We start from the raw sequence: 115,343 nt of genomic DNA on the forward strand, positions 1-115,343 counted from the left end.
CTTCTGCGCAACCGCGTGGGGACTAGCGGTCTCCGCATGGGCGAAGAAGACAGCGCAGGCCTCCTTCGTGGTGCCACTCCTGGTCATTCCTCAGATCCTGTTCTCCGGCTTCGTGTTTCCCTTGGAGGACTGGCAGACCAAGGACAGCGATGTCGCGCGCGAGAAGATCGGGAAAGTGGTCGTGCGCGGCGCGGCCAGACTGGTGCCCGGCTATTCCGGTCAGCGACTGATGGAGACCAGCCTCGCCTGGGATCAGGATACCGATGGCAAGAAGCACGCCGCGCGGGAGCGGGCCTTTGACAATCTGAAGGTGCAAGTCAGCGAGACGGCGTGGACGGACTTCGTGAATGGCAAGGAGCAGGGGGTGACTTGGCGGGCGATGGGACCGCCGGGGATCGCGGTGCTGACGCTGGGATTGTGGACGGTGTTTAGCATGGGGGGCGCGGCGTTCTTTTTGCGGAGGGAGAGGGAGTGAGAGTGTTTACAGAATCGCAGGCTATCGCCCGGATGTGTTGAGATTGCTGCACGCAGAAACCCGCAGGGTGCAGTGCAACAAGTGCAATTTTTCAGCTGAGCGAGAGCTTGAGATTCCGCGCGTTTTTGCAGACCATCGCGAAGTCAGCGCAGCAAGCCATGCCACCATCCTTACACGTTTTCTCCGGCAAGTTTGGCTCCCAAGAAGAAGCTCGCCGATACACGGAGGCGCAGTGGCAAGATGGGAGCGAAGAGCCTACTTGGAGGATTCGTCAGGACTTGCCCGTCACCTATCTTAGCCCGGATTTTATCGAGACGATTTTCGGAGATGAAAAAACCGACTATTTGGAGAGTCAGTTGGCGAAGGATTCAGACAAGGGCTCGCTGCGGGCTGATATTTCTGACGATGCGGACACATTGGTTCTGATTATGAGCCCGGCGTTTGACGGCAAGAAAGTGCGACTTTCATCGACCCCGAGACTACGATATCATGGGGAGTATACTTGGAAGCTTTGAGCTAGACCATGAGAGCTAACCACGCGCTACCGCAAACCCGGCCCACGCGCTGTGGTTGCAATCGTGGCGTCCCATGGACTGGGTCGCTGAGTTTGGATCGTTAGTCCTATGAGCGCCACCGCCACAACAACGCCCAGAGGCGGGACTTTTGCTCCCCTCGTCATCTGTGCATCGCTCGGTCTAGCCACCGAGATCTATTTCGTCACCTTGTTCGGGGTCGCGGTTCTTACCCGGCCTTACTTTTGGCCGGGACTACTTCTATCTGCCTTCTGGGTCTATTGCCTCATCGTTCGCAGGTTCCGGCCTTGGCACCGCTACGTTTGGCGGTTCGCTAGTATCTGGAGCGGCATCTGGACTGTCTTCGGTGTTCTCTTCACCTTCGTTCCCTTCGCGGCACTTGCTATTCCATTTCCCGCGTGGCCCTGGCTTGAAGAGACCGGCGTGAATCCATACTTGGCTCTCGCGCTCCACGGCTTCATCTGGGCTTGCTGCACCGACGTCCTGCGAGCCGTCCCCAATCCGCGGAAGGCCTGAATGACTCCTTGCACATTCTGCCGGATCATCTCAGGGGAACTGAGTTCAGCCCGTGTTGGTGAGAACGAGTTGGCTATCGCGTTTCTCGACATCCGCCCCGTCCATCGCGGACACACGCTTGTGGTTCCCCGTCGCCATGTTCCTTCGTTTGGCGATCTCACCGATTCGGAATCCAGCGCCGTGTTTCGGCTCATTCGGGAGGTTTCGTCCGCTCTCAAATCGGAACTTTCCGAATGCGCGGGGATTACCCTGTCTGCCGCAGATGGCGAGGCGGCGGGGCAGGAAGTGTTTCATGCGCACTTCCATGTGATCCCGCGGTCTTCGGGAGATGATTTCGGGTGGCGGCGGCTTGGCACCGCCGCGAACCCGGAAGAACTGAATGCCACCGCATCTCTCATTCGTCGTTCCAGAGCCCCTGGAGAGGCTCACTAAAAGCAAGCAGCACCGAGCCACCGAGCACGAGTTTAAATAAGCGACAACAAGTCGTCGTGCCAGAAACCCTGAGCCGCCAAGAGTCGGATCGAACCTCCATGCCACACATTCTTTTCGATCTCCAAAGTGCCGCGACAGCCGATCGCTTCGAACGCGTCAACAAGCAGTTGCAGACCTGTCGGCCTGACTACATCGCGCGGTTCGGAATGGTTGGCTCCAAAGAATGGTGGGAGAACTATCAGTCTGGATTCATTTCCAAAGATATCCAAGTGGGATTCGTCGCGCACCTTGGCCAACACCCGGAATGGGGTGAAGAACCTGTAGTCGTGATTCGCACGGACCGCCGTGACCACGCATACGATCTCGATGACTTCTGGCGGGATCCGTCCGTGCAAGTGAATGCCTGGATTTCCATTCAGAGATTCAAGATTCACATCCCCCGCCCCAGCGGCCCTGTGACAGAATTGGTCGACGCTTACATTGAAGCCCTCGATTCCAAACCACAACAATCCGAACCATACGGTGAAGACAACTCCACCGCGCTCCCGGCTTCACCTTGAACGTTCGCTAAAAATGCGTTGGATCGACTACAGGATTGCAGAAAGGCGTCCGGGATGTGAAGGCCACGATGTCCGCCTCCAAGATTGGATGCAAGAGGGGCTTGAGAGTGGCGATTGTCGATTTCCCACGGAGGCCGGAAAGATTGCATACGCGGGCTTCTACCTTGAAGGGGTGGTCGATGACCTCTGGCGAGATAACGAGCCTGATGATCCCCTATGGGACACTTTCTCGTTTGGTCACTACCGGCACGCAAGGGATCGCTTTCTGAATCTCTGGCTCAATGCGCGGAGATCAATCGCCTATGACCCGTTCATCGGTATTCACCTCCAAATTCGTGATCTGCATTCGTTCTATTACGGCGAAGCCGCGCGTTCTGAATTCCGCCTCTATTTGCAATCCAGAATGGAGAAAAGAAGCGAGCAAGCCGACGCATCCGAGGGCGACAAGCCGTGAATCGGAATTCGGGCTCCCAGCGCGACGCCCGATGGCCCAAAGCGCCCGCCTAAGGAAGAGTGAGGCCAGCAGAGGAAAGATCACCGCTAGTGGCTGGACGCCAGCAAGGGCCTAACACTTCCACGGGGTCGCTTCCCCCAGCGTTTCCTGCATCGTTTTGCTTCGCCAGCCGGGAAAGTCCGGGTTAAGAGATAGGTTGTGTTCAAGCAAGGCGAGGTCGTGCTCGGGGGCCGCTACCGGATCGAAGGTCCGGCGGGAGAGAAGAAGTCGTGCGTGGTGTTCAAAGGCACTCGGGTTTCCGATGACTTGCCGGTGGCGGTGCGGATGCTGGCGCCCTTTGTGAAGAAGCAGCCGCACGTCGTGGCGCGCCTGCGCTCGCGGGCGGAATTCGTGCGGGGCCTGGAGCACCCGAACCTGGTCCCGGTGCTGGATGTCCGCGAGGACCTGGATGCCTTCCTGGTGGTGGAGACCTGGTATGAGGCCCTGCCCCTGCTGCGGGTGGTACGAGGCAAAGGGGCATGCAGTCCCTATGAGACGGCGTGGATCGCGGGGCAACTCGCCCGCGGGGTCGATCACCTGATCTCCAGCGAGGCCCCGGGTTTCGACTTCACGCTTTCCGATGTCTATGCGGACATTGGCGACCTGCGGCGCGAGAATGAGTTCTTCTCGATGAGCCTCGACCGCTGGCCGGGCCTGGCGGTGCGACTCAGCCCGTTGGCCTTGGATGGCGACGGCTTCTCCGAGCGGGCTCTGGCCACGCCCACCGACTCCGCCCAGCCGCTGGTGCGGAGCATGGCGCGGATCGTCTTCAATCTGGTGACAGGCGGCATGGGCGATCCGCTGACGGAACCGGTACTCTCGGAGAAATTCACCGCCTCCCTGCGCGATTGCCTGACGGGTGCGCGGCAGAGCGGGACTTGCCGTGAATTGCTGTGGACCTTGTTCGGTGACTTCGGGCCGGAGATCACGGCGCTGCTGCCCGCCGAGCAGGCGGAGATCGGCGATGCCGAGGTCGGCTCGCTACTGGAGAACCTCGACAAGCAGGGAGAGGAACTGGAAGGGCTGCTGCGCTACAAGACCTTCGGCAAGCAGATCAAGAAGCAGCTCGCGGTGCTGGAGGAGCAACGTGCCGGGGTGCTGGAGCAGCAGCGCAAGATCCGCGAAGACGCCGAGCGGATGCGGGCGCTGGAGGACCGCCTGCAAGGCGAGCAGCGGCAGGTGGAAGCCCAGCGCGCGGACCTGACGCGCCGCGGCGACGAACTTTCCGAACTGGAGCGCAAGGCGGACGAGGCCGCTAAGGCGCGCGCCGAGGAACTGCGCCAGCGCGAAGGCGAACTCGCCGCCCTGCATGCCGAGCAGGAGCGCGAAGCCGAGCGGGTCCGCTCCGAGCTGGAGCGCCTGAACGTCAGCCAAGCCGGCCTCGCCAGCGAGAAGGAGGCCTTGGCCGAGCGCGTGACCCGCTACGAGCAGGAGCAGCAGGAACTGTCTAACAGCCGCAACGCGATCGACACCGAGCGCCGCAAGCTCGCCGGCGAACGCGAGCAGTTCGAGAGCCGCTCCGGCGAGCTCCGGGGACTCAAGTCCGACTTGGAGCGCAGCCGCAGCGAGCTGGAAGAACAGCAGCAATCGTTGGCCCGCCGCCAGGCGGAGCTTGAAGCAAGAGGCGCGGGCATCAGCGAAAGCGAGCGCCTGATCCTTGAACAAAAGGAACTCGAAGCACGTCTGGAGACCCTGCAGAGCAAGGGCCGCTCACTCGACGAACGCGAAGCCGCGCTACGCACCAAGGAGCTCTCCATGGAGAGTGCCAACCGCGCCTTGGCGCGCGAAGAAGAGACGCTCGCCGGACGGATGGGCGAGGTGGACACCAAGCTCTCGCTGGAACGCAGCCGCCTGGCCGACAAGGAGCGCGAGGTCCAGTCACGCGAAGAAACACTCGCCGCCAAGGAACGCGACTGGCAGGCCAAGCAAGAACTCCAGCGCTCCGCCCACGACGAGAAGGAGAGCCTGGTGGCCGAGCTACGCAAGAAGCTCGATGGCGTGACCGCCGAGCTTGGCAACGTCACCGCCGAGAAGCAGCGTCTGGAGAGCGATCAGCAACGCCTGCAGGTTTCGCAGCAATCACTGGGGCAGCGCAGCGACTCGCTCGACCGTGAGCGCACCGACCTCAAGGCTCTCGAGGACAAGCTCCGCAAGGAGATCCAGGACGAAGGCGAGAACCGGGCCCGCGAACACCGTGCCTTGGAACGGCGCATCGTCCTGTATCGCAGGTTCACCCGCTTCGGTGTACCGGCGGCGGCAGCGGTGATTATCGGCCTCGGTGCCTTGGTTGTCGCCAAACCGAAGTTTCCGGAAAACGCCAGCGCCGTGCACAGCATGCCAGAGTGGAAGCAGGAATGGCTGCGCCGGGATCTGGCGGAGGACATCGGCAAAAAAGTGGCCGCAAGTGAATGGCGCGAGGCGCTGGCGCAGCTCCACTACTATTCGCAGGGCTTCAGCCGCCGGCCGGACGACATCATGAATGCCGCGAAGCAAACTTCCGCGGAACTCGCCAAGGAGTACGACGCCGCACCGGACAAGTTCCCCACCACTTATCAAGACCGTGATGGTCACACCGTGCCGCTGCTCCACGCGCTCCAAGCCTTGGCAAGCTGGGGCATCCCGGATGCGGAGCGGCTCTACCATCACCTGCACGCCCGCGAGTCCCTGCGCTTGGCCCTGACCGAGCGCGCCTTGGGTGCCCGGGCCGATGCGCTGCGCTCGATCGTGGAGCTGCGCCGCCTCTATCCCGATGTCCAGAGCTGGCATGCTGCGGTGGCATCCACCTTGATGCCGCTGATCGCGAGTTCGATCGGCGAAGCGATGAAGCTGTTAGAGCCCGGCAGCTCGGGCCAAGAACTCACCAAGGAATTCCGCGAGGTCTTCTCCAGCGATCAAGTCATCAAGGACCTGAAGGTGCTGGAAGAGACGGGCATCAAGGAAGCGATGGCGCTGCGGGTAGCCGCGGAGGCCATGGGCGAGATGATGAAGTCGGGCACCCCGGACAACGCCGCGCTGGCGAACTTCATCGCCGCTCGCCTGGCGGAAGACTGGCCGGTGGAGATCCGCACCAAGCTGATCGCGGTGATGATGGACCACATCAAGCACTTCCGCGGGCAACTGCGGAAGGACGGCATGAGCTTCGTGGATGCGCTGGAATCGATCCAGGAAAAGCCGCAGGAGGAGATTGCCGTGGCGCAGGCCCTGTGGAAGCACCAGAAGGACGACTACATCCCGGACTGGTTCAGCAAGGAGCAACGGCGCGAACTCTACGGCTTCATCGGCGATGTGCTTACCAAGCACGCCAACCGCAACCCTGACGTCCACGATGCCTATCAGTTCGCCGCAAATGAAGGCGACGAAGAAGGCATGTACTGGTCGGGCCGTGGCAAGATCGGGGTCGCCCTGGCCCCTAACAATGGAAATGCAAATGGCCCCGTGATGGTGGTCCAACGGCAAAAGGACTTCGACGACGGACGCTATCTGCTGGAGGAAGCGGCCAAGAGCGAAGATCCCCACGTCCGCCAGGAAGCTTACTGGGTGCTGGCCGAGACCGACCTGCTACTCGGCAAGAATGCCCTGGCCGTGGATGAGGCCCGCAAGGCCCACGAGGCGGGCAAGAACATGAAGTCCATGAACTTGCTGATGCGGGCACTCCGGGCGGCACAGGATCCAGCGGGTGCCGCGGAGCAGATGGCCCTGGCCCTGCAAGCCAGCAAGAGCGCGCGGGAAGCGCCGAAGGATCCGCAGTCGCTGCCGCTTCTAAACGAGGCACTGGGCGGCTTGGCCGAACTCTTCAAGGCCGGGGCGAAGCCGGACGCGGCGCTCGTGGATGAACTGACCCAGCAATTCAAGATCACGCCGGCAGAGGACAAGATGACCGCGATGCGCTTCGCCTTCCGCGCGAACTGGAAATACTCGGGCTTTCCGCCCTTCACGGGACTGAGTGAAGATGAGCGCACCAAGGGATTCTTTGAGGATCTCTGGGAGGCCTCCCGGGCGAATGACGAGGCAGCGCGCAAGAGCGCCGAGGCGAATGGCCTGAACTGGCAGAAGGACAAGGAGACGGCGATCAGGGAGGTGCTAGGGCGGTAGGGAGAACTATCGATCACCTATGATGCCCGTCCTTTGCGGCATCGCTCGCGATCAAAACAAAAACGGCCGGGATCACTCCCGGCCGTCTTGAAAAACCTCAGCGACATTAATGTCGCCTCTCCTTATCCGATAACTTCCGGCCACTCGGTGTGGAAGAACTCGCCGCGTGGCTTGTCGGTGCGCTCGTAGGTGTGCGCACCGAAGAAGTCGCGCTGGGCCTGCAGCAGGTTCGCGGGCAGCACGGCGCTACGATAGCTGTCGTAGTAACCGAGCGAGGCCGAGAAGGCCGGCACCGGGATACCGGCCAGCGTGGCCAGCGAGACGACCTCACGCCAGTTTTCCTGGAATTCGTTGAGCAGGTCGGTGAAGTACGGCGCGAGCATCAGGTTGCTGAGCTCGGGGTCCTTGCGGTAGGCGTCCGTGATGTCGTTCAGGAAGCGGGCGCGGATGATGCAACCACCGCGCCAGATGGCGGCGATCTTGCCGAGGTCGAGACCCCAGTTCTTCTCCTTGCCCATGGTGGCGATCAGGTCCAGGCCTTGTGCGTAGGAGATGATCTTGGAGGCGAAGAGCGCGTCGTGCACCTTCTTCACCAGCTTCTTCTTCTTTTCGTCGATCTCCGGCTTCGGACCTTCGAGCACCTTGCTGGCGGCCACGCGCTTGTCCTTCATCGAGGACAGGATGCGCGCTTCCACGGCGGCATTGATGGTGGAAATCACCACGGTGTTCTCCACCGCGTTCATGATCGTCCACTTGCCGGTACCCTTCTGGCCGGCGGTGTCCAGGATCTTGTCCACCAGCGCACCCTTGGACTCAGTGTCCTTCTGGGCGAAGATCTTCGAGGTGATCTGGATCAGGTAGCTCTCGAGGTCGCCTTCATTCCACTCGGTGAAGACTTCGGCCAGTTCTTCGGCGTCGAAGCCAGCGGCCTTGAAGATGTTGTAGGCTTCGCAGATCAGCTGCATGTCGCCGTACTCGATGCCGTTGTGGATCATCTTCACATAGTGGCCGGCGCCGCCGGGACCGATGTGGGTCACGCAGGGCTCACCGTCCACCTTCGCGGCGATGCTTTCGAAGATCGGCTTCATCACGTCCCAGGTCGAGGCAGGGCCGCCGGGCATGATCGAGGGACCCTTCCGGGCACCTTCTTCACCGCCGGAGACGCCGGCGCCGATGAAGCGGAAGCCGAGGTCGCCGAGCCACTTGTCGCGGCGCTCGGTGTCGGTGTAGAGCGAGTTGCCGCCGTCGATGATGATGTCACCCTTGTCCAGCAGCGGGATCAGGGACTCGATCACGGCGTCCACCGGGCCACCGGCCTTGACCATGATCATAACCTTACGCGGCGATGCCAGCGACTGGACGAACTCTTCAAGCGTCTTCGCGCCGACCAATTTCTTGTCCGGGTGAGCGCCCACGAACTCCTCTGTGACGGAAGTGGTACGATTGTAGACGGACACTTGGAATCCGCGGGACTCCACGTTGAGGACGAGGTTCTGGCCCATTACGGCCAGGCCGACGAGGCCGAAATCGCTGTTGCTCATGGTCGTTGGAACGGTTGGGAAATCGGCGGCGGTGTAAGGAAGCCGCGGCATCGGTGCAACCCCTTGTTGCCATGATGCCATGCATTCCCCACATTCGCCCTGTGAACCTGCCCAATGCAATCACCGTCTCGCGCCTGTTTCTCACGGCGGTGTTCGTGGCTGCTGTGGGCTTCCGGACGACCACCGGCTTCACCATCGCGCTGATTACCTTCTCCGTGGCCGCCGCCACCGACTGGCTGGACGGCTACCTCGCCCGGAAGCTGGGAATGGTCACGCCGCTGGGCAAGCTGCTGGACCCCTTGGCCGACAAGATCCTGGTCTGCGCGGCCTTTGTGTATTTTTCCGCCCAACCTGTAGGCGGCTACCACTGCCCCGTCTGGGTGAGCTCCCTGATCATCGCCCGGGAGTTCCTCGTCACCGGCCTGCGCCAGATCGCGGTCGAAGCCGGCCAAGTGCTGGCGGCAGACCGGCTGGGCAAATGGAAGACCACCTTCCAGCTCACCTTCTGCATCACCGGGCTGGTGTGGCTGACTTTCAGCTCCATGTCGGACCCCGGCTCAATCGGCGGGATGCTGCGGGATTGGGCGCATCCGAAGGCTTGGCTGATGCCGGTCTCCCTCTGGACCGCCGTAGCGCTCACTATGATTTCCGGCACCAACTACGTTTGGGGTAGCCGCAAGCTGCTGGTGCAGTCGAAGTAGCCCTACTCTTCCTTTGTCAGCCGCTCCTTGATCTGGGCCAGCACGGAATCAAAGGCCAAGCCCTCCGCATCCGGCCGCTGGCTGGATGACACAAAGCGCGGGATCAGCCCCGGCGGCACGCCCAAGCGCTTGTCCAGCACCGCCGGATCAAACTCCGGGTGCAGGTCCGCGCGGTGATACTGCAGCGCTAGGGCTACCCCATCGAGGTCATAGCCGTTGCGTTTGGTATTCTCAGAAAGCCGCACCAGGCTCGCCCAGGTCGCCTTGAAGCGCTCTGGAGCGACATCGACCACGAAAACGACGCCTGCCACGCCACGCAGCAGCAGCTCCTCGGACGCATTATACTCCATGGGTCCGCTCAAGGAGTGGGCGGCCACGTGCAGGAAGCGCCCGTCCGGCAGGGTGTTCGGCTCGGTCCACTCCACCCGGTGGACGCGGATCGAGCCGATGAGGTGCTCGCGCACGGTGGCGGTGCCGTAGCGAGCGGCGATCGCTCGTAGAATAGCCAGCTTGCCGGTATCGGCCGCCCCCGCGAGGGCGACCTTCACCGAAACTTGCCGGCCATCTTGCTCCACCGTCATGGCGACGACGACTGCGGGCTGGCCCCCAATGGGCCGCGCCGCTTCAGAGTCTGCCGAGTTCGCGGGCAACGATCATGAGGGTCTCGCGAACGCCCGGACCGAAGGCTCCGTCGTTCTGGACCGCCAGCATCACGTTGCCCTCGCGGATGAACTCAATCGGCACGCTGCCGCAGTAGAGCTTCACCATGCCGGAAGCGAAACCGAGGCTGCCGACGAGGCGCTTGAAGCCGTCCACGGTGCCGATCTCGGCCGCAGGGACGCGGGCGAGGTGGCGGATGCCCGGCAAGGAGCGGGCGCGCTGGAGGATTTCATCCGCGCTCAGCTCGCGGTCCACACCGAAGATTGCGCGCAGCTCGAGCTGGCGGATGGCGCGGGAGTCAGACTCGTAGGATTCAGATTCCACGGAAGTAGTAGCGGAGGCAGGCGCCGCGGCCGGGGCCGGGGCGAGAGAGGAAGCAGGAGCAGAGGCCGGGGCAGGTGCGTAGGAGTGAGAATGAGTCGGCACCGAAACGGTGGCCGCCACGTGCTGGACCGGAGCCGCCGCCGGGACCGGCGGAGGAGTCGCCGCCACCTCTTGGGTAAAGCTGAAGGGCGAGGCCGCTGCGGCGGCAGCAGATGCCGGAGCAGGAGTTGCGAAGGGCGCATCCGCGGAAACCGGGGCCTCGAAGGGCGAGGGTGTCATCGCCTCCGGGGCGAAGGGCGAGCGGGCCTCGATCGGCGGCGGATCCCCGGCTGCGGGGCGGCGCTCCGGCAGCTTCACCGGGCGATTCGGATCGGGGGCCAGACGCGGCGGGTTCTCCTCGCGCAGGGCAGCGAAGGGCGATTCCGGCTCAGCCACCACGGCGAACGGGCTCGCCGCCGGACCGTCATCCGCCACGGCGAAAGGGCTCTTGGCGGGAGGAGCAGGCGCGAAGCCTTCCTGAGGTTCGAAAATTCCGCGGCTGCTGTTCATGATTAAGCTGTGGTGGAGGGTAGAAATGCGATCTGCCCAGGGTGAATAACTTCACAATTGCGTAAAGTCGAGCCCCCAAATGGCCGGAAACCTCATTCATAAAGCACTGCCGCCCCGCCGTCAGCGCAAGATTCCGACCTGTCCGGAGATATCCTCAACCCGGTGCCGCCACTTGCCCTGGGTGGCAAGGCATCCCCTACTTCCCCGAGCTGTTGTACTCGTAGTGGATGAAGAAGTTCGAGTTGTAGAGGCCGCCCTCCATGGTCTGGGTTCCGTAGTAGTTCCGGACATCCGCAGCCGCGACAGAGGCGGCCACCTTGTATTCCCCCGGGCGCAAGTTGGCATGGCGGGTTTCACGCGCCGGGATCACCAGCTTCTGCGAGAGCGGCCCGCTGTAGCGGACGGTGAGCTCATACTGGGTATCGTTCCTCACCTCGATCTTGCTCTCATTCCCACCCACCATCCGGGTCTCCGCTTGCGGCAGGTCTCCATACTTGCCCTCCGCGATCTGCTTGACCTCCAGGTCGATGATCCGGCGCTCGATCCACTCCCGCTCGGCATGATCCGGGAAGCGATCGAGGAAGCGCTTGTAAGACTCCAAGGAATCCTGCTCGCGCACCCATGACCAGTCATTGAAGAGTTCCTCCACGCGCGCTTCCGCCGCAGCCTTCTGCGTGGTCTCCGGGTGGTCCTTCAGGAAGTCGCGGATCTCGGACTCGGAGCGTGATGGAGCGATCCGCTTCCATGTTTCGTCCGCGAGCTCCACGATAAGGGCCCGCGCTGCAGCAGCGGTCTGCGGCGGGGCGTCCGGATATTTTGTTAGATATTCCTGGATCGCAGGCTTCAAGCGAGTGGCGGCGGCTTTCTGCCATGCCTCTTCGATCAGCTCTTTGAGCAGTATCCCCTGCTTTGCCACCGTCGGCCTTGAGGCCTCAGGGTAGAGCTTCAGGAACTCCCTTACTTCGCCTTCGGATCGAGCGGAAGCAGTCTTCTGCCATTCCTCATCGACCAGCGTCTTGAGGAGGTCCTGGGATTCATCCAGATGCTTGCCGTCAGGATAGACCTGCATGTAAGCGCGGACCATCTTGACCTTCCGCGCCTCCGCCGCCTTTGCCCAGACCTCATCCTCCCGGAACAGGCGGATCTTCTCCTTGGCCTTCGCGGCTTTGCTCGAATCGGGGAAGCTCTCCACGAAAGCCTCGTAGGACGCCAGCTTGTTCACCAGGCAAGCCCACTGGTAGCGCGGCCCCGGGAGACACCAGAGGAACGCTAGAAGCAAGAGAGCCACGCTGGAAATCCTCAGGTAACGCCGGACCTGCTTAGCTCGCGACACCGGCACCATCTCGCCACGGGCCAAAGGCACAGTCACATCGTTCCGACACTCCGGGCAAGCCGCGCGACGCCCCGCCATCGAGTCATCGCACTCGATGCGGACGCCGCAGTGGCAGCAAAAGAATTTCATCGCGAGGAGGCGCGGAGGCTCGTCTTCTTGGTCGGCACGTCTCTGCTAACTCTCCCATCTATCAGATCGCCGGCCACATGCAAGCTCTCCCAATCTTCATGATTCGCCAGCGCTTCCAAACTGCCTCGCGACCTCCATCTGGTATCCCCATGCCTCATCCACCGGAACATCCCGGATCTCATCAGGCGGCAAAACACACTCCGCGCTCCACAGCGGCGTATAGATGAACAGGCAGCGATCCGGAGCGAGTGCGGCGATTACCTCTTCGCAACCCGGCCAAGCCAGCTCGTCGTAGAAGCCCCGGAAGTCGGAACAAGCCCACCTCAGGAAATCCGTATAGGAAAGATCCAGCGGCTCCCAACAAAGGCTGTCAGGAGCGAAATAGAAGACCTTCCCATCCCCCGCTCCCAGCGCGCCACCGTCCAAGGCGAAGAAGCCGCCGAAGGCATCATCCGCCACCAGATAGAAACCCTCAGAACGCCCCTCGTTCCAATCGGGCAAGCTGCGGGGAATCGCAGGACTGCCCGAACCAAGAATGCGAACCCAGCCGCCAAGCACCGAGATCCCGCCGGAATGATACGCGACCGCGCCCATCGGTGAGCGTGTCGTGACCTGGGTCCGATACAACACATCCCCCGCCTCCGCCGAAGCCGGATGAATGACACAGCGCCCGGGCTGTGCCTCCGCCGCCTCGATCACGAATGGCAGAGCGGAGTCCTCGGCATTGATAAGCTGGTCGAGTGGACGCATGGCATATCACTCCAGCACTTCGGCTGGCAGTTCAAGCCCGGCAACTCCCCGCCTCAATGCTCCTTCTCCGGTGCCGTCGGCACGGGCAGCTCCGCAACGCTCAGCGTCAGCGGCTTCCCGGCATTGCGGGCAATCACGATCGGCGCGCCCGGAATGCAGAGGACCGCACCGGAAAGCACAATCGAGCGATACTCGTAGTTCGTTGCCTCGTTCTGGCCCTTTGAGACCGAAGTTGCGATCCGCAACTGCGTGCCGATGCTATACGAGACCCGGTAGCCTTTCTCGGTCTTCGATAGCTTGTACTGGCAGCTCAGGATCGAGCCCTCCTCACCGATCGTCTGGTCCGCCGTGAAGCTTGGACCGCTGCCGGTGAGCTGGAGATCGACCGTCGGCCCCGAGCTCAGCGTGCCCTCCAGGCTGATCGTAAAGTTTGCCTCCGGAAGCTGACTATCCGCCTCGGCGTCCGCGTCGGGTGAATTCACTTGGCCGGCCCACGGCTGCCCCGGTGCTTGTGGCGGCGGCACGACACGCCCACGGGGCCTGGTCGGATTGCCCTGTTGAGCCTGTGCGGAAAGCGGCGCGAGAAGCGCCATGGCGAGGAGGAACGAAATGGCTTTCATATCATGAAATGAACTCCGCCGCGGCGGATTTTATTCACCGCAAAGCGAGGATTTTCGCCTCGCCTTCCCCTAAAGCCCGCGCGCTCGCAGTCAAACAAGCCGGATCCTCTGGAAAACCCCTAATAAAACGCGGCCCCACGGTGTCTTCCCGGTTAAGAACACAGAAGCCATGCGCCGAAGCCTTCACCATCGCCTCCAAGCCTCCACCCTCGCCCTGCTGCTCGGCATCGGCACCGCCATCACAACTCATGCCCAAGAGGCGACCAAGAATCCCGCTCCCACCTTGAGCGACCTCTTGGTCAGCGAGCTCCCCGCCGAGCTCGCCAAGGGCGAGGCGGAGCTGGCAACCGGGCGTAGCGAGATTATCGCGGGCCTGCTCAAGACCATCGACTCCGGCGAGCCCAAGGCCAGCGCTCAAGCGGCCTTGGAGCTCTCGCTGGTCATCAGTCCCTGGGCCCGCGGTCGGGAAAGCAGTGAGCGCTTCCACAGCACTAAAATCGAAATCGTCGGCCGGCCGGTCACGCGCCCCACCGGCATTCCCGAGGCCCCGGCGATCCGCCGCAGCCTGCAAGCTTCGATCCCCAAGCTGCTGGATATCGCCGCCAAGGGCGACTCCAACAGCTTCTTCGCCACCAAAGCACTCAAGGCGCAATGCGAGACGCTCACCGAACTCGCCGACGATGCGACCATCGACTGGACACTCAAGCAACTCGGCAAGGGCTACCCGTCCTACAACGTCGCCCCGCTGGCCCGACTGCTGTCCATCAGCCTGGCGCTCCCGCCCTTCTTCACGCCCGGAGGTATCTGCGGCAATAACTCGCCGGAGTTCATGGCCGAGTTTACACGACAAGAACAAGAGCGGCTCCAGAAGTCCCGTCTCGAACTCATCGGAATCTGGAAGGAACTCCAGCCGATGGGCCCGCAGGAGCGGATCGACCACTCCATCCAGGCATGGCGCGCGCATTTCCTGCCGGTTCAACAAAACTACTCTGGCAGCTATCCGCTCGATGAACGGCTGTGGATCCACGAAGACATGGAGCCCTTGGTTCGCCTGGGCCCCGCGGCAGTGGAGCAGTTGCGCGTGCAGCAGACCAAGGAAACCGACCTCCTGACCAAGTGCGTCTGGGAAGCGGTGATCTCAGCCATCACCGGCCATGAGGACCATCAGCTGGTGCGCGGGCTCTTCGACACGCCCGGCACAGGTGTCAGCACTACCTTGAGAATGGCCTGCCAGATTGTGGTCGCCGCCGGCAGCAAGGATTGGCTGGCCGAGCTCGATGCCCTGCAGACCCGGCCCTACATGGATTTCCACCTAGCCAGCCGGGCAATCGCCAGTTGCCATCGCGAGGCCGGCTTGCCCGCCCTAAAGCGTGGCTTCGAAGCGATCGGCAGCAACTACGACGCGGAGTATTCCATCCAAGAACTGGAGACGCGTGCCGCGAAAGGCCCGCCGCGCCGCATGAGCCAGCGCTTCTAAATGGGGAAGGAAAGCCCTCCGGTCAGCCGGGCTTGAATCGTCTGGTGCGGAGTTTCACCTCCCATCCCGCTTCCCCAGGTGGAAAGCCTTTACCGCAAAAGAACCGTCTTCCCCTACGGTCGCATCCAAATAGGAATCCAGATTCGCCGGGAAATCCTCGATCTCCTTCGGATTCGCCGTGAGGTCCACGTGAACGCTTAGAGGCAGCTTCACCCCCTTCCCCTCCTCCACATCGGCGCTCACATCAACCGTGAAGCCATCGGGGAATGCCGAGCCGCTCCCGGCATTGGCCTTCTTCGCCGCTGCATACTTCTCCGGTGCCGCCTTACGCGTGCGTTCCAGCAGCGCCTGCTGGGCAGTCTTGAGCAGATCAAGCTGCCACTTCGCGCCCTTGTCTTCGAGCTTCAGCACCACCAGCGCATCCGGCGTCCACTTGCCGTCCACCTTCCACAGCAGCAGCGAACCATCCTTCGACCACGTCGCCTCGCCGGTCCCGTGATGATTCAAGGACCGGTTATAAGCGGGATCCGCCTGGATCACCGCCACGGTCTTCCCGCTCTTCCGATCCACCACCTCGTCCTTGCGGGCATCCGAGTCCTTCTGATCCTCGTGGAAAACCGGCACCTTCACCGCATAGCGGCCATCCGGAGAGTGAGTCTCAGGCGGAGTGACGTACTCGGCCGCGCCGTCCTTTGCCCCAAGCAAGGAGCAAGCACCCAAAGATGCAGCGAAGAAGCAGACGCGGAAAGAAGCAGATCGGTTCATCACGATGGCCCTTCTGTCGGGCAGGCTGACCCTTCCAGAAAACGCAGGGGAAATCAATCCCCCTCGGAAGCCTCGCCTAAACCGGCTTGCCTGTATCGGCAGCTCCAGCGGTCCGACTACGGTAAACGGACACGGCGGCCAAGCCGATGCCGACCACCAGCAGTCCGATGTTCCCTATCAGGCTCGATGTCTCGATCGGCTCTGGCAGGGGAACGCCCATGTAAAAGGTCATCCGCGTGTAGGTCACGACCGTACTCCACACCACGCCGGCCAAGAGAAAGGCTCCTGCCAACACCACCAGTTGGCACCACAGCCGCCAAGGGGCCCGGACGGAGAAGGCCGCGAATACACCGAACGCAGCGGGACTCAACCAACCCCACCAATCGGCGGGCGCGATCGGCCAAAGCCAACGAATCAGAATCGGCAGATCGACATCCGCAACCTTTGCCCCCTCACGATACCATTCTCCGAGCGAGTTCCACTTGTAGTCGTATCGCACCGCCCACAGGGCGAACAGGATGGCCCAGCCCACAATCGAAACCGCAAGCGCCACCGTTACCCGAGTCGATTTCATACTTTTGCCGCATGAGCCAAGCTCAGCGCTAGAGGGTGGCATAAGCAAAAAGCCCGCATCGCGCGAGCTTTCTGACATGACCGCGGTTCTGTAATCCCTCCCCACTCGGCCAAGGCTCAAGGCGCAAGCCGCTGCTGCCACTCTGCGGCAGCGGCGGGGTCCGTTTGCTGAAGCTTGTCGATCATGCCCTTGATGCCCGCCGCGCGGAAGTCAGAGGGCGGCATCCGGCTCAAAATCACTCCCGCCTGCCCGGGATCTTGCTCCGTCCAGCGCTCGAACTGCGCGGTCACCACACTGGCCGGCCATTTCGTCGACAAGGCCTCGACGAAGCCCCCGAGCTCACCTTGGTTTGCCCGCGCGACCGATCCGCAGAATTGACCGAACTCTTGCACGCCCATCCACGGCTGCGCCCCCACATGGCTCCAGGCCGTGGCGGCCTGTTCGGGCGTCAGGTTCTGGAAGCGATACTGATTGCCATTCCACCCCTGGCGCGCCGCGGCGCTCAGATCCTCCTTGTCGTCCGGCAGGCTCGCCAGCCACTCGCTCATGCCTTCCAGACCATCCGAATAGAGCTTGTCGAGCGCGGCACCCACCATGCAGTCGCCGATCTCTTGCCGCGAGAGGTTGGCGCTGGCGAGCCAACCCGTCGCCGCAGCTGGATCCTTCTGCAGCCATCCCGCCACCACCGGCTTGTAGGCATTCATGGACCCAAGTAGATCCTTATGCTCCGCGATCCACGCCATCGCCTCCTCAGGGTGCGAGGAACCCCAACCGGCCATCACTTCATGCAGGTCGCCGGGCTTCATGTCGGAGGGCTCGTGCGAGCTGAAAAAGGCCATCGCACCCGCCCCATCGACTTGGCCCCAGCGGGTCGCAAAGGCCGCATATTCTTCCGCGAAAGGGCGGCCTGCGCGTTCGAGCTTCACGAACTGCTCGTGAAGCGCCGCGGCATCATCCTTCGTCATCTTGTCCAAGAGGATGCTGAAGTCGCGCTTCCGCCGGTGGAAGCTGGAGTCATCCAAGGTCAAGGTCACCGCCTTCAGGAATTTGGCATTCGGCTCGCCCGGTGTCGCGGCTTTGCCCATCTCCGCCATCAGACTCAGCAAGCGCACGCTGCGCGGATCCTCCAGCACCCGCGGATCCTTGTTGCCCTGGCCTCCGCCGCGCTTCGAGGGATTGGCCGCCTTGCCCGGATCGGCCGCCGCGGCTTGGCTGGCTTCCGCAGACTGCGGGCTCTTGCTCCAAGCGCTGATCCAGCCGGCGCCCGCCAAGGCGAAGCCCACGCAATTCAGGATCACCAGCGACCGGCGGGAGAGAGGGAACATGCGGGGTGATATGTGGAGAGTGACGCGCACCTGGGCAATCCCTGAATCAGGCACCGCCGTGCCCTCATTCCGCCGTCAGGTCCCATCACTTCGCGGCACCAAACGAGGAGGGCTCGCGAGAGCCTCCCGTGCTTCATCTCACCCTTGGCTCAGGCGACGGTGACTTCTGCCGCACGGAGGGCGGGGAAGCGCAGGCCGGTGGCGGCCTCAATTTCCGAGATGGGTCTGGATTTGTAGGTCCCGAAATCGATCTCCTCGGTGATCGGGCCGTGGGCTTCGATCTCGTCCCGCTGGTCGAGAATGAATCCGGTGGCTTTCAGGGTGGAGTCCTCAATCCATGCCACGATCTTCCAGAAGGACTGCGGCACACGCATGCCCTTGCGGCGCTCGGCGGCGGGCACTCCGCTGCGCAGCTCATTGAAGAAAGGGTCGTCACTGCGGAAGATCGGCCCGGCGAAGTAGCTCACCTTGTGGCCCGCCATGGCCTCCTTGGAGACGATATCCTCGAGATCGCCCCACTCCACGTTGTTGAAGTTCCCGATCATCGGCGTGGCGTTGGTGATCGTGAAAGAATGCTGGTCGGCCAAGGCCATCTCTTCCCGGTCCGCGCCCCATGAGGCGTCCTCGCGCTTGAAGAGGTGGCCGCGCTGCATCGCATTGCTGAAGATCCCGTCGTCGGGCTGGAACTTGTCTTCCATCCGCGGGTCAAAGCTCCAGCTCGGCCGCGGCGGCAAGGCACCGAGGTCCGGGTTCTGTTTCCAATGCAGCGCGCCATCGATGTTCGCCGCCACGTAGAAAGCAGTGCGACGCTCGCGGTTCATGACGAGGCTGTAGTGTTGATACTTCAGCTCCGTCTCGGTGGAGTCCCTCAGGGTGGCTACCTCGCGCTTCACCTCGCTGCTCATCCCCGGCAGCGGGATCTTGTGGGTCCTGCCCAGGAAGCCCGGCTTGTAGCCACTGGCGTCCTTGAATTTGTCAGCCGACCTGCGCAATAGCTCCTCCGGACCGCCACCCTCATTCACGCCTGGCAGCGTGGGCAGCATGAGCGGTGCCGTGAGCAGGTCGAAGGGCCCGGTGCGCGGATCCCGCGAAACCTCGCCGAGTTTCTCCAAGGCCATCGCTGCATGCTTCTGTCTCTGCGCTCCGGCGTCGGCCGCAATCTCGCGGAGCGACTGATAAATGCGGCTGACGCGCGTGCCCTCGTTCTTGATGTAGCGCAGATCGTTCAGGCTATCCTTCTCGCTGGCTGGCTGACCATCCCAGCGGATCGCGACCCTCTTGCCATCGATCATCTGCGTCTCCGGGACACCGCCGCGATGCAGGGCGACGACATACCATTGGTCGCTGCAGACCGGCGAACCGGAAGAACCCTTGAGCGTGTCAGTGCCGTAGAATAGCGAGGAAAGCTGCTTCCCGGGGTCGGCGGCATCGGGCACCACCGGTTCGATGTAATTGTCGCGAAGCGCGATCTTCTTCGGACCACCACCCGGGTGCTGCACGATATTCGCGGCTTCGCGCTGCTTGGGATCAAGCTTGCCGGTCTGCTCGAAGAGCCGCAGATAGCCGAACTGGGCCAAGGGCACACCGCCGGATGTCTGCGGCGTGACCGCGACGAGAGCATAGTCGAGCTTCTCGTCATTCACGAAAAGAAGATCCGGCCGGAGTCGGAAGGCCCTAGGATCCTTCGGATCGCCATTGAGATCGTCCTCATCATTGAAGATGACGGAGGAGGCGGCGGCATGGTCCTCCGTCGGCAGCACGTGCCAGTTCGTGATCAGGATGCCGGGTGCCACCATGAAGCCGGTGGCATCACCGCCATTGAATTGCGGGCCGTCGGCGACGCGGATCTTCCCCACCGAACGGGCCGCAAGGACGCCCATCTGGAGAAAGCGGATCGGCCGCAGGTCGTTGTCGCGGCTGATAATTTCCGGAGCCAAGGCCGGGACTTCCACCAAGGGCGGGACAATCCCGCGCGAGCCCCGCACATCGCGGATGATCACGGAACGGGTCGCCCGCCGCGCTAAGCGCTCCGAAGCGGGGACGAAGAGATTGTCATGGCGCTCGGAGGCTGCCGCTTGCTCGATGTCGGCCCCCGGCGGAGCGGCACGGCTCGCCGAGGTGGCGGCGGCCGTGTGGTCTTCGTAGCGGTCGGCGGCTTCGAGGAGTTTCTCAAGATCAAGGCTCATGGGGAGGGGAGTTATTCCAAGTTATGGAAAAGATGCGCGTGAGATCAAGACGGCAGATCTCACAAATCTGTCATCAGACACACGAATCCCCTCCCGGGCTCCAGCTACCCGGGAATGTAGCGGCGACCTCAAGCGCCGGGAATGCTGACTCTACTCGAGTTCCTCGCTGAGCGCGACGATGATACCCTCCGGCCCGCGGAGATAGGCCAGGCGATAGGAGTCTTCATACTGCACCACGTCGCCGACCAGTTCAGCGCCATGGGCGAGCAGGCGCGCGACCACCTCGTCGATGCCCTCGACGGCGAACATAATGCGCCGGATTCCGAACGCGTTCACCGGAGTCTTCTCAGGCCCAATCTTAATCGCATCCGGGGTGTGGAATTTATCCAACTCGATCCGCCCATGGCCGTCCGGAGTCCGCAGCATCACCAGGGTGGCCCGCACGCCCTGAAGTCCGATGAGGTGATCGACCGTCGCCCCCTCAACCGTCGCCTCGCCTTCGAGCACCATGCCGAGCTCAATGAAGAAGGCCTTCACCGATTCCAGATCGTCGACGACGATGAGGACGTTATCCATTCGCTTGAGGGTCGTGTTCATCGGGTGATCTGGTTCTTTGATTCGCCTTCGGGCGACTTTCTTTAAAGCGCCTAACATCGGGAGCCTCCGCCAATTCCCAACAAGATCAATCACTCTGTCCGATGCTCGATCCCGAAAGGATCGCAGCGCGACTCCACTGTTAGGGATCGCGCGTAGAATCGATCTTGGGGACAAAGGGCTTTGCCATCACTCTCATCTCAAGGGCCGAAAAATAGAATCCGGCCGCAGCTCCCACGGCGATGGCAGTTCCGGAGGGAACGTGAATCTGAAGAACAACGAATCCCACGATCATCGACAAGTAGGCCAACAAGCCATTCGCGAGATTCAGGTTCGGCACCGCGCAAAGCCACCCCAAGGCAACGAATGGAATCGCCAGGAAGCACCAAGCCGATCCCGCGAATCCGATCCAGATGGATGCGATGAAGAGCAGAGCCGGACCGACTCGCGCCCTTCGAACCACGATGAACTTCTCGGCCAGCATGCAATACTCAGCCGAAGAGTCTAGCCGAGCCACCACCACAAGTGAAGCCGGAATCCAATAAGGGGAGTTGCCGCCACCGGGCTCCTCACCATCGTGAGATCGTGATCGTCAGCGGAAACTCGGGAGCGCCTCCGGAGTTCGCGCCCATGTAGCGCTTGCCTTGGGCATCCTGCCAACTCGCGATAATCGAATGCCAACCGCCGCTACAAATCCTCTTCGCTGGAATGGTCACCCTACCCTTGGCGTCGGTCACTCCTTGCAGCACGGCAGGGCCCGAGACGTAGCTGATCCGCACCTCGGCACCTTGGACCGGAGATCCTTCCGGACCGATCACCGTCACGCGACCGCCGCGAAGCTGTCCCCAAGCGATCAGCCCGAAGGCGATAGCCAGAATGCCTGCGATGATTGCCTTCTTCATCTTTGAAATGGGACACGGCTTTGGTTACGCTTCTTCGCCTTGCCCGGCTCGAAGTCGGAGATCTCCTCGACCGGGTGCGAGTTGAGGAACTGCCATTCTGCAAGATTCAAGGACTACTCCCTTGGTTGCTAATGCCCCCAAAGCGGACTTTGAAAGCCACTGTCTCGATGTGAAAATGCGAGAACTGACCCGGATGGCAGGAGGTGGAGCGTTTCATCACAGTAGCCCCTCGGTCGCGCAAACTGACCCTCTTAGAAAACGCCGCGGAAATCAATCGTCCCCGGGAATAGATTCGCGGCCTCCCGCACTTGGCTGTCACGCGGTTGGGCGGCCTGCCGCGATCGGCACTACAACCGTCTTTGCCTTCGGGCTCCAGCGATAGCCGCTCAGCGCACCGGTGCCGGGATCGGCAATCAGTGCCATCACTCCACGGCCCAGCCCAGTGCGTCGGCCACCGGGCTCGATGGACTCGGCGCGTGAATCCTCGGCTCGCGAATCATCCTGATGCGGTGCTCCCGTGGAGTCATAAACCTCGACCAGCCACACTCCATCCGCGCCCTCTTCCGGCTTGGGCACGCCGGCAATCACAACCGCATGCCCCACCGCAGTCTCCGTCTTGTGATCCCAGGACACGATGTCGCCAGGCTGCAACTCCGAAACCTTCACAACCGCTTGCCATCCCGCCTGAGGCTTCGCGGCCAAGCTGGCGAAGAATGTTTGATACCGCGGCGGACTCGGGAAGTAGCCTTTCCGGATGCTGCACGCCGCCACCACCGAGGCCCACGCCTGCGGCGCGGACTGCCGCAGGGCATAGGACACGAAACCGACACAATCGTATCGATAGCTCCCCGCCGCACGATCCACCTCGGTTTTATGCTGATACCGCGTGGCCGTCATGGTTTTGAATTCATGGCTCACCTCCCCGAAGAAGGAGCCATCCGGCGACTGCAATTCTGCGGCCCTGGATTCTCCCACGGACCAGCCGCCAACCAAGCTAACAAGGATGCAACACACGAAGCGGGACCAAGGACGCATAGTCGTGAGCATAGGCGGAATAATCTGTCCGGGAAGCGATTCGGGAAATGTCGCAATTCCGACAGGGTTCACCCTCACGCGCCCGGCTTCGGAGATCAGTTCTCAAATTTCAACGTCTGCATTTCTTCACACTCGAGTCAGGCGCTGGTCTCCACAGCCTGATGCCTCGATGGCTGTGAAAATGCGAAATTCGACCTCTTTCGCAACACTTAGAGGGCCACCTTCGGCTCCGACCAAAAGCACCACCCGATCACTTCGCCAAGGCTGATGTCCGGCTGGGGAAGCTTGCCACTCGCCTCTGCAAAGGCGCGGAACAGCTCCTCGCTGCCCATCCTTGCCTTCATCCACTCCTCCCCTTTCAGATTCCCCCACTCCGCGCGGGTGGCGTACCGATCGTCATGACGATTCCCGCGTCATACATCTCTTCGCGCAGTCGCTGGATCGCCTCAACCTTCCGCATTTCGGACTCGGGTAGCCTCACCAGGAAGAACTCCTTCTGGTAGGGATCTCCTCCTCGATCGTATCGAACCAATACCTTTGACCCTTCCACTCGGCGACGCCTTGGAGGGGCAGGTCCCATAGCAACCGGACCTCGGCATTGGGAATCCGCGGCAAGGCCAAGTAGGTATTCTTGTTCCGCGCGCTCAGCATGGCCGGGGCCCAATCAATGGGTTCTGCTTCCGCATTTCAAGGTCTGCATTGCTCTCCTTGGCGCGCAGATGCTGGACAAAACACCCGGCGAAACCCCTCGGATTCGACGCGCGCACGGAATTCATCGACGCCAGAAAGGAACGAAGGAGGATAGACGAACCCGGTGGCTCGCTCGATCTCCCGAAGGCTGTCCAGAGGCATCATGACGTCGAAGGCCTCGTAGGCAGCCCTCACCCCTCCTCCGCCAACCGCTTCAACTTCCGCCGCAAGCTGATCTTCGCTGCCGGGGAAACCCGATCGGTGAACAGCACGCCATTCAGGTGATCCGTCTCGTGCTGCAGCGCGCGGGCTAACAGGCCATCGGTCTCGATCACCAGGGTGCTGCCATCCAACTGCGGCAGGGTGGCCTTCACCGCGGCGGGACGGTTCACTTCCGCACGGATGTCGTGGATGCTCAGGCAGCCCTCGGTATCCCGCTCCTTCGGTGCGATGAACTCGAGCTCGGGATTGATGAACTTGAGCGGCATGATCGACGCCAGCGGTGCGTCCTTGCCGTCCACCCGGAGAAAAGTGATGCACTCCGGATCGTGCGAGACATCGACCACCGCGAGGCGAAGGGCGACGCCGACCTGCGGGGCGGCGAGGCCGACGCCATTGGCGTCGTACATCGTTTCCAGCATGTCATCGGCGAGGATGCGGATGGCGTCATCGACCTGCTCGACACGCTTGCAGCGCTCGCGGAGGACCGGGTTTCCGTATTGGACGATTTCGAGGATCATTTGTCGGGTGCAGCGCCGGCTTCCTGCGGCAAGCGGATGCGGGCGGGCACGTCCTTAATCGGGATGCCCGCGCGGGTCAACGCGTCCCACACCTCCAGCAGCTTCTCCAGCGGGATATCCTTGTCAGCCTCCAACTCCAGCTTGCGGCCCGGATTGTTTTTCACAAAGGACTTCAGGTAATTCTCCAGCAGAGCGATGTCCGGCACCCGGATGTCATCCAGCGAGAGCGTGCCCAAGCGATCCACGGACAGGATCGACGAAGCCTCGGTCACGGTGGCCGAGGGCACTTCCTTCACTGTCGGCAGCTCGATCCGCAGCACCGGCCGCGGGCGGCGGAACTGGGTGGTCACGATGAAGAAGATCAACACCACGAAGAGGATGTCGATCATCGGCATGATCATGATGCCGCGCGAGCGGCGGGCGGGGCGCTCGAATTTCATGGCCGTTCGGGGACACGGGGAAGCGTGGGCGGAGCGGACTTGCCGGAGCCCTTGGCGGCGGCAGCGGCGCTTTCAGCGGTGCCAGCCCCCTCGCAGAGCCGCGCCACGCGGGCGAGTAGCACTTCCAGCTTCGAGACCAGCACCTCGATCCGGCGGCTGAACCAGCCGTGGGCAACCACTGCGGGCACCGCGATGGCGAGGCCGACGATGGTGTTATCCAGCGCCCGGCCAATGCCGCGCGCGACCATGTTGTGGTCGGTGGTATCACCGAGGCCATTGAAGATGACCACCAGGCCGCTGGCCGTGCCCAGCAGGCCGAAGAGCGGGGCCACGGTGATGATCGTATCGAGAATGATCATCCCCGAGTTCATCTGCACCACCTCGTCCCGCGCGGAGGTCTGGACTGCGTCGGTGATGTCCGCCCGGGACTTGCCGCGGTTGCGGATCGCGATGTTGCAGAGCCGCGCCAGGCTGCTGCGGCCGGAGTTGCTGGCGCTGGCCAGTTCACCGACGTCGCCTTGCTCCTCGGCGCGGTTGATTGCCTGCTCGAGTTCCAGCGGGACCACCGCCTGACGGCTCAGCGACATGATCTTGAAGACGATCGCGGCGAGCGCGACGAAGGAAGTCGCCGCCAAGGCATACATGAAGATGCCGCCTTGGTTGAAGAAGTTGCCGATGGCCTTGAAATCAAGGGCCGAGAGAAGCGTGGGAAGCATGGATTTCAGAACGTGAAACTGTAGGTGACCTCAAGCGGCTCGCCATTGAGCTGCTTTTTCAGCTCGGCGGGAAAGGCGGGAATGGCGGCGGTGCGGATACTCTCCGAGGTGAAGCCCTTCTGGATATTCCCCACCCCGAACTCCTCCACGAAGGTCAGCGAGCGGACCTTGCCCGTCGATTCCAGCACGAAGCGCACGACGATCTGGCCGGGGATGATATAGTCGCGGTTGCGCACGCAGTTCAGCTGCCACTCCTTCTCCACCGCGCGGCTGAGCGCGGAGTGGTAGCGGCCGAGCAGGGAATCCTCCACATCCAGCGCGGAGCCACCTTGGCGGGTGATCGATCCGCTCAGACGGGTCTTCTGCTGATTGCCGCGGAAGCCGGGACTATCAGAGGGAGAGGCAGGCGGGCGCTGGGGCTTGGGCGGCTTGGGCTGCGGCGGAGTCTCCGCCACGGGCGGAGCGGGTGGCGTCGCGGGACGCTCGGGCACCGGCGGCTTGGGCAGCTCCTTCGGCGTCTCCTCCTTGACCTGGCGGTCCACCGGCATGGTGCCTTGGGCGAGCTTCTCCTTCGGCTCCGCAGGGGGAGGCGTGGGCGGCGCAGGCGGGACCGGACTTGGGGCTTCGGGAGTGGCCGGCTTGGTCTCGGTCGGCAGGCTCGGCTCACTGGGGTCCGTAGCCGCGGTCTCCGGTGTGGGAGCCTTGGTCTCCGCATCCGGCGTCTTCATCGGCTCCGGTGCCGGAGCCGACGGAACCGAGGGCTCGGTCGCGGGCTTCGCGATGTGATCGGAGGCCAGGTCGCCGTCCTGATAGTTGCTGTTCGTCGTCTCGACCTCCCCTTCGAAGTGCGGCTCGCGCCCCTTCTGGCTGGGCATCAGCGGCGCTTCCGCCCCCGCCGGCGCATCGCTGCGGGCTTGGGTATTGCGGTCGCCGATGAAGGCCGGCTTCTCCGGGCGCTCCGCTTCCTGATCTTTCGAGGTGCGGGCGAAAGGCTTCTCGGTAGGCGGCGGCGGGGCAGGCACCACCGCGGGTGCAACCTCGGGCACGATCGTCGCCACCGTCTCCACCTGAGGCGGCGGAGGAGGCGGATCATTGTGCGCAAATATCGAGGACGGCTGGAAGCCGAGCGCGCTCAGCACCGCGTACTGGAGCACCTCCAGAATCACGCGGAAACTGATCCAGACTGCGATCAGCAGGACCACCAGCAGATTGACCAGCGCAGATACGCCAAAGGCCGCCGACCAAAGCCGGGCCTGCTGGCGTGACTGGACATCTGGCGGTGTCATCGGAATCCGGGCGCGAGCTTCACCCGGATTCCCGACGCCTGCAATCCGGGAAAACCCCGGATTTCCTTACCAATCTTGGTAGCTGACCGGTTGGTGGTCGCCCGTACCAGCGAGCGAACAATTGAAATAGAGTGAACCGAGCGCGGGCACCACATCGCCACCGGAGGCGTAAACGCCTGCGCTTGGGCAGAGTGGGACTCGCTCGACGAAGCGGCCGGAGCCAATGACTTGGCCTTCCAGACCGGCGACCGAGGCCCCGGGCTCATAGCCATAGAGATTGGCGTAGCTACGGACGCCCTTCTGGACGGCCTGCAGGTTCATGATGCAGACCGAACGGTCGGTGCCTTTTTTCCAGGTCCGAGCGCCAATCGCCAGGATGCCGATCAAGGTCAGCAGCATGAGGATGACGATCGTGAGTTCCAGCAAGGTCATTGCTGGTGCTAGCGTGTTATGGATACGGCGGGCGCCACGCAGGGTGGACACGCGCCGCAGTCGACTCGCAAGTTTCATAGGGCTGGGACAGTTTGATGATGGGCCGGGGAGTGGCTTTCTTGCGGGGAGTGCAAACAGCACCCTAAGAATTTTAGGAACAAAGACAAGCAATTTCCAAAAACCTCCCGGCTCTACTGATCACAAACCTCGCGAGAGCTTCCAGCATTCTAAAAAACCGCTCGCAAAATCGGACGGACGGGCATCGATCCAAGCACCCAGCTCGTCCGGGCGCATCCACAACGCCGCCTCCACCTCCGCGGAGGGAAAGCGCGGACTGCCGTCCCAGCGGACCAGAAAAAGGCGGACGTGCTCCCAACCAGTGGCCTCGCAGGGGGCAATTTTCCCAATTTCCTGTGCCGGGACATCGGTGATGCCCATTTCTTCCTCCAGCTCGCGGATGGCCGCGCTGGCATAGTCCTCCCCGGCATCGAGGTGCCCTGCGACACTAGAATCCCAGACGCTCGGGTGGGCGTCCTTGAAGCGTGAGCGTTTCTGCAAGAGGAGCTGGCCGTGGCGATCGACCACGAAGACGTGGACCGCGCGGTGGAGCAGCCCCTTCTCGTGCACCTCGCGGCGGGTCGCTTGGCCGGTTACTTGGTCGTTCTCGTCCACCACATCGAAGATCTCCCCGTCCTTCTGCGGGATGTCCTTGAGTGGATGGGGATCGTAGATCCGGGCGAGTTCAATCCATTGGCCGAGAGATAGTTCCTCCGCCCTCGTGGTGGGAGAGGCGCCGATGCTGGCGGCGGCTTCCTCCCACGGTGGATCTTCCGGCATGTGTCGGCCCATCTGCTTGCGGCGCTGGGCGAAGCCGCGGCGGATCAATTCATCGAAACGGCGGGCATCGAAGGCGGGCAACTCCTTGCCGCGGGGCAGCAGGAGCGCCACCGAGGAGTCAATCTGGGGCCGGGGATGGAAGGCTTCCGGCGGCACGGTCTTCAGGGACTTCACCGACCACTCGCTCTGCACCCGCAAGGTCAGGAGACCGTAGTCCTTGGTCCGGGGGGCGGCCGAGAGGCGATCGATGACCTCCTTCTGGAGCATGATCACGGCGCGGCAGAAGGGATTCGGCCGCGACAGGAAATTCCGCAGGATCGCGCCTCCCGAGGAGTACGGCAGGTTGCCCAGGAACTTGACCGGGCGATGCTTGAAGAAGGTGCGGATGTCGAACTTCGCGGCATCGGCATGGTGGACCTCCACCGTCGGATCCGCAGCGTAGCGTTCCTTGAGCCAAGCGGCCAAGCGGGAATCGAACTCGACCAGCACCAGGCGCCGGACCTTTCCCACCAGGTGGGAACTCAGCGCACCGGTGCCGGGCCCGACTTCCACCACCGCATCCCCCGGCTCGATATCGAGCTGGTCGGTGATCCAGCGGGCCATGTTCGGGTCGCAGAGGAAGTTCTGGCCGAGCTGGCGGCTGGGCATCACCCCGGCCGCGGCCAGCGCCTCACGGATTTCCTGTCCAGTCACGGAGCGAGCGATGGCCCCCGGCCGCGGCCGGGGCAAGAGCGCTTTCCGCCGGGCTGACGAAAAAATCGCAGAAACATTTGAACGCGTTCCAAACAGGCCTGTCTGAAACACTGAAAACCGCGCGCAAGTGCAGTTTTCATGTAAGGGTGAACAGCAGTTGTCAGCTCCTGTCGGACTTGTCCGGCGAGGGTTGACGAACTTGGCCGTCGGGGAGTGGGTGCTCCCCGGCGGCTCTTTTTTTTGCCCGGATTGAGACGGCGGGGGCGCTTCCCGCCGCTTCTCCCCTCGCAGGGGGTCCCCCAAAGGGGCCAAAACAGCCCCCTCATGACCGCAAATAGGGGTTGATGCACCCCCGGTGGCTCCATTAACTACCGCGCCCCGCGGGCACACCCCAAGAAGAAGCAAGCGTCCATGATTGAACACCTCCGCAAGTACACCGGCTTGATCATTTTCGTGATCGCCCTGCTTTTCGTCGGCTTGGCCTTCTTCGGCGACCGCGCATCCATGGGTCACTCCAGCCCGACCAATCCCGTGGTGCTCACGGTGGATGGCACGAGCTACAACGCAACCCACTACCGCAAGCTCGCGGAGGTGCCGATCGCGCTGGTGATGAACCAGGACACCATGGGGATGACTTTCCAACTGGGCCTGTATCAATACGTCGGCGAGCTGGATGGCTTGGGTGATGAGCAAGGAGCCCGCCGCTTCTTCATCAACCGGCTGAATCTGCGCGACGCGGCCCAAGACTTCGGGATCGATCCATCGCCGGATGAGATCAAGGCCCGCGTCCAGAAGGCATTTGTCAAACAAGCAGTCCTCGACAAAGACGGAGCCATCAAAAGCCCCGAAGCCTTCGACCAAGAGGCTTACAATGAATTCGTCAAGCAACTGCCGCGCTTCGGGATGCAGGAGAAGGATCTGCTGGATCTCGTGAACGACATCCTGGCGACCGAGAAGCTGAAGGAAATTCTGGGTGGCAGCCTCGCTGGCAGCCGCAGCTTCGCGGCGGAAAGCGGCGCGAGCAGCGAGCAGCAGGTGACGATCCAGACGGCACGCACCGCGCTGGCGACCTTCCAGGAGAAGATCACGCCGACCGACGAGGAGCTGAAGGCAGCTTGGGAAACGACCAAGGAAAAGTACATGGTCGAGCGCAAGATCAAGGTGAGCTACCTGCTGGCCAAGCCGCAGTATCCCGAGCGCAAGGTCGAGCCGCCGAAGCTTCCGACCGCCGTCACCGAAGAGGCGAAGAAGGAAGAAGAGAAGGCGGAGGCCGATAAGAAGGCCAAGGAAGACGCCGAGTATGCCGCGACCAAGCGCGCGATCGACGATGAGGTCCTGAGCAAGATCGAAACCATCCTGACCGGCATCCAGAACAGCGAAGGCAAGGATTTCGAGAAGCTGGCGACCGAGAACGGCTGGCAACTGGTGGCGACCGACTTCATCCAGCGCTCCGCCCTGCCGCCGGAGCTGGCGATTTCCACCGCCGAGACGCGTCCGGTGCCGGTGGGTGACTACCTGTTCCGCCTGACTTCCAGCAAGGAGCCTCTGACCGCCTTCACCGAAGCGCTGCAGCTCAAGGACAACGCGTATCTGATCGCACGCCTGGACGCTTCCGAAGACGAGCGGCCGAAGACCTTCGAAGAAGCGAAGGATCAGGTGAAGACCGACTACATCGCGAACAAGGCGAATGAGGAGCTCAAGAAGGACGCCGACGACAAGGCGGCCAAGATCCGCGAAGGCCTGAAGGCCGGTAAGCCCTTTGCCGATGTCGCCAAGGAGCTGGGCCTGGAGCCCAAGAGCTTGGCCGCCTTCAAGGCGACTGACACGGTGCCGGGCGAGCCGGACGTGAGCTCTCTCTTCCAGACGGCGGCCACGGTGGATCCGGGTAGCCTTGCCGACCCGGTGATCAAGCCGGACAGTGCGCTCTTCATCTTCGTGGAGAAGCGTGAGCTGGTGAAGGACGACAAGCGCAACGAGCGGATCGACCAGAACGTGAAGCAGCAGGCCAACGCGATGCAGAGCTTCACCCTGCGCTCCTGGCTGCGCGAGCGTCTGGAGGCAACCAAGGTCGAAGATCCGCGCGCCAAGGGTAAACACTAAAGGGTGATGTCCGAGACCGAACGCGACGACCTGTTTGACGAGGCGAACGGTTGTCTGGCGCTCGGCGAGCTTGAAGAGGCGGCGGTATTCTACCGCCGCTGCGTGGCGCTAGATCCGGAGTTCTTCGACGGCTGGCACGCGCTGGGCATGTGCCTGCTGAAGCTCGGCCAGGTGAAGGAGGCAATCGGCTGCGGGTTGCAGGCCACCACCTTGAAGCCGAACGACTTGCTGGCGTGGACCGGACTCTCGCAGATGTATGTGCGGGACGGCCAGATCGGCGAGGCCGAGTTTGCCAAGGGGAATGCGCGGATCCTGTCGCTGGGCGGGAAGATCGTGAAGGAATGAGCGTCTGGAATGACGAATTCCGGATTCCCGAATGACGAATGTCTTGTGATGGGAGGGGAGGAATTTGAGGATGGGTGCGGACGCGCTGTTACTTGCGCCCGGCTCCGGGGCCGTTTGAATCCGTTATTTTTTGTCTGCCATGTTCTACATCACCACCGCGATCGACTACGTGAATGGCGCGCCGCACATCGGGCACGCTTATGAGAAGGTCTTGGCCGATGTGATCGCCCGCTACCAGCGGCTGCGCGGTGAGGAGGTCTACTACCTGACCGGGGTGGACCAGTACGGGCAGAAGGTGCAACAGACGGCGGAAAAGGAAGGCGTCAATCCGGCGACCTTCGTGAAGCGGAATACCAAGCTGTTCCAGAACCTGTGGCTGAAGCTGGGCCTGCAAAACGACGGCTGGGCGGCGACCACCGACGAGCGGCACAGGACTTGCGTCCAAGCGATCCTGAGTGACCTGAACGAGAAGGGCCAACTCTACAAGAAGGCCTACAAGGGCTTCTACTCGGTGCGGCAGGAGCAATTCCTGACCGACCGCGACCGCAACGAGGCCGGTGAATTCGGCCCGGAGTGGGGCCAAGTCGAGGAACGCGATGAGGAGAACTGGTACTTCCGCCTCAGTGATCATGCGGAGTGGCTGAAGGAATTTACCGCCAAGCAGACGGACTTCGTGATTCCGGGGTTCCGGAGGAATGAATTGTTAGGCGCGCTGGCGAACTCGGGTGAGATGGATCTGTGCATCTCGCGGCCGAAAGAGCGGCTTCGCTGGGGCATCGAGTTTCCCTTCGATCCGGACTTCGTGACCTACGTGTGGTTCGATGCGCTGATCAATTACATCTCCTTCGCGGGCTACGGGAAGAAGGAGGGCTCGGATCTGCCGGACTTCAAGAAGCTGTGGCCCTGTGCGGCGCATGTGATCGGCAAGGACATCCTGGTGCCGGCGCACGGGATCTACTGGCCCTGCATGCTGCATGCGATGGGCTTCTCCGATGGGGAGATGCCGAAGATCCTGGTCCACGGCTGGTGGAACATGAAGGGCGAGAAGATGTCGAAGTCGCTGGGCAACGTGGTGGATCCCGATGCCTTGGCGGACAAGTTCGGCGTGGATGCGCTGCGCTACTATCTGGTGCGCGATATCACCACGGGCAAGGACGCGGACTTCGATCTCGACCGGCTGGTGATGCTCTACAACCAGGAGCTGGCGAACGAGCTGGGCAACCTGTGCAACCGGGCGCTGAACATGACCGCGCGCTTCGCGAACGGTATCGTGACGACCACGTCGGAGATCGGCGAGGACGAGCAGAAGCTACGCGCCTCGCTGGAGACGGTGACCGCGGAGTATCGCGCGGCGATGGATGCTTTCGACATCGCGGAAGGCCTGAAGGCGATCAACCGCCAGGTGACCTACTGCAATGCCTATGCGGAGCGGAACAAGCCGTGGGAGCTGGCGAAGGATCCCGCGCTAAAGGGGCGTCTGGATGCGGTGCTTTACCACCTGGTGGAGAGTCTCGCGCATTGCGCGGTGCTGCTGTCCCCAGTGCTGCCGGATCCGGCGGAGCGGATTGCCGCGCAGCTGCGGATGGATGATCTGCTGAAGCTGAAGCTGGATGACCTGAAGTGGGGACTGGTGGCGGAAGGTCATGAGACCGGAAAGCCGAAGCCGGTGTTTCCGCGAATTGTGATCGAGGAAGAGGCGAGCTGAGGAAGACAGAGAGGCACCACGAATCGGGCGAAGCCGACGAATCAGGAGAGGTCATCCCTATGGAAAAGCAGGGATGAACCACTAAGACGCCAAGGATGGCGGCCCGAGCGCGTCCAAGCCGGGCGGTGCCCGGGGCGCCCAGGTCGTTGGACACGAGGGCGTGGAAAAGCGACAGGGCCAGCGGCCAACTTCCTTGCCGGCTAAGCGCCATCGGCAGCGGGCTGGAGATAGCTCCGGTGTCGTCGGGCTGATTTCACGAGGAAGCAGCTCCAGATCGCGAGCCAGCCCATGAGGAAGAGCCAGGTAGGGATGCGGACACCGCGATGGCGCGTTAGCGAATCGGTCTGCCAGAAGACCCGTGGGGTCCAATAGAAGTCGTCTTCTTCGGTCAGGCGAACGCGTTCATCGGTTCCGTAGTAATCCGCGTTCGCAGCGATATGGTCGCTCCAGGAAAGGAAAACGCATCCGCCGTAGATTTTTGCGACGAATGATCCGGATTCATCGGGCGTTCCTCCGGGAATAACGCGCTCATTCGACCAGTCACGGAGCGAGCCGCGGTGGATCGTCCGATAAGCCGTGAGGTAGAAGAGAGAATCGATGGTGAGCCACAAGAAGAAGGCGGTAACCAGCAGACCTAGCCAAAGGGTCCGGGTGGCAAGAAGCCTGCGCCTGGGGAGTGACGCGGAGGATGAAGGGCTGAGGGTCACGCGGGGTGTAAACGGGAAGAAGCTACAGCTTGTTCATTGTGATCGGAGGTGAGGGAGACATTTTTTTGGGGGGTGGTGGGGATGCTTGTGGTCGCCGTCATGACGGGAAGGGCCGACGGCTCCCTATTGCCCTTCTTGCGGGAGGTGGATTTTCCCGCCGAAGGCAGCAAAGACTACCAGATCCTTAGTAGGCTTGTGACATTTCAACAATCGCGCCGGAATCTACGACGCTAACGATAGGCGGGGTGCGCCTTGATGGCGTCGCGCAGGGCATCGCAGTCCGACCATGTGAGCTTGGTGCCGCGCATGGTGAGCAGCTTGCGGTCGTCGATGAGCTTGAAGGCGGCGGCATAGATCGCCTTCGCCAAGGGATCGCCGCCGATACTCGTCATGTTCATTGCCTTCAAATACATGGCATCGGCCAGATAGGCGATGACCTCGTCGTTGTGCATGATCACCTTGATATCCGCCACATCCATCAGGGCGTGGACGCTTTCATGGAAGACGGCTGCCTTGCCAATCACGTTGTTCACGACGTTGGCGCTCCCCACGGTGATCTTGCCGATGAGCTTCTTCTCGCCGGGATCGAGGCGCCGGCCTTTCCATGAGGAATAGCTGGCGCCGAGCTGGGAGCCGGTGTTGCCGACTTCGACAGCGATGTCGCCGCTGTCGATGGCTTTGGCGACCTTCTCCATCTGGGTTTTGTCGACGGTGATGACATCGACCCGAATGCTAACGCGGTCGGAGGGAGCATTGCGGAGGATGGCGGCGCAACTTGATTCAAGGCTCATGGTGGTGGTCTCCCGGGTTTGGATTGAATTCGTATTCGGATACCGCGGGAGTGCCTGGCTCCCGCGGGTCCGCCGCGCGCTTGAATCCAGGGAATGAGAACACCCCTTCTCGCGCTCTTGCAGTGGAATCCCGATGCAGTCCGAGGTCAAGCCGCCGGTTTTCTTGCAATCAAGGGGAAGGCGGCAGGGCCTCTGGCTGGAGGTAGCTGCGGTGACGCCGGGCTGATTTCAGGAGGAGGTAGGTCCAGATGCCGAGCCAAGTGGCGAGAAAGAGCCAGGTGGGGATGCGGACGCCGCGGTAACGTAGCATCGAGTCTGCCTGAGAAAATATCCCGGGGGTCCAGGAGAAGGTGTCGTCTGCGGTCAGGCGGGTGCGTTCATCCGTTCCGTAGTAGGAGGCATTCGGTGCAATGTGGTCGTTCCAGATGAGGAATATGCAGCCGCCATAGATCTGGGCGACGAAGGATCCGCTTTCATCGGGTACGCTTCCGGCAATGACAGATTCCTCCGACCAATCTCGGAGGGAGCCGCGGTGGATGGTCCGGTATGCGGTGAGATAGAGGAAGGAATCGGCGGTGAGCCAGAGGAAGAAGGCCGTAACGAGGAGGCCGAGCCAAAAGGTGCGGGTGGAGAGGAACCAGGATTTGGGGAAAGGTGGGGAAGATTGAGGGCGGAGGGTCACGCGAGAGGGTAGACGGGAAGGAGGCGGAGTTTGTTCATCGTGATCGAAGGGATGGAGACAAATTTCCGGGGCAGCGGGGTTGTTTGCCTGATTATCATTTCATGACGGGAGAATCCAGACGCTCCGGTTTTACCCTCCTTGCGGGAGTGGCGGGGATTTCCGATCAAGCTACTACGGACACCGTAGAATTGAAACACCGAGGCAACCCCTTCGGGGTTGAGATTTTTCTTGGATGCTCACCCAAGGCAGGCCCCGGACCTTCTTGCCCGTCGGGCTGCGAATGCCCGGGACCAACCCTGGGCTGTAGGATGGAACGGCGTTGCCGTCCTTTGAGCGGAAGCGGCGTTGTCGCTCTTTGGAGGAACGGCGTTGCCGTTCTCGGGAAAAAAGCCGTTCTGGGAAATTACCGGACCTTTCAGGGATTCATAACTGGATCACAACTCCTATTTCATGCCGGCTGACAGATACGATGAACGGATTGCATGACCCACGAAATTGTCACTACCGGAGTGATGAATCGGCCAGTCGGGCACGTATGTTGCTCGCGATTTGCGACCACCCACTTACATTGCAATGAACACACATCAAGAGTCTGCACCCTTCCCTGACTCGACGATGGTAGCCTCCGAATTGAGTTTCGGGGACTACTGGAGTCCTGAAGCGGTGTCCAATTTGATCCGCTCGAAGTGTAGCTTCGGCGAGACGCCATCCTTCCTGTTTGTAGGCAAGAAGGAGGCTGGCTTGCTGCAGGAGCACCTTGCGGAAGTCTTCGGCAGAGAAGCGGTCAGCACGCTCCACGGCACTTACTACATGGGCCTGGAGGTCGTGGAGATCGAAGTCGAAAGCTTCTTCTTCGCCGGTGGCCGCAAGACGGTCCGGACGCTGCAGGATCCGATCGCGCGACGGCCCGCATGGCGGGATCGCGAGACGGAGGCGCTGTGGCAATTCCGGATTTGATTCACCAAACTGATTTCTCCCCCTGGGGTGGCCTGCGCCCCGCCCTTTCTCTTCGGAGCGGGGCGGGGCGAGGGCGGCCCGTTAGAGAAGTCACTTGATGATGGTTTCGGGCGGGGCATCGGCGGAAATCGGTCAAATCTTTACGGATGCGGCCCAAATCCTCCGATAGGGTTGATTGGCGGCGCGCAAATTGCATTTGATGGGAGATATGAATGCCCCTTCCCGTCACGCCGGACTTCTTGCTTGGGTCGAGGAAATGAAAGCGCTGTGCCAGCCGGAGACGGTGGAATGGTGCGACGGCTCGCGCGAGGAGTGGGACCGGCTCTGCCAACTGCTGGTGGATAAGGGGACTTTCACACGGCTGAATCCGCAGAAGCGGCCGAACTCGTATCTGGCACGCTCCGCGCCCTCCGACGTGGCGCGAGTGGAGGACCGGACTTTCATTTGCTCGCGGCGCAAGGGCCTAGCCGGCCCGACCAACAATTGGATGGAGCCGGGCGAGATGAAGGCGCTGCTGACGGAGAAATTCCGCGGCGCGATGAAGGGACGGACGATGTATGTGGTGCCCTTCTGCATGGGTCCGCTGGATTCGCCGCTGGCAAAGATCGGCGTGCAAGTGACCGACAGCGCCTATGTGGCAGTGAACACGCGAATCATGGCGCACATGGGCCAGCGGGTGCTGGAGCGGCTGGAAGCCGAGGCGACGGAGCAGGTGCACTCGCGGCGCGAGGGCCACGGGCATTTCATCCCCTGCCTGCATTCGATCGGCGCACCACTGGCGGAGGGCGAGGCCGACGTTTCCTGGCCCTGCAATGAGGACAAGTACATCGTGCATTTCCCGGAGAGCCGCGAGATCTGGTCTTATGGCTCGGGCTACGGTGGCAATGCGCTGCTCGGCAAGAAGTGCCTGGCGCTGCGGATCGCGAGCAACATCGCGCGCGAGCACAACTGGCTGGCGGAGCACATGCTGATTCTGGGGATCGAGTCGCCGCAGGGTGAGAAGACCTATGTGACGGCCGCCTTCCCCTCTGCGTGCGGCAAGACGAACCTGGCGATGATCGTGCCGCCGAAGACCTACTCGGATGCGGGCTGGAAGACGACGATCGTGGGCGACGACATCGCGTGGCTGTGGCCGCACGAGGACGGACGCTTGCACGCGATCAATCCGGAGACGGGTTACTTCGGCGTGGCTCCGGGGACATCCTACGACACCAATCCGATCGCGATGGAGTCGATGAAGGAGAACACGATCTTCACGAACGTGGCTCTAACCGATGATGGCGATGTGTGGTGGGAAGGTCTGACGAAGGAGGCTCCGGCGCACTTGATCGACTGGCAGGGCAAGGATTGGGAGCCGGGTTGCGGCCGGGTGGCGGCGCATGCGAACGCACGCTTCACGGCACCGGCGAGCCAGTGCCCGGCGATCGATGCCGAGTGGCAGAACCCCGAGGGTGTGCCGGTGTCGGCAATCATCTTCGGCGGGCGGCGTCCGGACACGATGCCGCTGGTCTATCAGGCCTTCAACTGGTCGCACGGTGTGTATGTCGGTGCGACGATGGGCTCGGAGGTCACGGCCGCGGCGATCGGACTGAAGCCGGGAGTGCGGCGCGATCCCTTTGCGATGCTGCCCTTCACGGGGTACAACATGGCAGACTACTTCCACCACTGGCTAGACATGCGGCGGAAGGTGAACCGGCTGCCGCGGTTCTTCCACGTGAACTGGTTCAGGAAGGACGAGAACGGGAAGTTCCTGTGGCCGGGATTCGGCGAGAACATGCGGGTGCTGGAGTGGATCGTGAACCGCTGCCAGGGGAAGATCCCCGGGTACGAGACGCAGATCGGGTGGACGCCGGATTGGGAGGACTTCAACGTCGAGGGATTGGATGGCTTCGATGAGAAGCGCTTCGACCAGTGCATGGCCTTCAATGCGGAGGAGTGGAAAGCGGAGATCCTGTCGCAGGGAGAGTTGTTCCTGAAGCTCTACGATTACTTGCCGAAGGAGATCGTGTTCCAGCGGGAGTTGCTGGCGGCGCGGTTGAGTTGAGGGGAAGTGCCGGGTGATCAGTGATCAGTGGGGAGAAGAGGAACCACGAATGAACACGGATTGACACGAATGAAAGGCAGGGAGAAGGGCCGTATTAGCAGCTCCCATGAAGTCGCTCTTCACCTTTTCCCTTTTCTTGCTTGGGGCAAGCGGCGGTTTCGCGGCGGAGGCGAAGCCGAATGTATTGTTCATTGCCGTCGATGATTTGAGGCCGTGGCTGGGGTGTTACGATGCCTCGCTGAAGGGGCGGTCGCCGAATATCGACAAGCTGGCGGCGAGCGGGCGGCTGTTCACGCGGCACTATGTGCAGGTGCCGACTTGTGGGGCTTCGCGCTGTGCCTTGTTGTTCGGGAGACGGGCGGGGCATTTCCCGGCTGACGTGGGGAATGATGCGATCATGAAGACGGCGGGAAAGCAGCCGCTGCCATCGATGCCGGCGTTCTTCCGGAAGAACGGGTATCGCACGGTGGCGATCGGGAAGATCACGCACTACCCGGGCGGGCATGGAGGGAAGGATTGGCAGGAGGGGCCGGAGGAGTTGCCGGGGTCTTGGGACGAGTGCTCGATGCCCTGTGGGCCATGGAAGACGCCCGAGGCGGCGATGCATGGCTATGCCGGTGGGATGGGCCGGGCGGAAACGAAGGAGAAGGGCAAGCCGCCGCTGACGCAGGTGACGGAGGGGGATGACAAGTCTTGTACCGATGGCTGGACAGCGGAGGCGGCGACGGCGCGGCTGAAGGAGCTCGCGGGCGAGAAGAAGCCGTTCTTCCTGGCGGTGGGTTTCCTGAAGCCGCATCTGCCGTGGGTGGTGCCGCAGGGCTATGCGAAGGCGGATGCCGGTGCGATGGCCCCGGCCTTGGCTGCCGGGGCGGTGAAGCCGGCATTCCCGAGCACTTGGCATGGGAGTGCTGAGTTCCGGCAGTATGGATTCAACGCAGGCGATCCCTTTGCTTCACCGGAGGCGGTGAAGAGGTATCGAGAGGCGTATCTGGCCTGCGTGCGATACTCCGATGCGCAGGTGGGGAAGTTACTGGATGCGCTGGCGGAATCACCGGCGTCTGGGAACACGATCGTGGTCTTGTGGGGGGACCATGGGTTCCTGCTCGGGGAGCACGGGGTGTGGGGAAAGCATTGCCTGTATGAGGAGGCATTGCGGTCGCCGCTGATTATCCGGGTGCCGAGGCAGGAGCAGGCGGGAGTGAAGAGCGAGGCGATCGTGGAGACGGTGGACCTCTATCCGACGCTGGCGGGGTGTGCGGGCTTGGATCTGCCAGAGGGACTGGAGGGGAATTCGCTGGCGCCGCAGTTGAGGGATGCGGGTGCGAAGTCGGATGGGGTGGCGGTTTCAGCCTGGCAGGAGTTTGTGTCGGTGAGGGATGAGGGGTTTCACTTGGTATTCTCGAAGAAGGATGCGGAGCATGTGGAGCTGTATGATCTCGCTGCCGATCCCGGTGAGAAGGTGAATGCGGCGGAGGAGAAGAAGGAGGTGGTGGCGAGGATGAGGGGGATGTTAGAGGAGAAGTAGGGGACAACGGACTCAGTGATCGATGCCCAAGAAAGGATGCTGAGGGCGGATGCACCCGGGGGCACTTGGCGAAGGCGGGAGTTTCAGGGTGCCTCACGGCAGCAAGGCTGCCTGCCGGAAAGCGGCAGCAAGCTGCACGCAGTCCAAGGCGGCTGCGCCGCGATTGGAAGCGGACCACCACGCTGACAGTCCAGCCGTTTAGTTCCCGCCGGAGACGCGGAGGGGCGAGACGTCGGTGAGGACGGCGACGTTGGGCTCGTCGCGGGCGGCGACTTTGGCGAGGTCGACCATGCTGCGGTCGATCTGATAGACCTTGGAGCCTTTGACGCGGTTGTTGGCGTCGACGAGGACGACCGAGCGCCCCTTGGGGCCTTGGGGGTCGTTGACGGGGACGACGTAGGTCTTGCTCTTCTCTTGCTTGATCTCGGTGTCGATCATGACGAGCTCGCGCTTGGTGGCGGACTCCTCCTGTTGCTCGGCGGCCTTGTTCTCGCTTTCGGCGGCGGCGAGTTGCTTGGTCTTCTCGGGCGCGGGGAGCGGCGAACTCTGGATCTTGGCGACCTTGGCGGCGTGGCGCTTGGTGCGCTCGGCGGTCTGGGTCTTGTGGCGCTGGACGGTCGCCTCGCGCTTCTTTTCGAGCACTTTCAGACGCTCAATGCGATAGCCGCCGATCTGCTTTTGCACGAGGGCTTCGAGGATTTGCTCCTCGTTGCGGCCGAGCTGGCGCTGGCCGTTGATGTAGCGCGAGATCTTGCCGAGCGAGCCGATGTCGACGGTGCCATCGCCGCGGGCGATGAACTTCACTTCATCGCTGCCATCGCCGCGGCCCATGTTTTTGGTCGGGTCCCAACCCTGGTTGGAACAGGCGGGAGCGAGGACTACGATCAGACAAATACCACCGGCACGAAGGATCGACGGGCTTTTCATCAGAACGGCAACATCGCTCATGTCGAAAATCTATCAAGTCGATTTCGATGTGGCATTCGTGCGGGATGCACTGAATTTGATCGTTACCCATTTTTGCTAGGCTTGTCTCAGCGAGGCTGATAGCGGTTAGGTTGAAAGGGGGAAGAAACGTCGCAATCGGCCATGCGTTAGCGCGTAGGCAGCTGGCGGCGCTGCTGTCCTCCGCTCGAACCCCAGAACGAGAAGAAGCGAACGGCGGCAATGATCGACGTGACTGAACTCCTGACTCCTGTTTCGACCGCTCCGCCCTGCGGTCCCGATTTGGAGGATGATGCGGTATCGCCCGCGAACCCGGGCATGATGGCCCAGCAAGCGGCATTGTACAATCTGGACGCGCTCTACTCTGAAGCGCGGCGTCCGGATTCCGACGATGCGGCGTGGCAGGGCGTGCTGGCAGCGGCGACGGACTTCCTGGGCCATAACAAGCACCTGCGTGCAGCCGTGTATCTATGCGATGCAGCGATGCGGCGGCAGCGGGCGCAGGGGCTGGCGCAATCGCTGGAGCTGGTGCGGAAGATTTGTGAGACCTACTGGGATGACTTCCATCCCCTGCCCTCCACTCCCGGTGGCAAGCAGGCGCGGGTGAACATCCTGAGCGGCTTGGCCGGGAACAGCTTTCTTGCAGCGCTGCGCAGCATGCCCTTCGTGTCGGGCATGCCGGAGGCGACGCTGAAGGCCTATGAGGCGAACGCGGGTGCGGATGAGGACGCCTCGACACGCGCTTTCGCAAAGGCGACGCTGGGGGCGACCAACAAGGAGGTCCTCGATGATGCGCTGGCGCAAGCGACGCAATCACTTGAACAGGCCCAGTGGATCGTCGCGAAGGTGGACGCCGCTTATGCGCCGGACAACGAGGTGGACTGCGGGGAATTCCTGACAGGCGTGGAGGGGAAGCTCGTGAAGCAGCTCGGGGTGATCCGGCGGATTCTCTCTCACGCGACCGGATCGCCGGTAGAAACGGTGGCCGGTGCAGCGACCGAGGGCACTGCTACCGCGGCGGCGGCTCCGGTGGCCGGCGCGGGCGGATTTTCCAAGGCCAGCATCCGTCCGATGCTCGACCAAATCATCGACTACTACCAGCAGAACGAACCCTCCAGCCCAGTGCCACTGCTACTGCTGCGGGCCAAGCGGCTGATGGACCTGAGCTTCATCGACCTGGTCAACGACACCGCCGGCGAGGATGCCGTGCGAAAGGCGCAACAAATTCTTGGTATCGGCAAAGAAGGAAGCTAAAGGATAGGCGATAATTTGTCTCAGGTACTAGCCGGGGCATTCCGGCGTTCAACGATCTCACCACGATGAGCAGCCAAAAATACATCACCCGCAACCGTCCGCCGCGTGTCCACATCACCTACGAGGTGTACACCGGGGATGCGATGAAGAAGGTCGAACTACCCTTCATCGCGATGGTCATGTCCGATCTCTCGGGCAAGAACGCGGCGGAACTCCCGGCGGTGGCCGACCGCAAGTCGATCGACATCCACGCCGACAACTTCGACCAGGTGCTCAAGTCGCAGAAGCCGCGCGTGAGCTTCCTGGTGGACAATCACCTGACCGGCGAAGGCCAGCTGCCGGTGGACATCACCTTCGAGAAGATGAGCGACTTCGAGCCCGGCGCGGTGGCCCGCAAGGTGGACGCGCTACGCGAGCTGCTGGAGGTGCGGCAGACGCTCGACAATTTGCTGGGGGTCATCGGTGGCAAGCCGAAGGCCGAGGCTCTCTTCGAGAAAATCCGCCAGGATCCCACCCTGCTCCAATCGCTGGTCAACGAAGCCAAGAAGGCCGGCGCGCTGGATAAGCCTGCCGACGCCTGATCAAAGCCCACGCCGAACACTTCCATGAGCGATACAGAAACCTCCAAGCAGTCAGCCGCCGGCGAATTTGAAAACGTCAGTGCGCTGGATGCCGCGATCGAGGGCCTTTCCCTCCCCACCAAGGGTGCCGAGGATACCACCAAGAATGCCGCACGCTCGCTGGCAGCGTGGATTCTCAAAGACACGGTCACCTATGATGGCAGCATCCTCGCCTACATCGAGGGCGTGATCGCGCAGATCGACCAACTCCTATCCAAGCAGCTCAATGCGATCATGCACCACGCGGACTTCCTGAAGATGGAAGGCAGCTGGCGCGGGCTGGAGCACCTGGTCTTCAACACGGAGACCGATGACCAACTGCGGATCGAGATTTTCAACATCAGCAAGAGCGAGGTGCGCCAAGTGCTCAAGGAGTACAAGGGCGACAAGTGGGATCGCAGCCCGCTCTTCCGCAAGGTGTACGAGGAAGAGTTCGGCATGCCGGGTGGCAAGCCCTACGGCGTGATGATCGGCGACTACGCTTTCGACCACTCGCCGGTGGACGTGGACATCCTGCGCGGTGTCGGCCAGATCGCGGCAGCGGCACATTGCCCCTTCATCACCTCGGCGGCTCCGACCCTGCTGGGGCTGAGTTCCTGGCAGGATCTCTCGAAGCCGCCCAAGATCGACAAGGTCCTGTCGAAGACGAATCCGGAATACGCCGCATGGCGCTCACTGCGGGCTTCGGAGGACTCGCGGTATCTGGGTCTGACCCTGCCGCGCTTCCTGGCGCGCGCGCCGTATGATCCGGTGAAGAACCCGATCGATGACTTCGAATTCGTGGAGGAACTCGGGGGTGCGGATCACGACAGCTATGTGTGGTCGAATGCGGCCTATGCCTTCGGGGCGAACGTGACGCGGGCCTTCAAGCTCTACGGCTGGTGCACCTACATCCGCGGCCACGACAGCGGCGGCAAGGTGGAGAATCTACCGGTGCACACCTTCCCCTCCGACGACGGCTCGATCGACTACAAGTGCCCGACGGAAATCGCGATCACCGACCGCCGCGAGCACGAGCTGGCGAAGGTCGGGCTGATGCCACTCTCGCACTACAAGAACGAGGACTTCGCGGTCTTCATGGGCGCGCAATCGCTGCAGGAACCGCAGAAGTACTACGAGGACGATGCCACGGCGAATGCCGCGCTCTCGGCCCGCATGACCTACCTATTCGCCTGCTGCCGCTTCGCCCACTACCTGAAGGTGATGGTCCGCGACAAGATCGGCGCCTTCATGGAGCGCAACGAGATGGAGGACTGGTTGAACAAGTGGATCAACAACTACCAGTGCGACTCCAGTTCCTCGTGGGAGCTCAAGGCGAAGAAACCACTCGCCGCCGCCAAGGTGACGGTGAAGGCCAACGAAGCCGACCCCGGCTACTACGAGGCCGACTTCTTCCTGCGGCCCCACATTCAACTCGAAGGTTTGACCGCTGCCCTACACCTCGTCTCGCGCCTGCCCAGCCTGGGCGGCAAGTGACCAGGATTATTTCCATGCCCCCTCCGCTGTTCTATCCCGGGCGTCCTACGCCCCAAAAATCAATCTAACGGAAAATCCATCGCGCCATGCCTGACTATTACATGCAGATCAAAATCGACGGCTCTGAAGTCAAAGGAGAGTCCGGCGATGACGGTCACAAAGAGTGGATCGAGATTTCCTCGATCTCCCACGGCATCTCCCAAGCCGCAGCGTCCGCCGCCAGCCAAGGTGGTGCCAAACCCGAGGGCCGCAGCCATCACTCCGACATCGTGGTGACGAAGATGTACGACTCCGCTTCGCCGAAACTCGCGCTCGCCTGTAGTGCGGGCAAACGGGTGGACGAGGCGGTCTTCGAACTCTGTCGAGCGACCGGTGAGAAAACCTGCTTCCTGAAGATCACGATCAAGAACGCCTTCATCTCCAGCTACACCGTGAGTGGTGGCGGCGACATTCCGAGCGAATCGGTATCGATCGCCTATACCGAGATCGAGTGGGAGTACAAGCAGCTCAACCCCGACGACTTCAAGGAGAAGACGACGATCGGCCACAAGTGGAGCCTGAAGACGAATACCGGAGAATAATCATTCGCCGAGATGTCTCAAGTCACTTGGGAAGACGCGCTCCGGAGCGGAGATCTCTCCGGAGCGCTCGCCGCCATCAAGGAAAGCGTCCGCGCGAAGCCGACCGACGGGGACTTGCGCCTCGTGCTCATGCATCTCGCGGCGTTATCCGGCGAATGGGAGTCCGCGGTCAAGCAGCTCAAGCTGTATGGCGACCTCGGGACCGACGAGCAGCGGCAGTTGCTGGTGATCACGGTCACCTCGCTGGTTGAGGCCGAGACGCAACGCGTCGCGGTATTGGCTGGCGAACGCGAGCCGCTGATCTTCGGCGATCCCTTGCCGTGGATGGCGGACTTGATCCAGATGCACCGCCATCTCCGGGCCGGGGAAACCGAGGCCGCCTTGCAATGCCGCGACAAGGTCACGGATGCGGCGGAGTCGGTGCCAGGAACGATCGACGGCAAGCGCTTCGCTTGGCTGGGCGATACGGACTCACGCTTCCCGGCAATATTTGAGGCAGTGATCGGCGGCTCATACTACTGGCTACCGGTGCAACGCTTGTTAGGGGTGCGGGTATCCACACCGAAGACCCTGCGCGACCTGATCTGGCTACCGGTGAATTTCCAATTCACCAACGGGTCGGACACGCCGGGCTTCCTGTGCGCTCGCTACTCGGGATCCGAGAAGAGCGAGAACCAGAATCTCGCTCTCTCACGCGGCACGGTCTGGGATGAGCCCCAGCCGGGTCTCGTGAAGGCAGCCGGCCAGAAGGTGCTGACCGACGGTGAGAACGACTACTCGCTGCTGGAAGTCCGGAAGATCGAATTCGAGCACCCCGACATCGAGCGACCCCTGTGAGGGCAGGATGAACCGCCGCAATCACCAACTTGAAAGCGGGGTTCTCCCCTGCCTCTTTGATCGTATCGTCCGCTCGCTCGGTCGGGGGACGCCCGAGAGCCGGCAGATCGACTCGCGGGTGTACCGCGATGCGATCCGCCGTGACCTCGAGTGGCTCTTGAACTCGAAGCGCCGACGGACGCGGGAGGAGCTGGACCGCACGACGATGAGCAATGCGGGCAAGGCGGCGATCGATGATGCACCCAGCATCTACGATCACGAGGAGCTGCCGCTCTCCGTGATCAACTACGGCATCCGCGACTTCAACGGTGCCGCGGTGAATCCCGACGACGCGCGGGTGATGGAAGGAATCCGCAGCGAGATCCGCGATGCGATCAAGCAGTTCGAACCGCGGATCGTGTTCGACAGCCTCAAGATCGAGCCGATCCAGAACGAGAAGGAGCCTTCGATCCTCGCCTTCTCGATCGAGGCGGAGCTGTGGGCCCTGCCCGAGTGGGAGTCGCTGCGGATCGACATCGATCTGAATACCGGGTCCTGCCAGGTGAAGGATGGAGGTGTCGCATGAACGAGCGCTTCCTCGAACTCTATGATGTGGAGCTGCAGCACCTGCGGCGGCTGGCGGGAGAGTTCGCGCGGCACCGGCCGCAGACCGGCAAGCAACTCGGAATCGATGTCGACGGGCGGCAGCTTTGCCAAGACCCTTTCGTCGAGCGCTTGCTGGAGGGCTTTTCCTTCTTGGCGGCGCGTGTGCACTATCAGCTTGAGGCGGAGTTTCCGCGCTTCACGCAGGGACTGCTCGAGACGGTGTATCCGGACTATCTCGCGCCGCTGCCTTCGGCGGGAGTGGTGCGTTTCAATGTCGATCCCGGCGCGGTCTTCGAGCGGGTGGAGATTCCCGCAGGGAGCGAGGTGGTCACCGAACCCTTCGGGCCGCGGGCAACACGCTGCCGCTGGCAGACGACGCAGGACCTCACGCTGCTGCCGATCCGCATCGCCGACGTCAGCTATCGATCAGGACACGGGAACATCGCGACCGCGCATGAGGCCGCGCTGAGCATCCGCCTGGAGCTGCTGCACCCCTCGATGTCCTGGGAGGAGTTGGGCTGTGACAAGCTGCGCTTCTTTGTCCCTGGCGCGGACCAGGGGCGGCTGCGCTTGCTGGCGCACATCATCTCGCGGAGCCGCGGCGTATGGTTCGGCGGGCCGAATGGAGCGCGGCAAATCACCGCGGCGAACTTGAAGCAACTCGGTTTCGGCGAGGGTGAACGGCTGCTGCCGATGAATCCGGCAGGCTTCGAGGGCTACCGTCTGTTACGCGAGTATTTCCTGCTGCCGGAGAAGTTCCACTTCTTCGAGATCAGTGGGCTGAAGGAGGCGCTGGCGGCGACAACGAGCCGCGAAGTGGAGATCCTGCTGCCCTTCTCGGAGGACGACAGCTCGCTGCAGGCGATCGTCGGCAAGAAGTCGCTGGAGCTGTTCTCCACGCCGATCGTGAATTTATTCCCGCTGTCGCGGCGCTTCGATTTCGATGCCCGGCGCCCCGAGCATCACGTGACGATGGATCGGGCGCGCACGCATGACTTCGAAGTCTACTCGATCGAAGGTGCGACGGGCCATGGAACCACCAGCGGTGAAGACACCCGTTTCCGGCCTTTCTTCTTCAACCAAGCGGACGGCGACAAAGAGCAGGCCTTTTACATGGTCCGCCGCGATTCGTTCCCGCGGGCCACGAAAGGCGTGATGCTGCCGCACCTCGGCTATCCTGGTTCGGAGGTCTATCTCTCACTGGTGGACCTGAAGGCGGCTCCCTTCCGCTTGGATATTCGCCAGATCGGGGTGGAGGCGCGCTGTACCAACCGCCACCTGCCGCTGCTGATGATCGAGCAAGGCTTGCCGGTGTTCACCTATCCCGAGAGTGAGCTCGTCCAATCGATTGAGTTCCTGGCCGGCCCCACGCCGCCGGCAGCTTCAAATGCGGAGGGACCACACGCGTGGCGGCTGATCAGCCATCTCTCGTTGAACTACCAATCGCTGATCGGGGCCGATGGCGATGCCGCGGCCCTGCGCGAGCTACTCGCGCTCTACGCCGAGAAGAGCCGCCGCGAGATCGCCTCGCTGCGCACGGTTCGATCGGAGGCCAAGCAGGCGCTGCATCGCTTCGAAGGCGGTCCGCCGTCCTTCGTGCGCGGCCTGGAGATCACCCTGGGTTTCGATCAAAATGTCATGAGTGCGCCCGAGGTGCTGCTCTTCAGCCGCGTGCTGGAAGAGTTCTTCGGCCGCTATGTTTCGATGAACTGCTTCACCCAAACCTCGGTCAGCTTGCTGCCGGGCAAAAAGGAACTCGTCCGATGGCCACGACGAATCGGCAAGACCTGCTTGATCTGATCAACACGCTGGTCGAGCGGCCGCAGGGTTTCTCGTTCTACCAAGCCGTGCGGGTGCTGGAGTGTGCCGCCGCGGGAAGACATCCGCGTGTCGGGCGCTCGCGCGATCCGGCGGACGATTTCGTGCGCTTCGGCCAGTATGTGGATTTGGTCCACCTCGCGACCGACCTACGGGTCTGCACGCCGGCAGGCGACCCCGAGGACCCGATCTACAAGCTGAAGGCCTGCTTCACGGGACTGTCCGGCCCCTTCGGGCCGATGCCGGAGTGGATGACGGAGACGCTGGTGCATCTCTCGCACGGCATTCCGGACGAGGTGCTCTTCCAATCCCCGCAAGGTGCCGGGCTCTATGCGAGTTCCGCGGTGAAAGACGAAGGAATGGCAGAGTTCCTCGACCTCTTCCACCACCGCATGTTCAGTTTCCTCTACCGGGCCTGGGCCTCGGGGAACATGCCGGTGGCCTTCGACCGGGTTGCCACCGGTGGCACGAGGCATGAGGGCGATGCGCCGCGCTTCGGACACTTTATTGCCAGCACCTTTGGAGCGGGTAGCGATCAGCTCTTCGAGCACCCCCAACTCCCCTCTCTCGCGCGGCTCGCCTTCGCCGGGCATCTCTCTTGCCAGACACGTCACGCCGAGGGGCTGGTCTCGATTCTTTCCGGCTTCTTTCATGTGCCGGTGGAGATCCGGCAATACGTGGGGCATTGGATGGCGATTCCGGAAGATTCGCGCTGCCGTTTGGGTGAGAGCCCGGACAGTGGCACGCTGGGGCAGAGCATCTTCGTCGGCAGCCGGATGTGGGACCACCAGCAGAAGTTCCGCATCCGCTTGGGTCCGATGAAGCTTTCTCAACTGAAGGACTTCCTGCCCGATGGCCGGGCCTATCCGCAGCTCGCGGCGTGGGTGGACTTCTACACCTCGCGGCAGTGGATCTGCGATTTCCAAGTGATTCTCCAGAAGGAAGAAGTGCCTGTCACCGTGCTGGGCCAAGCCGGGCAGCTTGGACGGTCCTCTTGGCTCAAGTCGCGCGACTTCGAGCACGACGCCGAAGACCTCGTGCTCAATCACGCCAACTGAACGACGTGCTGCTCCAAAAATCCTGCGGCGAACTTGCTTTCACAACCGAAACAATCTTCACTCTCTAATCTAATGGCTGATCTCCGTCCCAAGGATCTGTTCGGCAAGCTCAACCAGCTCGGCTACCGCACGCTTGATGGCGCCGCGAACTTTTGCCGGATGCGCACCAATCCATCGGTCGAGCTGGTGCACTGGTTGCAGCAGATGCTGAATGAGCCGGAGTCCGATCTGCAGACGGCGGTGCGCCATTTCCAGATCGACGACTCGATACTGTCGAGGGACCTCACCGCGGCCTTGAGCCACTTGCCGCGTGGTGCCGGCTCGATCACCGGCTTCGGCTTGGCGCTGCGTGAATCCATCGAGCAGGGCTGGATCTATGCTTCGCTGATGTTCAAGCAGAACAGCATCCGCGGCGGACACGTGCTGATCGGCTGCATGAAGAACCCTTCGCTGGAGATTGTCCTGAAAGGATTGTCTGGCGAATTCCGCAAGCTGAAGGCGGATGAGCTGACGGATCACTTCGACGAAATTTTCAAAAGCTCGATCGAGAATAGTAGCGCCGAAGCAGTGCCGGCATCCGGGGATGAAGCGCCCGCCAGCGGTGGGCCGCCAGTGCCGGGACGGGTGGAGGCGTTATCGAAATTCACCTCCGACCTGGTAGCCGAGGCAAAGGCCGGGAAGATCGATCCAATCACCGGCCGCGACAAGGAGATCCGCCAGATCACCGACATCCTGCTGCGTCGACGCCAGAATAACCCCATCCTAACAGGTGAGGCGGGTGTCGGCAAAACTGCAGTGGTCGAGGGCCTGGCCTTGAAGATCGCTGCCGGCGATGTGCCGCCGGCACTGAAGGATGTGGAGTTGCGCACACTCGACCTTGGTGCCTTGAAGGCAGGCGCGAGCATGCGGGGGGAATTCGAGAAGCGGCTCAAGCAAGTCATTGAGGAGGTCGAAGGCTCGCCGGTTCCCGTGATCCTGTTCATCGATGAGGCGCACACCTTGATTGGCGCGGGCGGACAGGAGGGCCAAGGCGACGCCGCCAACCTACTCAAGCCCGCCCTTGCACGGGGCAAGCTGCGCACCATCGCCGCGACGACTTGGAAGGAGTACAAGATGTACTTCGAGAAGGACAACGCGCTCGAGCGACGCTTCCAGCCGGTGGTGATCGAGGAACCAGACGAGGACAAGGCGCTTGCGATGCTGCGCGGGGTGTCCCGCAAGCTGGCCGAGCACCATGGCGTGCCAATTCTTGCCGATGCGATGGCGGCGGCGGTGAAATTCTCGAAGCGCTACATTCCGGCAAGGCAACTACCGGACAAGGCGGTGAGCCTGATGGACACGGCGGCGTCGCGGGTCTCGCTGAGCCAACACGCAACGCCGGCGGAGGTCGATGATTGCCGCAAGCACATTGAAGCTTTGGAGCTTGAACAAAGCATTCTGAAGGAAGAAAGCGCGGCGGGTGCGGATCGTAGTGCGGCACTTGGCAAGCTGGATGAGCAAGTCAAGGAAGCGCGAACGCGCTTGGAGGGGCTGGAGGCGAATTGGGCCACCGAAAAGACTTTGGTGGATGCGCTGATCGCACTGAAGGAGAAGCTCAAGCTCACCGAAGGCGAAGCCGAGCGCGAGCCGCTTCTGGCCGAGGTCCGTGCGAAGGAAGCTGAACTGGCGGAATTGCAGAAAGACAAGCCGCTGATCCATCACTCGGTCACGGAGTCCGCGGTGGCGGCGGTGGTGGCGGACTGGACCGGCATTCCAGTGGGGCGGATGCTCAAGGACGAGATCAAGACGATCCTTACGCTGGCGGATTTCCTGCAAGAGCGCGTGATCGGGCAGCGCCATGCCTTGGAAGCGATCGCCAAGCGGATCGAGATCTCCCGGGCACAGTTGGAGAATCCATCGCGTCCGATCGGGGTCTTCATGCTCGCCGGCACCAGCGGCGTGGGCAAGACGGAGACCGCGCTGGCCTTGGCCGAGGCCTTGTATGGCGGCGAGGGTAATCTGATCTCCTTCAACATGACGGAGTTCACCGAGGGTCACAGCGTGGCCACGCTCAAGGGTGCGCCCCCAGGTTACAAGGGCTACGGCGAGGGCGGCGTGCTGACAGAAGCGGTGAGGCGGCGTCCCTACAGCGTGGTGTTGCTCGATGAGATCGAGAAGGCACACCCGAATGTGATCCAGCTTTTCTTCCAGGTCTTCGACAAGGGTCGCTTGGATGACTCCACCGGCCGGGCGGTGGACTTCCGCAATACCATCATCCTGATGACGACGAATGCGGGGACGGACCTGATCACCAATATGTGCGCCGATCCGGAGTTGCTGCCCACTCCGGAGGCACTGGCCGAGGCGATACGCAAGCCATTGCTCGAATTCTCCGATGAGCGCGCGGGCACTCCGAAGTTCACGCCAGCCTTCCTGGGCCGCGTGAATGTGGTGCCGTATTACACGCTGAGCGACGAGGTGCTGCGCAAGATCGTGGAACTCCAGCTCAGCCGCGTGAAGAAGCGCCTGCTGGAAAACCGCGGCACCGAGCTCACTTTCGATTCCTCCGTCGGCGATCTGATTGCGAGCCGCTGCACCGAGGTGCAGAGCGGCGCGCGCGTCGTCGAAGGCATCCTTACCCAGACCCTACTCCCCGAACTCAGCCGTGAGCTGCTGGAAAAGATCGCGGATGGCACCACGGTCGAAAAGATCGCGGTGACAGCCACGGACGGCCGCTTCGTTTACGAATTCAAGTGAGAAAGGTGATACCGTGCCTGAAACACAACAGGACCGAAGGCTCAAACTGACCACGCCGCTCGGCGAGGATGTACTGATGATCACCCGCTTCAACGGCGAGGAGGAGCTGTCGAAGACCTATCGCTACGAACTCGATCTGGTCAGCACCGATCCAAAGGTGAAGTTCGACGACATCGTGGGCCAGAATGTGACCGTGAAGGTGGAGGCCGAGAAGAGCGGCACGCGGATCTTCAACGGCTTCGTCAGCGAGTTCCAGCAGATGGAGCCGCGCGACCAACTGGCCCGCTACCGCGCGATCGTGGTGCCGTGGTTCTGGTATCTCACGAGAGTCGCGGATTGCCGGATCTTCCAGCAGAAGTCGATTCCCGAGATCATTGAGGCGGTGTTCTCATCGCGGAACTTCAGCCAGTATGAGCTGCGGCTGAGCGGCAGCTACAAGCCGCTGGAGTATTGCGTGCAGTATCGCGAGACCGACTTCAACTTCGTGAGCCGCCTGATGGAGCAGGAAGGGATTTGCTACTACTTCACCCACAAGGACGGCGAGCATACGATGGTCCTGGCAGATGCGCCCTCAGCGCACGATCCCTGCCCTAACTGCGAGTCGGCGAACTACTACCCGTGGAATCTCGGCATCGACTTCAGTGGCATCCGCTCGTGGGTCCGCGAGGGCCGGGTCTGCCCGGGGGCATTTGCCCACACTGACTTCGACTTCAAGTCACCCGGCAAGAAGCTGCTCGCGGATACCAGCAACCCCAAGCAGCACGATCACGCCGACTACGAGATCTACGACTATCCCGGCGAGTACATCGATCGCGGCGCGGGCAGCAACTACGCCACGATCCGCATGCAGGAGTTGCAAGCGCGGCACGAGACACACCGCGGTGAGGCGGATATCGCGGGCTTGCAGGTCGGCTTCCAGTTTGAGCTGAAGGAAGCATTCCGCGATGACGACAACCGGAAGTATCTGATCACCCGCCTGCATCACGACATTCACTCCACACCCTTCGGCTCCCAGGAGGTTTCCGGTGGACCGCGCTTCTATCAAGTGAAGCTCCTGGCGATTCCCGCCACGGTGGACTACCGCCCGTCTCGCGATACGCCGAAGCCGCTGATCACCGGCCCACAGACTGCGATCGTGACCGGTCCCGGCGGAGATGAGATCTACACGGACGAATACAGCCGGGTGAAGGTTCACTTCCACTGGCACCGCCACGATAATAGCGATGATAAGAGTTCCTGCTGGATCCGGGTTTCACAGTACTGGGCCGGCAAGCAGTGGGGATCGATCCACATCCCACGCATCGGCCAAGAGGTGATCGTCGAGTTCCTCGAAGGTGATCCCGACCGCCCGATCATTACCGGCCGCGTCTACAATGGCGACAACATGCCGCCCTACGGCCTTCCCGCGAACAAAACGCAGAGCGGGATCAAGAGCCGCAGCTCGATGGGTGGAGGAACTTCCAATTTCAACGAGATCCGGATGGAGGACAAGAAGGGCTCCGAGCAGCTCTATATCCATGCGGAGAAGAATCAGGACAACATCGTCGAGAACGATGAGACTACCTCAGTGGGTCATGACCGTACGGAGGATGTGGGTCACAACGAAACGATCCACATCCACCACGATCGGACCGAAACCGTCGACAACAACGAGACGATCACCATTGGCGTGAACCGCACCGAGACGGTGGGAAGCAACGAGGTAATCTCCATCGGTGTGAACCGCACCGAGACGGTCGGCAGCAATGAGACCATCACGATTGGATCGGCCTTCACTCACACGGTAGGAGCCAGCGAGACGAAGACGGTCGCCATGATGCGCACCCACACGGTCGGCATCAATGAGATGATCAATGTCGGCGCCGCGCAGGAGATCACGGTGGGCGGCGTGCAAGCGACCACGGTTGGCGCTTCGCAGTCGAACACCATCGGCACCAGCCAGACGAACACGATCGGCAGCGATCAGGAGACCTCCGTTGGAGCCAATCAATCGACCTCCGTCGGCAAGAACCAGTCTTTCGCGGTAGGCGACAACCGCGCTACCGACGTAGGCAAAGACGACACGCTCAAAGTCGGGAAGAAACTCGCGATCGACGCGGGCGACCAAATCCTGATCAAGACCGGAGATGCCAGCATTCTGATGAAGAAGGACGGCACGATCCAAATCAAGGGCAAGAACATTACCATCGAGGGATCCGGACAGATCCAGGTGAAGGCATCCAAGGATGTCACGGTCAAGGGTCAGAAGATCATGAACAACTAAGTCCCCCTTCCCTCTTTATCACCCATCGCATGAATCCCAGCAGCAGCATCATTGACTCGCCGCGAACGCGTAAAGCGAAAGCCGCTCCGGCATCAGGTGCGGTGGGACTGCCCAGCGTGGCGGTCGCGCGCCTCGCGTCCCTTGATGGAGAAGGCCGGCCATGGGTCACGCTTGCCGGCGATGCTTCCGGGTGCCCGCGCCTTGCGCGGCATACCTGCACTATCGCTCCCGACGACATTGGGCGTGAGGCCGTGCTCAGCTTCGAGAATGGAGATCCTTCAAAGCCGATCATCCTTGGCCTCCTTCAGTCTTCAGACGCGAAGCAAGCGGAGTCCTTGCAAGTGTCAGCCGATGGGGAGGAACTCACGCTGAGCGCCAAGCGGCAGATCACCCTGCAATGCGGCAAGGCCAGCATCACGCTGACCCGCGCGGGCAAGGTGCTCATTCGAGGAGCTTACGTCTCGACCCGCTCTTCCGGGGTGAACCGCATCAAGGGCGGCTCCGTGCAGATCAACTGAATGAGATGAATCCCTGTCGCCATGGAATTGCTCAACGGCACCCGGATGAAGGCCGCCTATACCATGGGCGTGAAGCCGGATGGCCGCGAGTATCTGGTCGTGGTGGTGAAAGGCACCTTCACGATTCCTTCTGACCCATCCAAAACTCCGGCGCTGGCGCCCTCGCAGGTGGATCTGGTGATGGCGGATGAGTTCACGGGAGAGCCCGGCTTCTCCGCCACGCACCGCGAGACTGACTTCGCGCCCTTCAAGCCGCGCTGTGATGTGCTCTTGGATGGCTATGCCCATGCGCCCGCAGGCAAACCTGCAGCTCGCGTCCAAGTTGGCATCCGCATCGGCAAGTTGACGAAGAGCTTTGAGGTCGTCGGCGACCGTATGTGGAAGAAGGACTTCCTCGGGGTAACCGCCAGCAATCCAACACCCTTCGTCACGCTGCCATTCGGTTACGATTGCGCCTTCGGAGGCAGCGACAACACGCATCGCGACCCGAAGCGCCACTCTGCTTTCACGGACAATCCAGTCGGTCGGGGCTATCATTCCAATCCCGACGCGATCCACGGAGCCGCGCTGCCGAATACCGAAGAGAGCGGCAAGCCGGTGAGCGATCCCGAGGGCAAGTATCGCCCGATGGCCTTTGGCCCGCTCGGCCGGGGCTGGCCCGCACGACTCAAGTATGCGGGCACCTATGACCAGAACTGGATCGATCATGTATTCCCCTTCCTGCCTGCCGATTTCGATGAGCGGCACTACCAAGCGGCTCCGGAGGACCAGCAGATCGACCACCCGAAAGGCGGCGAAGAAGTGGTGCTGATGAATCTCACGCCTGCGGGTCGCACGGCTTTCGTGCTGCCGGCACTTGATCTGCCCGTGGTCTTTTATCCACGCAACCGCCCCGAAGTCACCCAAACCGCAGTGGTGGACACGCTCTTGATCGAGCCCGAGGCCCAACGCTTCAGCGTCGTCTGGCGCAGCTCGCTTCCCCTTCGCAAGAACATGCTGGAGATCGCGCAGGTGGTGGTCGGCCGGATGAGCCCCGCATGGTATCGGGCGCGGAGCGGCGGGAAGAAATGGTATCCCTCACTGGATGCCATGGTCCGGGAGAAACTCGCCAGCGAGGAGGCGCGGTCATGAATCCTGCAATGGTCATCACCAAGGTCGGCATGTGCTCTGCGGTGGGCCTCGGCGCCGCCGCTTCGTGCGCAGCCATCCGCGTGGGCTTCACCGGTTTCGACGACACGGCATTCCTCTTCGATGGCGATGTGATCCAAGGCGCCGAGGTGCCCTTGGAGAAGCCATGGCGCGGGCGAGAGAAGCTGCTGCAAATGGCCACAGCAGCGGTCCTCGAATGTATCGGCGACTTACCCCCGGCGGCGCTGCGCGAAATCCCCCTATTACTGGTCATCGCAGAGAAGGACCGGCCGGGCCGGCTTCCGCGCTTGGACCCATCGCTGCTCCGCGAGTTGATGGATCGCTGCGGCGGTGAATTTCATCCGGAGTCCCGCGTGATCGAAAATGGCCGTGTGGGCGGCATTGAAGCGATCCAGCTGGCGGAAGGAATCCTGTCCCGCTTGCGCGGTGGCTCTTGTCTCGTCGTAGGGGTTGATAGTCTTCTGAATGCCAACACGCTTGGAGCCTACTACACCCGGCAGCGCTTGCTGACCTCGCGCCAATCGGACGGCTTCATCCCCGGCGAGGCGGCTGCTGCGATCTGGTTGGAACAGGCATCAAGCAGGACTGTCGGTCCGCTCGCGGTCCACGGCTGGGGATTTGCCCGCGAGGAAGCTGGCATTGAGTCAGAGCAGCCGCTGCGGGGTGAGGGCCTTGCTGCGGCGATCCGGGCATCCTTTTCGAAGAGCGGGCTGGATTACCATTCCATCGATTACCGGCTCTGTGATGCCAACGGCGAGCAGTATCCTTTCAAGGAAGCCGCCCTCGCAATGGCGCGCACGTTGCGGGTACGCAAGCAGAGCTTCGATCTCTGGCACACGGCGGACTGCATCGGCGAAGTCGGTGCCGCCACGGTCCCCTGCGCTCTCGCCGTCGCGTGGCATGCAGCCGTGAAGGGATACGCGCCGGGACCGGGAGTTCTCCTGCATGTCGGCAATACCGACGGCCAGCGTGCCGCACTGGTGCTTCGCCAGACCACCGAAGAAAGGAGGCACCCCTGATGGCCGACGACGTCTTCGCCAATACCCGCGAGATCACCTGCCAATCGGGGAGCAGCAAGAGCATCGCCGCCTTTCCGGATGTCTGCATGACGCCGCCGGAGAATCCGGCAACACCGCCCGGCGTGCCGGTGCCCTACCCGAACTTCGGGATGGCCTCGGACACCACCGATGGCAGCACCACGGTCTTCATCAATGGCAAGCAGGTGATGCTGAAGAACCAGTCACACTTCAAGAAGAGCAGCGGCGACGAAGCCGGCGCCGCCGCGAAGAAGGGAGTCATCACCAGCGTCAACCGCGGCAAGGTCTACTTCACCTCCTGGTCAGCGGACGTGAAGGTCGAGGGCAAGAATGTGGTCCGCCACCTCGACATGACCACCCACAACCACGCGTCCGATCCGGCGAACGAAGGCATCCCCTGGCCGCACATCGGGCGCATGGACCTGATCGCCGCCACACCGGGCTGCGAAAAGGAGCGCGAGAACATCAAGGACAAGTGCGGTGACCCGGTCGACGAAAACAAGTCCAAGTGCCCGAACCCCACCGCCCTCAACGCCGCCAAGGCCGAACATAAGACCGCCTGCAAGCTGCCCGATGGGCCGGGACGAGAAGCAGCCCAAGCGGCTGCCACCGTGAAGGTGCACAAAGCTCACGAGGACTACGCCGTCGACATCAACAACAACGCCTGCACCAAGGCCCTGCAGTGTGCCTTGACCTCCTACCGCAAGGGCCGGAAGTCGGCATGCTGCCCGGGCTCTACTCCCGATCACCTGGTGCCCGCTTCACAGTTTGGTGAGGATCGCGGACTCGGGCACCCGAAGTATAGCGCAGCAGGAGCTCCTTGCATGTGCGCCACCGGCGGTGCGCAGACCGCCACCCACGGCCTCTTGGGCAAGGGCCGCACGGACTACATGGTGAAGAAAAATATCGCCGTGAACGAACACGCCAAGTCGTGGACCGTGGCCGATTCTTGCAAATGCGGTGCGACTTCTGCCGCCGCCGTGACGGGTTGCAACCAGGCCTGCCTGGAGGCCCAGCTCAAGAAGGGCCACGAGGACATGGGCGTGAAGTCTGACGAGAATATCTCAACCCGCAAGGAGATCGTGGACCGCGATCTCTCGGCTTTCCAAAAGCGCATGGATCCTCCCGCCGCCCCGGTGGGCTTGGGCTAAATGCAGATCGAACGCCAACCGGGAACCCATATCATGGCTGAAGCACCTTCACCCGATCAATTCAATCTGAGGACCGGTCGAATCCTCAATCCCGACTCCGTGGTACTGCTACTGGAGGATCCAGTCATCGCCGAGGAGCAGGTGCCCTACACCCTTATCGGCATCTGGAAGCGCGGCCAGGAAGAGTGGTACCGCGGATCGGTCCAACACGACGGGATCTCAGCCGCTGTGATTCCGCCGATCGCCGATCGCGAAAAGCAGCTCGTCATTGTTGGCCCCTCCGGGAAGTGCACCGTGATGGATAGCAAAGCGGTTACCACTGACATCATCCGGAAGGATTATGACTTCTCGGCGGTGGCTTGCATCGAAGGTTCTGCGGTTGCCGTCGGGATCAATGGCAGCGTCAACCGGATGATCGATCGCGCCGTCTGGAGTGACCTCTCCAATCCTGAGGTGGATGAAATCCTTGAGGGCATCTGCCCCTATCCACCTGGCGGTTTCCTCGTATGCGGCTGGAATGGACTGGTAGCCCACTATCAGGGCAAAAGCGTTGACCGATGCGAGACCGGCTCCAACGCCATCCTCACCGGCATTACCTGCGACGAAGACGGCCTGATCCACGCGTGCGGCCAGCGCGGCACCATCATTCGGGGCACAAAGGATGCCCTCACCCGCATTGACCTGCCCAGTGTGGTGGAAGATTTCTGGTCCATCGTCCGCTATCAAGGCCGCATCCATGTGGCATCCAACACCGCTCTCTATCGCCTGAAGGATGATGACAGCTTGGAGCTAGTGAAGTTCGAAGGCGAGGTGATTCCTACCAGCTTCTATCATCTCGATGTTTTTCAAGACACCCACCTCCTTTCGGTCGGAATGAAGGATGCGGCCCTCTTCGATGGGACCGGGTGGACTCGAGTCCTCTAATCTATTTCATGCAAGTGCAGCGCCCATCGATCGCGAAGATCGTCGACCAGCATGCCGAGGAGGCGGCCTTCCAGTGGCTTCTCCGCGATGCCGCCGTGACCAGCGCGAAACACACCTTGCTCCAGCTCGGCCGGATCGACGAGCGAGTGACTGCCCATTTGGACGGCCTCCTCATCGCGGGCGACGCGGGCTGGCAGGCATGCGAGGAAGGCTTGGCATGGAAGGAGCCGGGCGAGGTTTTCGCTGCCACATGGCTGGCGCTCTTGCCAGGTGGCCATGCGCGCTTCGACAAGGTGCTCGAGTTCGCCGTCACTGATCCGGCTCTCAGCCGCGCCTTCATCTCGGCTTTGGGATGGAGGGAATGGAATGAAGTCGCAGGACGTATTGAGAATCTCATCTCGTCCCGTGATCCCGTGATGAGGAGGATCGGCTTGGCAGCGACTGCTGCGCATCGCCGTGTGTCACGCGAGGATCTAGAACGCGGGTTAAAGGATGAAGACTCCACCGTACGCCAGCGCGCCTTGAGAGCGGTCGCCGAGATCGGTGACGCCAAATTGTTGCCGGATCTGCGCCACGCCCTCTCCGAAAACTCCGAAGCTGAGCGCTTCCACGCTGCTCGCTCCGCCACTCTGTTAGGTGATCCTTCTTCCACGGCCGAGCTCTGCCGGCAAGCGATGGCGGGAGGTCGCCATGCCGAGGAGGCCTGTAGCCTGGCGATGAGATCCCTCAACTCCGCCGACTCCGCGCCTTGGATCGCGCGCGCCTGCCTGGATGGCTTATCTTCGCGCGCCGCGATCAAAGGAATGGGAGCCAGCGGGGATCCGGTGCATGTTCCCTGGCTCTTGGAGAGGATTTCGGATCCCGCTCTCGCGCGGATCGCCGGTGAAGCGATCACCTCGATCAGCGGACTGGATCTCGTGGCCGAGGAGATGGAAGGAATCGCCCCTGACAATTTCGAAGCAGGTCCTTCGGATGATCCGGACGATGAAGGTGTCGCTCGCGATGCTGACGACGAGCTGCCTTGGCCCGACGCTCGGAAGGCGGCGCAATGGTGGCAGGAGCATGGCTCGTCATTCATTCCGGCGCGACGCTACCTGCTCGGAAGGCCTCACTCCGATGAGACCTTGCAGTCCACCTTGCAAACCGGAACCCAGCGCCAGAGGCAGGCCGCTTCGGCGGAGCAGGCGCTCCGCCATCCCGGAAGGATCCTATTCAACACCGCGGCTCCGGCTTCCCGCCAGCGCGCCGCACTTCGATCTCCGCAATGAGCTACTCCCGAAAGCCCGGCCCCGTGGATGAGAGCCACGACTCCGAATCTGCCAGCCCCATGGCACCGGATACGACCAGCGGCGATTCCGGACCCGTCGGCATGAAGGGCGGTGGCGGAACCTGCGGAGGTGCACCCCGCTTGAGTGGCTGGCCGAGGTCGATTGCCTGGCGGGGCGACTTTCCCGATGAGCGGGAGGAGCGCCCACCTGGCGAGGACGAGGATGCGCAGATTCATTCAGAGGCCGTGCTCGACGACGATGTCAGCGTCTGCCGAAGCGACGGGCGCTTCCGGCTGGGAAGCTTCGGCGTGCGCCTGAGAGTCGTGCCGGATGACACTTGGGTGGTACGCTCAGCAAAGTCCGATGCACTTCTAGCCCATGAGCAAGGGCACTTCGACATCAGCGGCATCGATGCGAGACAACTGATGAACGATCTAGCCGCCCTCCGGGCCGACACCACCGATGAATTGCAGCGTCTGGTAAGCGCTCGTATCGAGCGCTCCAGAACGGAGGCGCAAGCGATGTCCGATCGCTACGACACCGAAACCAACCACAGCCGCAATGCGGATGTGCAGCGGCGCTGGGAGACTGCCATCCGCGAGGCCATCGACGGCAACCACGCGCTCAGACCACCGGCGTGACTTTTTAGAAGTTGCTGTTGCCCGGCCTCGGACGGTAGAGGCCTTTCGAGCCCCAGTAGAAGATATCGTACATCCGCTCAGGGGTCGCCGGCTTGCCATTCAGGGCTGCGTTGAATTGGGAACCCAAGCGATGCTCCTGTGCGGGACCGGTCAGAATGCCAAGGGTCTTGTCGGTATCTGAAAGCGTCTTTTCGCGGGTATTATCACCCACACGTCCGGTCGCGCTCGCAACAGCCTGCTCTTGTGCGGCGATGGCCGCGCCCACTCTGTTCCCACCGGGGAAGTTCAACTTCGGCACCACGAAGCTGGGCCCCATCAAGGCGGAGGTGGCGGCCACACGGTTGAGATTCACCGTTGCAGGATCCTGGATGCGCTCTTCGGTCGGCGTGATGGTGACCATCTGCCCGGGCTTAAGGGTCACGCTGTCACCCATCAGCGCCTTGAGACTGACCTTCACCTTGCCCTCCACGCAGAGCACCTTGAGATACTTGTCCTTCAGGTAGCTCACCTGCATGGTCCCATAGGAGGTCGCGCGATGGCGGTCGGTCTCCAGCTCGAATCCGCTGCTCTGGGACTTGTTGCTCACCAGCACGATGCCTTCCTTGAGCGTGAGTCCCTGACGGTTCTTCTTGAGAGCCAGATCGGTGTTAGAGCCAGCGCGAACGGTTGCGCCGCCCGCATCCACTTGCGTCTGGCCGGTCTTGCCGGTGTGGACGCCGTCGCCCCCTTGGAGGGTCGCGGCCACCGCCATGCGCCGCATCATGCCGTCGCGCACATACATCGAATCCCCGCGGATCGCTTCGACACTACCGGGCTCTGCATGCAGGGCAGCCGGTGCCGCAGCTGCCAGCACTACCAGCGAGGAAAGCAAAAGGTTCAAGCGTGAGCTGTGTTTCATGGCTCGGAGTCGTAGTGGTTAGAAGCTCATTTGAAGTGAAACGCCCGCACCGATACCAAAGGTGTCGTAGTCGAAGGCTTTCAGGTCCGAAGCATTCGAAGTGAAGGAGGCATCTGCTCCGAAGGTCACCCAATCGCGGAGGTGATACTCACCGCGGAGCATGACCACGTGGTTCCAATCCGCGCGGTCGATCTCGTCAAAATCGGAGTAGCCCAGCCGATATGAGAATGTGACTTCGAAGGGTTCGCTCTCCCATTTGTAGCCGACGTTCATGCTATACTCGTCGTAGCCGGTGATGTCCGGGCTGGCATCCAGTGCCCAACGTGCTTTGAGCTGGCCGAAGACCGATTGGCCCGGAGCGAAGCGATAGACTTGCTGGGCTCCAGTCTCGAAGGAATGCATCCCGTAGAGCTTGGACTCAAAGGTGCCCGACTCCAGATGCTCGTAGCGGTAGCGCGCGAAGACCTCGAGGTCCCGCAAGGACTGGATCACGTAGATGAAGCCGAGATCCGCATTGGTGTAATCGAAGTCGAGCTGGTTGAGCTTGTCGAAGCGGTAGAACTCCTGCGACAGCGAGGTATCCAGGAAGAGGTTGTTCGTGATCAGCGGCGTGTATCCCACCCCCAGTCCGAAGTGGTAGACGAAGTCGTCCTCGTCGTTCAGCACTCCCGCCAGTGTCGGTGAGAGCAGGTTGATCGAGCGGATGTTGTCGTAGTAGTGGACATCGGCCCCGCCCCAGACTCGCCAAGGCTCCCAGTTCGACTTGCGGTAAGTCACCTCCTCGATCTCCCCGAACTGAGAATCGGAGGGCCCGGTGTATTCACCGGCGGAAAGCGTTAAGACCTGTGCGAGGGCAAGGACGGCGAGTCCTTCGATCATTCCAAAAGTTCGTTTCATCCGGCGACGATGCTACAGGTTGATTTACCTCCCTAATGGCAGCCTCCATTGATTCAGTCAATGATATTCGGGCTTACGGGCAGGATGCACGGCGACCACAGCCTTCGCTTGGGACCGCCTCTGTTAGCTTGGCTCTAGCAGCAGCATATCTTGGTCATTCACCATGGGCCCTGATTGTGTTAGACGAAGGCGGCAGTGGGTCCCCCCCCGTTTTTGAGCCTTGCCACGGGCAAGCGGCCTCGCAATCCTTAGATGTTCATATGATCACACGCTTGTTCTCCGCCGCCCTCCGGGGCATCGACGCCCACGAAGTGGAGGTCGAGGTGAACGCCTATGGTTCCGAGAAGCCGCTGACGATTATCGTGGGACTACCTGACGCCGCGGTCAGGGAATCCTCCCAGCGGGTGCAGTCGGCCCTAGCGGCATCCGCCCTGTCCTTCGGCATGGGCACCAAGATCGTGAACTTGGCACCGGCGGATTTGAAGAAGGAGGGTCCCTCTTTCGATTTGCCCATCGCAGTGGCGATGGCCGCGGCCTGTGAGCAGATCCAACTCACCGCGGATGACTGCGCGATCATCGGTGAACTCGGCTTGGACGGTGTGGTGCGACCGGTGAAGGGCGCACTGTCCATTGCCATGGAAGCGAAGAAACAAGGGCGCACCCGGGTGGTCGTGCCGGAAGCGAATCAGACCGAAGCCGCGATCGTGGAGGGCCTCCAAGTCTTCGGGGTCAACTCCCTCCACCAGACTTGGCAGTTTCTTACCGGCAAGACCGAGATCAAACCTTGCGAGCTGGACCGCCACGCTTTCTTCGAATCCCACCGGAACTACGATGTCGATTTCGATGAGGTGAAGGGCCAGCACCATGTGAAGCGCGCCCTCGAAGTCGCCGCGGCAGGCGGCCACAACATGATCATGATCGGGCCGCCGGGCACGGGCAAATCGATGCTCGCCAAGCGTCTCCCGACCATCATGCCTGACATGAGCGAAGACGAGGCGATCGAGGTGACCAAGATTCACTCGATCGCCGGAACGCTCGACCTGAAGCATTCCTTCCTCACCACCCGCCCCTTCCGCTCGCCGCACCATACGATCTCTGATGCGGGCCTCCTTGGCGGAGGCACGAATCCCGGTCCGGGCGAAGTTTCGCTCGCTCACCACGGCGTGCTCTTCCTAGACGAGCTTCCCGAGTTCCGCCGGAGTACCCTGGAGGTGATGCGCCAACCCTTGGAGGATGGCCAAGTTACCATCTCACGTGCCTCCGGCTCACTGACCTTCCCCGCCCGCTTCATGCTCGTGGCGGCACTCAACCCCTGTCCGCAGGGACTCGCTTTGGGGAGACGGGCAGCATGAAGTGAGGATCCCCGCGACTTTTAGGTCAGGCTTCTTCTGGAGACGCCAACATCCGTAGTTTTCCCGAGGGACGGAATATAACTTTCTCAGGGTTTGCTCTAGGATCGGTGTTTTACCTCGCAGAACGGCCCGATGAAGGGCGGTTCAACCAACCGAAACCAAGAAGATGAAAACCAAGACCTTGAGCATCGCAATGGCGGCTCTCGCGATTGCTACCGCCACACCCGCCGCCTTCGCGCGGCCCGATTTCCCCGTCCAACGGCTGACTTCCGGCCCTCGCACCGTCAAAATGGAGCGGATGCCGGAGCACTGCTCGATGAACTGCTGCACCACGAAATACAGGCAAAACGCAGCGCTGGGTGGACGAGGTTCCTCGAGTTCTTTCACCAAGGTCAAGGCCTGCGCGAACAGTTGCCAGGTTCCCTCGAAGGAACGTCAAATGGTCTGCCGGAAGGGCAGCCGCGCTTGAAGTTGCAATCGGCAGGTAAACGATCACTTTGGAAACCATGAACGATTCCGACTTTGATGACCTGCTCCGCTCGGCAAGGGGCGACCGTCCCTTGCCGACCTCGTTCCGCCAGCAAGTATGGAGGCGCATCGAGAATGATGCGGCCGCTCTGCCGCTGCGTTGGTATCACCGCGTCTTCGCCGCTGTGACGAAGCCTTGGGGCGCTGCTGCTGGATTCGCTGCTACTGTCGCCATCGGACTCGCGCTGGGTCTGATTACCACACCTAAGGAGGATTCCTCTGCGTCCAGCTACGCCTACTCGATTAGTCCTTTCGCTCAAACTCATCATTGAAGTGAAAAAGCCACTTCTGGTTTTTCTATTCCTTCTGCTTGCCGGGGCCGCGGCCTTCTGCCTGACCCGGTCGGTCAGATCCACAAGTCACAAGGGCGCATTGCTCGACAAGATGCCGGAACTCGCTTGGGTACGAACCGAACTCGGCTTGAGCGATGAACAGTTAGCCAAGGTTTCTGAGCTGCACGCAGCCTATCGCCCGAAGTGTGAGGCGATGTGCCAGCGCATTCTGGAAGCTCACCAGAAGCTCGATCACTTGGCCGCCAAGGATCAAGGAATCACCGACGAGCTCAAGGCTGCCATCCGCGAACATGCCGACATTCACGCGGAATGCCAGGAAGCGATGCTAAAGCATCTCTACGAAACGGCCGGGCAGATGGATTCCCGGCAGGCTGCGAAATACCTGAAGGCAATGCTCCCCTACGCTCTGGATTTCAGCCACAGCGAGCCGAGTTCGGTCCATCGTCACTGACTGGCTTATGCCTCCCATGGAATCCTCGGATCCCGAATTGATGGCAAGACTGGCCACCGGCGATGACCTTGCGCTGAATACTCTGATGGACCGCTGGGGCCAAAGGGTCAGCGCATTCCTCTTCCGGATGACTGGGAACCGGGAAACCTCCCTGGATCTCGCCCAGGAAACTTTCGTAAAACTCTATCAAGCCCGCGATCGCTACCGGTCCAACGGTACCTTCTCGACCTATCTCTTCGCGATTGCCTCCAATCTGGCTCGTAATCACGCCCGCTGGAAAGCTCGTCATCCGACTCTCTCCATCGATGGTCCGCAGGGAGAAACCGGATGCTGCGCGGAGGAAGCGGTGGATCCAGGAAGAAGTCCCGAGGAAGTGGCTTCAGCTTCCGAAAAAAGTGCAGCAGTCGACAAAGCTTTTCAGAAACTCCCGGATGACCTGCGCGAGGCAATGTCCCTGTTCATCTACGAGGGAATGGGCTACTCGGATATTGCGGCGCTCTCCGGCTGTAGTCCCAAGGCAATCGAGACCCGCATCTACCGCGCCAGACAGATTCTCAAAGAGCAGTTGAAGGATTTCCTCTGATTCACGGTTCCACTGCCCAAAGCCGGTGACCTGAGCTTGCCAGACGATTTAGGGAAAATTCTCCCGAGTTTTTTCAAGGGTTTAGTAGTTCTCCGGGTTTTTACCGACAGAAGGCCAAGCAAAAGCGATTCCAGCTGGAGTTTTTTGGCCATAAGTTGCAGATTTTCAACGATGGTATTCTGGAATGTCATGACTGGCTTGGTTCTGGGGCTGATCCTTCAGCTTTCCCAGATGTCGGCCGGTATTTCCCAGTGCCTCGCCCGCCCCAGCACCTGTCAGCTTTCCACAAGCTGTCCCTGCACAAAGTCCAAGGGAGCCTGTTCCTGTGCCAAGAGCACCGAGCACAAACCAACCCCTTCACCGTCCCGCCCGGACTCCAAGTCGGTAAAGCTGGATCCCATCGCCCCGGGTGCCCGGGAATCACTCGCTTTCGTCAGTCACATCCCTCCACCAGTAACCGAGCCTCTCTCTGATCGTCCGGTGAGCATGAAGGGCCACGCCGGCCTGTCGCTCAACGTCTCGTTCTGCCGGTTCATCATCTGAGATCGCGCCTTTACAGGCGTACTGTGCCCGCATGTCGCGCCACGTCAGGCGTAAGCGGGCAATCCGGACCACTTCGTCCTGATCTCAAAATGGTGACCAATGAACACACGACTCTTTATTCTGACCGGCTTCCTCGTGGCCGGGAGCAACCTGCTGGCCGCAGAATCCCAGGTTACAACTGATCGCTTCCTCGCGCCCCTCCGAGCTGAGGCGTCCCGTAAACATCCCGCGGCAAAAGCTGCTGAACTCAAGGCTGGAGCCGCCGCCAAAGATGTGAGGGCAGTGCGGCTCTGGGATGACCCCATGGTCGGCCTCATGCTGATGGGGGCAGAAAAGAAAATGCGGATGGACGACGGCGACATCCGCTTGAGTCTCGAACAGCCGCTTCCACGTCCCGGCCTCTTTGAGGCAAACCGTTCCAAGGCCGATGCAATTCGTCGGGCAGAGAGCCAAAACGCGCAGACCAGCAGTCTCAACGCCGGGGCGGCCGCAGCCAAGGATGCAATTGAACTCGCTCTCGCCGACGAGTCGATCCGTCTCCAGGACGAGCAGATCCGCTGGATGCGTGCAATGGCAGACAATGCCCGCCAACGGGCATTGAATCCGGAGCAAACCAGCGTCGATGCCCTGCGACTCGAAAGCGAACTTGCACGCGAAGAACAGATCCTGGAATCCGCGAAGCGCACCCGAAAAAGCATCTCCGAACGTCTGAACCTAAGTCTTGGACGTCCCTTAGAAAAGGAATGGCCCAGACTCAATCTGCCGGCGACACCGCCGCCAACACCGATCGGAACCGCCGAGGTAACCAGAATCGCAAGGGTAAACCCCCGCGTGCTCGCGATGAAGGAGATGGCCGCTGCCGCCGGTGCCGAAACCCGGATCGCGGACCGCGAAAGATTGCCGGGCGTCTCCCTAGCGGTTGAAAGCAGCATGTATTCCGGCGGTGATCTCAGGAGCGCGTCGTTCGGAGTGAAAATGAACCTGCCATGGTTCAATGAACAATCTTATCAGGCCAAGATTGATGCCGCCCGTCTGCGCGAGAAATCGGCGGCACACGATGTCGATGCGGTGGTCCGTGAAATCGCCGACCAAGTCCTGGCACTCGCCAACGATGCCGCCAATGCAGCGGCACAATCCAGGGCCTACTCCGGCGACGTATTCGCCAAGAGCCAAGAGGCAACCCGCACCTTGGAGACTTCCTGGATCAGTTCGAAAGCAACCTTGACCGACCTGCTCGACGCCAACCGGTTGATCTTCTCACTCCGCCTCGAACAACGGCGCTACATCGCCATGCAACTCTCCGCACTCGAAGACCTCCGGGTGCTGGTCCCAGACCGCCGCTGAACACAGCCATGAAAACTCTTCTTACCGTCATCATCACGGCGCTGATTGCCGCCACCGCGACTTGGTTCGCCAAGGATCGATTCGCTCACTCACCCGCCGCGCCCACCACTTCCGGTGAACGCAAAGTGCTCTACTATCAGAGTGCCATGCATCCGTGGATCAAAAGCGACAAGCCCGGTCGCTGCACGATTTGCGGCATGGAATTAACTCCGGTCTACGAAGGCGAAAAGGGATTCGACAACGCCGGTGGCGAAAACGTCGTCGCCCTCACTCAAAGCCAGATTCAAGTGCTGCATGTCGAAACAGCTGAAGCAAGGCAACAGCAACTGGACCGCAAACTTCACGTCGCAGGAATGATCGACGACAATGCCACACGCCACCGCATTCTTTCCGCCTACGTCGATGGCCGCGTCGAAAAGCTCCATGTGAACTATATCGGTGCAGAAGTAACCGAAGGACAGCCGTTGGCAGATTTCTACAGCCCCACACTTCTCCAGGCCGAAAGGGAATATCGGCAACTGACCGGCGAGCTGAAATCCAACACCGGCCTGCGCCTTCGCCAGATGGGACTTACCAAGGAGCAGATCGCCAAACTGGAATCCAAACCGGCAGAAGTCCTCTCGAGCGAGATCATCGCCCCAATGAGCGGAACAGTTGTCGCCCAGAATGTCTACGAAGGTCAGTACGTCGCAACCGGTGAAAAGCTCTTCGAAATAGCTGACTTCTCCACGATGTGGTTCATGTTCCGGGCCTATGAAATGGACATGCCGTGGATCCAGATCGGGCAAATCGTTCGCGTTACGACCCCGGCGATTCCCGGTAAATCCTTTGAAGGCAAGATCACGTTCATTGACCCGAACTTCGACGAAGCCACGCGCTCCACGAAGATCCGGGTGGAGCTGCCCAACCCGCTGGTGGATGGTCGACGGACCCTTCTCCATCGTCTCTATGCCGACGGCGAAGTTCAGATAACCACCCCTTCCGTTCTATCGGTCCCACGTTCCTCAGTGATCGAAACGGGTCGCGAGGCCGTTGTCTATATCGACCGCGAAGGAGCTGCCTACGAACGCGCCGTCGTAAGACTCGGCCGCCGTGGAGACCAGCTCGTGGAAATCCTCTCCGGCTTGAACGCCGGCGACCATGTCGTCACCAATGGCAACCTCCTTCTCGACGGACAGGCGGAAATGAACCGGTCCTTCATGACCGGTAGCGAGCCGAAAAAGGCCAAGCCAGGAGCGTCATTGAACAATGAGCAGCAGGTGGCTGTGAACGAGTTTCTTAACCTCGCTGATGCAATGGCAAAGGCGCTATCCGCCGATGATCTCGCCGCGTTCAACGAGGCAAGCAAACCGGCCATGGAGGCAACCGACAAATTGACAACCGCTCTCGCAGGCAAATCGGAAAAACTGAGCGAACTCTCCGACGCTCGTCACTTCCACGGGTCTAAAGATCTCGTCGATGCCCGCAAGGCTTTCCATCGCTTCGCGCAGGCCGCGGCGGCCGTGCTTGAGCCCCTCCGAACAATGGAGGGAACACCAAAGTTCCATCTCTGGGAATGCCCGATGGTGGATCGCGCAATTCCCGGCGTGCCGAAGAAAGCACGCTGGCTTCAAACCGGAGATCGACCGGGCGCGAACCCGTTCTTCGGAGCCGAGATGCAAGATTGCGGCAAGGAGATCCAACCTTAAACGCCACTTTCCATGATCGAGAAAATCGTTGAATGGAGCCTGAAGAATCGCTTCATCGTTCTCTGCGCTACACTTCTGTTGATCGCGCTCGGCATCCGTGCCGTCCACCTGACACCGGTGGATGCCATCCCCGACCTGACCGAGAACCAGGTTTTGGTCTACGCGGATTACATGGGCCGAAGCCCGCAGGAAGTTGAAGACCAAGTGACCTTCCCGCTTTCCACAGGACTGCAAGGACTCGCAGGCGTGAAGGAAGTCCGCGCCACCTCCATGTTTGGATTCTCGCTGGTAACGGTGATCTTCCAGGACGGTGTCGACACCTACTTCGCCCGCGCACGGGTCCTGGAACGTCTGAACTTTCTTCAGAGCGCCATGCCCTCCGGCGTCACGCCCCAACTCGGGCCCGACGCATCTGGCCTCGGCTGGGTCTATCAATATTACCTCGATGTTGATCCGGAAAAGGCGAAGAACGGCGGCTACGACCTTGCCGAGCTAAGGTCGCTCCAGGACTGGTATATCCGCTACCAGCTTGCCAGCGTTCAAGGCGTCGCGGAAGTGGCCAGCATTGGCGGCTTCGTGAAACAGTATCAGATCGAGCTGTCATCCACCAAGATGCGCTCCGCCAACGTCACAATGATGGAGGTGATGACCGCGGTTCAGAATGCCAACCTCAACGTCGGCGGCAAGGTGGTGGAGGAAAACGGCGCTGAATTTGTGCTCCGTGGAGTAGGACTGGTGACATCCAAGGAGGACCTGGAACTCGTCACCGTGAAGGCGATGGAAGGCACCCCTGTTTATATGAAAGACATCGCTACCGTGCAAATCGGTGGCGACTTTCGGCGAGGCGCGCTCGATGTGAATGGCAAGGAAGTGGTGGGTGGGACCGTCGTGATGCGGACTGGCGAAAATGCCAAGGCCGTCATCGAACGGGTGAAAGAGAAAATCGGCAACATCGCCTCAAGCCTTCCGCCCGGTGTCAGCATCAAGCCCTTCTACGACCGCAGCGAACTCATCGATCATACAATCGACACGCTGAAGCACGCGTTGATCGAAGAGATCATTCTCGTGACCTTGGCCCATATCATTTTCCTGTGGCACTTCCGCAGCATCCTGATCGTAACGCTGCCCCTTCCGATTTCGATCCTCGTATCCTTCCTGCTGATGAAGGAATTCGGCATCACCAGCAACATCATGTCGCTGACCGGCATTGCGATCGCCATCGGTGTGCTGGTGGACGCCGCTATTGTGGTCACCGAAAATGTGATCCGTCATTGTGAACGCGCGGAAGAGGAAAAGGGAGGAAAGCTCGACACCAAGGAGACCTGGAAGGTGACGCTCATCGCATGCAAACAGGTCGGCCGCCCGATCTTCTTCGCGATGGCGATCATTATCCTCGCCTTTGTCCCTGTCTTTGCCCTGACCGGGCAGGAAGGAAAACTCTTCCACCCTCTCGCCTTCACCAAAACCTTCGCGATGATCGGTTCAACCCTTCTCGCGGTAACTCTGGTGCCGGTGCTCTGCTCGCTGCTGGTTCGAGGCCCGTTCCATTCAGAAGACCGCAACGTGGTGATGAAGTCCCTGCTGAAGATCTACGAGCCAGTTTTGAACTGGGCGCTGAAGCACCGCAAAACCGTTGTAGGCCTCGCAATGCTGATCCTCGCCTTCGCGCTGCTCGAAGCATTCGGTTTGCCTCGCGACACGGTCAAAAAAATCCGGGATGCAGGACATCCGAAGGTCGCGGAAATGGTAACCGGTTTCGGCAAGGAATTCATGCCGCCATTGAACGAAGGCAGCCTGCTCTACATGCCGGTCATGATCCCCAAAACCGGACTCACAGAGATCCAACGGGTGATGTCCTGGCAGGACGAGGTGATGAGCAAAGTTCCGGAAGTCGCCTCGGTTGCCGGAAAACTCGGCCGATTTGAAACCGCGACCGATCCGGCACCCACCGAAATGCTTGAGACCACCATCATGCTAAAGCCCGAGTACATTCCCGATGGACGCTTTAGCGTGAAGAGAAACCCCGCCTGGAGAGAAGGCATGACGGTGGAGAAATTGAAAGCCGAGCTGACCGAAACGATGAAGCAGGTTCCCGGCTACGTCCCTGCATTCCTCCAGCCGATCGAAAACCGGATCCTGATGCTCTACACCGGCATCCGCGCACAAGTCGGCGTCAAAATCTACGGCGACAACCTCGACAAAATCCAGCGCAAGGCATTCGAGGTGGAGAAAGTGATTCGGGGCATCGAAGGTGCTGCTGGCGTGTCGCCGTCCCGCGTCCAAGGCAAGCCTTACCTGAATATTGAGGTGAACCGTGAGGCCATGGCCCGCTATGGACTCAGTGCCAAGGATGTTCTCGATGCGGTTGAAGTCGCAATCGGCGGCAAAAACGTCAGCACGACCATTGAAGGAAGACAACGCTTCCCAATCCAGATTCGGGTGCAGCGCAGCGAGCGAGACGACATCGAGAAACTCAGCCGTATCCTGATCGCAGCGAAACCCGGAATGTCCGCGGCTCCAGCACAGGCGGCTGGAGCAGGCATGGCAGGGGGAATGGGAGGCGGTGGTGGCTCAGCTCCCGCACCCGCAATGGCGGGAGCCAACGAAGGGGAAGTGGTTCCCTATATCCCCTTGGGGATGGTGGCCAAAATCACCCGCGATGTTGGGGCCAATGAAATCGCTTCAGAGAATGGCCTGCTCCGTTCCTATGTGCAGGCCAATGTCCAAGATCGCGATCTCGGGGGCTTCGTCCAAGAGGTTGAGCAAAAGCTCCAGAAGCTCGATTGGGAGGGGATGACCTACAAGATGACCGGAGAGTACGAGAACCAGCGCCGCTTCGTCAAAACCATGCAACTCGTGTTTCCAATCGTGCTGATGATCATCTTCGTTCTTCTCTACTTCGTCTACCACAGCGCACTCGAAGCCGCTCATGTGATGCTCGCAGTTCCCTTCGCCCTGAGCGGCGGCGTTCTGCTCCAGAAGCTCCTTGGTTATAATTTCAACGGCGCAGTCTGGGTCGGCTACATCGCACTATTCGGAACTGCGGTCCAGACAGGTGTCGTCATGGTGGTGTATCTGGAGGAAACCGTGAAAGCCCGCCTGGCAGAAAAAGGTGATAGCTTTACCTACCAGGATCTTGTCCAAGCGGTGAAAGACGGTGCACGGCTACGCCTTCGCCCCAAAGTGATGACCGTGGCCACAATCGTCGCCAGTTTGCTGCCGATCATGTGGAGCCATCGGCAGGGTGCTGAAATCATGAAGCCGCTGGCTACTCCGGTGATTGGCGGAATGATCTCAAGCCTCATCCATATCCTGATCGTAACCCCCGTGATCTTTCTCTGGCTTCGCGGGCGGGAGTTCAAAAAAGGCCAGTTACATGGGACTTTGGGAAGCCAACCTTCAATGATGGATGTTTAGTTCAAGGGTTCTGCCTGAATCAGGTTTCTAACTGATGATATGAAACTACAGCACATCGCCTTGGGGATTGCGGCAACCCTCCCAACTGCCGCTCGCGCCTCGCAGGAAACCTACGAGAAACATGCACCGAAACTGGTGTTCGGTCTCGACGCCCCACACCTGCATCTCCTGACCAACCATATCCCGATCTTTGTTACGTTCTCGGGTCTGATCGTGATGAGTGTCGCCTTGAGGAAGCGGGATCATCTGGCGAGGCAAATCGCACTGGTTCTTGTCTCCATTGGAAACGCCGGAGCACTCCTCACCTATTGGCTGGGACAGCAATCCTACAAGGCCGTTCGCGGACTCGCTGACGAGAGTGGCCAAGACTGGCTTGATCTCCACATGGAACGAGCCGAACGGGTGGTTTGGCTCTATTGGCTGGCTCTAGTCGTTTCAGTGGCAGCCTTGGTGTGGTGCTGGCGAGGCCGGCGGTTCACCGCCCTTGCGACCTGGGCCGCTACCGCTTTCGCTGCCATTTCTTTAGGGCTGGCAGGCTGGATTGCCGATGCAGGAGGCAAAATCAGACATTCGGAATTCCGTGGAATGGAACCGACCCCCGAAGCCGAAGAAGCCCCGCACAGCCACTGAGAAATTTCTCAAAATCGTTCAAGGGTCTGACGCCCGACCGGACATTCACCAAGCATACGGACCACGGGTCCACGACGAAACCAGTACAACAAGAACATGAAATTCCGCATCAGCTCGATCATCGCCGCCGCCACCATTGTATTCGCTGGCCTGGCTGCTGCCAACCCCGGCCACGACCACGGCAAGGAAGAGCCCAAGAAGGAAGAGCCGAAGAAAGAGGAAACCAAGAAGGACGACGGCAAGGTCAAGCCCTACAAGCCCGACACCTGCATCGTCTCCGGCGACAAGCTGGGCGAGATGGGGAAGCCGGTGTCTTTTGAATACAAGGGCCAGGAGATCAAGCTCTGCTGCAAGGACTGCCGCAAGGACTTCGACAAGGATCCTGCCAAGTATCTGAAGAAGCTCGAAGAGAAGTGACGGTGGCCGAGGAAGGCCCGCCCCAACGGACTTAGAATCTAACACACGCGCATCAATCCAATGAATACACTCCTGAAAATCGCCGCAGCCTCTGCATTCGCAGCTTTTGCCTCCTGCGCCGCCAGCGGCACCCAAGTTGTATCAGGCGCTAAATCCTATCCCCGCAGCACCTGCCTTGTGACCGACAACGCCATTGGCTCGATGGGCTCTCCAGTGACAAAGGTCTACAAGGGTCAGGAGGTGAAATTCTGCTGCCGGCCCTGCGTCGCCAAATTCGAGAAGGACCCGGAACGCTATCTCGCCAAAATCCGCTGAACAGCGGCTCCAATCGCAGGGCCCACCTTGAATATGGTCTATTCCGCGGTTAATTTCCCCGATTGCCATGAAAACAACTCTACTAGTCCTAGCCGCGGCCATCATCACTGCCATCACCAGCTGTGCTTCGAGCGGCGGAGCGCCCGCTAGTTCCCAGCATGACAGCATGCCTGGAATGACCGTGGAAGAGCACGCCAAGATGCAGAAGCGCTAGGCGCGCGAACTAGCTAGGCGCGCGAACTACCTTGGCTCACCGAGCTATCGCCCAAGGTCGCCAACCCAATTCCCGGGGGGGGCGGCTTTGGCATTTTCGACAAAACCCTCTTTCGAACGCAGAATGAAAAAAATCCGCATCCTCCTCTTGCTTCTGATCACAGGCTGCGCCGGAGCCAAAGAGGTCTTCTACGACCTCACCATTGCCGCACAACACGTCAATATCACCGGCAAGCCTGTCCACGCGATGACCATCAACGGCGGCATTCCCGGGCCGACGCTCCGCTTCAAGGAAGGGGATGCCGCGGTGATCAACGTGCACAACAACATGAAGCACGAAACGTCGATCCACTGGCATGGCATGCTGGTGCCTCCCGACATGGACGGAGTTCCCTTCGTTTCGTTTCCTCCGATCAAGCCGGGAGCGACCTTCACGTATCGATTTCCAATCCGGCAAAATGGAACCTATTGGTATCATTCGCACACTCACCTTCAGGAGCAGATCGGAGTCTATGGCTCAATTGTGATCGATCCGAAGTCCGGACGTGAGAGTTCCAAGGAGCACGTCGTGGTTCTCTCCGATTGGACGAACCGGAACCCCCCGGAGGTCCTGCGCACCTTGAGGCGCGGATCGGAGTTCTTCAGCATTGAAAAGAAGACCGCCCAGAGCGTTCTCGGCGCGGCAAAGACCGGAACACTGAGCGACTTTTTCCAACGCGAGGCCATGCGGATGCCTGCAATGGATCTCTCTGACGTCGCTTACGACGCTTTCATTACAAATGGCAAGCCGGAGGAGTCGATAGCCGCACGGCCCGGCCAGACCGTCCGTCTGAGAATCATCAATGCCGCGGCAGGAAGCTATTTCCACATGAACTGGGCCGGCGGTCCTTTGACCATCGTTGCTGCCGATGGTCAGCGCGTTGAGCCGGTGCGGATGGATGAGCCCCTCTTGATCGCCATTGCCGAGACTTACGATGTCTTGGTGAAGGTTCCGGCAGACGGTTCCTATGAGTTTCGCTCAACCGCCCAGGACGGTTCCGGAAAGACGTCGCTTTGGATCGGGACCGGAGAGAAGCACTTTGCGAAGGATATCCCCAAGCCGTTTGTCTACGAAAGCATGATGGGCTTCGACCTGAAGCATCTCCTGGCACTCACGCCCCAGGGAACCATGGGAATGAACGATCGGATGGTTGAAAGTGGAGCCTTCGACAAGCCCGGGATGAACATGGGTTCCATGGGCCATGGCAGCGACATGGGAGGGATGAACCACGGCGGGATGAACATGAATAGGATGGATCACGGCTCGACGGAGATGGGTGGGATGAAGCACAAGAAGATGGCCATGGAAGGGATGAGTGAGGAGGTCCACACGGCCATGCAGGGAATGGATCATTCCAAGATGGACATGCCGGACATGAAGAAGGAGCAGGAGGGAGACGTCGGCAAGATGGACCACACCCAAATGCGGCACGGGTCCGACATGGGGATGGGAACCATGGACCACAGCAATATGAAGGATGGGGCTGGAATGGCCATGGGGGCAATGAGCCAAGACAGCATGCAGGGAATGGACATGGGCGGTGGCATGGGAGGAATGAAAGGCATGAAGCATAATCCTCCAAAGTTGTACGACTTTCTCCTCCGTGAGGACGCGGCACGGGCACCCATGCTGATGTCGGATGGAATGCCTCCAGACAGGCCATTCTCACCCTACAAGAAGCTCCGCGCCTTGAAGGACACCTCCCTTCCCGACAACGCACCCCGCCGGACTTTTCGCCTGACCCTGGACGGAGAAATGGGACGCTATGTTTGGATGATCAACAATCGACCTCTTTCACCAGACGACGACCTTCACATCAAGGAGGGAGAGGTCGTGCAGTTCATCATGATCAACCGGACGATGATGCACCACCCAATGCACCTTCACGGCCACTTCTTCCGCGTCATCAATGGCCAAGGCGACCGCTCACCGCTGAAGCACACCGTCAACGTCGAACCGATGTCGACCACGGTCATCGAGTTCATGGCCAACGAACCCGGGGACTGGTTCTTCCATTGCCACATTCTCTACCACATGATGAGCGGCATGGCTCGGGTCGTGCGCTATGAGGGCTTTACTCCTGCCCCGGAAACCGAAGCCATCGGCAATGGCGTTTACGAAGAGCACAATCCGTTCCTCTTCTACGGCTATGCCGATGTGATGAGCAACATGAACCAGGGTCAGATCACTGCCTCGTCATTGCTGAATATTTTCAATCTGGAATGGCAGGCGGGATGGGATGGAGTAAGCGATACCGAATGGGAAACCACGTTTACCTACGAACGCTTCATCAACCGCTTCACCAACGTGTTCGTCGGCGTCCACGCCGAAGGCGTCGACTGGACCCGCGAGGACGAACGCCTCGTTGGCGGGGTACGCTACCTGCTGCCCGGTAACTTTCTCTCCACTGCATGGGTCGACTCGGACGGTGAGGCTCGAATAACCCTTGATCGGGAACTGATGCTGACGCCACGCCTGAGCATTTTCGGTGAGGTCGAATACGACACCCGTGACGACTGGTCCTACCAAGTCGGCCTCAGCTACCTGCTGACAAAATCCCTTTCTGCCACCGCGCTCTGGGATTCCGACTACGGTGTCGGGGCCGGCTTCACCGTTCGCTTCTAGCTTCCTTTCCCCTTTTCCTGCTGGATCCCGCGGTTTTCAGATTTTTCAAAAATACCTCTTGATCCTGTACCTAGCTACAGGGCCTAAGGTAGGTTTATGGAAAGGCCCAAAGCATCCACATTCACGCGAACCTCACTTGCAAAGGCAGCAGGCGTCGGCATCGAAACCCTTCGCTTCTACGAGCAGAAGCAGATCGTCAAATCTCCTGAGAGGAACGGCTCGGGATATCGGGTCTACGGGCAACAGGACCTCGACCAATTGCAGTTCATCCGGCGCGCCCAAGGCCTCGGCTTCTCCCTCACCGAGATCAAGGAGTTGATGGGCTTGACCGGCAACATCCGCACGCCCCGCCGTCAGGTGCGAGAATTCGCCAAGGCGAGACTCAAGACCATCAGGGAGAAAATCAAGGCCCTCCGAGCAATGGAACGCGCACTAGGTGAATTGGTCGAAAAATGCGACGGGAGCGGCCCACTAAAAGGATGCCCGATTGTCGAATTTGTAGGAGGCAAGAACAACAAGTCCAAAGGAGGATGCCATGAACGATGACCATTCAAGCTGCCACCACGGCGACAACGATCAACATAGCCACAGACCGCCCGCGTCCCATGAAAACAAGCAAGACTCCTGCTGCTCTCACGGCAAGACGAGCCAACCGGAGGAAAAATCATGCTGTTCGTCGTCCGCCCCGGAACCGGCCGCAAAGGACGCTACCGTGAAGCAGTCCTGCTGCGGTGGTCACGACGCCCACACACATGGCCACCATCATGACTCCGGCATCACACCGTCCAGCACGGCGAAATACTTCTGCCCAATGTGCCCCGGAGTGGAATCCGACAAGCCGGGCGACTGCCCGAAGTGTGGAATGGCCCTGGAGCGGAATCCGGCATGGCAGGCGGCAAAGAAGACGATCTACACCTGCCCGATGCATCCGGAGGTTGAACAGGATCATCCTGGTGACTGCCCGAAATGCGGAATGCCCCTCGAACCCAAGTTCGTGGCCGATGCCACGGACGACGAAGGGGACGATGAAGCGGCCAAGCTGCAAACCAAGCTCTGGATCAGTGCGCTCCTGGCTCTCCCGGTCTTCCTGCTCGCGATGGGAGAAATGGTCTTACTTGGCAAAATGCCGGTAAGCACTGCCGCGTCCAGTTGGATCCAGTTCACCCTCTCTAGCATTGTTGTGCTCTGGACTGGCGGATTCATTTTCGCAAAGGCGTGGCGTTCACTCCTCCATCGGAGCTTGAACATGTTCACGTTGATCGCGCTCGGAGTTGGCTCTGCTTGGCTCTACAGCACGATCGCCGTCCTTTTCCCGAACCTATTTCCTCACTCCCTGCGTCACGGTGGAGCCGTGGCCGTTTACTTCGAGGCGGCAGCCGTGATCACCAGCCTTGTGATCTTGGGCCAGTGGTTGGAGGCCCGGGCCAGAAGCAAGACCGGCCAAGCCGTCCAAGCACTCCTCGGTCTCGCGGCTAAGACGGCTCGACGTGTTGTCGATGGCAAGGAGGAGGAGGTTCCGCTCGATCAGGTGAAAATGGACGACGTTCTCCGGGTAAGACCGGGTGAAAAGATTCCGGTCGACGGTTCAATCGTCGAGGGCAGCAGCAACGTCGACGAATCCATGATCACCGGTGAGCCGATTCCAGTCGCGAAGCGAACCGGGGATCGTGTGGTGGGAGCCACCATCAACCAAACCGGAGCGTTCACGATGAGAGCCGAGAAGATTGGCTCAGCTACGCTGCTCTCGCAGATCGTGCAAATGGTCGCCGAGGCCCAGCGCAGCCGGGCACCGATTCAGCGCCTCGCGGATCAGGTTTCAGGATGGTTCGTTCCTGCTGTCGTCCTGATTGCATTGCTCACCTTTGCCGGGTGGATGATCTGGGGGCCGGATCCACGCCTCGCCTATGCCATCGCAAATAGCGTGGCAGTCCTGATCATCGCTTGTCCATGTGCTTTGGGACTGGCTACCCCGATGTCGATCATGGTCGGAGTGGGGCGCGGTGCACAGCTCGGCGTCTTGATCCGCGACGCCGCGGCACTTGAGCGTGCTGAGAAGGTGAATTACCTCGTGACGGACAAGACCGGAACGCTCACCGAAGGCCGGCCGGCCGTCAAAAGTATCCAAACCGCAGACGCCCGCAGCGAGGATCAGCTGCTAGCCATCGCCGCCGCCTTGGAATCATTGAGTGAGCATCCACTCGCGCACGCCATCGTCGAAGAGGCTAAATCTCGCAGCCTGTCGCTTCCGGAGGTCAAAAACTTTGATTCTGTGACCGGGGCCGGCATTCAGGGGGAAGTCGAGGGAAGGATGATAAAGATCGGCAAGCCGAGCTGGATTGAAAGCATGTCCATCTCAATTCCCGACACCCTCAGACGTGCATCGGAGGATCTGCAAGCACGCGCCCACACGGTAATCTGGATTGCGGATGGCGAGATTGCTGCGGGCTTCGTCGCGGTGGCTGATCCTATCAAGGATTCGACTCCTCAAGCGGTGAGGTCGCTCCACGACATGGGCTTGAAGCTGGTCATGATGACTGGCGACAATCAGGCAACTGCAGACAAGGTCGGAAAGGAACTGGGAATCGACGATGTTCGCGGGGACATGAGCCCGTCAGACAAGCACCGGGTCGTGAGAGAGCTGCGTGCCCAAGGATCAATCGTCGCCATGGCGGGCGACGGCATCAACGATGCACCGGCGCTGGCTGAAGCCGATGTAGGCGTAGCGATGGGGACCGGAACCGATATCGCCATCCAAAGCTCGGGCATGACGCTGGTCAAAGGAGACTTGCGCGGAATCGCAAGAGCGTTCGGCCTTAGCCGAGCCGTGATGAAGAACATCAGACAGAACCTGTTCTTCGCCTTCTTCTATAACGCAATCGGGGTTCCGGTAGCCGCAGGGATTTTATACCCCTTCACGGGGTGGCTCCTGAATCCGATGATTGCCGGGGCCGCCATGGCACTCAGCAGTGTCTCGGTGATCGGAAACGCTCTCCGCCTCCGCAACCAGAGACTGAACTAAAGTCGACAGGCTTCTATGCCAACGACTGGTGAACATCGGAAGGAAGAACCTCCTTCCCTCGTTGGCGGAAAGATCGCCCAGCCTCCCGTGGCAGAGAGCGCCATAGGCACGGACCTCTTATATACCCGCACCCCCAAAGGCAGTGCAGGACGTTCCTGCGCCCTAACACCCCCGCTGCGCGACATTTAGCGCCGGTGATGGACCTCCGAAATGCCGGAGAGCCTCCGGCCCTTCACCGGCGGTACGGGCACTGGACGCACCAGAGACTTATGACAGCTCCGCCCTATCCTACAGGCCGCGCTCTCTTCAATGGCTGGATCAAGGCCTAAGGCCAAGGCCGAGATATCCCACCCAGTTTCCCGCAATCAGGCAACTTTGCAAGGAGCGCTGCGAGCAAGGGTCTCCATCGCCTCAAGCCTGAGTCATCCCAATGGGAGTGGCTGAGCAAGCGGGCGGTGTGAGCGGAGCGCTACCCGCAGCGTCACATGGGCGCCGATTCATCGTCCGCGGACTTGGGCGTTTTCGCTTCAGACGCCGGCCCTTGCCCCAATCCCAGTTCCTGGGATGGCTGTCGGGGAACTGCGGTATCCAAAATGTAAGACGCGATCGTCTTCAGCTGTTCCCGGCTTCCCTCTGGCATTATTGTTCGCGCCATGGTGAAAGCGTCGAGAAGTTCCGAGTAGAGCCGGTGGGGGTATTTGAGGCGAAGCTCATACAGGCTGCCTATTTCATTTGGTAGCTCTGGTGGCGTCATGGAGGGTCAGCCTGTTCCTGATCAAAGGAATTTTCCATTTATAAATAATGGCAATTTGCCACCATTGGGAGAAGCCGCCCCGGCAAGCTAACCGAGGCGGCCCATCTGCTCAGCTATGGGCCTGTCTGGTGGACGGGAGTTCGGAGAGGCAGGAAGGGGTCGCTCTCGACATAGTAGGCGATCCCTACAATGACGGTGACGACAAGAAGCGCGGCGGCCCCAAAGAAGAGCCCCCACCAATAGTCAGTTGGGTCGGGTTCCATGAATCATCCGATGCATCATACCCGCCGGGCCGTCAAGCGGCGGTGGAGTGGATCCTTGGGAATCGCATGCGCGCGATGGCGGACTTAGTCGTCCTTTACAAGCTCCTCGGCAGCTTGCCGCAGAGCGAACCGTGCCTCCGAGATGTAATGGGAGGTGGGGAGATGCCTTGTCAATTCCCCCGGAACAATCGCGTAAAGCGCTTCCCAGCGAAACTTGCGCAGCTTCTCTACCGTTGGTTCCGGAATGTCCAAGCTCTGTTCAATTGTCCGGGTGATTGCGTCGATGGCAGCGAAGACCTTCAGGTTTTGAATCTGGTCGATGGGATCAATAGTATCCAACAAGGCATTGAGGGCGGCGAAGTAGTGCTTCATCGGCCGCACCGTGCGGGCCTCCCCACGAACTAGCGATGCAAATCACCGCATCGGGGGGTAAGTTGGCGTTCTCTGCCAGCTTTGCCGCCAGTGTCTTCAAAGTCGGATGCGGACAACTTCCCCGAGACCCTTGCTCAGCGAAAAGTCGATGCCGCGTTGGGGTGCATAGCAAAGCGTTTGGCTCTGCCGCATCGGCACATACCACGCTGCCTGCCGAACGAAGCACGCCCATGCACGTCTTGCGGACGGGGGGCAGACGCCTCAACCCCCCCGCGGCAGGACGGGGCCATTGCTCATTGGAAGATGGATGAAGGAGCAGCGAATGAGGTCATTCCTCCGGGCTCGCGGGTTCGACGGCGTCCACGGCCGCAACGAAGTAGGATTCCTCAATGACGAACTGAAGAGATAGACAGCCATCGGTCCGGCTCGCCCTGAGACCACCATGGCAATATTCGCAGTTCTGCGCCTCCTCGTCGTCCCACGCCTTCTCCAACAGCTCGCGGGCGATACGTCTCATTTCATCCGGGATCGGCACCCCGCCGTCTTGTTGGGGGCGCGTGCTGATGTTCCAGCCAACGGCGGCTGCCGCAGCCACAACCTTGGCGAAATTGAACTGGGCCATCGTCGTCTCGATGGCCCTTGAACGGACTTCCGAGGGATCGGGATTCATGGGGAGAAATCATGTACAACTGCCCGGGAATTTCAACCCTTGCAGCGGCGAATCATGGCGCTCTTCAACGAAAAAAATTTCATCTCCTCCAGACAAGATGCCCCGATCCTGTCGCTCCATGATTGAACCGGCTCGCTCGCGACCCGGCGGGGCGAGCGGGCTGGTAGATCAACCACCCGCCTTATCCATACTGGAAATATGAATGCATTGATTCGATGGGACCCGTTCCGCGAGTTGGCTGATGTGCATGGTCGTCTGTCCAGCATCCTCGGCCGCTCCCCGCAGAACGGAACAAGCAACCAAGGTGAAACCCCAGCCTCACCGGATTGGAGTCCGGTGGTGGACATTGCGGAGAACGACGGCGGCTACCTGCTGAAGGTTGAGATCCCGGGTGTCCGGGAGGATGCCGTTTCGGTCCGGATGGAAGGCCGCAGCCTTTCCGTCCAAGGTGAACGCAAGCCCGAATGGAGCGACGACGTGCGCTATCTGCGCATGGAACGCGCCTACGGGGCGTTCTCCCGAGTGTTCCAGCTTCCCGAGAACGTAAACCCGGACAGCGTGGAGGCCAGGTTCAAGCACGGCGTGCTGGAGATCCACATCGCCAAAAGCGAGGCGTCGAAACCCCGGGTGATCGAAATTAAGGGAGAAACCTGAGACGCGCCCGCCGATGAGCCTCTGCAAGATGGCTCAGGCAGCAACCTACATCAACGGATGTGGTGGTCCGCTCCCTATACCGAGCGGGCCACCCGTCCCCACTTCATTATTAGCTCACTCTAACAAAACTATTGTGACCTATGAAATCCCTGTTGGATCGCAAGAAAGGCACCTGTGTGGTGGCGGGTGCAATAGCCGTCGGTGCCGGAGCAGTTGTTTTGACAGCGCCATTGCTCCGGGCCGATGAGGGGAAGGGCCAGGGAGTTCTGGAGAAAATCCAGGACTGGCAGAACGTGATGTCGGATAAGTTCCGCGACACGTGGAAGAGCTTTCGGAAGAGGGGCACTCCCTCGGTCGTATCGGCTTCGATTGATCTCCGCGAACAGGAGAAGAACTACATGCTGCGGCTGGACTTGCCGGGCCGGGACTTGGAGAAGGTGGAAGTCACTCTGAAGGGCGACGTCCTTCATATCGTTGTTCCGGAGGGCGGGCACCTGGGGCGCTACGAGCAAAGCGTGGTGCTTGGCGGAGTCCTGGTTGGAGCCGAACCGGTGATCGAGCGCAAGAAGGAGGATGGCGTCATTACGGTGACCCTTCCCAAGGGCTCCGAAAAAACTGCGCCGCCTTACTTGCGCGCGGTTCCGGCTGCGCCCCTCCTCACTCCCTCCAAGTGGGAGAGAGATGTCCTGAGGCAGATGGATGACCTCCAGAAGGAGATGGATGAGATCTTCCAGAGCGCCTTCGGAAAGGTTTCCGGGTCCCCGGAGCTGTTGGACTACTTCGACCAGCCGAGATTCGGCGCGTTCATCGACGTGAAAGAGGAGGGTTCGAACTACGTTGTCACCGCCTATCTTCCCGAGCGCGACGTGAGTAACGCCAAGACCTCCATCGAGGGCAGAATCCTCAAGATCGAAGCGTCAGCGGAAGACACACCATCAAAGGCGAATGACGGCGAGACCGCTTCGGTGACGCGTCGCGCCTACTACTCGCAGCAACTCACCCTGCCGGGTCCGGTCAAGGCCGACAAAGTGACCGTTGAGAGGAAGGAAGGGCTGCTAAAGGTCGTTGTGCCCAAGGAGGGCTAAAGCCCTCCGCCGCGGCGGGCCGACCAAGAAGTCTTCCCGTCTTGGGCCATCGGCGCATCTCGAAATCGGCCGCCCCTGGCATTTCTGGGGCGGCCGTAACGGGTTGGGGCCGGATGTGCAAATACCGGTCAAGCTCCCGCGGCGATGCGAATAAACCAACAATGAATGATGCTCGGTCACGCCGGGATGCATTCTTTTGAATAAAAAGCTGTGGAACGCGACACCCGAAAACACTCCAGCCATCCGGCGGGATCTGGACACCTGTATTTGCAGGAGAACGTCTCAAGAGCCCTCCGGGAACTGATGGATCCAGTCAAGTCATGGCGCGAGCGCGTGCTGTCGGCCTGCCAATTGGTGCGCAGGTCCCACGACGAGGAATTCTTCACCTACTATATGTCCGACTCGACCTTGGCAGCTTGGCGGGAGTGCGATCCGAATCGCTTCGACAAGCCAGAGGAAGAATTGAGCGATGTGGAAATCCGCGAACTCGCGAGTGCCTTGCGTTGCTATCTGAGGGGTGCGTTGGTGGACGAAGGAATCCGACTCGCAGGTCAAGACCCCAGGCAATTTGATGAGATCGGACTCATCATCGAACGAGATCAGGAAGTCGACCGGCCGCACCGGAATGCTTGAGAAGCAGACAAAGAGCGCGCAATGATCTCAAGAGCGGGTCCCGATGAGATTCGCGAGATGTCCGGCATCGCCGCGCTCGATGATGGCAAGACCGTGCGGTGCCTCAACTTCGGCAAGGCTCTGCTCCGAATGAACGGCAAGCGCCGCGATGGCTTCCACGACCTCGGCCGGCTGAACCTCAAGAAGCCGGCCTACGACATGTGGGCCACGGCGATAGCGCCGCTGCTGGCTGAGTTGATGGAGGCACCGGATCAGAAAAAGAAATGTCCACGAGGCCTCCAGCGTATTCGCTTGGGCCATGAACTTAATCGCCCCCGTCATTGCGCTGGTTGCTTCAGTAGGATTCTCCGCCGCCGAGCCGCCGACAGGCATGTGCTTCCCGGACGATCCAGCCGTGCTCGACGCCAAGCGCCACTTCGGCGCGAAGGGCGACGGCAAGTCGGACGACACTGACGCGCTTCAGCGCGCCATCGACGCAAGCTGCGGGATGGACCCCGGCCACAGGGGCAAGAGCAACGCGTTGTTGCTCCCCGACGGTATTTACAGGCTCACCCGGTCGCTTGTGGTGAAGAGCGCGCTCGGGCCGTGGCTCTACGGGCAGTCCCGCGATGGGGTCGTGTTGAAGCTCGACGATGGCGTGAAGGGCGTGACCGCCGTCCTCCGCACTCATCCGAAAGAGCAAGGCCCTACTTCGGCCGACTGGTTCATGCGAAACCTCCGCCATTTCACAATCGACGTCGGCAACAACCCGGAGACCGACGGGATCCGATATTACGCGACCAACAGCGGAAGTCTCAAGGACGTCCGAATCAGGGGGCGGGGGAAGATCGGCATCAATGCCGGCTTTCTCGAGCAAAGTGGCCCGAACCTTGTGCAGGATGTGGAGATCGATGGCTTCGAGACCGGCGTGCTGAGCCAGTGGATCTGGGGCCAGACCTTGTCGCGCGTCACCATCCGCAATGCTCGCAAGACGGGCGTGATCGTATCCGCGAACGTTGCCGCGATCGAGGATCTCAAGGTGGAGAACACCCCTCTGGGCATCGATATCCAGGTACCCAACGATTGGGCCCACTGGTGCGGAGTTGTCGCGCTTCAAGGGGCAAGTTTCCGAACAACCAGTGCTACGGGCCCAGCCATCCTCAATCGTGGCGTCCTCTACGCGCGTGACGTGACAAGCCACGGCTATCGTCAGGTGCTGGCCGGTGACTCGGCGGGAGGCTCCATCGAGGGCGGAGAGATCGGAGAATATACTTCAACTCCGGGACGCAGGCTGTTCGAGGGGACGCCGCTCCGGTCACTGGGGCTTCCCGTGAAACGCGAGCCGGTGGTGCCGTGGGAAATCGAGCCCGGAAAATGGCTGTGCGCCGACGATTGCGGCGCGGTGGCCGGTGACGGGATCGACGACAGCGACGCGATCCAAAGCGCGATGGACCGCGCGGCGGCGGAAGGGAAGACGGTGGTCTATTTCCGCGGATGCGGCGGCGGTGACCCGAATTGGTTCACCATCTCCAGGCCGGTCCGGGTGCCCGCGCCGGTCCGCCTGGTGACGGGACTTGGATGGGCCCGCATTCTGGGCGAGAAAGACGGAGCTTTCGTAGTGGACGATGCCTCAGCTCCGAGGGTGAAGTTCCAGAATATCGATTCCTTCGGCGGCGCGCCGGTTGCTGTCGTGAACGCTTCCGCCTCCAATGCTCTCATCGTGGAGAGCTGCGGGGTCACCGTTGTCGGCGACGGAGCGGGGGAAATTTTCGCGACCGATTGCCCGGCACATCTCCATCTCAGGAAATCAGGCCAGAAATGCTGGGCACGCCAGCTCAATCCCGAGGGTGCCAGCGATACGGGCCTCGTGCGTAACGACGGCGGCGACCTCTGGTGCCTCGGCGTCAAGCACGAGGGTCGCGGCGTCCGCTTTTCGACTGGACGCGGGGGGAGCACTGAGATCGTGGGTCTGTTCAATTACGGCGGCACCACCGACGAGATGGACCCGCGCCCCAGCTTCGCGATCGAAGACGCCTCATTCAGTGTGGCTGGACTACGGGAGATCGCCTTCGACCAGCACACCGCGCTCAACAAGGTGCGGGAGCGGCGCGGCGATCAGACGCGGACCTTGGACAAGCACACCGAGGGCGGCTGGATCGCATGGCCGCTTTTCAGCGGCTTCAAGTAGGTGCATCGGGTTCACTAGCTGGCGAGGCGCTGGGCGAAGGAAGTGAACAGCGGGATGCCGAGCAGGAGGTTGAAGGGAAATGTGATGCCAACGGCCAGCGGGAGGTACTAGCCGGGATTCGCTTCCGGCCTCCACTCCACCTGTGACCAAACAACATTCCCGGCTCAAACACGACTTGTCGCCGTGAGCACACATTCACTTCATCCGGGTCATTCCCGGCGGCAGCCCATCGCTTTTTGCTCCGCTGGCTTGCTTGTCCATCAGCGAAGGCCCGGGGCCGGGTGAGAAGTTGGGAAGCTGCGCGTTACCCTTGGCGGTTAGCACGCCATTCTTCTCTTCCACGATGATCGCGGAGGGAAAGTAGAGGAAACCGGTCGCATGCCACTCAGACCAGGCGGTCGTATCGGGTTTCCAGTCGCGGCTGGCGTCGCAGGAAAGGCCGGCAAGGTAGCTCCGGGTTACCCCGTTGAGGCGGTCTGCGTCGGACACCGATTGCTTGGTAATCGAACGGACCACGAGCTTCCGCCACTCGACCGGCCACTGGGACTTTCCGTAATAGGTGGACGAGGCCGTTCCGTCCGGCCTGAAGGTCACGTGTTTGACTAACAAGGTAGCGGTCGCGGTCAGCACTTCGGTTTTCTCCGGCGCGGAGAGGGGAGTCAACGTGGCGACAGCGCCCTTGAGGCCGTCTTCAAGCATCTTGGAGACGTTGGTTTGGGCGGAGGCAATCGAACTGAGAAGCAGGATGAAGGAGAGGATGCGCACAGCGAGCAGATGATATGGCAAGTGCGATCAGCAGAGAAGGGAGAACTGAGTGAGAGTTCCCGGAGCAGGAGAAGGGTGAGGGGATTGACGGCTGTAGTGAGATGGAAAGACCGCCTAATGCGGGCTATTTCTGGCCGTGACCCTACCCCCCTACCTCGTACCAGTCGAGAAAGCGCTGGGCGCTCCGCTCGGAACGCCAAGACGTTTCTATCAGGTTCTGGATCATCCGGCCCCGCTGGCTGGCTGCGAGTTCCCGTGTCGTTATCAAGACTGGGGCCGGCTTCATGACCTTGGGTTCAGAAGCGTCGTTTGCCTGGCATCCAAATACCCTGGCTACGATCCCGCACCGCTGTTCTCGTTGGATGCCTGCGAACTCGATGATCTGAGCGTCGCGGCAACACCCGATAGACCTGGTTCCGAGGCGAGTCGCATTCACTGGATTTCCAAAAGAGTTGTCGGGGAGCTTTCTCTTGGCAATGGGGTGTTGGTCCACTGCGCGGCGGGCAGGGGAAGGACCGGAACTTTGCTGGGAGTGGTTCTCCGGATGCTCGGAGTCCCAGCAGTTGAGATCATCCGCTACCTTGATGACCTGCATGTAGCGCGATCGGGGAGGGGATGGCCGGAGAGCCCGTGGCAGTCGCGACTCGTCGAGAGGATACCTCAAATCATTCCCGCCTCGCGAAACGAGAAGTAAGGAGCCCCGCCCAATGCGAGCATGCCGACGATCACGTGATCAAGGAAGCGGAGTTCCATCATTTGGGCGGCTTCGTCGATGCGTCTGGTGAACCTTCTGTCGGCTTCGCTTGGTGAAGGATCTCCGGACGGATGGTTGTGAACCAGCGCGAATCCATAGCTGCCGGTGAGGAGAACGGGGCGAAGCACTTCGCGAACTTTGGCGAGGCATTCATTGAGCGAACCAAGCGAGACCACGTGCCAACCCTTCATCACCAGTCTGGTGTTGAGACAGACCACCACGAGAAGTTCCTTGTCAGGCTCGAAAGTCGGTTCGGCTTCCACCACGTCCCGGAAAAACCGGTAGAGCGCCGCCGGCGAATCTCCGGGGACGGCTGCATCAACAGAGGTGCCAGGAACGGAAACAGGACGAGAGTCGCGGATGATGAACTTCACCCGACCATAAAAAATTGCGGGTCAAGATTGCGAGTTTGGCCTGGTCTCTCCCTCGCTTTGGAATCTTGTTCAAATGCGGCGCTCCGCTCTTGCGATAAGCTCCGACAGCTCCAAGCCTAGACCCTTTGCCACCTTAGCAAGTCCCTCCAGGGACGGTCGCCGGGTGCCCTTCTCATAGTAGGCGATCCCTTGCTGCGAAACGCCGCTCGACTGGGAAAGTGCATAAACGGTCAGCCCCAATTCCTCACGCCGAAGCCTGATCTCTTGCGAGATCGACTCGATGAGGATTTCCGGCCATGGCAACCGCTTCACAGCGTTGGAGGCTAACGGGTGACCGAATTGACAAATACTTCACGGTTGTGATGTATTGCCCGAGTGAATCCCTCTCTGATCCGCTTCAATTGCCCAGCCTGCCAGCAGGGCCTTTCCGCGCCTCCCGATCTCGCCGGCCAGCAAATTGCCTGCCCCAATTGTGGTCGCACCGTTTCCGTATTCGCAGTAGGCCCCTCAATTTCGCCCCCATCGGGTGGCCGCAATCCTGCCGGCCCCAAGGTGGCAGCCGCCATTGTTTTTCTTGCGATGCTCGCCGGTGCTGCCCTCTTTGTGAAGGGGCAGGGTAAGAGCCCGAGTGAACAAGCCACCAGTTCGTCGAGCGAGACGGCACTTCCCCGCGCACTTTCTTCGGCTGACCAGATCCACGGCAAGCCGATCAAGCGCTCGGGCTCCTCGAACTGGGAGGTAGCGTTCGCCTACTATGAGAAGGCACTCGGAGCCAGTCAGATCATGTTCTCGGCGCAGGAGCGGAAAGGGAAGCTCGCGATCCTTCCCGGGCGGCTCGTGGTCGATCAGGTCGGCGATGGTTTCATCATGGCATCCCACACGGCGAGCCGGGAACAATGGGTCCTCCATCCGGACAATCCGCGGGCACTGGATGAGATTGCGCTGACCGAGGGAACGTCCATTGCCCAGCTTGTGGGCATTTATCTAGGACCCGAGCAGATGGAGACGGTTGACGGCGCACCTCGCCGGATTCCGGCGATGATCGTGTTCGGGATGCTTACCTCAAAAGGTTACCTGGACTTCGAGGCGCCCGGAGCGGCCCGCGCTTCCGCTGAGGAGCTTCGGCCCTACTTGGACGCCCAAGGAACTCGCGAAGCGCAAGAGAAGGCAAAGGAAAGGGCGGAGCTGGATGCCCGAGAGGCCGAGCGCCAGAAGCAGAGGGCGAAGGACATCGCGGAACTGGAGAAAGATCCGTCGTGGAACCCCAAGGCCAAGCCGCCTGGTGCCGGCGACCCACAACCTTCGGCCCCCATCAAGAAACCTGCGACCGATAATCTCGCGAAAGCCCGTGCCGATCTCGCGGCGGCGAAGCTGAAGATTGAGACCGCGCGGAAGGCCGGCGCAGACGTGCCAGATTTGGAAGCCGAGAAGGCGCGGCTGCAAACACTGGTAGACGAGCTGGACCCCGAAATTCAGGAATGAAAGACGCTGCCATCACAATACGGCGTGGAGACCTGCTCTACGGGCCCTTCCCCGCGGACAAGCTGCCGGGCATGCTGAATGAAAGGTCGGTCGTTCTTGAAGACGACGCCTGGAGCGAGTCTGAGGGGCGATGGACCACGGTTCGTGAGATTGTGGGCGTCACCAGTCCTTTGGGCAGTGGCAGTGAACGCACAGCTCCGACGCTCGACGAGTTGCTTGGCAACACACCATTGAATGCAGCCGTGCCGCTAGCTCAGGTCGAAGATTATGAGAAGCGGGACCGAGTCGCCAACATTCTCTCGGCTGTTGGACTTATCGCGATCGTCCTAGGCACTCTCAACGTCGCCGCAAACATGAAGGATGCGAAGAAGCCCAATTCGGGCAAGGCGTCAGAGCGCGCGGAGCGAACGGTAAAGGAGAAGCCACCCAGATAGCCTCAATCGAGATTTCCTTTTTCCGTTATGTTTTTCATCTGCCTTCTCGTCGAAATCGTGGTGTTGGTCTGCCTTGCGTGGATGGATAGGCTGCCCCAATTCCTCATCAACGTCGCAGCGGGGCTTCTGGCGTTCTGCTTCCTCGCATTCTACCGAGGTGACGATTCCATTGTGGTGAATCTGGGCGTCTGTGCTCTCATGAGTTTCTTCGCGTTGGTGGGCGGGTACGTCTTGTGGAACGGAGTGAGGTTGGTCTGCGCTGCGATCCAAGATCCTCAAGCTGCCGCTCAGGCCATCGACACATTCGCGATGGAACGATCGGTCGCAAAGTCGCTGGCCGGCAAGTCCAGCGATCCCAACTCGTATGGCAACCGTCGCGTCGCCGAGGAAGTTGTCCGGGCGTTGAGGGACCAGAACAAGAAGGAGTGACGCGTGTCAGGCTAGGCGAGCAGCCCCTGGTGAACCGTTAGCGCTTGTAGCCAAAATGAAGACACAGATACGACCTCCGGTAAAGTTGCCGTGTTCGGTCGAAATTTTGGATCCGCATGCTCGTCAAGCCCGCCTGTACCGCTCGCGTTGTGAGAATCCTGCGAGCCGATCGAGCATCGCTCCGCCGGTTACCTACCAAGAACCCGCATGTGGGTTATCCCTCCGGCTACCAGTCCTCAATTCGCCCGGCAACGCGAGCCCGCTCAGCCCATTCCGAGAGCCTCCGCATCGTGTCGAACTCCAGGTCGACTTCGATCTCAAATCCCTCGACGGCCGCTAACGCTTCCAGTTCGTCCAAATCGATGTAGCCAAGCTCCGGACTTCCCACCCCGAGATCGCCTAAGCCGAAAGCTACATTGGTGTCTGGGTTGAGTTCGGTGAGAAGCCAGACCGCATTCGCATTGGGGGTGAAGAGTCGGACCTCAGGACGATGGTCGGGCGTTGCGACCTCCGCATGCGGAGCCACGTCTGTGATTCGGTAGTTCAGAACTAGCTCGCGGCGAAGGTGCTCAGGGATTAAAGGCATGCGCAAAGTGTTGATTTTAAAACACAAGCGAAAATTCCCGTCAATTCTCCCACCCTCCGTGGTCAAAGCGGGACGGCGCACAAGTTGACGCGGGGTTGAGGATGTGTGCCGTCGGCTACCTCAGTGTTCACTCGTCGCGGTAATACGGAGGCGTGTGGCAAAGAATCGGGTGGATGTTCTTCTCCGCAATGTGGGCGAATACGTGACAGAGGTAATCGTCGTCCGAAACGTTGTCCCCGGTAATCTGATTATCCCAATCGCTTGGCAGGGGACGGGACGCGCACGAACCAAGACCGCCAATCAGCGCCATCAGGATGTGCTCGATCGCCACATGCAGAGAATGCGCGCCTGTATTCGATCGCTCGCGGATGTTGCCCTCAGGGCACAGGAACCTATCGAGGCTAAGTCCGTTGACCGTGTAGTGGTCTGCGGCGAGACGAGCCCAGAATGCCGTGTCGAGCGTGAATGGCTGCGGGCCCTTGAAGCCTAAGAAGTGGGTTCCGAGAACCACTGAGTCGCGGATCAATAGGTAGAGCGCGACACGCCCTTCCGTTTCCAGATCCCAGAACCGCTCCCGTGCTGTGTCGTCCATGGTGATTGATGGCAGGAACCAAGCATCACCGCAGCCCTTCATCCGGAGGCTCTTCAAATGCCGCTTGCCCAGAGCCACACCAATCTGACGGGCCGCAACGGTGCGGTCCCGATCCAGCGCCCCGAGGAGACCCGTCCGCCGCCCGACGTCAACGAGTTCCTTTGCGGTGAACATGAGATGGCGCTCGCGCCGGATAATCTCGGCTAGGTTCGATGTGAGATGGTCGACGATCGAAGCGATCTTCTGCGCGTGCAGCGGATCGTGGGTCTTCTTCCTCGTCGGGCCGGCGAGCTTTAAATCTGCCTTGGTCCCCGAGAGGTAACGCAGTCGCTTTCGAAGAAGCTCTTGATCGCGGGCCAGCGCGGAGAGCTTCCGGCTTCCGATTGAGGGAGCATGCGCAGCTTCTCGCGCAATTGCGACCTCTATAGCAGCAGGTGCGCGGCCCACGAGGTAGTGCCGCATAGGCAACGCGCCGAACACGAGGTAAAGCGGTTCACCGGCTGCGTCCACAAATTCGCTGGGAAGACCGCGGAGTTTCAGACCTTCAGCAAACCAGGAGACGTCGGGAAACACGCGATTGTCGGAATCGGGGCCAAACGGAAAGAGCCGCGTCTCGATCGCACGCTGCGATACGACCACGATGTGGCCCGAACCACCGCGGCAGTTCTTCCACCATTTTTGGATCGCCGCCAGAGACGCGATCACAGGCTCGGGAATCTCGATCGCTTCGCAGCGCGCACGAACGAACCACGTGCGGTTCCGGTGGATGGCTCGCGAGATCTCTACGGGCTGACCGCTGCCAACGGCTGCGAGGATGTCCCGTGCTCCGCGACGCCAAAAGGGACGAGAGCGGAGAAATTTGTGGATGTCGTCATCAAAGGCCGCTCGATCAGCGGAATGGACGATATTGATGTGTGGCTTCATTGAAGATGATTGGTTAGAGGTCTGAGACCGTCGGCATGCTGGTCGAGTGGTGGAAAGACGAGGGGAGGGCGTATGACGGGGCGTTGCAGGCCTGCTCGGTTTCGATTAGAGGTCGCGGACTCAGGTCCGAGGTTCTCCGAGGTGGTGTGTAAGCGCTGCGTGAGTGCCAGCCAAAGCAGCGTGCTTTGATCGGTACGGGTACAAGAGCGCCGGCGCAGGCCCCGGACGGGCGATCGCTCACGCGAGCGAACCGGCTTCCCGCCGGAGGCGGGGTGCTCGACCAACTTGACGAGCACCCGCCTCACCGTTTTACCACTTGTCAAAGACAGCGCGGGCTAACCGCGCACGAATGCTTGGTAGCCCCCTCTAGACGAGTGACTCGATAGAATTCTAGGCGGCCGAATTGAAGCGGTGATAGGCTTCCGAGTAGAGGCGTGCCGTCTCAGCTGGCGAGTAGTCCTTCACCAATTGATGCCGAGGGGGTGCGGCGCGAGCAACCAGCTCAAATGCTCGCTCGCCGTCAAAGGCAACAGCACGCAGCAACGCGTCGAGCAGCACCTGATCAATCTCTTTTGCCGTGTAGGGCTGAAGGAACAGGGCAAGCTCGGTGACGGTGGCCACGGGGCGACGGATGGATTGGAAGATGGCCTCGCGGCTCGCCTCGAACTTCCGGAGGATGTCGTTTCGGTTCGGGCAGGTCTCTGACTCATCAGGATCGGAATAGTGGTAGAGCATATCGTCTTAGTTGATTTAGATGAACTCCTTTGTTGGAGCTTCTCTCCACTAAGCGTGAGGGGCGTCCGGATATCCGGACGCCCCAGTGGCGCTGCTATTTATGCTCTACGAGCGGGCATGGACGGGGTGGAGACCGTCGGGCTCAGGCAGCTAAATCCTTGTCTTCAGTATCGTCGGCGGTCTCGACTTCACGGGAGAGGACGGCTTCGGTCGTGCGCCGGATCTCCGCCACCATATCTGCGGGAGGAAGCTGCACAAATCGCTCGCGCTCGGCCTGGCTCATTCCGATCGCGGGCAGATAGAACGCGCGCTTACCAGAGCCGGTGGACGGGAGGTTGAAATGCTTGGTGCCTAGAATGTCGCCGATCGCATTGGCCTTCTTCAGCTTCGATCCATCGAGGGTGTATTGGATGCCCAGCTCGTGCATCGAGTCGAGAACGCCCGCGGAGGTAACAAACGTTCTACCGACGTGGCGGCAGATCTGCTGCCAATTGCTCTCGATGACGGCTGCCGTGAAAGAGCGGCCTCCCAGATTGAGGTTAATATCGGCGGCGAGGTTGAATTGGTTGTCGTTCATTGAATGATCAGTGGTAATCTTCATCGGCTCCCGCTTGGCCCTTTGGCGGGCCGCACGTTCGCGAATGTCGAATCCCAATGTTCCCATTTTCCCGGGCATTGCACCTGAACTGTCTCAGAATATCGCGAATACGGGCGAACCGACGTTCATGGGGAATTACAGCCTGTGTTGGAATACTCGGGATGAAGGAAAACCAAAGGTTTGTTAGCTATCTCCGGGTGAGCACTGGCCGACAGCAGCTCGGCTTGGAGGCTCAGCGAGAAGCGGTGAGACAATTCACTCGCCAATCCAACGGCGAGCTGCTCGCGGAATTCGTCGAAGCTGAATCTGGAAAGAAGAACGAACGGAAGATTCTCAATGAAGCGCTGGCTTTCTGCAGGAAGTATCGCGCCACACTCCTGCTGGCGAAGCTCGACCGACTGTCGCGGAAGGTTCATTTCATCTCCGGGCTAATGGAGATCAAGGGTCTGGATTTCCTGAGTATCGAGCATCCCACTAGGGATCGCTTCTGGCTGCACCTGCAAGCAGCATTCGCAGAAGAAGAAGGACGAAGAATTTCGGAGCGCACCAAAGCCGCTCTCGCAGCGTTGAAGAACGGGCCTCGTGGCCACCTTCTCGGTGCAACCGGCCGAGCCTTGGCAAAGCGTCACAAAGCAGAGGCGACGAAGAAGGCATTCACCTACGAGTCGATAGTCAGCGAACTGCGGTCTGAGGGCATCAAGACGGTAAAGGCTACCATGGAGGCTCTCAACGAGAGAGGCGTCCTGTCGCCAGGTGGGACCGGGTGGCACCTCCGAAGCACGTGGAAGCTCATCAACCGGCTCAAGACCGCTGCTCGCCCGAAGGGGTCACAGCTGGAGTAGCCTGCCCAGCGGGAGGGAAGGAGGGGTAGGAGCCTCCTGCCTTCTTTTTGGAAAGGTGGCGGCTCGGGAGGGACGTGCGACCTATGCGACAAGTGGGAACGTGCCTTCCATTCCGTGAATCGGAAGCATACAGGAAACAAGTTGGCCCATCTCGTGGGCGCAATGGGGATAGTCGCTTTCTATCCGTCATCCGAACCGACATCCTAATCTCCGAGATCTATGCCTCGACGGAGTCTGAGCCTCGAACGCGTCTTTCGATTCCCGGTGCCACTTGAAGGAGCTTGTTGAGGAGCAAACAATGAATCGGCGAGATACTTCGCTTTATCCGATCCTCTGGATACCTTGAATCGTCCCCAATGAAGGCCGGCAACAATATTGATCGGAAACACATCTTCCAGCGCGGCGATCATCCTTCGCTGAATCGGCCGAGAATCTCCTCCGATAAAAAGGCACGGAGCGAGATGCTTACCGTCAGCATTCAGATAGTCCACCGAACCGGAGGCAAACCACTTGTGGGCCGCTTGGAACATGCCTGTGAAGGAAACTAGCAATTCAGGGAATGGACTGAGTGATTTACACTCGTGGGCCGACACCACCTGCTCACTAGACACCACGAAGAACTTACGCTTCCCGTTGGCGTAGTCTTCGTCAAAGTCAGCCTCCACTGTCGTCCCTGGTTTCAACACGATAATGTCCGGACAAAAGGCCACGTCGGCGTGCCAGTGAGATCTCACCCTTACCTGTTGCCTGATCTCAAAGTCTTCACCTTCAATGTTCAGACGTATCCACGAGAAATTCTCTGGGTTCCCATTCGGCGACGTGAGGTAGCGAAATTCACCCTTCTCGTTCAAGTTTTCAGGGGAGAGCGATCCAACTTCCTCGTAGTTCCTAAGAAGCATATGGAGGCAGCCAATCTCGAACGAGGCAGCCCGCTCGCGCTTTTTGACAGCATACACCACCTTATAGTCCTTGCAGAAAGCCTTAACGACCCGCTTCACCTCGGTCACCCAAGCGTCATCGTCCTGATTCTTTGGCATCTTCGCTGTAAGGGGGATGAGTCACAATCCAGATCAAATCGCTTGCGCGCTGCGCCTCCAGCATTTTGCGAGTGACTTGAAAAGCCTCGCAAATCTTCACGAATCTAAGGCTCATCTTGTTTACCGCGGCGTTCCTTTTCGCATCGAACAAGATCGATTTGCCGTAGCGGATTGGCACCGTAGACCCGATCACCGAAGGAGACTGAGAAGACGCCCATAGCGGAGCGATTATGCGCTGATAGAAGCTATTGAGGCAGAAAACGACCGAAAGCTTTCTCGCGGTCCACCCATATTTGGTAGCGAGCTCCACTTCGTGAGGTTTTGCTTCCTGGATGAAATTGAATTCAGCCTCCATCAGCTCGACCCGTCGACCCAGCTCATCCTTCTCCTCTTGTTCAAGTCCCGATGTGAGGTCAGCCAGTAGCGGATTCATTCTAGTATCCTCATTTGAGTTACTGCCCGCGAAAAAGCTTGGAATCCACTGCCTCCAGCGGCTTTACGGCGCTCTCGTGTGACGCGGCGTGCTGTTTTTCCAAGTGGTCGACCGAGACCATTAACTGCTCCTTTTTTGCCACGATTCAATCGTTGTTCGGCGAGGAGAGTCGAAATCGTCATCAAGATTCCAAGATTGATGTCTCTCTCCCAGTCGAGGCCCGCCTGACAGCCATTCTCCCCAACGACCGCAGGGGTGCTGAGCTTGGTACGAACATCGGTTTCGGTGAGGGCCTTCTTGTTCATCCGAGGGTAGCCTGCTGTTGCGATGCGCTTCAGAGCCGATAATTCCGTCACAAGTTACGATCCGGTGGAAGCATAATGACACCGGCGCGGTCCGGGACCTTTCCTGAGCCGCTTTCGGTCAGGCTCGAGCACGTCCGCAAGGGCCGTAAGATGACCAAGCATTCACCGCCCCGCCCCCACCTTTCATACAGGACAATATCCAGGACGAGACGACCGGGTAGTGATGGATCGTGAACTATGGTGCAGCGTCGTGATGGGGGAATAATTCGAAGTGGACGCACGCTCTACCGAGGAACTCTCGAATCGCGTGCCCTTCCCGGCAGCTTTGGCAAGCCGGCTTGCTTTCCGGCTGGAAGCGTGACCCAAGCAAAGAAGCCTACTTGTGAAGGACCTCCACCCCCTCCACCCCTCCTCTGGGGAGGGGTGGAGGGGTAGGACGTTGTCGAAAAGTTCGTCGGTAACTTAAGGAAGGGCAACCCACGCTGGAGCCCCCATTGCGCACGGCGGACGGCTATCTAAGTTTGGCAGGCCGAATGCGTACCTTCCCCATGCTCGGCTTGAAGCATTCATCGACTCGTGCATTGACACGATCAAATGCCGCTCCGATTCCCGTTCGAATGCTCTGCCAATCCCCATCGCTATTCTTCCTCAACCCTTTGTGCGGCTCCATGAAGTCGTTTAGAAGGCTGATGATCGCAGAGCCCACAGGGGAAAAATCCAACCCAGGCTGGCGAAGAGCCGAATGCAACGGCTTGAACTCCTTGCTCTTTGCCAGGGCCTTCAAAGGATGCTTCTTCCCGAATTGCTTCTCCAATAACTCGCGCATTTCCTCCTCGGTGTAACGGTCCCACCGCTGGAGCATCTCCAGTCGACCTGCCACTGGCGGACCGAAAAGGATGGAAGCTTCGATGAGGCGCGTACAAATAAGAACGCCCATCAGCGCCCAGCCGCCAACGGCACCCCGCTTGGTCTCGCGTGTGAGCGCAAAGCGTTCGTAGAGGAGGTACTTTTCGCCTTCGCGTCCAGTGTCAAACGGGAGCTCGGCCAAAAGGCTGATGAGAAGTCTGGTGGTAGTTTCTCGGAGGTCGGTGGAGTCTTGTCTCTTCACCTACCTTAAAATTCCCTTTGCTCCCCCCAAATGGCCGCCGATTTGGTGCTGTGCAGGAATGCGCCCACCGGTGGGGCGATTCTTGTCCCTGACTCCCTCCCCTTGGGGGCTGCCAGTTGCCCTGATACCCTCCCGGGGGGATGCCCTCAAAAATAGCGAGCCGGGGACCGGGGAAGGGTTTCCTGATCCGGATGAGAAGACTTCAGCGCCGTAACTTGCATCCGGAGCAAAACATCCCAATTGCGGGCTGCCCCACTCGATGGCCGGAGCAGCCAGATCTGAATTGTCTGGTGGCTAGCCCGCCGATCACAGGCAAAGGAAATGGGAGAGTTTAAGAGGAATCAAAACAGTTAAGACCATTCATTCGCCAGCAAGGATCAGGCGACGTCCATTGATCCCATATGGCAACCACGCCGACACCCACCTCCGGCCGCGTCCCGCGCGGCACTCCGCAAGTAACCGCTCAAGAGGCGCACCGCAACGCACTCTTGCTGACGGGTGAGCGATTGCCCGTCGATCCCATCGGGGTGCTTAAGGCTAGTTCACCCGTCCCAATCCCGGCTGAGCCCGGAGAGCAGTGCGATGCTTTCCTCACTCGCATCCTTCGTCCCGGCCAACTCTACAACCTCATCGCGAGCGACAGGGCGCGACCCGAGTTCCCCGGTCCTACCTTCCAGACCGAGGAACTACTATGCCCGGAGTACAAGGGCGCGATTCCATCGGTCGCACCGGGTGGATTCCTCCGATTCAACCCGGTTGTCGGCCAAGGCTCCGGGAAGCTCGGATGCCACTGTGATCGGGACATCGCAGGGTTCGACTACGTGCTAATCGAGAGTGACGCCCTCCATTTGGATCTTCAGGCAACCCTTCTTCTTAAGCTGCTAGATCTCGGGTTCCCGATTGTGAGCGCGGTTCACACCGGCGGGAAGAGCATCCATGCGCTGATCCGAATCTCGGCTCGGGATCACGATGAGTTCCGAACCCTGGCCCGGCGCGTTTACGCCCGCCTCGTTCGCCTCGGGTTCGACCCCAGCACGAGCAACCCCTCTCGCATGACTCGCCTTCCGGGATGCCTCCGAACCTTCCCCGACAAAAGCACCGCGCTCCAGAAGCTTCTCTATCTCGCCTGAACACGAGCCGACCAATCACGATATGTACGACAACAACAACCAGAACGACCACGACGTAGAGCCCCAAGCGGAGGCCGACGCCTCTCTCGCCAAGAAGCCGAACGCCTCCCCGGAAGAAGAGACGGCTCACGACGGAGACTTCGAAATCGCTCCTCCGGAACAAAATGGAAGGATGGAAAAGGGCGCGGTCTCGCCGGAGGATTCCAGTGAAGGAACACGGTTGCCCATCGCTCGCCTCCCAGCTGAAGATCATCCGCTAAACAAGATCCTCAAGAATCTGGATAAGAAGCTTCCGAAGAAGCAAGGCAAGGTCCTGAAGGATGAGGATGTGGCGGAGGTCATTCGCGACTTCTTTTACGGCGCGAAGGAATACCAGTTCCGCACGCCTGATGGTCGCTTCATTCCACTCTGCGGCGGCGACGTGCGGGTTCGGGTCATGCTCGACCTCGTCGAGCGGGGATACACGGACGATGAACTGAAGGCGGCAGTTACGGACGCGATCATCCAGATTCAGAACCAACACTCGATGGACAGCGTCCTTTCTGCTGCTGGGTTCAGCTGCGGCCTGCATCAGTCACCGTCCGGGGATCGCGTCCTCATCCCTTCCGAAGCTTCCGCGCCGGATGCTTCTCCCGGCAACTACGGAAACCTGCATGCGTTCATCGTTCGGTTACTCGGCGACGAACAGGCAACGCACCTGTATGGAGTGCTCTCTGTGTTCGCGCGGCATATGCGCAGCATCCGTGCTGACCAGAACATGGTCTGGGCTCGCCAGCCGCTCCCGGCCGTCGCATTTGCGGGACCGAAGGGTTGTGGCAAGACACTCCTCCTTGCCCTTGTCGCACGGATGTTCGGCCAACGCACCGCGAACCCCTACCGTTACTTCAAGGGAGAAACTCGGTTCAATTCCGAACTCATCTCGGCTGAGGTTCTGGTGATTGACGACGAAATGGCCGCGAAGGATCACAAAACTCGCGATAGCATTGCCCAGTCGATCAAGCAGTGGATGTTCTCGAACGAGGTTCGCGTGGAGAAGAAGTACTGTAACCCGGTCATGATGCCTGTTCACAGCCTCCTAATGTTTGCGCTGAACGATGGGAACTTGCTCTGCCTTCCCACACTGGACGAATCGATGGGAGACAAGATCTCGCTCCTAAAGGTTCAGAAGGTCGATGGCACGTTCCCGGTCGACCCGGAGGCCAAGGACGAGATGATCGACTTGCTCTTCAGCGAGGTACCTCATCTCCTCCACTACCTGCTCGAAGAGCACCAGATCAAGGAGTCGGAACGCAACCACCGCACACGCATCGCCGCGTATCAACACCCGGAATTGTTGGAGGCGCTAAACGACCTGTCGCCGGAGACCGAACTGATGGAGATCCTCTGCGAGGTGCTCAAGGACCGCTACATGATGAAGCTGCCGGACACAACTACCGAGCGGATCTTGCTGTGGAAGGGCAAAAGTTTCAAACTCCACCAGCTCCTGGAAGCGAGCAGCAAGGTGCCTGCACTCCGGCTTCGCCAGTTGCTCACTGCGAGCGGCGACCTCGGAACCAGGCTCTGGCACCTTCATTCGCAGTATCCCGAAATTGTCCGCCGTGGAGCCAAGTCCAAGGGAGTTCGCACCTACGAGCTGCACCTGAACGAACACGACATTCTCCGCTTCATGCCTGAGCTTGAGGAGGAAATGCGCAAGTTCCGTGAAGGCCCGGATGGCGACGAAGAAGGGGCAGCGGCCTGAACTATGGTCTCACGGGCAGGCAGGCGTCCTCGTTGACTGGGGACGCCTGCCTGGGAAGGAACCCCCTACAAGTCTTATCGAGATATTGTGCAATGTGGTGTAATCAAAGTTTGGCAATTCTACCAGACTATCAGGCAGAGACGCGGCGTGCTCCGCGATGTGTCACTCTCGTCCGCGTGAGCACCGCCGAACAGGCGGCGGACGGACGTGCGGGTATCGCTCGTCAGCGCGAAGTGGTCGAACGTGTCGCGCGGGAGAAACTTTACGATGTGGTGGAACAGATCGAACTCGTGGATGTCAGTGGAACCTCGCTCCACTACGCGCCAGAGATCATGGGTTTGATTGAACGGATCGAACGGAAGGAGATCGACATCGTCCTTTGTTCCGAAATGTCACGGCTGGGGAGGCCCGAGGAATTGAACTCGTTCGCACTCCTTGGAGCATGCCAGCGGAATGGCGTATTGCTTGATCTCGGCGGAACAATCCACGACCTCGCCTCGCCCGAAGGATTCTTGAGCGGAGGCATTTTGGCGCTGCTCGGTGGCCACGAGCGCATGCAGATGCTCAAGCGAATGATGCAGAGTAAGGAGGCTAAACGCGCACGCGGACAAAACCCTCAGAGCCACATCACGCTTCCCCTCGGCATTGGGTACGACAGGAAGGCAGAGCGCTATACGTTCACTCCTGACATCGTGAAGGTCATCGAAGCATATCGACTCATTGATGAGGAGGGTTTGCGCAATCTCAGTGAAATTGGAAGACGTGCAGGAAACTTGAGCGCGGCGACCACTAAGAACGCATTGAAGAACCCGGTTTATCGGGGGGTGAGAATCTACGACAAGTTTCGGGACCAATCGAAGAAGACGGTGAAGAAGGGCGGACGGCAAGGGGATCGACCGAAGATCAAACGGCCGGCCGACCGCGTGATTGAGGTGAGAATCTTTTCACCTGAGGATCAATGCGTGAGCGATGAACGCTGGAATAGAGTCCAAGAACTACTTCGAGGGATTAGGGAGAACCACGAGGTCGCCGTCGCCGAACGTCACGAAGGAAACCTCCTTTCCGGGACGGCCAGATGCGGGTATTGTGGAACTCAGCGCATCTACTGCAAACGTCGGAACCGGAAGCTGTCGGAGAAGTCATCCACCAAAGGACACTACATCTGCCGGACACACCACGAGACGCAGACGAAGAAGGCGGGCAACGTGAAGTGCCGCCAGGGCTGGAGTCCCATGGAGGAGATGGACGAACTCCTTGAGGCATTTGTCTGCCGCTTCCTCGCCGATACGTCGTTTGTTGAGGCGGTGATCGCGAACGCGCGGACAAAGCAGGCGGGGAAGATCGTTTCGCTGGACTTCAGCGAGTCGATCAATGACAAGCTCGCTGACCTGGAGAAGCGCGACCGACGGATTGTTGACGCGCTGGTAGACGGAGCAATCTCGACCGCAGAAGCGAAGGAGCGGCGGATGAAAATCGAACAGGAGAAAGCATTCCTCGTCCGATCGGTCGGGTCTAGCAGCGAGCAATCATCCGACCAGGACGAGCTATCGGATATTGCACGCCAGATTGCCGAAGGCGTGAAGGGATGGCCCGCTCAGGGAACCACCAAGGAGAAGAAGGCATTCCTTCAGCGGATTTTCTCGGAGATATATTTCCGTGGACCGGAGATCACCGCGTTCAGGATCGCGCCGGGACTGCTAGGCCCGAATTTGGGAAACTGGTCGTTCATCGCCGACATCCCGGTCTCTCTCGATCCGCCGGTGCGATTGAAGGAGCCTGAGCCCGAGGTGGTGGTGCCGGAAGGGCACTTCCATTGCAAGGCGTGCAAGACTAACAAACCGAAGGAAGGTTTCTACCCGGGTAACAACTCTACGTGTCGCCGCTGCCGAAACCAAGCCAATACAAAACTGAAGCGCCGAAATCGCAGTGTGAAATCCGACGGCGGCGAGTAGGGTTAGGTTCGCATGCCTTATTTCTTGGATTATCCGAAGGAAGACCTAGTAGGAGCGGGTGGATTCACCCATTGGTCAAAGCCAGAACGACATTCCCATTGAGGTCTTCAGTGATACCGAGAAATTGGCTGACGAAAACGGCATTCCGTTAGAGGCCGTTCGAACTGGCAACAACGCAGCATGGCGTTGCCCATGTGGGTATTCCAGGCCGCTATTGGGCAGAACCGGTACCGGGGTTCTCCCAGCCACTAACACGCTTGTTCAGTGTGGCGGATGTAAGCGGTGTTACTTCCTGCTCCCAGAGAGCCCACAAGGGCGCGTCCTGATGGTCCGCGAGGTCACTCCACCCATCACGACTTTGGTTGCATCGGGTGATGATGACGAACCAATGGATTAGTCCGGCGGGAGCGCAGAACGTCGATGAGACCGCGCTGCCGCTATCGACGATCTGGATTCAAGAAGTGATTGCCCGGGATTCCGGAGACGGTCCCGAGTTTGCAGATCTGAGCTTGGTAAGCATACTACAGGCGGTCGGCACCAGGCCCAAATCACCGGCGAACTAGAAAAGCAAGCCGATCAGACTGGAATCGCGGGAGGACCTGAGACTCCATTCGTGGGGGAGGCCACCATGCTCTTCCCACGCACAGGAGAATCGGTAAGGCTCCCCTGTGCTCGAACGCGAACCATTGATCAGTAGCATTGCCTCCCGGCTGTCCTGGCTTTCCGGCTATCTCAAGCTTCAGGCTTCTCAGAACCTCACTTCGCCTGCGGTCCTGGCGGAGGATTTTTTTTCCAGGTTGCTCAACATGGTTTTCGATTGCGATCTGGTAAACGCAAATACACTCAAAAGGAATTACCCGGGCATCGATCTTGAAGATGCCGCCCGGCGGCTTGCATATCAGATTACCATTGATGATTCCGGCAAGAAGATCCGCGAAGTTCACGAGATGGCGGTTCGAACAAAGATGTCCGAACGCTACGATCAGATTGTCATCTTCTTTCTTGTCAACAAGAGCCCAACACAGCCGAAGGCGTCCGCAAACTTCGAGCCTTGCCGGGATCCTGCCATCCGAACCACGGATCTCTCGGAATTCCTTTCGCATGTCCGCACGCTAGAACTGGATCGTATCGCCGCCGTCGAGGCGTTTCTCCAGAAGGAAATCCGCATTCCCGGCAGACCGGCTGGTACCGAGCGGGAGTTGGTCTACAATCTTCCGTTCTCTTCGATCGGGCCGCTACTTAAAGGCCGGGACGAAGTTTTTTCTACATTGCGGAAACACTTCGACGAACCAGCAACGGAGAATTCGTCTTCAGGGGCTCGCAACCATTCGGAAGGGGGGCGACCCGTCGTCATTCATGCCTTGGGTGGCGTGGGCAAAACCCGCCTCGCGGTTGAGTATGCCTGGCGTCACAAGAATGACTACCGGGCTTTGTTCTACGTTTCGGCATCGGAGCCTGTGACATTGAAAGCGCAGATTGCTGCTTTAGCTTCACCGGATCTAATGGGTCTTCAACCGGTTGCGGATTTGGAGGAACAGTACTCTAACGCTCTTCAGTGGTTCCGGGACAGAAGCGGTTGGCTTCTGATCCTCGACAATGTGGACACGCGTGAATCTATCTCTGCAATCCTTCGATTGATGCCTAATTTTGTCCGCGGACACGTTTGCATTACAAGTCGTAGCGCTGAATGGCCCGCAAGCGTGTTTTCTATCGATCTGGCCTTTCTCGAAGATGATGATGGTCGCGACTACCTCCTTGAATCGACTCAAGGATTGCGAGCATCGACGGGTGATGACGGGAACCTTTCGGGCAGACTCTCGGCTAGGTTAGGAGGGCTCCCCCTGGCATTGGAACATGCAGCTGCCTACATCAAGAAACTGCGCCTCGGATTTGCGGGATATTTGTCGAAGCTGGATACAGCGGCAGCCGCTGTCCTCGACTGGAGAGGAGCAAGCATGGTTGAATATCCGGTATCCGTTGCACAGACCTGGCTGGTTACGTTCGGTGAGCTCTCAAAGTCTGAACGCCTCCTTTTAGGCATGCTTTCGTTCGTTGATTCGGGAGCGATTCCCCGATGGTTGTTCAGCGGCTCCCAAGCGGGAGAGAGCATCGAGGAAGTTCTAGGAGGGCTAGCTGTATGGCATTTTGCGACATGGACCGGAGATGGGACCGGTTGCACCATTCACCCACTTGTCTCCGAGGTAACGCGACATCAGATTTCCAGCAGCCAAAATCAGGCGCTCTTTCTGGAAGGGCTGAAGAGGCTTGTCGACAGCGCTGAGATCGGCAATCCTCAAGATCCAACCCGTTGGGACCGCTGGGACGCTATCCTTCCCCATGTAATCCGGATGGTCGAACACCTGGAGGTCGAACAAATGTGGCGTCCTGCAATTGTGTGGAAGAACCGGGCAGCCGTTTTTGAGCAATCTAGAGCTCACTATGAGTCGTCGGCCCGGATGTTGGATCAAGCCTGGGACCTTGTTCAGCTCAGACTTAGGGAGGAGGACGATCTTTATACCACTGTGCTCAACAATTGGGCGGGCGACCTAAGATTGAGGGGGCAGTTTGACGAAGCTGAGACTCTATACCGTCGCGCGCTGAAATTAGCGGAAATGCAGTATGGTCGTCGTCATGACCAACTGGTTGTTCCGCTTAACAATCTCGGAGAACTACTACGCGCCAACCACAAAATCGCAGAAGCACGCGATGTTTTCCGCCGCGCTCTTGATCTTGTTACTCTCTCCGAGGAAACGCGGAAGTCGATGCTGTCGATCTGCCTCAGTTCTCTGGGGGAAACCCTCTTCGTTCTAGGTGAGACGGAAGAGGCGGAGTCTATGCTCAGGAAGTCGCTTGAAGCGGACGAAAAAGAGCACGGTAAGAGCAATCCTTGGCAGACGGTTTGTTTGAACAACCTGGGTGAGCTACTGAGGCAGAGTGGCCGTTTAATCGAGGCAGAAGATGCCTTCCGCCTCGCATTCGATCTGGACACAGAATATCGTGGAAAAAGTCACCCCCATGTCGCCCGAGTTCTCAACAATTGGGCGTTGTTGAAAGTGGCCCACGGGCAACTGGAGGATGCGGAATCCAAACTTCGGCAGGCTGTCCAGATCGATCAGGACGCTTTTGGGGCAAATCATCCGACTTTGGCTCCTGACTTCCTCAATCTTTCGGAGATTCTCTTTCGACAGAAGAAGTATGCCGAAGCTCTTTTCTTCATAGAGAGAGCGGTCTCAATCTATAATGTTCACGGCGTCGAGGGTGGTCATGTGCCTCCAGAAGCGTCCGTGGCGGCCGACCTCATGCAAAGGATACGAGAGAGAGTCGATTCTCCTCCCGATTGACGCCTACTTTTGTCGTCGTCGAAGCGGAACTGAGGATCGGCTCCTGCGTAGTCCGTTAAAGGCTTTGTGGTAGGAACAGACGCCGAGATCGTAGCGGTCCGAATGGCTGTTCCGGAGGGCGTCAGGAAACCCGAACCCGGTCGCGGAGATAGCGAGAGATCGTTGCGGGGGATACACCGAGTTCACGGGAGATGGCTGCGTTCGACATTCCCTCCACTGCCAGGGCAAGCGCTCGCGCCTTCCGTTCGCCCGCCTCTTCAACCGGTGACGTTTCCCGTGCGTCCCGCGGTATCTCGGAGCGTTTTGGGCGTGCGGCAGGTCTCTTCGTCGTCGTGTGGGGCTTGAACTGACGGAGAAGGCTCTCGAACGCCGCAAAGAGCAAAATGGGCGGGAGGCTTGCGATCGCGGCAGGGACGATGCCCTTCTTCGCGTGTGCCACGTTGAACGCCACCGACACCAGAGTGATCACCACAACCAGCGAGAAGAACCAGCGACGGTCCTTCTCTGCTCCCCTGGCGGACGCCTGGAACGCCGAAAGCGAGAAGATGATTGCGGCTCCGTCAACCAAGATCGGGAGGAGCCAGGCTGCGCTGGCAGAAAGAGCGCCCGTCTCAATCGCTAGGGAGCGGAGTGCCTCATAGGAGAGGGCAAATGAGGCCACGCCAAGAAAGCCCACCATTGCGACGGTCGCTCGCGCGACCCAGCGGCTGCCTTCGAAGTTTGCAGGAGAATCAGCAGTGAGATTGGAAGTGTGCGTCATGCTCCAAAAAAGCATGGCGTACAACCATTCGTCCGCTCCCATCGCCGTTGAAGGCCGCGAAGTTTAAATACTCGGTTCAGTGGCTGTCTGCTGGATCGCTCTCCAGGCGCAATGCCTGCTCAAGGCGCGACCTCGACGAGCCGGATAGACGACGAATCCCGAAGATTCGCGCAACCTCGATCGGTAGATCAGTACCTTTGACTGCACTGGCGGCTGCCCTTAGCTCTGCGAACGAAACCTCCTCTAAACTGCGGACTTGCTCATCTGCTGAATGGCTACGGTAGGTGCTCCAGGAATCGGCCGCGTCGGAATTTGGCCAGATGAAGGAAGCCCCATCGGGATCTTTCCGACAGTGATGATTCTGGTGGGCTAACGTCCGGATACGCTCCCGAATCAGATTTCCTGCTCGCTGAAAGCCGTGCAATCTTGCGATCCGCTGGATCAGGAGATCCTCGTGGATCGGAGCCTCAGCCTGAACCGTATGGGCGATTAGCTCGGCCAGGCTCGCATCGTAGCCCTCGCTGTGGAAATGATCGGGCCGAACGATATCAGACACGATACTGAAGTCAGCAATGCGATAGCTCAATTGTGGCGCTGCAATTCCAGTTGGCGATGCTGCTAGCCCGTCCGGGCCAGCAAGAGACGCAACCTCCTGTTCGTCCGATTGCAAGGCGACAGCTTCGGCTGCCTGGTGCAATAAGGCTTCGGCTTTCACTTCGTTGATGCGAGCCAGCAGCTTGTTGATCTCTCCCTCCTGATCATGCCACCAGTCAGTGGACCAGATTCGGTGGAGCTTCCACCCCAAGTCCTCAAGAACTGCTTGGCGGAGCTTATCACGATCTCGCGCGGTAGCCGCTCGGTGATAGGTCGCGCCATCACACTCCACACCGAGGAGGTAGCGGCCTGGGTTTTCAGGGTCTACCACGGCAAGGTCGACCCGGTAGCCTGAGCATCCGACTTGATGATGCACTTCAAACCCATTGGCACGAATTCGGTCTGCCACCATACGTTCGAACTCGGAATCAGCCTCACCACTGCCTGAAGCTTGGGTCGCAGCAATCAGGGCTCGTGGGCCCCGGTCAGCGTAATCCAAGAAATACTTCAGATCTCTAACCCCGCGGGCTCGGCTGCGGGTCAAATCGATCTGGTCCGCCCTGAGGCCGCTGAAAACGAGCACTTCATGTTTCGCCCGGGTCACAGCCACGTTGAGGCGGCGCTCGCCACCGTCCCGATTGAGTGGGCCGAAATTCATCGAGATCTTGCCCGCTTCGTCCATCCCGTAGCAGATCGAAAAGAAGATCACGTCGCGCTCGTCCCCCTGGACGTTCTCCAGGTTCTTCACGAACACGGATTCACCCTCGACGGGGGGCTCGTCGCCGAAGTGCTGCTCGATCTCTGGGAATTTGCGACGTTCCTCATCCAACAGGTTTTCTATGAGCTGCTGCTGGGCTTGGCTGAAAGTCACCACCCCGTAGGAACGGCGCGCCGCCCTTTCGTCGCGGAGCCGCGAAGTTAGCTCCTTCACCAAGGCTTCTGCTTCGACCCGGTTGGTGCGGGATTTTCCCTTGTCGTACCGCGCACCCGCCAAGTGACGGAACCGTACGCCGCCGTGGGCCATTTCCGGGGACGGGAAAGTGAGCAAGTTGTTGTCGTAATACTGGCGGTTGCTGAACGTGATGAGACCTTCATGGCGGCTCCGATAATGCCATTGCAGACGTTTGTGGCGCAGCCCGTGGGTCATCAGTTCGTCAAGGATGCTCTCCAAGTCCTTGTGCTCCTCTGGCGTAATGTCGTCCTCGTCGTCGCTACCGCCTCCGCTGAAGAAGTTTGTCGGGGGAAGCTGCTTCGGATCTCCTACAATGATAAGCTGCCGGCCACGGGCTATGGCACCAATCGAATCCCATACCGGAATCTGGGAAGCCTCATCGAAAATCACCACGTCGAAGCTCTCATGTGAGGCTTCCAAATATTGGGCAACCGACAGCGGGCTCATCAGTACGCACGGTTTCAACCGGGGAAGCAGCGTCGGGATCCGCCCGAGCAGTTGGCGAACCGGGATGTGGCGCATACGTTTGCCGATCTCCTTTCGGAGCAGCCCGATCTCCGCCTTCGGAATGTCGTCATCACCACGATCACGGGGAATGCCCGCAGCGAGGCGAGCCCGGATAAGATCTCGGGAGAGATTCGCGAGCTTGTCGTCCAGTTCACGAAATCGCTCGATCCGCTCGTTGTGTTCGCGGCCAAAGAATTCGCGGAGCGCCGGCTCTTTTTCGATGACGGCAAATAGCATCGCCCGTCGGAAGCTCCGCTCAAAGAGGCTGGGAATGTCATCCACCTGTCCATCCGTCGACTCCAGTCGGGCTACTACGGTCATGAGCCCCATGCCAACCGACTCCCGGCGGGCCCTCTGCCAGGAGCACCACTCGCGGATTTTCGGCCACGCTCCAGAGGCTCTGTCCGAAAGGGCGAGAATGGTGGCCAGATGATCTGACGAAGTGTCGATCCTATCGCGCCGCAACCGGACCTCGTGGGCAAACGAATCCAACGTGACGTGCAAGGAAGCAAGCGCTTCGCCAAACTGCGCCATCCTGGTCCCGACAGCGGTTTCCGGGGCATAGGCCAATGGCCCTTCGGTGAATAGGCTCGCGAGGAGATTTCGAAACTGTGCGAGCCAACCAAGGTCATCTCCGGCAAAGGCAAGCACCCGCGCATGGAGCTTTCCTCCCCACTCGCGAGCACGCGTCATGGCTTCGACCGAGGGTTCTCCCTTATTCCAGATGATGCCAAGGCACGCCTGCGCCACTTGCGCGGCCGTAACAAACCCAGAGTCGATGGCGCGAAGCCGGGGAGCATCCCGCAGGAAAGCCGACAGCACTCCTTCGACTGCCGTAAAATGATGCGCGACCTCGTCCAGTGCTGACCGTCGCAAGGATGAAGAGCCCACGAGTTCACTATAAGCCGAGTCGTAGCCTAGAACGGTTTGCCGCACCGCAGCGAGACGGCGCCCGTCGGCAGCGCTCGGATGAAAAGCCGCCGGGCCAGACGGAAGGGCCCCGGAGAGCACGGCACGCATATCCGCAAGCCAGCCGGCGTCATCTCCAGCAACATCGCCCAGGCGCTGGTGCAGAGTTTCACCCCATATGCGTATCCGGGCAAGGTGATCGGCATTGGGTTCCCCGTTTTGCCAACTCCTTCCAAGCAGAGCGACCGCAGTGGGACCGGCTTTCTCCATCTCCCCATTAATGGTTCGAAGGCGGAGGGCATCAGTCACGATGTCTCCCATCTTTAGAGCATCAGGTTTCACCTTCTCGGGCAGAGCTATGCGCAAGTGCTTCCTGACAAAACCCAAGTGGAGCATCTTGGGGAGAAACCACGCGGACTGGGACTTCTTCCACCTTTCGTCCAGCACATCTAGATCGAGCGCCAACAGCTTGTTCTCGTCGTATCCTTCTAGACGCTGTCTCAGCTCCACACGTTCCACCGTCAAGGAGATCCACCGGTTCAACTCATCGGACGATTTCTCCCACAGTGCGGTCGAAAACGCGGCACCTACTTCCTCGCTCGACAGCAGGGCTTCACTGAGATCCGTCAGCCTCAGCATTCTGGCCCGCGTCGTTGCGGTTCTCGGAGCCCGCAGCCAAACCATCACTTCAGCGACGGCGACAGACGCGTCCTTCAACAGAACCTCCAACTCGCGGCCCTTCCGGAAAATCATCTCGGCTTCCCCCGAGGACCAGTTCTCGCAGGGAAGCGTCACCGCACCCTCGGCCTGTGGCTCGTGCAACGGCGCAAGCGAAGTCCGCAGGCCATTCCGCTCGCGGGCCATGGCTGTCCATTCCTCAAGATCAGACGATAGCTGGGACCATGAGGTTGTGGCAAATGCATGCCCCACCGGCTCTGGCGCTTGCAGGCATTCGATGAGGGAAAGCAGGCGCGACAGCCCTTCACGCGAGAGCGCATCGGGAAATTTCATCCAGTCGAGCAAGTCGCGGGTCGAATTGATCGCGGCACGACTGTCCAAGCCCAGTTTTGCTGCGAGGTCGAACGTCTTTTCAGCCCAACCCGGCGACCAATCCTCGCAGGCTAAGGGCTCTAGATCGTGGTCCACGAGCGGAGCGAGAGGACGGGATCGCTCCTGCATCAGCCGGGATAAATCCCGGGCGCGGTCCAAGGTCTCGGCGCTGGTATCGAGAAGGTTGACCCATTCGTCCAGCCGAACGGTCGGCTCGTCTCTCCGCGGCAAAAGGTAGTCGAAGCAATGGTGCGCGCTGAGCCCACATGGAAGGCGACGATGCAACGCCCGGGTGTAACTATTTAGCCCGGCTCGAAGTCGCTCCAGCTCAGCGGCGCGGTAATCCCAGTCATCGGCAGCTGTCTCTTCCGCAAACTTCAGACTTCGGTCAAACTGCGCCAATACGTCAGCCTTGCCCGTCTTGTTGGAGTGAAGCTCAAGACAGAAGGGTTCGAGTCCGTCCTCCCGCAATCTCCGGTGCACCACGTCCAGAGCGGCCCGCTTTTCTGCGACAAAAAGCACGCGTTTCCCGGCAGCCAGGCAGTGTGCGATGATGTTTGTGATCGTCTGCGACTTTCCGGTGCCGGGAGGACCTTCGAGCACGAAGTCATGACCTTCCGCGGCAGCCATCACGGCAGCGAGCTGGGAAGAGTCGGCGCTGCGCGGGCAAAGCACCTCCCGGGGGTGGAAGCGGTCGTCCAATTCCTGTGCGCGAATGTCTTCCGATGGGTTCGAAATCGGCGTCCCTGCCTCGTGGATGAGGTGTCGCACCACTCGATTCTTGGTCAGGTCGCCTAAACGGTCGGCGAGGTCTTTCCAGAGCAGGAACTTGGTGAAGGAAAATTGGCCGAGCCAAACTTCCGTTTTCACCTCCCAACCCGCAAGATCGCGAACGGCGTCGCGGAAAATCCTAAGTACCGTCGTGACGTTCACACCGCTTTCGTCCTCCGGCAATGGATCGAGCCCCGGGATCTCTTTCCCGAAATGCTGGCGCAGCATTTCCATTAGCGTGACGTTGAGGCGGGTTTCCTCGTCGATCCGGCGAAGCGTGAAGCCTTCCAGCACCGACTTCCTCTTCAGCTCTACTGGCACCAGAAGAAGCGGGGCCCGGTGAACTCGATCACTATGTTCGGTCTCCCTCCACTCCAGAATGCCCACCGCGGCGAAAAGGGTGTTTGTGCCGTTTTCATCCAGCGCGTTCCTTGCGGAGCGGAACAACTCGGTAAGGCGGCGCGCATGCTCGCTCTCCTCAAGGTGCGTATGCAGCCGCCCTTGCTGGAGTTCCTCCCGCAAGTGGTCGTGGAGCGCGTCAGCCCGCTGTTCGCGGGTATAGACGGTAGCGCTGCGAGGGTCATCATCACCCATCAGCTTCGGCTTCGCTCGAAGCGACAGCTCACGCTCCGCTGCGAGTTCGTCTTCGACGTGCTCCGGCTCCGATGAGAGGATGCGAATTGTTGATTTGGTTTCCCGGAAATTGAGAAGGCGATTCCGAAGGCTTAGATCCAGTAACCGGCTTTTCCATAGATCGATCCTACTAGCCGGCTTGGCGGGGCTCGAAATTGGAAGTACGACCTCGTCTGGAAACTCCCGGTGCCCGAAACCTTCGGATGTTGAGCTTCGGTGCAATTGTCCTGCCGGGCCATGGGCGATGGGACTTTGTCCGGGTACCGGCAGCGGACGGATCCGGGCGGATCGTGAAGCATAGACATCCAGAGTCAGGCGGAACGACTTCTCCTTTTCCGATTCGAGATGAGGTTTTGCCAGCTGCTCGGCATCGTTCAAGGTGCCAGGCCGCTCGCCGGTCACGGTCGTCGTCTCGAAAACCGTGATCAGTTCTTCCTTAACAAGCTTCCGAACCTGCTGTAGGTCGTCGCCCGCCGGTCCAGGCATGCTTCTTTCTTCCAGCCAACATCCTGCATAAGCGTGACCCTCGTGAATGAGAACGAAGGGCCGCAGCCCGGCCTGTTCGCAACATGCAGCGAAGAGGAGCGCGAGATCCAGGCAAGTGCCAAACCTCTGACTGAGCACTTCCGACGGGGAGCGCACCTTCTGACCTGAATTCTCGAAACTGGCTGCCGGATTGATGTAGCGAATCTCTAATTCCCCGATAGCCTTGTAGATCGCCGCCAACTGCTCCCAGACCCGACTCCGGCTTTTGTCCTGGTAGCCGTTGAGCGATGAGCGTCCGGTCGATTCTTTCAGGATTTCTGAAGCCCTACCGAGAATGGTCATCACCGCCGGGTCGTTCGGTAAGACAAATGCTGCTAGGATCTCGGGCAGTGCTACCAGCCCGCACCACTCGTTCCGCGCAAGAAGGCTAATCGGCTCAGTGAGCGATTGAACAATCTCCTCGCCCTCGACCATCTCTACTTTTAGCCAGCCAGTCACTCTCTCGCTGAGGCCTGCAAGGAAATCATGGCTCAGCTTTACTTCTAGCGGCGACACCCGAAATTCCGCTCCGGGTTCGATGGACTGCAGCCGGATCTCCACTGAGGGAGCAAAGGCTGGCTCTGCCGTCACTCGCAGCAACAGGTTTCTCCTCCGCACTCCATTGTTCTGTAGATGCAGCTCCTTTACGACCGGGATTGCGTTCTGCTGAAACGCGTAGTTGATCGAATGGTCGTAAGTTAGAGAGAGCTGTGGATACGGAGGGACAACCGTGACGGTCTGATTATCGCCAACCAAGACTTCGCCATCTTTCAGAATCCGGATTTGGACGTCACTTGTGGAGATCTCCGGCAGCTTTAGAACAAAATCCCGATCAATCTCCGCATTCAACTCCTCGACTTGCGACGCAGACTGAGGAAGGAGTTCGCGGATTTCCTTGATCAGGGGGCGGATGAGAGCCGGGTGTGAAGAAATCTCCACGATCAGGCCATTCAATGATTCGTTACCGTTGTTGGAGACCTCCAGCCTGCACGATAGAACTGCCAAGGAGGGGAACATCGAGAAATCCAATCTCGATTCGATAGCTGCGTTGAGATGAAGCGTGGGGTGATTCATTTTCGAATCGTGGGAAGGGTTGGGAGGATCAGGGTGATTTGCCGCCGTCACATTAGGATCCTAACTGGAAGTTGGCCAGCTCAGGCATCTGCCGGACAAGTTCGCGCAAATGTGTGGCGGGCAAACAACAGCACCAAAAATTGCGTCCGAGCTGGCTAGAGAAAGGCAAAATAGTCTATTCACTTGGATCGGGTGAGACTGACCGTAAACGACTATGGCGTTAGGACTCAAGCCATGATCCACCCCGAGCGCACAACAATCCATTCACTCGTAGCCCCCAGCTTACCCGGGCTGGCTCGGAGTGACCTTGGTTGTTCCCCCGCCGGTCAACGGCTGGATCTGAGTTGGTGTAGGGGTGGGTAGGGGCTGGCGGCAAAATTGGGCGTTCTCGACCGGGAGTTACTCGCCCAGAGCCTCGAGCTCCGCGATCCGCTTCGCCAAGCTGCCTACCATGCACCCCACCCGCGCGTCCCAGTTCGAACTTCGGCCTAGTTTGCGATCGATTTGTCCGGAATCTGCCGACCACTGAAGTCCTTATACCACTTCGACATGCGTTTCAGATCTTCGTAGACTTCATCCGGAGGCGGAACCTCTATGGGGACGTCATCGGAATGGCTGTGCATAAAGCCAGAATACTTGGTCATCATCTCTTCGATGAGGTCGCAATCCGAGTGCTGGATCCTCAGCAGCTTCGAGAGTTTGTTGTTCTTCTTGTCGCCGGTCATCACACTCTTTCGGAACCGGAGGACGATTTCGTCCAGCAACACCACCTCGACGCTCTTCTCCACGATGGTTCGGAACTCGCTGCACGTTGCCCGCCCCAGAGACTCGTATGCTTCGTAGCCCTGTTCGTTGAAGACCTTGGCTGCCTGCTTATGTTTTTCGATCAGCACGTTGAGCCCTTTCTCGGGTTTACCTGAGTAGGGTTTGATGGTGCTGGGTTGGCCGCAGACTCCCCGATACGAGCGGATGGAAATTTCTTCGCTTTCAGCGTCAGGCGAGTCCACCACCATGCTTACGAGACTCAACCTGTGAGTGAAGATGATCACCTGCCTTGTTTTGCTGAGTTCAATGAGTCGGCTGACGCACGCTCTCTCGAATTCGTAGTCGAGCGAAGAGATCGGATCATCGAAGACGAACGGCGCTTTGTGGCTGTTGGTTTCCGAGTCGGCCAGGAAGGCCGCGAGCGACACGATCCTCTGCTCCCCTTCGCTCAGGACGTGATTAGGGCCGGAGCCCGTCGTAGTAAGGCCAGAGAGCTGGATTTTGTATTTTGACTTCCCCTGCCGGGCGGGGAGTTTCACCAGCTCAACGCTGATGTGTCCTGCACTCAAGTCTTTCAGCTCACCGTTGAAACGATCAACGTAGCCTTTGGTCAGGTACTTATCGGCCACGGCTGTGGATCGAAGCGTGATTCCACGAGTCCCGGTCTGTCCCACCCAACGAGAATACTGGGCGAGTGTTTTTTGCCGGGAGTGCTCATCGGCAATGGCAACTGACTGCTCGGACGTCCACTTTTTCGCCTCCAACTCCGCCTTGTCCTGTTGGGCCTGTTTGCGGTCGAACTGCTTGGCGTCGGCATCAAGCTGCACCGCATCTTTTTCCAGCGTCGCGCTTTGATACGTGAGTTCCGAGAGCAGGGAATTCGTGGCAGTTAGATCCACTTCCGGAAAGTCCCCGCCGGCCAAATTCAGCAATGCACTGCCAATTTTCGCCCATTCAGTTTCGAGCTTAGGCAGCCATGTTTGCGTATCCAGTCCCGAAGCTTCGAGCGATGTAACGAGGTTGTCTTTCGAAGGATGGACAGGGAGATTCTTCAACGTATCCTTCCATGATTTCTCCGCTTGATTGGCGGCAGCCTCGAGCGAGCTGACGACGAAGTCTTCGAACGCTTTGAGGCGTGCTTTGGCTGACTCATCGAGGGACTGGTGGCACAGGACGCATCGAGCGTCATCGGTGAGGACTGGAAACTCCTGCTCCGGGTATGCCGAGCTGACGGAATAGGCTTTTGCTGCCGACCACATGGCTTTCCAAGTGT

Annotated in this window: 104 protein-coding genes (2 of these 104 cut by a window edge); 58 read left to right on the plus strand and 46 right to left on the minus strand. The window is 60.2% G+C overall.

From position 1 onward, the window contains the following. The 7 genes from BV071_RS13345 to BV071_RS13375 form a co-directional block, all read left to right on the plus strand. Nucleotides 1–475: the end of an ATP-binding cassette domain-containing protein gene (locus BV071_RS13345; RefSeq protein WP_035607870.1), read on the plus strand. 1,958 nt of this gene lie to the left of the window's left edge; 475 of the gene's 2,433 nt are visible here — the last part of the coding sequence; the start codon falls outside the window, past its left edge; the stop codon is at nucleotides 473–475. A gap of 107 nt (nucleotides 476–582) precedes the next feature. Next, nucleotides 583–990 carry a hypothetical protein gene (locus BV071_RS13350; RefSeq protein WP_265594396.1) on the plus strand — a complete coding sequence of 136 codons (408 nt, stop codon included), beginning with the start codon at nucleotides 583–585 and terminating at the stop codon, nucleotides 988–990. A gap of 108 nt (nucleotides 991–1,098) precedes the next feature. Then, complete coding sequence (locus tag BV071_RS13355) at nucleotides 1,099–1,524, plus strand: hypothetical protein (RefSeq protein ID WP_035607877.1); 426 nt, start codon at nucleotides 1,099–1,101, stop codon at nucleotides 1,522–1,524. Next, nucleotides 1,525–1,956 (plus strand): HIT family protein, encoded by a 432-nt coding sequence (locus BV071_RS34260; protein ID WP_075090906.1) that lies wholly within the window; start codon nucleotides 1,525–1,527, stop codon nucleotides 1,954–1,956. It abuts the gene before it with no gap. 98 nt (nucleotides 1,957–2,054) lie between these two features. Then, nucleotides 2,055–2,516: a hypothetical protein gene (locus BV071_RS13365; protein ID WP_035607883.1), complete on the plus strand. Its 462-nt coding sequence runs from the start codon at nucleotides 2,055–2,057 to the stop codon at nucleotides 2,514–2,516. A gap of 13 nt (nucleotides 2,517–2,529) precedes the next feature. Beyond that, entirely contained in the window at nucleotides 2,530–2,970 is a 441-nt protein-coding gene (locus tag BV071_RS13370; protein ID WP_035607886.1) for a hypothetical protein, read from the plus strand. 198 nt (nucleotides 2,971–3,168) lie between these two features. After that, nucleotides 3,169–7,101 carry a hypothetical protein gene (locus tag BV071_RS13375; RefSeq protein WP_035607889.1) on the plus strand — a complete coding sequence of 1,311 codons (3,933 nt, stop codon included), beginning with the start codon at nucleotides 3,169–3,171 and terminating at the stop codon, nucleotides 7,099–7,101. 122 nt (nucleotides 7,102–7,223) lie between these two features. On the opposite strand, the gene gnd is transcribed toward BV071_RS13375, so the two are convergent. Next, nucleotides 7,224–8,642, minus strand: coding sequence for a decarboxylating NADP(+)-dependent phosphogluconate dehydrogenase (gnd, locus tag BV071_RS13380; protein ID WP_035607892.1), 1,419 nt, complete (start codon nucleotides 8,640–8,642; stop codon nucleotides 7,224–7,226). A 101-nt stretch (nucleotides 8,643–8,743) separates the two neighbouring features. Between gnd and pgsA the strand changes: the two genes are divergently transcribed. Continuing rightward, nucleotides 8,744–9,343 carry a CDP-diacylglycerol--glycerol-3-phosphate 3-phosphatidyltransferase gene (pgsA, locus tag BV071_RS13385; RefSeq protein ID WP_035607895.1) on the plus strand — a complete coding sequence of 200 codons (600 nt, stop codon included), beginning with the start codon at nucleotides 8,744–8,746 and terminating at the stop codon, nucleotides 9,341–9,343. Between the two features lie 2 nt (nucleotides 9,344–9,345). On the opposite strand, the gene BV071_RS32915 is transcribed toward pgsA, so the two are convergent. The 5 genes from BV071_RS32915 to BV071_RS13410 form a co-directional block, all read right to left on the minus strand. Next, nucleotides 9,346–9,924, minus strand: coding sequence for a hypothetical protein (locus tag BV071_RS32915; RefSeq protein ID WP_052573317.1), 579 nt, complete (start codon nucleotides 9,922–9,924; stop codon nucleotides 9,346–9,348). Nucleotides 9,925–9,967: 43 nt separating this feature from the next. Continuing rightward, on the minus strand, nucleotides 9,968–10,876 hold the full coding sequence (locus BV071_RS32920; protein ID WP_052573320.1) for a hypothetical protein: 909 nt from the start codon (nucleotides 10,874–10,876) through the stop codon (nucleotides 9,968–9,970). A 196-nt stretch (nucleotides 10,877–11,072) separates the two neighbouring features. Continuing rightward, nucleotides 11,073–12,338, minus strand: a complete 1,266-nt coding sequence (locus tag BV071_RS13400) for a hypothetical protein (protein WP_265594397.1) — start codon at nucleotides 12,336–12,338, stop codon at nucleotides 11,073–11,075. A gap of 96 nt (nucleotides 12,339–12,434) precedes the next feature. After that, nucleotides 12,435–13,088 (minus strand): DUF2625 family protein, encoded by a 654-nt coding sequence (locus BV071_RS13405; protein WP_035607900.1) that lies wholly within the window; start codon nucleotides 13,086–13,088, stop codon nucleotides 12,435–12,437. A 53-nt stretch (nucleotides 13,089–13,141) separates the two neighbouring features. After that, nucleotides 13,142–13,708 carry a hypothetical protein gene (locus BV071_RS13410; protein ID WP_035607903.1) on the minus strand — a complete coding sequence of 189 codons (567 nt, stop codon included), beginning with the start codon at nucleotides 13,706–13,708 and terminating at the stop codon, nucleotides 13,142–13,144. Nucleotides 13,709–13,877: 169 nt separating this feature from the next. On the opposite strand from BV071_RS13410, the gene BV071_RS13415 reads away from it, so the two are divergent. Continuing rightward, on the plus strand, nucleotides 13,878–15,185 hold the full coding sequence (locus BV071_RS13415) for a hypothetical protein (RefSeq protein ID WP_035607906.1): 1,308 nt from the start codon (nucleotides 13,878–13,880) through the stop codon (nucleotides 15,183–15,185). A 54-nt stretch (nucleotides 15,186–15,239) separates the two neighbouring features. Here BV071_RS13415 and BV071_RS13420 read toward each other — a convergent pair whose 3' ends face one another. The 16 genes from BV071_RS13420 to rsmA form a co-directional block, all read right to left on the minus strand. Further along, the gene (locus BV071_RS13420; protein ID WP_265594398.1) at nucleotides 15,240–15,950 is read right to left on the minus strand and encodes a hypothetical protein; all 711 of its coding nucleotides are present in this window, start codon (nucleotides 15,948–15,950) and stop codon (nucleotides 15,240–15,242) included. Nucleotides 15,951–16,026: 76 nt separating this feature from the next. Continuing rightward, nucleotides 16,027–16,524, minus strand: a complete 498-nt coding sequence (locus tag BV071_RS13425; protein WP_265594399.1) for a hypothetical protein — start codon at nucleotides 16,522–16,524, stop codon at nucleotides 16,027–16,029. A 116-nt stretch (nucleotides 16,525–16,640) separates the two neighbouring features. After that, the gene (locus BV071_RS13430) at nucleotides 16,641–17,849 is read right to left on the minus strand and encodes a hypothetical protein (RefSeq protein ID WP_035607916.1); all 1,209 of its coding nucleotides are present in this window, start codon (nucleotides 17,847–17,849) and stop codon (nucleotides 16,641–16,643) included. Nucleotides 17,850–17,998: 149 nt separating this feature from the next. Further along, entirely contained in the window at nucleotides 17,999–20,035 is a 2,037-nt protein-coding gene (locus tag BV071_RS13435) for a DNA/RNA non-specific endonuclease (protein WP_035607919.1), read from the minus strand. A 150-nt stretch (nucleotides 20,036–20,185) separates the two neighbouring features. After that, complete coding sequence (locus tag BV071_RS13440; protein ID WP_035607922.1) at nucleotides 20,186–20,632, minus strand: VOC family protein; 447 nt, start codon at nucleotides 20,630–20,632, stop codon at nucleotides 20,186–20,188. Between the two features lie 139 nt (nucleotides 20,633–20,771). Beyond that, nucleotides 20,772–21,113, minus strand: coding sequence for a hypothetical protein (locus BV071_RS13445; protein WP_265594400.1), 342 nt, complete (start codon nucleotides 21,111–21,113; stop codon nucleotides 20,772–20,774). 85 nt (nucleotides 21,114–21,198) lie between these two features. Then, entirely contained in the window at nucleotides 21,199–21,531 is a 333-nt protein-coding gene (locus BV071_RS13450) for a carboxypeptidase-like regulatory domain-containing protein (protein ID WP_035607928.1), read from the minus strand. A gap of 315 nt (nucleotides 21,532–21,846) precedes the next feature. After that, on the minus strand, nucleotides 21,847–22,566 hold the full coding sequence (locus BV071_RS13455; protein ID WP_265594401.1) for a hypothetical protein: 720 nt from the start codon (nucleotides 22,564–22,566) through the stop codon (nucleotides 21,847–21,849). A 209-nt stretch (nucleotides 22,567–22,775) separates the two neighbouring features. Then, nucleotides 22,776–22,898 (minus strand): hypothetical protein, encoded by a 123-nt coding sequence (locus BV071_RS35380; RefSeq protein ID WP_265594402.1) that lies wholly within the window; start codon nucleotides 22,896–22,898, stop codon nucleotides 22,776–22,778. Between the two features lie 145 nt (nucleotides 22,899–23,043). Then, the gene (locus BV071_RS35385) at nucleotides 23,044–23,217 is read right to left on the minus strand and encodes a hypothetical protein (RefSeq protein ID WP_265594403.1); all 174 of its coding nucleotides are present in this window, start codon (nucleotides 23,215–23,217) and stop codon (nucleotides 23,044–23,046) included. Nucleotides 23,218–23,447: 230 nt separating this feature from the next. Continuing rightward, on the minus strand, nucleotides 23,448–23,996 hold the full coding sequence (gene def / locus BV071_RS13460) for a peptide deformylase (protein WP_035607934.1): 549 nt from the start codon (nucleotides 23,994–23,996) through the stop codon (nucleotides 23,448–23,450). Continuing rightward, nucleotides 23,993–24,436, minus strand: a complete 444-nt coding sequence (locus BV071_RS13465) for a biopolymer transporter ExbD (RefSeq protein ID WP_035607938.1) — start codon at nucleotides 24,434–24,436, stop codon at nucleotides 23,993–23,995. The genes def and BV071_RS13465 overlap by 4 nt, the downstream gene beginning before the upstream one ends. After that, on the minus strand, nucleotides 24,433–25,152 hold the full coding sequence (locus BV071_RS13470) for a MotA/TolQ/ExbB proton channel family protein (RefSeq protein ID WP_035607941.1): 720 nt from the start codon (nucleotides 25,150–25,152) through the stop codon (nucleotides 24,433–24,435). The genes BV071_RS13465 and BV071_RS13470 overlap by 4 nt, the downstream gene beginning before the upstream one ends. Nucleotides 25,153–25,157: 5 nt before the next feature. Further along, complete coding sequence (locus tag BV071_RS13475; protein WP_035607944.1) at nucleotides 25,158–26,438, minus strand: hypothetical protein; 1,281 nt, start codon at nucleotides 26,436–26,438, stop codon at nucleotides 25,158–25,160. Between the two features lie 66 nt (nucleotides 26,439–26,504). Further along, nucleotides 26,505–26,948, minus strand: a complete 444-nt coding sequence (locus BV071_RS13480) for a hypothetical protein (protein ID WP_265594404.1) — start codon at nucleotides 26,946–26,948, stop codon at nucleotides 26,505–26,507. Nucleotides 26,949–27,068: 120 nt separating this feature from the next. After that, nucleotides 27,069–28,400, minus strand: a complete 1,332-nt coding sequence (rsmA, locus tag BV071_RS13485) for a 16S rRNA (adenine(1518)-N(6)/adenine(1519)-N(6))-dimethyltransferase RsmA (RefSeq protein WP_035608103.1) — start codon at nucleotides 28,398–28,400, stop codon at nucleotides 27,069–27,071. A 411-nt stretch (nucleotides 28,401–28,811) separates the two neighbouring features. Between rsmA and BV071_RS13490 the strand changes: the two genes are divergently transcribed. The 3 genes from BV071_RS13490 (at nucleotide 28,812) to metG (ending at nucleotide 32,550) form a co-directional block, all read left to right on the plus strand. Further along, entirely contained in the window at nucleotides 28,812–30,500 is a 1,689-nt protein-coding gene (locus tag BV071_RS13490; RefSeq protein ID WP_035607950.1) for a hypothetical protein, read from the plus strand. 6 nt (nucleotides 30,501–30,506) lie between these two features. After that, complete coding sequence (locus tag BV071_RS13495) at nucleotides 30,507–30,845, plus strand: tetratricopeptide repeat protein (RefSeq protein WP_035607953.1); 339 nt, start codon at nucleotides 30,507–30,509, stop codon at nucleotides 30,843–30,845. A 139-nt stretch (nucleotides 30,846–30,984) separates the two neighbouring features. Beyond that, nucleotides 30,985–32,550: a methionine--tRNA ligase gene (gene metG / locus BV071_RS13500; protein WP_035607956.1), complete on the plus strand. Its 1,566-nt coding sequence runs from the start codon at nucleotides 30,985–30,987 to the stop codon at nucleotides 32,548–32,550. Between the two features lie 200 nt (nucleotides 32,551–32,750). Here the strand turns inward: metG and BV071_RS13505 are convergent, their stop codons facing one another. The 3 genes from BV071_RS13505 to BV071_RS13520 form a co-directional block, all read right to left on the minus strand. Then, nucleotides 32,751–33,161, minus strand: coding sequence for a hypothetical protein (locus BV071_RS13505; protein WP_035607958.1), 411 nt, complete (start codon nucleotides 33,159–33,161; stop codon nucleotides 32,751–32,753). Nucleotides 33,162–33,487: 326 nt separating this feature from the next. Continuing rightward, nucleotides 33,488–34,048, minus strand: coding sequence for a hypothetical protein (locus BV071_RS13515; protein WP_035607962.1), 561 nt, complete (start codon nucleotides 34,046–34,048; stop codon nucleotides 33,488–33,490). Nucleotides 34,049–34,217: 169 nt separating this feature from the next. Beyond that, on the minus strand, nucleotides 34,218–34,730 hold the full coding sequence (locus BV071_RS13520; protein ID WP_035607965.1) for a hypothetical protein: 513 nt from the start codon (nucleotides 34,728–34,730) through the stop codon (nucleotides 34,218–34,220). A 573-nt stretch (nucleotides 34,731–35,303) separates the two neighbouring features. On the opposite strand from BV071_RS13520, the gene BV071_RS13525 reads away from it, so the two are divergent. The 3 genes from BV071_RS13525 (at nucleotide 35,304) to BV071_RS13535 (ending at nucleotide 39,256) form a co-directional block, all read left to right on the plus strand. Beyond that, nucleotides 35,304–35,687: a hypothetical protein gene (locus BV071_RS13525; protein WP_035607968.1), complete on the plus strand. Its 384-nt coding sequence runs from the start codon at nucleotides 35,304–35,306 to the stop codon at nucleotides 35,685–35,687. Nucleotides 35,688–35,895: 208 nt separating this feature from the next. Continuing rightward, nucleotides 35,896–37,731 (plus strand): phosphoenolpyruvate carboxykinase (GTP), encoded by a 1,836-nt coding sequence (locus tag BV071_RS13530; RefSeq protein WP_035607972.1) that lies wholly within the window; start codon nucleotides 35,896–35,898, stop codon nucleotides 37,729–37,731. A gap of 106 nt (nucleotides 37,732–37,837) precedes the next feature. Further along, nucleotides 37,838–39,256 carry a sulfatase gene (locus BV071_RS13535; RefSeq protein ID WP_035607975.1) on the plus strand — a complete coding sequence of 473 codons (1,419 nt, stop codon included), beginning with the start codon at nucleotides 37,838–37,840 and terminating at the stop codon, nucleotides 39,254–39,256. A gap of 198 nt (nucleotides 39,257–39,454) precedes the next feature. Here BV071_RS13535 and BV071_RS13540 read toward each other — a convergent pair whose 3' ends face one another. Continuing rightward, nucleotides 39,455–40,204: a hypothetical protein gene (locus BV071_RS13540; protein ID WP_035607978.1), complete on the minus strand. Its 750-nt coding sequence runs from the start codon at nucleotides 40,202–40,204 to the stop codon at nucleotides 39,455–39,457. A 228-nt stretch (nucleotides 40,205–40,432) separates the two neighbouring features. Here BV071_RS13540 and BV071_RS13545 point away from each other — a divergent pair, with 228 nt between their 5' ends. The 17 genes from BV071_RS13545 to BV071_RS13625 all read left to right on the plus strand — a co-directional run bounded on the left by BV071_RS13545 (nucleotide 40,433) and on the right by BV071_RS13625 (nucleotide 60,117). Further along, entirely contained in the window at nucleotides 40,433–41,455 is a 1,023-nt protein-coding gene (locus BV071_RS13545) for a type VI secretion system ImpA family N-terminal domain-containing protein (protein WP_265594405.1), read from the plus strand. Between the two features lie 65 nt (nucleotides 41,456–41,520). Beyond that, nucleotides 41,521–42,036 carry a type VI secretion system contractile sheath small subunit gene (tssB, locus tag BV071_RS13550; protein WP_035607982.1) on the plus strand — a complete coding sequence of 172 codons (516 nt, stop codon included), beginning with the start codon at nucleotides 41,521–41,523 and terminating at the stop codon, nucleotides 42,034–42,036. Nucleotides 42,037–42,060: 24 nt separating this feature from the next. Then, nucleotides 42,061–43,551, plus strand: a complete 1,491-nt coding sequence (tssC, locus tag BV071_RS13555) for a type VI secretion system contractile sheath large subunit (protein WP_035607985.1) — start codon at nucleotides 42,061–42,063, stop codon at nucleotides 43,549–43,551. 86 nt (nucleotides 43,552–43,637) lie between these two features. Continuing rightward, nucleotides 43,638–44,132: a type VI secretion system tube protein Hcp gene (locus BV071_RS13560; protein ID WP_052573322.1), complete on the plus strand. Its 495-nt coding sequence runs from the start codon at nucleotides 43,638–43,640 to the stop codon at nucleotides 44,130–44,132. Nucleotides 44,133–44,144: 12 nt separating this feature from the next. Then, nucleotides 44,145–44,969: a type VI secretion system accessory protein TagJ gene (locus BV071_RS13565; protein ID WP_035607987.1), complete on the plus strand. Its 825-nt coding sequence runs from the start codon at nucleotides 44,145–44,147 to the stop codon at nucleotides 44,967–44,969. A gap of 7 nt (nucleotides 44,970–44,976) precedes the next feature. After that, complete coding sequence (gene tssE, locus BV071_RS32925) at nucleotides 44,977–45,534, plus strand: type VI secretion system baseplate subunit TssE (protein WP_052573323.1); 558 nt, start codon at nucleotides 44,977–44,979, stop codon at nucleotides 45,532–45,534. Next, on the plus strand, nucleotides 45,531–47,354 hold the full coding sequence (tssF, locus tag BV071_RS13575; protein ID WP_035607989.1) for a type VI secretion system baseplate subunit TssF: 1,824 nt from the start codon (nucleotides 45,531–45,533) through the stop codon (nucleotides 47,352–47,354). Before tssE ends, tssF begins: the two co-directional genes overlap by 4 nt. Next, complete coding sequence (gene tssG / locus BV071_RS13580) at nucleotides 47,318–48,430, plus strand: type VI secretion system baseplate subunit TssG (RefSeq protein WP_052573325.1); 1,113 nt, start codon at nucleotides 47,318–47,320, stop codon at nucleotides 48,428–48,430. Before tssF ends, tssG begins: the two co-directional genes overlap by 37 nt. Nucleotides 48,431–48,502: 72 nt before the next feature. Further along, the gene (tssH, locus tag BV071_RS13585) at nucleotides 48,503–51,166 is read left to right on the plus strand and encodes a type VI secretion system ATPase TssH (protein WP_035607991.1); all 2,664 of its coding nucleotides are present in this window, start codon (nucleotides 48,503–48,505) and stop codon (nucleotides 51,164–51,166) included. 13 nt (nucleotides 51,167–51,179) lie between these two features. Next, the gene (gene tssI, locus BV071_RS13590) at nucleotides 51,180–53,429 is read left to right on the plus strand and encodes a type VI secretion system tip protein TssI/VgrG (protein WP_035607994.1); all 2,250 of its coding nucleotides are present in this window, start codon (nucleotides 51,180–51,182) and stop codon (nucleotides 53,427–53,429) included. Between the two features lie 29 nt (nucleotides 53,430–53,458). Next, nucleotides 53,459–53,947, plus strand: coding sequence for a DUF6484 domain-containing protein (locus tag BV071_RS13595; protein WP_265594406.1), 489 nt, complete (start codon nucleotides 53,459–53,461; stop codon nucleotides 53,945–53,947). A 21-nt stretch (nucleotides 53,948–53,968) separates the two neighbouring features. After that, the gene (locus tag BV071_RS13600; protein WP_035607997.1) at nucleotides 53,969–55,078 is read left to right on the plus strand and encodes a DUF2169 domain-containing protein; all 1,110 of its coding nucleotides are present in this window, start codon (nucleotides 53,969–53,971) and stop codon (nucleotides 55,076–55,078) included. Next, nucleotides 55,075–56,115, plus strand: a complete 1,041-nt coding sequence (locus BV071_RS13605; protein WP_035607999.1) for a hypothetical protein — start codon at nucleotides 55,075–55,077, stop codon at nucleotides 56,113–56,115. Before BV071_RS13600 ends, BV071_RS13605 begins: the two co-directional genes overlap by 4 nt. Then, nucleotides 56,115–57,284 (plus strand): PAAR-like domain-containing protein, encoded by a 1,170-nt coding sequence (locus tag BV071_RS35390; RefSeq protein ID WP_052573327.1) that lies wholly within the window; start codon nucleotides 56,115–56,117, stop codon nucleotides 57,282–57,284. Before BV071_RS13605 ends, BV071_RS35390 begins: the two co-directional genes overlap by 1 nt. A 33-nt stretch (nucleotides 57,285–57,317) precedes the next feature. Next, nucleotides 57,318–58,208 (plus strand): hypothetical protein, encoded by an 891-nt coding sequence (locus BV071_RS32935; RefSeq protein ID WP_265594407.1) that lies wholly within the window; start codon nucleotides 57,318–57,320, stop codon nucleotides 58,206–58,208. Nucleotides 58,209–58,216: 8 nt separating this feature from the next. Next, nucleotides 58,217–59,476, plus strand: a complete 1,260-nt coding sequence (locus BV071_RS13620) for a TIGR02270 family protein (RefSeq protein ID WP_035608001.1) — start codon at nucleotides 58,217–58,219, stop codon at nucleotides 59,474–59,476. Then, nucleotides 59,473–60,117, plus strand: a complete 645-nt coding sequence (locus BV071_RS13625; RefSeq protein WP_035608003.1) for a DUF922 domain-containing protein — start codon at nucleotides 59,473–59,475, stop codon at nucleotides 60,115–60,117. The genes BV071_RS13620 and BV071_RS13625 overlap by 4 nt, the downstream gene beginning before the upstream one ends. A 4-nt stretch (nucleotides 60,118–60,121) precedes the next feature. On the opposite strand, the gene BV071_RS13630 is transcribed toward BV071_RS13625, so the two are convergent. Together BV071_RS13630 and BV071_RS13635 are read right to left on the minus strand one after the other, a co-directional pair. After that, nucleotides 60,122–61,015 (minus strand): FecR domain-containing protein, encoded by an 894-nt coding sequence (locus BV071_RS13630; RefSeq protein WP_035608004.1) that lies wholly within the window; start codon nucleotides 61,013–61,015, stop codon nucleotides 60,122–60,124. 18 nt (nucleotides 61,016–61,033) lie between these two features. Next, complete coding sequence (locus tag BV071_RS13635) at nucleotides 61,034–61,912, minus strand: hypothetical protein (protein ID WP_265594408.1); 879 nt, start codon at nucleotides 61,910–61,912, stop codon at nucleotides 61,034–61,036. Between the two features lie 260 nt (nucleotides 61,913–62,172). Between BV071_RS13635 and BV071_RS13640 the strand changes: the two genes are divergently transcribed. Further along, nucleotides 62,173–63,264 (plus strand): YifB family Mg chelatase-like AAA ATPase, encoded by a 1,092-nt coding sequence (locus BV071_RS13640; RefSeq protein ID WP_052573330.1) that lies wholly within the window; start codon nucleotides 62,173–62,175, stop codon nucleotides 63,262–63,264. Between the two features lie 144 nt (nucleotides 63,265–63,408). On the opposite strand, the gene BV071_RS13645 is transcribed toward BV071_RS13640, so the two are convergent. Further along, nucleotides 63,409–63,651 (minus strand): hypothetical protein, encoded by a 243-nt coding sequence (locus tag BV071_RS13645; RefSeq protein ID WP_265594409.1) that lies wholly within the window; start codon nucleotides 63,649–63,651, stop codon nucleotides 63,409–63,411. Nucleotides 63,652–63,770: 119 nt separating this feature from the next. Between BV071_RS13645 and BV071_RS13650 the strand changes: the two genes are divergently transcribed. From BV071_RS13650 to BV071_RS13705, 13 genes are all read left to right on the plus strand, one after another. Then, complete coding sequence (locus tag BV071_RS13650) at nucleotides 63,771–64,064, plus strand: hypothetical protein (RefSeq protein ID WP_035608010.1); 294 nt, start codon at nucleotides 63,771–63,773, stop codon at nucleotides 64,062–64,064. 1 nt (nucleotide 64,065) lies between these two features. Further along, nucleotides 64,066–64,536 (plus strand): periplasmic heavy metal sensor, encoded by a 471-nt coding sequence (locus BV071_RS32940; RefSeq protein WP_052573331.1) that lies wholly within the window; start codon nucleotides 64,066–64,068, stop codon nucleotides 64,534–64,536. A gap of 16 nt (nucleotides 64,537–64,552) precedes the next feature. After that, nucleotides 64,553–65,119 (plus strand): RNA polymerase sigma factor, encoded by a 567-nt coding sequence (locus tag BV071_RS13660; protein ID WP_052573332.1) that lies wholly within the window; start codon nucleotides 64,553–64,555, stop codon nucleotides 65,117–65,119. A 642-nt stretch (nucleotides 65,120–65,761) separates the two neighbouring features. After that, entirely contained in the window at nucleotides 65,762–67,006 is a 1,245-nt protein-coding gene (locus tag BV071_RS13665) for a TolC family protein (protein ID WP_075090907.1), read from the plus strand. Nucleotides 67,007–67,014: 8 nt separating this feature from the next. Beyond that, nucleotides 67,015–68,694 (plus strand): efflux RND transporter periplasmic adaptor subunit, encoded by a 1,680-nt coding sequence (locus BV071_RS13670; RefSeq protein ID WP_035608014.1) that lies wholly within the window; start codon nucleotides 67,015–67,017, stop codon nucleotides 68,692–68,694. A gap of 12 nt (nucleotides 68,695–68,706) precedes the next feature. Continuing rightward, entirely contained in the window at nucleotides 68,707–72,111 is a 3,405-nt protein-coding gene (locus BV071_RS13675) for an efflux RND transporter permease subunit (RefSeq protein WP_035608016.1), read from the plus strand. A 39-nt stretch (nucleotides 72,112–72,150) separates the two neighbouring features. Beyond that, on the plus strand, nucleotides 72,151–72,741 hold the full coding sequence (locus BV071_RS32945; protein ID WP_052573333.1) for a hypothetical protein: 591 nt from the start codon (nucleotides 72,151–72,153) through the stop codon (nucleotides 72,739–72,741). A 96-nt stretch (nucleotides 72,742–72,837) separates the two neighbouring features. After that, nucleotides 72,838–73,158 (plus strand): hypothetical protein, encoded by a 321-nt coding sequence (locus tag BV071_RS13685; RefSeq protein ID WP_035608018.1) that lies wholly within the window; start codon nucleotides 72,838–72,840, stop codon nucleotides 73,156–73,158. A gap of 60 nt (nucleotides 73,159–73,218) precedes the next feature. Then, on the plus strand, nucleotides 73,219–73,473 hold the full coding sequence (locus BV071_RS13690; RefSeq protein WP_052573334.1) for a YHS domain-containing protein: 255 nt from the start codon (nucleotides 73,219–73,221) through the stop codon (nucleotides 73,471–73,473). A gap of 67 nt (nucleotides 73,474–73,540) precedes the next feature. Further along, entirely contained in the window at nucleotides 73,541–73,687 is a 147-nt protein-coding gene (locus BV071_RS35395) for a hypothetical protein (RefSeq protein WP_265594410.1), read from the plus strand. Nucleotides 73,688–73,810: 123 nt separating this feature from the next. Continuing rightward, complete coding sequence (locus BV071_RS13695) at nucleotides 73,811–76,351, plus strand: multicopper oxidase domain-containing protein (RefSeq protein WP_035608020.1); 2,541 nt, start codon at nucleotides 73,811–73,813, stop codon at nucleotides 76,349–76,351. A 96-nt stretch (nucleotides 76,352–76,447) separates the two neighbouring features. Beyond that, nucleotides 76,448–76,897 (plus strand): MerR family transcriptional regulator, encoded by a 450-nt coding sequence (locus BV071_RS13700; RefSeq protein WP_052573335.1) that lies wholly within the window; start codon nucleotides 76,448–76,450, stop codon nucleotides 76,895–76,897. Next, nucleotides 76,887–79,370, plus strand: a complete 2,484-nt coding sequence (locus BV071_RS13705) for a copper-translocating P-type ATPase (protein WP_081885978.1) — start codon at nucleotides 76,887–76,889, stop codon at nucleotides 79,368–79,370. Before BV071_RS13700 ends, BV071_RS13705 begins: the two co-directional genes overlap by 11 nt. Nucleotides 79,371–80,471: 1,101 nt before the next feature. On the opposite strand, the gene BV071_RS13715 is transcribed toward BV071_RS13705, so the two are convergent. Both BV071_RS13715 and BV071_RS13720 read right to left on the minus strand, forming a co-directional pair. Continuing rightward, nucleotides 80,472–80,759, minus strand: a complete 288-nt coding sequence (locus BV071_RS13715) for a hypothetical protein (RefSeq protein ID WP_035608024.1) — start codon at nucleotides 80,757–80,759, stop codon at nucleotides 80,472–80,474. A gap of 328 nt (nucleotides 80,760–81,087) precedes the next feature. Beyond that, nucleotides 81,088–81,429 carry a hypothetical protein gene (locus tag BV071_RS13720; RefSeq protein ID WP_035608026.1) on the minus strand — a complete coding sequence of 114 codons (342 nt, stop codon included), beginning with the start codon at nucleotides 81,427–81,429 and terminating at the stop codon, nucleotides 81,088–81,090. Between the two features lie 198 nt (nucleotides 81,430–81,627). On the opposite strand from BV071_RS13720, the gene BV071_RS13725 reads away from it, so the two are divergent. The 3 genes from BV071_RS13725 to BV071_RS13735 all read left to right on the plus strand — a co-directional run bounded on the left by BV071_RS13725 (nucleotide 81,628) and on the right by BV071_RS13735 (nucleotide 83,801). Then, nucleotides 81,628–82,083: an Hsp20/alpha crystallin family protein gene (locus BV071_RS13725; protein ID WP_035608028.1), complete on the plus strand. Its 456-nt coding sequence runs from the start codon at nucleotides 81,628–81,630 to the stop codon at nucleotides 82,081–82,083. A 152-nt stretch (nucleotides 82,084–82,235) separates the two neighbouring features. Then, nucleotides 82,236–83,168 (plus strand): Hsp20 family protein, encoded by a 933-nt coding sequence (locus tag BV071_RS13730; RefSeq protein WP_265594411.1) that lies wholly within the window; start codon nucleotides 82,236–82,238, stop codon nucleotides 83,166–83,168. A 210-nt stretch (nucleotides 83,169–83,378) separates the two neighbouring features. Then, entirely contained in the window at nucleotides 83,379–83,801 is a 423-nt protein-coding gene (locus tag BV071_RS13735; protein ID WP_265594412.1) for a hypothetical protein, read from the plus strand. A 27-nt stretch (nucleotides 83,802–83,828) separates the two neighbouring features. Here BV071_RS13735 and BV071_RS13740 read toward each other — a convergent pair whose 3' ends face one another. Beyond that, on the minus strand, nucleotides 83,829–84,101 hold the full coding sequence (locus BV071_RS13740; protein WP_081885980.1) for a hypothetical protein: 273 nt from the start codon (nucleotides 84,099–84,101) through the stop codon (nucleotides 83,829–83,831). Between BV071_RS13740 and BV071_RS13745 the strand changes: the two genes are divergently transcribed. Then, nucleotides 84,100–85,968 (plus strand): glycosyl hydrolase family 28-related protein, encoded by a 1,869-nt coding sequence (locus BV071_RS13745; protein ID WP_081885981.1) that lies wholly within the window; start codon nucleotides 84,100–84,102, stop codon nucleotides 85,966–85,968. The two genes, BV071_RS13740 and BV071_RS13745, sit on opposite strands and share 2 nt — an antisense overlap. A gap of 14 nt (nucleotides 85,969–85,982) precedes the next feature. Here BV071_RS13745 and BV071_RS36130 read toward each other — a convergent pair whose 3' ends face one another. The 3 genes from BV071_RS36130 to BV071_RS13760 all read right to left on the minus strand — a co-directional run bounded on the left by BV071_RS36130 (nucleotide 85,983) and on the right by BV071_RS13760 (nucleotide 87,861). Further along, a complete protein-coding gene (locus tag BV071_RS36130) occupies nucleotides 85,983–86,066 on the minus strand; it encodes a sodium-dependent bicarbonate transport family permease (protein ID WP_075090912.1) in 84 nt (27 codons plus the stop codon). Nucleotides 86,067–86,163: 97 nt separating this feature from the next. Further along, complete coding sequence (locus BV071_RS13750; protein ID WP_265594413.1) at nucleotides 86,164–86,733, minus strand: hypothetical protein; 570 nt, start codon at nucleotides 86,731–86,733, stop codon at nucleotides 86,164–86,166. Between the two features lie 660 nt (nucleotides 86,734–87,393). Then, on the minus strand, nucleotides 87,394–87,861 hold the full coding sequence (locus tag BV071_RS13760; protein WP_052573337.1) for a JAB domain-containing protein: 468 nt from the start codon (nucleotides 87,859–87,861) through the stop codon (nucleotides 87,394–87,396). 552 nt (nucleotides 87,862–88,413) lie between these two features. On the opposite strand from BV071_RS13760, the gene BV071_RS13770 reads away from it, so the two are divergent. The 3 genes from BV071_RS13770 to BV071_RS13780 are packed head-to-tail and all read left to right on the plus strand — an operon-like array spanning nucleotide 88,414 to nucleotide 90,206. Then, nucleotides 88,414–89,343 carry a hypothetical protein gene (locus BV071_RS13770; RefSeq protein ID WP_265594414.1) on the plus strand — a complete coding sequence of 310 codons (930 nt, stop codon included), beginning with the start codon at nucleotides 88,414–88,416 and terminating at the stop codon, nucleotides 89,341–89,343. Next, complete coding sequence (locus BV071_RS13775; protein WP_035608044.1) at nucleotides 89,340–89,777, plus strand: hypothetical protein; 438 nt, start codon at nucleotides 89,340–89,342, stop codon at nucleotides 89,775–89,777. The genes BV071_RS13770 and BV071_RS13775 overlap by 4 nt, the downstream gene beginning before the upstream one ends. A gap of 27 nt (nucleotides 89,778–89,804) precedes the next feature. Continuing rightward, nucleotides 89,805–90,206 (plus strand): hypothetical protein, encoded by a 402-nt coding sequence (locus BV071_RS13780; RefSeq protein ID WP_035608046.1) that lies wholly within the window; start codon nucleotides 89,805–89,807, stop codon nucleotides 90,204–90,206. 226 nt (nucleotides 90,207–90,432) lie between these two features. On the opposite strand, the gene BV071_RS13785 is transcribed toward BV071_RS13780, so the two are convergent. The 4 genes from BV071_RS13785 to BV071_RS13800 form a co-directional block, all read right to left on the minus strand. Further along, on the minus strand, nucleotides 90,433–90,792 hold the full coding sequence (locus tag BV071_RS13785; protein ID WP_035608048.1) for a DUF2958 domain-containing protein: 360 nt from the start codon (nucleotides 90,790–90,792) through the stop codon (nucleotides 90,433–90,435). 127 nt (nucleotides 90,793–90,919) lie between these two features. Beyond that, the gene (locus tag BV071_RS13790) at nucleotides 90,920–92,308 is read right to left on the minus strand and encodes a hypothetical protein (protein ID WP_035608050.1); all 1,389 of its coding nucleotides are present in this window, start codon (nucleotides 92,306–92,308) and stop codon (nucleotides 90,920–90,922) included. A 390-nt stretch (nucleotides 92,309–92,698) separates the two neighbouring features. Further along, complete coding sequence (locus BV071_RS13795; protein WP_035608052.1) at nucleotides 92,699–93,043, minus strand: hypothetical protein; 345 nt, start codon at nucleotides 93,041–93,043, stop codon at nucleotides 92,699–92,701. A gap of 142 nt (nucleotides 93,044–93,185) precedes the next feature. Beyond that, nucleotides 93,186–93,698 carry a hypothetical protein gene (locus BV071_RS13800; RefSeq protein WP_265594415.1) on the minus strand — a complete coding sequence of 171 codons (513 nt, stop codon included), beginning with the start codon at nucleotides 93,696–93,698 and terminating at the stop codon, nucleotides 93,186–93,188. Nucleotides 93,699–93,802: 104 nt separating this feature from the next. Between BV071_RS13800 and BV071_RS13805 the strand changes: the two genes are divergently transcribed. After that, entirely contained in the window at nucleotides 93,803–94,483 is a 681-nt protein-coding gene (locus BV071_RS13805; protein WP_035608056.1) for a recombinase family protein, read from the plus strand. A gap of 203 nt (nucleotides 94,484–94,686) precedes the next feature. Here BV071_RS13805 and BV071_RS13810 read toward each other — a convergent pair whose 3' ends face one another. The 4 genes from BV071_RS13810 to BV071_RS13820 form a co-directional block, all read right to left on the minus strand. After that, nucleotides 94,687–95,520, minus strand: a complete 834-nt coding sequence (locus BV071_RS13810; protein WP_052573339.1) for a hypothetical protein — start codon at nucleotides 95,518–95,520, stop codon at nucleotides 94,687–94,689. Beyond that, a complete protein-coding gene (locus BV071_RS13815) occupies nucleotides 95,498–95,953 on the minus strand; it encodes a hypothetical protein (RefSeq protein ID WP_035608058.1) in 456 nt (151 codons plus the stop codon). Before BV071_RS13815 ends, BV071_RS13810 begins: the two co-directional genes overlap by 23 nt. Then, nucleotides 95,950–96,258 carry a hypothetical protein gene (locus BV071_RS35400; protein WP_265594416.1) on the minus strand — a complete coding sequence of 103 codons (309 nt, stop codon included), beginning with the start codon at nucleotides 96,256–96,258 and terminating at the stop codon, nucleotides 95,950–95,952. The genes BV071_RS13815 and BV071_RS35400 overlap by 4 nt, the downstream gene beginning before the upstream one ends. 511 nt (nucleotides 96,259–96,769) lie before the next feature. Continuing rightward, nucleotides 96,770–97,366 (minus strand): hypothetical protein, encoded by a 597-nt coding sequence (locus BV071_RS13820; RefSeq protein WP_035608059.1) that lies wholly within the window; start codon nucleotides 97,364–97,366, stop codon nucleotides 96,770–96,772. A 506-nt stretch (nucleotides 97,367–97,872) separates the two neighbouring features. Here BV071_RS13820 and BV071_RS13825 point away from each other — a divergent pair. The 4 genes from BV071_RS13825 to BV071_RS13845 all read left to right on the plus strand — a co-directional run bounded on the left by BV071_RS13825 (nucleotide 97,873) and on the right by BV071_RS13845 (nucleotide 105,530). Then, the gene (locus BV071_RS13825; RefSeq protein WP_265594417.1) at nucleotides 97,873–98,496 is read left to right on the plus strand and encodes a hypothetical protein; all 624 of its coding nucleotides are present in this window, start codon (nucleotides 97,873–97,875) and stop codon (nucleotides 98,494–98,496) included. A 22-nt stretch (nucleotides 98,497–98,518) separates the two neighbouring features. Beyond that, nucleotides 98,519–100,237 carry a primase-helicase family protein gene (locus BV071_RS13830; protein ID WP_035608064.1) on the plus strand — a complete coding sequence of 573 codons (1,719 nt, stop codon included), beginning with the start codon at nucleotides 98,519–98,521 and terminating at the stop codon, nucleotides 100,235–100,237. Between the two features lie 176 nt (nucleotides 100,238–100,413). After that, nucleotides 100,414–102,189 carry a recombinase family protein gene (locus BV071_RS13835; RefSeq protein ID WP_265594418.1) on the plus strand — a complete coding sequence of 592 codons (1,776 nt, stop codon included), beginning with the start codon at nucleotides 100,414–100,416 and terminating at the stop codon, nucleotides 102,187–102,189. A 668-nt stretch (nucleotides 102,190–102,857) separates the two neighbouring features. Continuing rightward, a complete protein-coding gene (locus BV071_RS13845) occupies nucleotides 102,858–105,530 on the plus strand; it encodes a tetratricopeptide repeat protein (RefSeq protein WP_265594419.1) in 2,673 nt (890 codons plus the stop codon). A gap of 121 nt (nucleotides 105,531–105,651) precedes the next feature. On the opposite strand, the gene BV071_RS13850 is transcribed toward BV071_RS13845, so the two are convergent. From BV071_RS13850 to BV071_RS13865, 3 genes are all read right to left on the minus strand, one after another. Beyond that, nucleotides 105,652–106,290, minus strand: coding sequence for a DUF2637 domain-containing protein (locus BV071_RS13850; protein WP_265594420.1), 639 nt, complete (start codon nucleotides 106,288–106,290; stop codon nucleotides 105,652–105,654). Between the two features lie 76 nt (nucleotides 106,291–106,366). Next, nucleotides 106,367–113,305, minus strand: coding sequence for a DUF3320 domain-containing protein (locus BV071_RS32950; protein WP_081885985.1), 6,939 nt, complete (start codon nucleotides 113,303–113,305; stop codon nucleotides 106,367–106,369). 488 nt (nucleotides 113,306–113,793) lie between these two features. After that, on the minus strand, nucleotides 113,794–115,343 hold the 3' portion of the coding sequence (locus BV071_RS13865) for an AAA family ATPase (protein ID WP_035608075.1). The gene runs 1,036 nt beyond the window's last position; the window shows 1,550 of its 2,586 coding nt (coding positions 1,037–2,586); its start codon lies off the right edge, out of view; it ends in the stop codon at nucleotides 113,794–113,796.

The sequence above is a fragment of the Haloferula sp. BvORR071 genome, from assembly GCF_000739615.1.
GTDB lineage: Bacteria > Verrucomicrobiota > Verrucomicrobiia > Verrucomicrobiales > Akkermansiaceae > Haloferula.

Coding starts and splice junctions, on each gene's coding strand:
- BV071_RS35400 (WP_265594416.1), bottom strand. CDS start 96,258: ATGAACAAGAAGGCCCTCACCGAAACCGATGTTCGTACCAAGCTCAGC.
- BV071_RS13815 (WP_035608058.1), bottom strand. CDS start 95,953: ATGAATCCGCTACTGGCTGACCTCACATCGGGACTTGAACAAGAGGAG.
- BV071_RS13695 (WP_035608020.1), top strand. CDS start 73,811: ATGAAAAAAATCCGCATCCTCCTCTTGCTTCTGATCACAGGCTGCGCC.
- BV071_RS13740 (WP_081885980.1), bottom strand. CDS start 84,101: ATGGCCCAAGCGAATACGCTGGAGGCCTCGTGGACATTTCTTTTTCTG.
- BV071_RS13430 (WP_035607916.1), bottom strand. CDS start 17,849: ATGTTCCCTCTCTCCCGCCGGTCGCTGGTGATCCTGAATTGCGTGGGC.
- BV071_RS35390 (WP_052573327.1), top strand. CDS start 56,115: ATGGCCGACGACGTCTTCGCCAATACCCGCGAGATCACCTGCCAATCG.
- BV071_RS13625 (WP_035608003.1), top strand. CDS start 59,473: ATGAGCTACTCCCGAAAGCCCGGCCCCGTGGATGAGAGCCACGACTCC.
- def (WP_035607934.1), bottom strand. CDS start 23,996: ATGATCCTCGAAATCGTCCAATACGGAAACCCGGTCCTCCGCGAGCGC.
- BV071_RS13475 (WP_035607944.1), bottom strand. CDS start 26,438: ATGACACCGCCAGATGTCCAGTCACGCCAGCAGGCCCGGCTTTGGTCG.
- BV071_RS13670 (WP_035608014.1), top strand. CDS start 67,015: ATGAAAACTCTTCTTACCGTCATCATCACGGCGCTGATTGCCGCCACC.
- BV071_RS32945 (WP_052573333.1), top strand. CDS start 72,151: ATGAAACTACAGCACATCGCCTTGGGGATTGCGGCAACCCTCCCAACT.
- BV071_RS13850 (WP_265594420.1), bottom strand. CDS start 106,290: ATGACGCACACTTCCAATCTCACTGCTGATTCTCCTGCAAACTTCGAA.
- BV071_RS13775 (WP_035608044.1), top strand. CDS start 89,340: ATGAAAGACGCTGCCATCACAATACGGCGTGGAGACCTGCTCTACGGG.
- BV071_RS13440 (WP_035607922.1), bottom strand. CDS start 20,632: ATGAACACGACCCTCAAGCGAATGGATAACGTCCTCATCGTCGTCGAC.
- BV071_RS13810 (WP_052573339.1), bottom strand. CDS start 95,520: ATGCCAAAGAATCAGGACGATGACGCTTGGGTGACCGAGGTGAAGCGG.
- BV071_RS13400 (WP_265594397.1), bottom strand. CDS start 12,338: ATGAAATTCTTTTGCTGCCACTGCGGCGTCCGCATCGAGTGCGATGAC.
- BV071_RS13665 (WP_075090907.1), top strand. CDS start 65,762: ATGAACACACGACTCTTTATTCTGACCGGCTTCCTCGTGGCCGGGAGC.
- BV071_RS13565 (WP_035607987.1), top strand. CDS start 44,145: ATGTCTCAAGTCACTTGGGAAGACGCGCTCCGGAGCGGAGATCTCTCC.
- tssB (WP_035607982.1), top strand. CDS start 41,521: ATGAGCAGCCAAAAATACATCACCCGCAACCGTCCGCCGCGTGTCCAC.
- BV071_RS13540 (WP_035607978.1), bottom strand. CDS start 40,204: ATGAGCGATGTTGCCGTTCTGATGAAAAGCCCGTCGATCCTTCGTGCC.
- BV071_RS13530 (WP_035607972.1), top strand. CDS start 35,896: ATGAATGCCCCTTCCCGTCACGCCGGACTTCTTGCTTGGGTCGAGGAA.
- BV071_RS13745 (WP_081885981.1), top strand. CDS start 84,100: ATGAACTTAATCGCCCCCGTCATTGCGCTGGTTGCTTCAGTAGGATTC.
- BV071_RS32935 (WP_265594407.1), top strand. CDS start 57,318: ATGGCTGAAGCACCTTCACCCGATCAATTCAATCTGAGGACCGGTCGA.
- BV071_RS13725 (WP_035608028.1), top strand. CDS start 81,628: ATGAATGCATTGATTCGATGGGACCCGTTCCGCGAGTTGGCTGATGTG.
- BV071_RS32920 (WP_052573320.1), bottom strand. CDS start 10,876: ATGAACAGCAGCCGCGGAATTTTCGAACCTCAGGAAGGCTTCGCGCCT.
- BV071_RS13420 (WP_265594398.1), bottom strand. CDS start 15,950: ATGAACCGATCTGCTTCTTTCCGCGTCTGCTTCTTCGCTGCATCTTTG.
- BV071_RS13465 (WP_035607938.1), bottom strand. CDS start 24,436: ATGAAATTCGAGCGCCCCGCCCGCCGCTCGCGCGGCATCATGATCATG.
- BV071_RS13685 (WP_035608018.1), top strand. CDS start 72,838: ATGAAATTCCGCATCAGCTCGATCATCGCCGCCGCCACCATTGTATTC.
- BV071_RS13660 (WP_052573332.1), top strand. CDS start 64,553: ATGGAATCCTCGGATCCCGAATTGATGGCAAGACTGGCCACCGGCGAT.
- metG (WP_035607956.1), top strand. CDS start 30,985: ATGTTCTACATCACCACCGCGATCGACTACGTGAATGGCGCGCCGCAC.
- BV071_RS13830 (WP_035608064.1), top strand. CDS start 98,519: ATGTACGACAACAACAACCAGAACGACCACGACGTAGAGCCCCAAGCG.
- BV071_RS13490 (WP_035607950.1), top strand. CDS start 28,812: ATGATTGAACACCTCCGCAAGTACACCGGCTTGATCATTTTCGTGATC.
- BV071_RS34260 (WP_075090906.1), top strand. CDS start 1,525: ATGACTCCTTGCACATTCTGCCGGATCATCTCAGGGGAACTGAGTTCA.
- BV071_RS35380 (WP_265594402.1), bottom strand. CDS start 22,898: ATGGGCAGCGAGGAGCTGTTCCGCGCCTTTGCAGAGGCGAGTGGCAAG.
- BV071_RS13650 (WP_035608010.1), top strand. CDS start 63,771: ATGAACGATTCCGACTTTGATGACCTGCTCCGCTCGGCAAGGGGCGAC.
- BV071_RS13675 (WP_035608016.1), top strand. CDS start 68,707: ATGATCGAGAAAATCGTTGAATGGAGCCTGAAGAATCGCTTCATCGTT.
- BV071_RS13425 (WP_265594399.1), bottom strand. CDS start 16,524: ATGAAATCGACTCGGGTAACGGTGGCGCTTGCGGTTTCGATTGTGGGC.
- BV071_RS13780 (WP_035608046.1), top strand. CDS start 89,805: ATGTTTTTCATCTGCCTTCTCGTCGAAATCGTGGTGTTGGTCTGCCTT.
- BV071_RS13365 (WP_035607883.1), top strand. CDS start 2,055: ATGCCACACATTCTTTTCGATCTCCAAAGTGCCGCGACAGCCGATCGC.
- BV071_RS13795 (WP_035608052.1), bottom strand. CDS start 93,043: ATGCTCTACCACTATTCCGATCCTGATGAGTCAGAGACCTGCCCGAAC.
- BV071_RS13705 (WP_081885978.1), top strand. CDS start 76,887: ATGAACGATGACCATTCAAGCTGCCACCACGGCGACAACGATCAACAT.
- BV071_RS35395 (WP_265594410.1), top strand. CDS start 73,541: ATGAAAACAACTCTACTAGTCCTAGCCGCGGCCATCATCACTGCCATC.
- BV071_RS13355 (WP_035607877.1), top strand. CDS start 1,099: ATGAGCGCCACCGCCACAACAACGCCCAGAGGCGGGACTTTTGCTCCC.
- BV071_RS13415 (WP_035607906.1), top strand. CDS start 13,878: ATGCGCCGAAGCCTTCACCATCGCCTCCAAGCCTCCACCCTCGCCCTG.
- BV071_RS13595 (WP_265594406.1), top strand. CDS start 53,459: ATGAATCCCAGCAGCAGCATCATTGACTCGCCGCGAACGCGTAAAGCG.
- BV071_RS32915 (WP_052573317.1), bottom strand. CDS start 9,924: ATGACGGTGGAGCAAGATGGCCGGCAAGTTTCGGTGAAGGTCGCCCTC.
- BV071_RS13630 (WP_035608004.1), bottom strand. CDS start 61,015: ATGAAACACAGCTCACGCTTGAACCTTTTGCTTTCCTCGCTGGTAGTG.
- BV071_RS13805 (WP_035608056.1), top strand. CDS start 93,803: ATGAAGGAAAACCAAAGGTTTGTTAGCTATCTCCGGGTGAGCACTGGC.
- BV071_RS13715 (WP_035608024.1), bottom strand. CDS start 80,759: ATGAAGCACTACTTCGCCGCCCTCAATGCCTTGTTGGATACTATTGAT.
- BV071_RS13480 (WP_265594404.1), bottom strand. CDS start 26,948: ATGAAACTTGCGAGTCGACTGCGGCGCGTGTCCACCCTGCGTGGCGCC.
- BV071_RS13450 (WP_035607928.1), bottom strand. CDS start 21,531: ATGAAGAAGGCAATCATCGCAGGCATTCTGGCTATCGCCTTCGGGCTG.
- BV071_RS13790 (WP_035608050.1), bottom strand. CDS start 92,308: ATGAAGCCACACATCAATATCGTCCATTCCGCTGATCGAGCGGCCTTT.
- BV071_RS13635 (WP_265594408.1), bottom strand. CDS start 61,912: ATGAAACGAACTTTTGGAATGATCGAAGGACTCGCCGTCCTTGCCCTC.
- BV071_RS13700 (WP_052573335.1), top strand. CDS start 76,448: ATGGAAAGGCCCAAAGCATCCACATTCACGCGAACCTCACTTGCAAAG.
- BV071_RS13560 (WP_052573322.1), top strand. CDS start 43,638: ATGCCTGACTATTACATGCAGATCAAAATCGACGGCTCTGAAGTCAAA.
- BV071_RS13600 (WP_035607997.1), top strand. CDS start 53,969: ATGGAATTGCTCAACGGCACCCGGATGAAGGCCGCCTATACCATGGGC.
- tssC (WP_035607985.1), top strand. CDS start 42,061: ATGAGCGATACAGAAACCTCCAAGCAGTCAGCCGCCGGCGAATTTGAA.
- BV071_RS13370 (WP_035607886.1), top strand. CDS start 2,530: ATGCGTTGGATCGACTACAGGATTGCAGAAAGGCGTCCGGGATGTGAA.
- BV071_RS13435 (WP_035607919.1), bottom strand. CDS start 20,035: ATGAGCCTTGATCTTGAGAAACTCCTCGAAGCCGCCGACCGCTACGAA.
- BV071_RS13455 (WP_265594401.1), bottom strand. CDS start 22,566: ATGCGTCCTTGGTCCCGCTTCGTGTGTTGCATCCTTGTTAGCTTGGTT.
- BV071_RS13620 (WP_035608001.1), top strand. CDS start 58,217: ATGCAAGTGCAGCGCCCATCGATCGCGAAGATCGTCGACCAGCATGCC.
- BV071_RS13720 (WP_035608026.1), bottom strand. CDS start 81,429: ATGAATCCCGATCCCTCGGAAGTCCGTTCAAGGGCCATCGAGACGACG.
- gnd (WP_035607892.1), bottom strand. CDS start 8,642: ATGAGCAACAGCGATTTCGGCCTCGTCGGCCTGGCCGTAATGGGCCAG.
- BV071_RS35385 (WP_265594403.1), bottom strand. CDS start 23,217: ATGCTGAGCGCGCGGAACAAGAATACCTACTTGGCCTTGCCGCGGATT.
- tssH (WP_035607991.1), top strand. CDS start 48,503: ATGGCTGATCTCCGTCCCAAGGATCTGTTCGGCAAGCTCAACCAGCTC.
- tssE (WP_052573323.1), top strand. CDS start 44,977: ATGAACCGCCGCAATCACCAACTTGAAAGCGGGGTTCTCCCCTGCCTC.
- BV071_RS13405 (WP_035607900.1), bottom strand. CDS start 13,088: ATGCGTCCACTCGACCAGCTTATCAATGCCGAGGACTCCGCTCTGCCA.
- BV071_RS13445 (WP_265594400.1), bottom strand. CDS start 21,113: ATGCTGGCCGAGAAGTTCATCGTGGTTCGAAGGGCGCGAGTCGGTCCG.
- BV071_RS13535 (WP_035607975.1), top strand. CDS start 37,838: ATGAAGTCGCTCTTCACCTTTTCCCTTTTCTTGCTTGGGGCAAGCGGC.
- BV071_RS13515 (WP_035607962.1), bottom strand. CDS start 34,048: ATGAGCCTTGAATCAAGTTGCGCCGCCATCCTCCGCAATGCTCCCTCC.
- BV071_RS13785 (WP_035608048.1), bottom strand. CDS start 90,792: ATGCCTTTAATCCCTGAGCACCTTCGCCGCGAGCTAGTTCTGAACTAC.
- BV071_RS32950 (WP_081885985.1), bottom strand. CDS start 113,305: ATGAATCACCCCACGCTTCATCTCAACGCAGCTATCGAATCGAGATTG.
- tssG (WP_052573325.1), top strand. CDS start 47,318: ATGGCCACGACGAATCGGCAAGACCTGCTTGATCTGATCAACACGCTG.
- BV071_RS13470 (WP_035607941.1), bottom strand. CDS start 25,152: ATGCTTCCCACGCTTCTCTCGGCCCTTGATTTCAAGGCCATCGGCAAC.
- BV071_RS13640 (WP_052573330.1), top strand. CDS start 62,173: ATGATCACACGCTTGTTCTCCGCCGCCCTCCGGGGCATCGACGCCCAC.
- BV071_RS13690 (WP_052573334.1), top strand. CDS start 73,219: ATGAATACACTCCTGAAAATCGCCGCAGCCTCTGCATTCGCAGCTTTT.
- BV071_RS13605 (WP_035607999.1), top strand. CDS start 55,075: ATGAATCCTGCAATGGTCATCACCAAGGTCGGCATGTGCTCTGCGGTG.
- tssF (WP_035607989.1), top strand. CDS start 45,531: ATGAACGAGCGCTTCCTCGAACTCTATGATGTGGAGCTGCAGCACCTG.
- BV071_RS13495 (WP_035607953.1), top strand. CDS start 30,507: ATGTCCGAGACCGAACGCGACGACCTGTTTGACGAGGCGAACGGTTGT.
- BV071_RS13410 (WP_035607903.1), bottom strand. CDS start 13,708: ATGAAAGCCATTTCGTTCCTCCTCGCCATGGCGCTTCTCGCGCCGCTT.
- BV071_RS13525 (WP_035607968.1), top strand. CDS start 35,304: ATGAACACACATCAAGAGTCTGCACCCTTCCCTGACTCGACGATGGTA.